Origin of the sequence: Nesterenkonia maliinae (assembly GCF_051262655.1) — a bacterium.
Taxonomy (GTDB): domain Bacteria; phylum Actinomycetota; class Actinomycetes; order Actinomycetales; family Micrococcaceae; genus Nesterenkonia.
In genome coordinates this window covers 396,634-509,536 of record NZ_JBIMEY010000002.1, presented here as the reverse complement: position 1 = coordinate 509,536, position 112,903 = coordinate 396,634, and the positions used below count along the sequence as shown (strand labels likewise).

96 protein-coding genes and 1 riboswitch (2 of these 97 running past the window's edge) are annotated in these 112,903 nt (G+C 68.5%); of the genes, 38 read left to right on the top strand and 58 right to left on the bottom strand.

From position 1 onward, the window contains the following. From purB to ACHAA4_RS06790, 3 genes are all read left to right on the top strand, one after another. Nucleotides 1-1,386, top strand: the 3' portion of a protein-coding gene (gene purB, locus ACHAA4_RS06800; protein ID WP_435773433.1) for an adenylosuccinate lyase. 57 nt of this gene lie to the left of the window's left edge; the window shows 1,386 of its 1,443 coding nt (coding positions 58-1,443); its start codon lies beyond the left edge, outside the window; the stop codon is at nucleotides 1,384-1,386. 8 nt (nucleotides 1,387-1,394) lie between these two features. Beyond that, nucleotides 1,395-1,982, top strand: a complete 588-nt coding sequence (locus ACHAA4_RS06795; protein ID WP_435773432.1) for a sugar O-acetyltransferase — start codon at nucleotides 1,395-1,397, stop codon at nucleotides 1,980-1,982. Between the two features lie 122 nt (nucleotides 1,983-2,104). After that, entirely contained in the window at nucleotides 2,105-2,515 is a 411-nt protein-coding gene (locus ACHAA4_RS06790) for a VOC family protein (RefSeq protein ID WP_435773431.1), read from the top strand. A 6-nt stretch (nucleotides 2,516-2,521) separates the two neighbouring features. Here the strand turns inward: ACHAA4_RS06790 and ACHAA4_RS06785 are convergent, their stop codons facing one another. Genes ACHAA4_RS06785 through idi form a run of 6 tightly spaced genes read right to left on the bottom strand, consistent with a single transcriptional unit; the run spans nucleotide 2,522 to nucleotide 7,216 of the window. Beyond that, nucleotides 2,522-3,388, bottom strand: coding sequence for a prenyltransferase (locus tag ACHAA4_RS06785; protein WP_435773430.1), 867 nt, complete (start codon nucleotides 3,386-3,388; stop codon nucleotides 2,522-2,524). After that, nucleotides 3,385-3,744 carry a lycopene cyclase domain-containing protein gene (locus ACHAA4_RS06780; RefSeq protein WP_435773429.1) on the bottom strand — a complete coding sequence of 120 codons (360 nt, stop codon included), beginning with the start codon at nucleotides 3,742-3,744 and terminating at the stop codon, nucleotides 3,385-3,387. Before ACHAA4_RS06780 ends, ACHAA4_RS06785 begins: the two co-directional genes overlap by 4 nt. Then, a complete protein-coding gene (locus ACHAA4_RS06775) occupies nucleotides 3,745-4,101 on the bottom strand; it encodes a lycopene cyclase domain-containing protein (RefSeq protein WP_435773428.1) in 357 nt (118 codons plus the stop codon). A 6-nt stretch (nucleotides 4,102-4,107) separates the two neighbouring features. Further along, on the bottom strand, nucleotides 4,108-5,772 hold the full coding sequence (crtI, locus tag ACHAA4_RS06770) for a phytoene desaturase family protein (RefSeq protein ID WP_435773427.1): 1,665 nt from the start codon (nucleotides 5,770-5,772) through the stop codon (nucleotides 4,108-4,110). Continuing rightward, nucleotides 5,772-6,647 (bottom strand): phytoene/squalene synthase family protein, encoded by an 876-nt coding sequence (locus ACHAA4_RS06765; protein WP_435773426.1) that lies wholly within the window; start codon nucleotides 6,645-6,647, stop codon nucleotides 5,772-5,774. The genes crtI and ACHAA4_RS06765 overlap by 1 nt, the downstream gene beginning before the upstream one ends. Further along, nucleotides 6,644-7,216 (bottom strand): isopentenyl-diphosphate Delta-isomerase, encoded by a 573-nt coding sequence (gene idi, locus ACHAA4_RS06760; protein ID WP_435773425.1) that lies wholly within the window; start codon nucleotides 7,214-7,216, stop codon nucleotides 6,644-6,646. The genes ACHAA4_RS06765 and idi overlap by 4 nt, the downstream gene beginning before the upstream one ends. Nucleotides 7,217-7,413: 197 nt before the next feature. Between idi and ACHAA4_RS06755 the strand changes: the two genes are divergently transcribed. From ACHAA4_RS06755 to ACHAA4_RS06735, 5 genes are all read left to right on the top strand, one after another. Then, nucleotides 7,414-8,889, top strand: a complete 1,476-nt coding sequence (locus tag ACHAA4_RS06755) for an SDR family oxidoreductase (RefSeq protein WP_435773424.1) — start codon at nucleotides 7,414-7,416, stop codon at nucleotides 8,887-8,889. A 178-nt stretch (nucleotides 8,890-9,067) separates the two neighbouring features. Further along, a complete protein-coding gene (locus ACHAA4_RS06750) occupies nucleotides 9,068-9,772 on the top strand; it encodes a fasciclin domain-containing protein (RefSeq protein WP_435773423.1) in 705 nt (234 codons plus the stop codon). 202 nt (nucleotides 9,773-9,974) lie between these two features. Further along, complete coding sequence (locus ACHAA4_RS06745) at nucleotides 9,975-10,583, top strand: sigma-70 family RNA polymerase sigma factor (protein WP_435773422.1); 609 nt, start codon at nucleotides 9,975-9,977, stop codon at nucleotides 10,581-10,583. Further along, entirely contained in the window at nucleotides 10,580-11,398 is an 819-nt protein-coding gene (locus ACHAA4_RS06740) for an anti-sigma factor (RefSeq protein ID WP_435773421.1), read from the top strand. Before ACHAA4_RS06745 ends, ACHAA4_RS06740 begins: the two co-directional genes overlap by 4 nt. 54 nt (nucleotides 11,399-11,452) lie before the next feature. Then, a complete protein-coding gene (locus ACHAA4_RS06735) occupies nucleotides 11,453-13,132 on the top strand; it encodes a molybdopterin-dependent oxidoreductase (protein ID WP_435773420.1) in 1,680 nt (559 codons plus the stop codon). Between the two features lie 6 nt (nucleotides 13,133-13,138). On the opposite strand, the gene ACHAA4_RS06730 is transcribed toward ACHAA4_RS06735, so the two are convergent. The 5 genes from ACHAA4_RS06730 to ACHAA4_RS06710 form a co-directional block, all read right to left on the bottom strand. After that, the gene (locus tag ACHAA4_RS06730) at nucleotides 13,139-14,317 is read right to left on the bottom strand and encodes a pyridoxal phosphate-dependent aminotransferase (RefSeq protein ID WP_435773419.1); all 1,179 of its coding nucleotides are present in this window, start codon (nucleotides 14,315-14,317) and stop codon (nucleotides 13,139-13,141) included. A gap of 49 nt (nucleotides 14,318-14,366) precedes the next feature. After that, entirely contained in the window at nucleotides 14,367-16,721 is a 2,355-nt protein-coding gene (locus ACHAA4_RS06725) for an ATP-binding cassette domain-containing protein (protein ID WP_435773418.1), read from the bottom strand. Between the two features lie 27 nt (nucleotides 16,722-16,748). Then, nucleotides 16,749-17,987 carry a 23S rRNA (adenine(2503)-C(2))-methyltransferase RlmN gene (rlmN, locus tag ACHAA4_RS06720; protein WP_494337967.1) on the bottom strand — a complete coding sequence of 413 codons (1,239 nt, stop codon included), beginning with the start codon at nucleotides 17,985-17,987 and terminating at the stop codon, nucleotides 16,749-16,751. A gap of 264 nt (nucleotides 17,988-18,251) precedes the next feature. Further along, the gene (locus ACHAA4_RS06715; protein ID WP_435773416.1) at nucleotides 18,252-19,250 is read right to left on the bottom strand and encodes a siderophore-interacting protein; all 999 of its coding nucleotides are present in this window, start codon (nucleotides 19,248-19,250) and stop codon (nucleotides 18,252-18,254) included. Further along, nucleotides 19,247-20,257, bottom strand: coding sequence for an ABC transporter substrate-binding protein (locus tag ACHAA4_RS06710; protein WP_435773415.1), 1,011 nt, complete (start codon nucleotides 20,255-20,257; stop codon nucleotides 19,247-19,249). Before ACHAA4_RS06710 ends, ACHAA4_RS06715 begins: the two co-directional genes overlap by 4 nt. A gap of 118 nt (nucleotides 20,258-20,375) precedes the next feature. Between ACHAA4_RS06710 and ACHAA4_RS06705 the strand changes: the two genes are divergently transcribed. Together ACHAA4_RS06705 and ACHAA4_RS06700 are read left to right on the top strand one after the other, a co-directional pair. Further along, nucleotides 20,376-21,446 (top strand): FecCD family ABC transporter permease, encoded by a 1,071-nt coding sequence (locus ACHAA4_RS06705; RefSeq protein WP_435773414.1) that lies wholly within the window; start codon nucleotides 20,376-20,378, stop codon nucleotides 21,444-21,446. Next, complete coding sequence (locus ACHAA4_RS06700) at nucleotides 21,443-22,516, top strand: FecCD family ABC transporter permease (protein ID WP_435773413.1); 1,074 nt, start codon at nucleotides 21,443-21,445, stop codon at nucleotides 22,514-22,516. The genes ACHAA4_RS06705 and ACHAA4_RS06700 overlap by 4 nt, the downstream gene beginning before the upstream one ends. A 7-nt stretch (nucleotides 22,517-22,523) precedes the next feature. Here ACHAA4_RS06700 and ACHAA4_RS06695 read toward each other — a convergent pair whose 3' ends face one another. Further along, nucleotides 22,524-24,122 (bottom strand): amidohydrolase, encoded by a 1,599-nt coding sequence (locus ACHAA4_RS06695; protein ID WP_435773412.1) that lies wholly within the window; start codon nucleotides 24,120-24,122, stop codon nucleotides 22,524-22,526. Beyond that, the gene (locus tag ACHAA4_RS06690; protein WP_435773411.1) at nucleotides 24,119-24,865 is read right to left on the bottom strand and encodes an FMN-binding negative transcriptional regulator; all 747 of its coding nucleotides are present in this window, start codon (nucleotides 24,863-24,865) and stop codon (nucleotides 24,119-24,121) included. Before ACHAA4_RS06690 ends, ACHAA4_RS06695 begins: the two co-directional genes overlap by 4 nt. A gap of 49 nt (nucleotides 24,866-24,914) precedes the next feature. Here ACHAA4_RS06690 and ACHAA4_RS06685 point away from each other — a divergent pair, with 49 nt between their 5' ends. Next, nucleotides 24,915-26,381 carry a M14 family zinc carboxypeptidase gene (locus ACHAA4_RS06685; RefSeq protein ID WP_435773410.1) on the top strand — a complete coding sequence of 489 codons (1,467 nt, stop codon included), beginning with the start codon at nucleotides 24,915-24,917 and terminating at the stop codon, nucleotides 26,379-26,381. Between the two features lie 88 nt (nucleotides 26,382-26,469). Here ACHAA4_RS06685 and ACHAA4_RS06680 read toward each other — a convergent pair whose 3' ends face one another. Continuing rightward, the gene (locus ACHAA4_RS06680; RefSeq protein WP_435773409.1) at nucleotides 26,470-30,102 is read right to left on the bottom strand and encodes a proline dehydrogenase family protein; all 3,633 of its coding nucleotides are present in this window, start codon (nucleotides 30,100-30,102) and stop codon (nucleotides 26,470-26,472) included. Between the two features lie 206 nt (nucleotides 30,103-30,308). Here ACHAA4_RS06680 and ACHAA4_RS06675 point away from each other — a divergent pair, with 206 nt between their 5' ends. After that, nucleotides 30,309-31,778: a GntR family transcriptional regulator gene (locus ACHAA4_RS06675; RefSeq protein WP_435773408.1), complete on the top strand. Its 1,470-nt coding sequence runs from the start codon at nucleotides 30,309-30,311 to the stop codon at nucleotides 31,776-31,778. A gap of 13 nt (nucleotides 31,779-31,791) precedes the next feature. Here ACHAA4_RS06675 and ACHAA4_RS06670 read toward each other — a convergent pair whose 3' ends face one another. The 7 genes from ACHAA4_RS06670 to ACHAA4_RS06640 form a co-directional block, all read right to left on the bottom strand. Continuing rightward, nucleotides 31,792-32,349: a dihydrofolate reductase family protein gene (locus tag ACHAA4_RS06670; protein WP_435773407.1), complete on the bottom strand. Its 558-nt coding sequence runs from the start codon at nucleotides 32,347-32,349 to the stop codon at nucleotides 31,792-31,794. A 68-nt stretch (nucleotides 32,350-32,417) separates the two neighbouring features. Then, nucleotides 32,418-33,209: an ABC transporter ATP-binding protein gene (locus tag ACHAA4_RS06665; protein WP_435773406.1), complete on the bottom strand. Its 792-nt coding sequence runs from the start codon at nucleotides 33,207-33,209 to the stop codon at nucleotides 32,418-32,420. Between the two features lie 92 nt (nucleotides 33,210-33,301). Next, nucleotides 33,302-34,888 carry an HNH endonuclease signature motif containing protein gene (locus tag ACHAA4_RS06660; protein WP_435773405.1) on the bottom strand — a complete coding sequence of 529 codons (1,587 nt, stop codon included), beginning with the start codon at nucleotides 34,886-34,888 and terminating at the stop codon, nucleotides 33,302-33,304. A gap of 99 nt (nucleotides 34,889-34,987) precedes the next feature. Next, on the bottom strand, nucleotides 34,988-35,590 hold the full coding sequence (locus ACHAA4_RS06655; RefSeq protein WP_435773404.1) for a GNAT family N-acetyltransferase: 603 nt from the start codon (nucleotides 35,588-35,590) through the stop codon (nucleotides 34,988-34,990). Between the two features lie 111 nt (nucleotides 35,591-35,701). Further along, entirely contained in the window at nucleotides 35,702-36,571 is an 870-nt protein-coding gene (locus tag ACHAA4_RS06650) for a PhzF family phenazine biosynthesis protein (RefSeq protein WP_435773403.1), read from the bottom strand. A gap of 59 nt (nucleotides 36,572-36,630) precedes the next feature. Next, a complete protein-coding gene (locus ACHAA4_RS06645; protein WP_435773462.1) occupies nucleotides 36,631-38,928 on the bottom strand; it encodes a heavy metal translocating P-type ATPase in 2,298 nt (765 codons plus the stop codon). Nucleotides 38,929-38,993: 65 nt separating this feature from the next. After that, on the bottom strand, nucleotides 38,994-39,215 hold the full coding sequence (locus ACHAA4_RS06640; protein WP_435773402.1) for a heavy-metal-associated domain-containing protein: 222 nt from the start codon (nucleotides 39,213-39,215) through the stop codon (nucleotides 38,994-38,996). A 151-nt stretch (nucleotides 39,216-39,366) separates the two neighbouring features. On the opposite strand from ACHAA4_RS06640, the gene ACHAA4_RS06635 reads away from it, so the two are divergent. Together ACHAA4_RS06635 and ACHAA4_RS06630 are read left to right on the top strand one after the other, a co-directional pair. After that, nucleotides 39,367-39,702 (top strand): metal-sensitive transcriptional regulator, encoded by a 336-nt coding sequence (locus tag ACHAA4_RS06635; protein ID WP_435773461.1) that lies wholly within the window; start codon nucleotides 39,367-39,369, stop codon nucleotides 39,700-39,702. 8 nt (nucleotides 39,703-39,710) lie between these two features. Next, entirely contained in the window at nucleotides 39,711-40,697 is a 987-nt protein-coding gene (locus ACHAA4_RS06630) for a DMT family transporter (RefSeq protein WP_435773401.1), read from the top strand. A gap of 33 nt (nucleotides 40,698-40,730) precedes the next feature. Here the strand turns inward: ACHAA4_RS06630 and ACHAA4_RS06625 are convergent, their stop codons facing one another. Beyond that, complete coding sequence (locus ACHAA4_RS06625) at nucleotides 40,731-42,158, bottom strand: hypothetical protein (RefSeq protein ID WP_435773400.1); 1,428 nt, start codon at nucleotides 42,156-42,158, stop codon at nucleotides 40,731-40,733. 174 nt (nucleotides 42,159-42,332) lie between these two features. Here ACHAA4_RS06625 and ACHAA4_RS06620 point away from each other — a divergent pair, with 174 nt between their 5' ends. The 3 genes from ACHAA4_RS06620 to ACHAA4_RS06610 all read left to right on the top strand — a co-directional run bounded on the left by ACHAA4_RS06620 (nucleotide 42,333) and on the right by ACHAA4_RS06610 (nucleotide 44,676). Next, the gene (locus tag ACHAA4_RS06620; RefSeq protein ID WP_435773399.1) at nucleotides 42,333-43,112 is read left to right on the top strand and encodes a methyltransferase domain-containing protein; all 780 of its coding nucleotides are present in this window, start codon (nucleotides 42,333-42,335) and stop codon (nucleotides 43,110-43,112) included. A 31-nt stretch (nucleotides 43,113-43,143) separates the two neighbouring features. Next, nucleotides 43,144-44,226: a CPBP family intramembrane glutamic endopeptidase gene (locus ACHAA4_RS06615; RefSeq protein ID WP_435773398.1), complete on the top strand. Its 1,083-nt coding sequence runs from the start codon at nucleotides 43,144-43,146 to the stop codon at nucleotides 44,224-44,226. A gap of 120 nt (nucleotides 44,227-44,346) precedes the next feature. Then, complete coding sequence (locus tag ACHAA4_RS06610; protein ID WP_435773397.1) at nucleotides 44,347-44,676, top strand: winged helix-turn-helix domain-containing protein; 330 nt, start codon at nucleotides 44,347-44,349, stop codon at nucleotides 44,674-44,676. On the opposite strand, the gene ACHAA4_RS06605 is transcribed toward ACHAA4_RS06610, so the two are convergent. The 8 genes from ACHAA4_RS06605 to ACHAA4_RS06570 form a co-directional block, all read right to left on the bottom strand. Continuing rightward, nucleotides 44,658-46,673 carry a BCCT family transporter gene (locus ACHAA4_RS06605; protein ID WP_435773396.1) on the bottom strand — a complete coding sequence of 672 codons (2,016 nt, stop codon included), beginning with the start codon at nucleotides 46,671-46,673 and terminating at the stop codon, nucleotides 44,658-44,660. The two genes, ACHAA4_RS06610 and ACHAA4_RS06605, sit on opposite strands and share 19 nt — an antisense overlap. Before the next feature lie 113 nt (nucleotides 46,674-46,786). After that, the gene (gene trmB / locus ACHAA4_RS06600; protein WP_435773395.1) at nucleotides 46,787-47,686 is read right to left on the bottom strand and encodes a tRNA (guanosine(46)-N7)-methyltransferase TrmB; all 900 of its coding nucleotides are present in this window, start codon (nucleotides 47,684-47,686) and stop codon (nucleotides 46,787-46,789) included. Nucleotides 47,687-47,688: 2 nt separating this feature from the next. After that, on the bottom strand, nucleotides 47,689-49,632 hold the full coding sequence (locus tag ACHAA4_RS06595) for a penicillin-binding transpeptidase domain-containing protein (protein ID WP_435773394.1): 1,944 nt from the start codon (nucleotides 49,630-49,632) through the stop codon (nucleotides 47,689-47,691). 81 nt (nucleotides 49,633-49,713) lie between these two features. Continuing rightward, entirely contained in the window at nucleotides 49,714-50,178 is a 465-nt protein-coding gene (locus ACHAA4_RS06590) for a heat shock protein transcriptional repressor HspR (RefSeq protein WP_435773393.1), read from the bottom strand. 14 nt (nucleotides 50,179-50,192) lie between these two features. After that, on the bottom strand, nucleotides 50,193-51,188 hold the full coding sequence (locus tag ACHAA4_RS06585) for a DnaJ C-terminal domain-containing protein (protein WP_435773392.1): 996 nt from the start codon (nucleotides 51,186-51,188) through the stop codon (nucleotides 50,193-50,195). A gap of 30 nt (nucleotides 51,189-51,218) precedes the next feature. Beyond that, nucleotides 51,219-52,085: a nucleotide exchange factor GrpE gene (locus ACHAA4_RS06580; RefSeq protein WP_435773391.1), complete on the bottom strand. Its 867-nt coding sequence runs from the start codon at nucleotides 52,083-52,085 to the stop codon at nucleotides 51,219-51,221. Nucleotides 52,086-52,097: 12 nt separating this feature from the next. After that, nucleotides 52,098-53,957: a molecular chaperone DnaK gene (gene dnaK / locus ACHAA4_RS06575; RefSeq protein ID WP_435773390.1), complete on the bottom strand. Its 1,860-nt coding sequence runs from the start codon at nucleotides 53,955-53,957 to the stop codon at nucleotides 52,098-52,100. Nucleotides 53,958-54,135: 178 nt separating this feature from the next. Continuing rightward, nucleotides 54,136-55,614: an NAD-dependent succinate-semialdehyde dehydrogenase gene (locus ACHAA4_RS06570; RefSeq protein ID WP_435773389.1), complete on the bottom strand. Its 1,479-nt coding sequence runs from the start codon at nucleotides 55,612-55,614 to the stop codon at nucleotides 54,136-54,138. Between the two features lie 181 nt (nucleotides 55,615-55,795). Here ACHAA4_RS06570 and ACHAA4_RS06565 point away from each other — a divergent pair, with 181 nt between their 5' ends. Further along, nucleotides 55,796-57,091: an aspartate aminotransferase family protein gene (locus ACHAA4_RS06565; protein ID WP_435773388.1), complete on the top strand. Its 1,296-nt coding sequence runs from the start codon at nucleotides 55,796-55,798 to the stop codon at nucleotides 57,089-57,091. A gap of 58 nt (nucleotides 57,092-57,149) precedes the next feature. Here ACHAA4_RS06565 and ACHAA4_RS06560 read toward each other — a convergent pair whose 3' ends face one another. The 7 genes from ACHAA4_RS06560 to otnK all read right to left on the bottom strand — a co-directional run bounded on the left by ACHAA4_RS06560 (nucleotide 57,150) and on the right by otnK (nucleotide 64,300). Next, entirely contained in the window at nucleotides 57,150-57,941 is a 792-nt protein-coding gene (locus ACHAA4_RS06560; RefSeq protein WP_435773387.1) for an SGNH/GDSL hydrolase family protein, read from the bottom strand. A 142-nt stretch (nucleotides 57,942-58,083) separates the two neighbouring features. Then, nucleotides 58,084-58,713, bottom strand: a complete 630-nt coding sequence (gene otnC / locus ACHAA4_RS06555; protein ID WP_435773386.1) for a 3-oxo-tetronate 4-phosphate decarboxylase — start codon at nucleotides 58,711-58,713, stop codon at nucleotides 58,084-58,086. 111 nt (nucleotides 58,714-58,824) lie between these two features. Next, nucleotides 58,825-60,225 carry a GntP family permease gene (locus tag ACHAA4_RS06550; RefSeq protein ID WP_435773385.1) on the bottom strand — a complete coding sequence of 467 codons (1,401 nt, stop codon included), beginning with the start codon at nucleotides 60,223-60,225 and terminating at the stop codon, nucleotides 58,825-58,827. Between the two features lie 91 nt (nucleotides 60,226-60,316). Beyond that, complete coding sequence (gene denD, locus ACHAA4_RS06545) at nucleotides 60,317-61,276, bottom strand: D-erythronate dehydrogenase (RefSeq protein ID WP_435773384.1); 960 nt, start codon at nucleotides 61,274-61,276, stop codon at nucleotides 60,317-60,319. Then, entirely contained in the window at nucleotides 61,273-62,073 is an 801-nt protein-coding gene (locus ACHAA4_RS06540; protein ID WP_435773383.1) for a DeoR/GlpR family DNA-binding transcription regulator, read from the bottom strand. Before ACHAA4_RS06540 ends, denD begins: the two co-directional genes overlap by 4 nt. Next, nucleotides 62,070-62,915 carry a 2-oxo-tetronate isomerase gene (gene otnI, locus ACHAA4_RS06535; RefSeq protein WP_435773382.1) on the bottom strand — a complete coding sequence of 282 codons (846 nt, stop codon included), beginning with the start codon at nucleotides 62,913-62,915 and terminating at the stop codon, nucleotides 62,070-62,072. The genes ACHAA4_RS06540 and otnI overlap by 4 nt, the downstream gene beginning before the upstream one ends. Next, on the bottom strand, nucleotides 62,915-64,300 hold the full coding sequence (gene otnK, locus ACHAA4_RS06530; protein WP_435773381.1) for a 3-oxo-tetronate kinase: 1,386 nt from the start codon (nucleotides 64,298-64,300) through the stop codon (nucleotides 62,915-62,917). Before otnK ends, otnI begins: the two co-directional genes overlap by 1 nt. Before the next feature lie 128 nt (nucleotides 64,301-64,428). Here otnK and ACHAA4_RS06525 point away from each other — a divergent pair, with 128 nt between their 5' ends. After that, nucleotides 64,429-65,340 carry an NAD(P)-dependent oxidoreductase gene (locus ACHAA4_RS06525; protein WP_435773380.1) on the top strand — a complete coding sequence of 304 codons (912 nt, stop codon included), beginning with the start codon at nucleotides 64,429-64,431 and terminating at the stop codon, nucleotides 65,338-65,340. Here ACHAA4_RS06525 and ACHAA4_RS06520 read toward each other — a convergent pair. Next, on the bottom strand, nucleotides 65,331-66,479 hold the full coding sequence (locus ACHAA4_RS06520; RefSeq protein WP_435773379.1) for a glutathione S-transferase family protein: 1,149 nt from the start codon (nucleotides 66,477-66,479) through the stop codon (nucleotides 65,331-65,333). The two genes, ACHAA4_RS06525 and ACHAA4_RS06520, sit on opposite strands and share 10 nt — an antisense overlap. A 38-nt stretch (nucleotides 66,480-66,517) precedes the next feature. Between ACHAA4_RS06520 and ACHAA4_RS06515 the strand changes: the two genes are divergently transcribed. Beyond that, on the top strand, nucleotides 66,518-67,357 hold the full coding sequence (locus tag ACHAA4_RS06515) for an MBL fold metallo-hydrolase (RefSeq protein WP_435773378.1): 840 nt from the start codon (nucleotides 66,518-66,520) through the stop codon (nucleotides 67,355-67,357). 2 nt (nucleotides 67,358-67,359) lie between these two features. Here the strand turns inward: ACHAA4_RS06515 and ACHAA4_RS06510 are convergent, their stop codons facing one another. Then, entirely contained in the window at nucleotides 67,360-67,767 is a 408-nt protein-coding gene (locus tag ACHAA4_RS06510; RefSeq protein ID WP_435773377.1) for a hypothetical protein, read from the bottom strand. A gap of 93 nt (nucleotides 67,768-67,860) precedes the next feature. Between ACHAA4_RS06510 and ACHAA4_RS06505 the strand changes: the two genes are divergently transcribed. Further along, nucleotides 67,861-68,817 carry an SDR family NAD(P)-dependent oxidoreductase gene (locus ACHAA4_RS06505; RefSeq protein ID WP_435773376.1) on the top strand — a complete coding sequence of 319 codons (957 nt, stop codon included), beginning with the start codon at nucleotides 67,861-67,863 and terminating at the stop codon, nucleotides 68,815-68,817. Nucleotides 68,818-68,882: 65 nt separating this feature from the next. Here the strand turns inward: ACHAA4_RS06505 and ACHAA4_RS06500 are convergent, their stop codons facing one another. Continuing rightward, nucleotides 68,883-70,511 (bottom strand): mechanosensitive ion channel family protein, encoded by a 1,629-nt coding sequence (locus ACHAA4_RS06500; protein ID WP_435773375.1) that lies wholly within the window; start codon nucleotides 70,509-70,511, stop codon nucleotides 68,883-68,885. A gap of 159 nt (nucleotides 70,512-70,670) precedes the next feature. On the opposite strand from ACHAA4_RS06500, the gene hisD reads away from it, so the two are divergent. After that, entirely contained in the window at nucleotides 70,671-71,978 is a 1,308-nt protein-coding gene (gene hisD / locus ACHAA4_RS06495; RefSeq protein ID WP_435773374.1) for a histidinol dehydrogenase, read from the top strand. Between the two features lie 178 nt (nucleotides 71,979-72,156). Here the strand turns inward: hisD and ACHAA4_RS06490 are convergent, their stop codons facing one another. Beyond that, a complete protein-coding gene (locus ACHAA4_RS06490; protein ID WP_435773373.1) occupies nucleotides 72,157-76,692 on the bottom strand; it encodes an SH3 domain-containing protein in 4,536 nt (1,511 codons plus the stop codon). Between the two features lie 599 nt (nucleotides 76,693-77,291). On the opposite strand from ACHAA4_RS06490, the gene ACHAA4_RS06485 reads away from it, so the two are divergent. The 3 genes from ACHAA4_RS06485 (at nucleotide 77,292) to ACHAA4_RS06475 (ending at nucleotide 78,965) form a co-directional block, all read left to right on the top strand. Next, nucleotides 77,292-77,936: a hypothetical protein gene (locus ACHAA4_RS06485; protein ID WP_435773372.1), complete on the top strand. Its 645-nt coding sequence runs from the start codon at nucleotides 77,292-77,294 to the stop codon at nucleotides 77,934-77,936. Between the two features lie 207 nt (nucleotides 77,937-78,143). Beyond that, nucleotides 78,144-78,539: an RNA-binding S4 domain-containing protein gene (locus tag ACHAA4_RS06480; protein WP_435773371.1), complete on the top strand. Its 396-nt coding sequence runs from the start codon at nucleotides 78,144-78,146 to the stop codon at nucleotides 78,537-78,539. 54 nt (nucleotides 78,540-78,593) lie between these two features. Then, the gene (locus tag ACHAA4_RS06475) at nucleotides 78,594-78,965 is read left to right on the top strand and encodes a non-heme iron oxygenase ferredoxin subunit (protein ID WP_435773370.1); all 372 of its coding nucleotides are present in this window, start codon (nucleotides 78,594-78,596) and stop codon (nucleotides 78,963-78,965) included. Nucleotides 78,966-79,362: 397 nt separating this feature from the next. On the opposite strand, the gene ACHAA4_RS06470 is transcribed toward ACHAA4_RS06475, so the two are convergent. Genes ACHAA4_RS06470 through ACHAA4_RS06460 form a run of 3 tightly spaced genes read right to left on the bottom strand, consistent with a single transcriptional unit; the run spans nucleotide 79,363 to nucleotide 81,438 of the window. Next, a complete protein-coding gene (locus ACHAA4_RS06470; RefSeq protein ID WP_435773369.1) occupies nucleotides 79,363-80,139 on the bottom strand; it encodes a hypothetical protein in 777 nt (258 codons plus the stop codon). Then, complete coding sequence (locus ACHAA4_RS06465) at nucleotides 80,136-81,053, bottom strand: ATP-binding cassette domain-containing protein (RefSeq protein WP_435773368.1); 918 nt, start codon at nucleotides 81,051-81,053, stop codon at nucleotides 80,136-80,138. The genes ACHAA4_RS06470 and ACHAA4_RS06465 overlap by 4 nt, the downstream gene beginning before the upstream one ends. A gap of 34 nt (nucleotides 81,054-81,087) precedes the next feature. Next, nucleotides 81,088-81,438 (bottom strand): GntR family transcriptional regulator, encoded by a 351-nt coding sequence (locus ACHAA4_RS06460; protein ID WP_435773367.1) that lies wholly within the window; start codon nucleotides 81,436-81,438, stop codon nucleotides 81,088-81,090. Nucleotides 81,439-81,662: 224 nt separating this feature from the next. Between ACHAA4_RS06460 and ACHAA4_RS06455 the strand changes: the two genes are divergently transcribed. Further along, nucleotides 81,663-82,478, top strand: coding sequence for an HAD-IIA family hydrolase (locus tag ACHAA4_RS06455; RefSeq protein WP_435773366.1), 816 nt, complete (start codon nucleotides 81,663-81,665; stop codon nucleotides 82,476-82,478). Nucleotides 82,479-82,576: 98 nt separating this feature from the next. Here ACHAA4_RS06455 and ACHAA4_RS06450 read toward each other — a convergent pair whose 3' ends face one another. Together ACHAA4_RS06450 and ACHAA4_RS06445 are read right to left on the bottom strand one after the other, a co-directional pair. Continuing rightward, a complete protein-coding gene (locus ACHAA4_RS06450) occupies nucleotides 82,577-85,180 on the bottom strand; it encodes an MMPL family transporter (protein WP_435773365.1) in 2,604 nt (867 codons plus the stop codon). 81 nt (nucleotides 85,181-85,261) lie between these two features. Further along, nucleotides 85,262-85,897 (bottom strand): TetR/AcrR family transcriptional regulator, encoded by a 636-nt coding sequence (locus tag ACHAA4_RS06445; RefSeq protein WP_435773364.1) that lies wholly within the window; start codon nucleotides 85,895-85,897, stop codon nucleotides 85,262-85,264. A 76-nt stretch (nucleotides 85,898-85,973) separates the two neighbouring features. Between ACHAA4_RS06445 and ACHAA4_RS06440 the strand changes: the two genes are divergently transcribed. After that, a complete protein-coding gene (locus ACHAA4_RS06440; RefSeq protein ID WP_435773363.1) occupies nucleotides 85,974-87,677 on the top strand; it encodes an anthranilate synthase component I family protein in 1,704 nt (567 codons plus the stop codon). On the opposite strand, the gene ACHAA4_RS06435 is transcribed toward ACHAA4_RS06440, so the two are convergent. Both ACHAA4_RS06435 and cls read right to left on the bottom strand, forming a co-directional pair. Further along, complete coding sequence (locus ACHAA4_RS06435; protein WP_435773362.1) at nucleotides 87,667-88,548, bottom strand: hypothetical protein; 882 nt, start codon at nucleotides 88,546-88,548, stop codon at nucleotides 87,667-87,669. The two genes, ACHAA4_RS06440 and ACHAA4_RS06435, sit on opposite strands and share 11 nt — an antisense overlap. Before the next feature lie 93 nt (nucleotides 88,549-88,641). After that, nucleotides 88,642-90,132, bottom strand: a complete 1,491-nt coding sequence (gene cls, locus ACHAA4_RS06430; RefSeq protein ID WP_435773361.1) for a cardiolipin synthase — start codon at nucleotides 90,130-90,132, stop codon at nucleotides 88,642-88,644. Nucleotides 90,133-90,222: 90 nt separating this feature from the next. On the opposite strand from cls, the gene ACHAA4_RS06425 reads away from it, so the two are divergent. Continuing rightward, on the top strand, nucleotides 90,223-91,179 hold the full coding sequence (locus ACHAA4_RS06425) for an aminodeoxychorismate lyase (RefSeq protein ID WP_435773360.1): 957 nt from the start codon (nucleotides 90,223-90,225) through the stop codon (nucleotides 91,177-91,179). A gap of 42 nt (nucleotides 91,180-91,221) precedes the next feature. On the opposite strand, the gene ACHAA4_RS06420 is transcribed toward ACHAA4_RS06425, so the two are convergent. Further along, nucleotides 91,222-92,046: a carbon-nitrogen hydrolase family protein gene (locus ACHAA4_RS06420; RefSeq protein WP_435773359.1), complete on the bottom strand. Its 825-nt coding sequence runs from the start codon at nucleotides 92,044-92,046 to the stop codon at nucleotides 91,222-91,224. 3 nt (nucleotides 92,047-92,049) lie between these two features. Beyond that, nucleotides 92,050-92,319 carry a DUF4235 domain-containing protein gene (locus tag ACHAA4_RS06415; protein ID WP_435773358.1) on the bottom strand — a complete coding sequence of 90 codons (270 nt, stop codon included), beginning with the start codon at nucleotides 92,317-92,319 and terminating at the stop codon, nucleotides 92,050-92,052. Between the two features lie 56 nt (nucleotides 92,320-92,375). After that, nucleotides 92,376-92,522, top strand: a riboswitch (TPP riboswitch). A 71-nt stretch (nucleotides 92,523-92,593) separates the two neighbouring features. On the opposite strand from ACHAA4_RS06415, the gene ACHAA4_RS06410 reads away from it, so the two are divergent. Both ACHAA4_RS06410 and ACHAA4_RS06405 read left to right on the top strand, forming a co-directional pair. Continuing rightward, nucleotides 92,594-93,259: an ECF transporter S component gene (locus tag ACHAA4_RS06410; protein ID WP_435773357.1), complete on the top strand. Its 666-nt coding sequence runs from the start codon at nucleotides 92,594-92,596 to the stop codon at nucleotides 93,257-93,259. A 16-nt stretch (nucleotides 93,260-93,275) separates the two neighbouring features. Further along, nucleotides 93,276-95,747, top strand: a complete 2,472-nt coding sequence (locus ACHAA4_RS06405; protein ID WP_435773460.1) for an ATP-binding cassette domain-containing protein — start codon at nucleotides 93,276-93,278, stop codon at nucleotides 95,745-95,747. Nucleotides 95,748-95,815: 68 nt separating this feature from the next. On the opposite strand, the gene mnhG is transcribed toward ACHAA4_RS06405, so the two are convergent. From mnhG to ACHAA4_RS06375, 6 genes are read right to left on the bottom strand one after another with little or no spacing between them, the layout of a single operon-like run. Continuing rightward, the gene (mnhG, locus tag ACHAA4_RS06400; RefSeq protein ID WP_435773356.1) at nucleotides 95,816-96,202 is read right to left on the bottom strand and encodes a monovalent cation/H(+) antiporter subunit G; all 387 of its coding nucleotides are present in this window, start codon (nucleotides 96,200-96,202) and stop codon (nucleotides 95,816-95,818) included. Beyond that, nucleotides 96,195-96,758 carry an MrpF/PhaF family protein gene (locus ACHAA4_RS06395; protein WP_435773355.1) on the bottom strand — a complete coding sequence of 188 codons (564 nt, stop codon included), beginning with the start codon at nucleotides 96,756-96,758 and terminating at the stop codon, nucleotides 96,195-96,197. Before ACHAA4_RS06395 ends, mnhG begins: the two co-directional genes overlap by 8 nt. After that, a complete protein-coding gene (locus ACHAA4_RS06390; RefSeq protein ID WP_435773354.1) occupies nucleotides 96,758-97,480 on the bottom strand; it encodes a Na+/H+ antiporter subunit E in 723 nt (240 codons plus the stop codon). The genes ACHAA4_RS06395 and ACHAA4_RS06390 overlap by 1 nt, the downstream gene beginning before the upstream one ends. Continuing rightward, nucleotides 97,480-99,210 (bottom strand): Na+/H+ antiporter subunit D, encoded by a 1,731-nt coding sequence (locus ACHAA4_RS06385; protein WP_435773353.1) that lies wholly within the window; start codon nucleotides 99,208-99,210, stop codon nucleotides 97,480-97,482. The genes ACHAA4_RS06390 and ACHAA4_RS06385 overlap by 1 nt, the downstream gene beginning before the upstream one ends. Next, nucleotides 99,210-99,995, bottom strand: a complete 786-nt coding sequence (locus ACHAA4_RS06380) for a Na(+)/H(+) antiporter subunit C (RefSeq protein ID WP_435773352.1) — start codon at nucleotides 99,993-99,995, stop codon at nucleotides 99,210-99,212. The genes ACHAA4_RS06385 and ACHAA4_RS06380 overlap by 1 nt, the downstream gene beginning before the upstream one ends. Next, complete coding sequence (locus tag ACHAA4_RS06375; RefSeq protein WP_435773351.1) at nucleotides 99,992-103,066, bottom strand: Na+/H+ antiporter subunit A; 3,075 nt, start codon at nucleotides 103,064-103,066, stop codon at nucleotides 99,992-99,994. The genes ACHAA4_RS06380 and ACHAA4_RS06375 overlap by 4 nt, the downstream gene beginning before the upstream one ends. Nucleotides 103,067-103,182: 116 nt before the next feature. Between ACHAA4_RS06375 and ACHAA4_RS06370 the strand changes: the two genes are divergently transcribed. Next, nucleotides 103,183-104,556 carry an MFS transporter gene (locus tag ACHAA4_RS06370; RefSeq protein ID WP_435773350.1) on the top strand — a complete coding sequence of 458 codons (1,374 nt, stop codon included), beginning with the start codon at nucleotides 103,183-103,185 and terminating at the stop codon, nucleotides 104,554-104,556. A gap of 33 nt (nucleotides 104,557-104,589) precedes the next feature. Here ACHAA4_RS06370 and dcd read toward each other — a convergent pair whose 3' ends face one another. Then, nucleotides 104,590-105,168, bottom strand: a complete 579-nt coding sequence (dcd, locus tag ACHAA4_RS06365) for a dCTP deaminase (RefSeq protein ID WP_435773349.1) — start codon at nucleotides 105,166-105,168, stop codon at nucleotides 104,590-104,592. A gap of 89 nt (nucleotides 105,169-105,257) precedes the next feature. On the opposite strand from dcd, the gene ACHAA4_RS06360 reads away from it, so the two are divergent. The 7 genes from ACHAA4_RS06360 to ACHAA4_RS06330 all read left to right on the top strand — a co-directional run bounded on the left by ACHAA4_RS06360 (nucleotide 105,258) and on the right by ACHAA4_RS06330 (nucleotide 112,709). Further along, a complete protein-coding gene (locus ACHAA4_RS06360; RefSeq protein WP_435773348.1) occupies nucleotides 105,258-105,725 on the top strand; it encodes an SseB family protein in 468 nt (155 codons plus the stop codon). Nucleotides 105,726-105,814: 89 nt separating this feature from the next. After that, complete coding sequence (locus ACHAA4_RS06355) at nucleotides 105,815-106,777, top strand: AEC family transporter (RefSeq protein WP_435773347.1); 963 nt, start codon at nucleotides 105,815-105,817, stop codon at nucleotides 106,775-106,777. Nucleotides 106,778-106,880: 103 nt separating this feature from the next. Then, on the top strand, nucleotides 106,881-107,951 hold the full coding sequence (locus ACHAA4_RS06350; RefSeq protein WP_435773346.1) for a hypothetical protein: 1,071 nt from the start codon (nucleotides 106,881-106,883) through the stop codon (nucleotides 107,949-107,951). A gap of 23 nt (nucleotides 107,952-107,974) precedes the next feature. Then, nucleotides 107,975-110,512: an HAD-IC family P-type ATPase gene (locus ACHAA4_RS06345; protein WP_435773345.1), complete on the top strand. Its 2,538-nt coding sequence runs from the start codon at nucleotides 107,975-107,977 to the stop codon at nucleotides 110,510-110,512. A gap of 149 nt (nucleotides 110,513-110,661) precedes the next feature. Further along, complete coding sequence (gene panD, locus ACHAA4_RS06340; protein ID WP_435773344.1) at nucleotides 110,662-111,084, top strand: aspartate 1-decarboxylase; 423 nt, start codon at nucleotides 110,662-110,664, stop codon at nucleotides 111,082-111,084. A 161-nt stretch (nucleotides 111,085-111,245) separates the two neighbouring features. Next, a complete protein-coding gene (locus tag ACHAA4_RS06335; protein WP_435773343.1) occupies nucleotides 111,246-111,863 on the top strand; it encodes a hypothetical protein in 618 nt (205 codons plus the stop codon). An 87-nt stretch (nucleotides 111,864-111,950) separates the two neighbouring features. Further along, on the top strand, nucleotides 111,951-112,709 hold the full coding sequence (locus tag ACHAA4_RS06330) for a hypothetical protein (RefSeq protein ID WP_435773342.1): 759 nt from the start codon (nucleotides 111,951-111,953) through the stop codon (nucleotides 112,707-112,709). Here the strand turns inward: ACHAA4_RS06330 and ACHAA4_RS06325 are convergent. After that, nucleotides 112,643-112,903: the final stretch of an LLM class flavin-dependent oxidoreductase gene (locus tag ACHAA4_RS06325; protein WP_435773341.1), read on the bottom strand. Its footprint extends 1,155 nt past the window's final position; the window shows 261 of its 1,416 coding nt (coding positions 1,156-1,416); its start codon lies off the right edge, out of view; the stop codon is at nucleotides 112,643-112,645. The two genes, ACHAA4_RS06330 and ACHAA4_RS06325, sit on opposite strands and share 67 nt — an antisense overlap.

Genomic DNA, 112,903 nt, shown 5'->3' with positions numbered 1-112,903 from the left:
GCCGATGCCCAGCCGCAGATTGCCCTGGGCGCGCTGGACGGCCGCTACCGCAGCGCGGTGGCGCCGCTGGTGGATCACCTCTCCGAGGCGGCGCTGAACCGGCACCGCCTTCACGTGGAGGTCGAATGGTTCATCCACCTCTGCGCCGAGCAGGTGCTCTCCGGACTTCCCACGCTCAGCGAAGAGCAGATCAGCGGTCTGCGCAGCATCGTCACGGGATTCGGCACGGAGGAGCTCGAGGAGCTCGGCGCCATCGAGGCGCAGACCCACCATGACGTGAAGGCGGTGGAGTACTTCATCGCGCGCCGGCTCGAGGCGCTGGGGCTCAGCGAGCTGACCCCGCTGGTGCATTTTGCGTGCACCAGCGAGGACATCAACAACCTCTCCTACGCGCTGGGGATCCGCGACGCCGTGGCCGAGGTCTGGCTGCCCGCCGCGCGCACCACCCTGGACGGACTGGCGGAGCTGGCCCAGGACGCCGCCGAGGTGCCGATGCTCTCGCGCACCCACGGACAGCCGGCCACCCCGACCACGCTGGGCAAGGAGATCGCGGTCTTCGTCCACCGGCTGCGTCGCCAGCTGCGCCGGATCGAGGACCAGGAGTTCCTGGGCAAGATCAACGGCGCCACCGGCACCTACGCGGCGCACCTCGCCGCCGCGCCGGAAGCCGACTGGCCCGGTCTCGCGCAGCGCTTCGTGGAGAAGCTGGGCCTGACCTTCAACCCGCTGACCACCCAGATCGAGTCCCACGACTACCAGGCCGAGCTCTACGCGGACATGGCCCGGTTCAACCGGATCCTGCATGGGCTCTGCGTGGACGTGTGGAGCTACATCTCCATCGGGTTCTTCCGGCAGATCCCGGTCGCCGGGGCCACCGGCTCCTCGACCATGCCGCACAAGGTCAACCCGATCCGCTTCGAGAACGCCGAGGCCAACCTCGAGATCTCCAACGCCCTGCTCGACGCGCTGGGCTCCACCCTGGTGGAGTCCCGCTGGCAGCGCGACCTCACCGACTCCTCGGGCCAGCGCAACATCGGCACCGCGATGGGACATTCGGTGCTCGCGCTGAGCAACATGAGCAAGGGGCTCAAGCAGCTCGACGTCGCCGCGGAGGTCATCGCGGCGGATCTCGACGCGAACTGGGAAGTCCTCGGCGAGGCGATCCAGACCGTGATGCGCGCCGAGGCCATCGCCGGCGTGGAGTCCATGGAGAACCCCTACGAACGGCTCAAGGAGCTCACCCGCGGCCGTCGCGTGGACGCCGAGAAGCTCAAGGAGTTCGTCACCGGACTGGGACTCAGCAAGGACGCCGAGGCCCGACTGGCGCAGCTGACCCCCGGCGCGTACACCGGTCTGGCCGCGCAGCTGGCCAAGCAGTTCGGCTGAGCGGCCGCATGGACCACGGAGACTTCGCCGACGACCACCGGACCCCGTACCAGCGTCTGCGCGACGGTCACTGGTATCGGGCGGATGAGGAGATCCTCGAGCTGGCCTTCGCGGCTCATCAGCTGGCTCACCGTTACAGCCAGGCGGCAGCGCAGGGCGACGACGACGCGGCCGCCGCCCTGCTTCCGCAGCTCATCGGCGAGCTCGGCGACGACGTGGCCATCCGTCCCCCGCTCTCGGTGGACTACGGTGCGCACATGGAAATCGGTGACCGCGTCTTCATCAACACCGGCCTGGTGGCGCTGGACGTCGCCCCGATCCGCATCGGTGCCGACTGTCTGCTGGGCCCCAGTGTGCAGCTGTTGACCCCCATCCACCCGGTGGATCCGGGCCCGCGGCGGCAGAAATGGGAGTCCGCGGAGCCGATCACGCTCGAGGAGAATGTATGGCTCGGCGGCGGCGCCATCGTCTGCCCCGGGGTCACCATCGGTCGCAACTCTGTGATCGGAGCAGGCTCCGTGGTCACTCGCGACATCCCTGCGAACTCCGTGGCCGTGGGCAACCCGGCGCGGGTGATCCGTGACGTGGAGAGCTGAGGGGCACACGTGGTGCTCGGGATCCAGCTGCGCCCCAGCGCTCGGCCTGCAGGCCTTCCCCTGCGCTCGATCCCGGGTAAGAATGACGACGTCCGCCTGACATCGAGCACGGAAGGTCCACCATGACCATCGGCATGACCCCCTACCTGCAGTTCTCCGGCAACGCCCGGGAGGCTATGGAGTTCTACCACTCGGCCCTCGGCGGCGAGCTGGAGATGATGACCTACGCCCAGGGCATGGGCACCGAGGATGAGACCAAGGACCTGATCATGCACGGGTCGCTGTTCATCGACCGCGGGGTCCACCTGATGGCCGCCGATGCCCCTCCAGGCATGTCCAGCGTGCTGGGCACGGTGTCGCTGAGCAACAGCGCCCCCGACGACGCCGAGCACTCCACGCTCGAGCAGTGGTGGGCCAAGCTCTCGGAAGGTGCAGAGATCACCGAGCCGCTGGCGAAGTCGCCCTGGGGCGACACCTTCGGGATGCTCACCGATAAGTTCGGGGTCCCCTGGATGGTCAACGCGTCGCGCTGAGCAGCCTCACCAGCTCCAGACCATGAGCAGCGTGGCGGGGAACCCGCAGCCGTAGTTCAGCCAGATGAATTTCCGCCAGGCGGAGTTCACCGCGGCAGAGCTCTCATCCGTCACATTCCACCAGGGCAGCGAGATCGCGATATAGGGGATGACCAGCAGCGCCGCCAGCGGGGTGGGCCAGGGGGTCAGCAGCAGCAGCGCTCCGGCCCCGGCCCAGAGCAGCACCGCCATCCGCACGGTGGAGCGTGCCCCGATGGCGGTGGCCACCGAGGAGATGCGGGCTTCCCGGTCAGGCACCACGTCCTGGACCGCGCCGAACGCGTGGGCGGCCATCCCCCAGAGGAAGAACGCGCCCAGGATGAGCATCACGGTGGGCCCCGGGGTGAAGCCGACCCGGTCGTGGGCCAGCGCGAACCCGACCACGGCGGGGCTCACGAAGTGGGTGCTGGAGGTCAGCGAGTCCAGGAACGGCCGCTCCTTGAACCGCAGCCCCTTGACCGAGTAGGCGGCGACGGCGAAGAGGCTCACCAGCATCGCGGCCCAGGTGGCGGGGCCGCCGCCGAGCATCAGCAGCAGCGCCGGCGGCACGGTGCTCAGCGCCGAGATCCACAGCACGGTCGCGTGCAGATCCGGGTGCAGCAGCGCGCCCTCGATCCCGCCCTTGCGCGGATTCCGCAGGTCGGATTCGTAGTCAAAGACATCGTTGATCCCGTACATCGCCACGTTGTAGGGGACCAGGAAGAACAGCGCGCCGAGCACCAGCACCCAGTCGATCTCCCGCGTCGCGAAGAGGTACGCGGCGGCGAAGGGGAAGGCGGTGTTGATCCAGCTGAACGGGCGCGAGGACAGCAGCAGCTGACGGATCAGGCTCATTCACTCTCCCGCTCAGCGCCGGGTTCGGGTTCGGGTTCGGGTTCGGGTTCGGGTTCGGCGCCACGTTCGACGCGGCGGGTGCGCAGCAGGTGCCAGGCGGCCGGGAGCAGCAGCACCGCGGCGAGTGAGTAGCTGAAGTCCTCCAGCGGCGCGAGCCCCAGGTAGAGACCCATGAGGTGTTCGTGGCCGTAGCGCACGATGTCCAGCCCGATGATCACGTTGTCGAAGACCGCGGTCAGGCTCAGCAGCACCACGGCGGTCAGCGCCGCCGCGCCCCAGTGGATGCTGCGGCGCATCAGCACCGCGGCGAGCACCGGCGGGATCATGAAGGCCAGGCTCAGCCAGAGATACGCCATCTAGGCATCCCCTCCGCTGCGCGCGCTCGTCCGGCTCTGCTCGGTCCTCTGCCGCAGGAACTTCGCGGCACCGGTGTAGATGATCATGGTGCACAGACTCAGAAACGTCAGGAAGACCGGCTCCTCCAGCGGCATCTCAGGTCCGAGCACGACCCCGGTGAGGTACTGGCTCTGACCCATCAGGAAGATCCCCAGCCCGATGCCGGCGACGTCCCAGAGCAGGAAGAGGACGACGCCGAGCAGGGTCACCACCGCGGCCACACGCGGGTCGGCGAAGAAGAACAGCCGGAAGCGCCGGTCGATGAGCAGCATGCAGAAGGTCGCCAGCAGCAGCCCGCCGAGGTACAGGAACGACACTCTCGCTCAGCCCGCCTTCCTGACGGCGCCTGCGCCCAGGGACTCCGGCCGCAGCGGTCCTGCGCTGTAGTCGCGGCGCATGTGCTTGAGCACCAGCTCCGCGCTGATCAGACACATCGGCACACCGATCCCTGGGGCCACGGTCCCACCGGCGTAGTAGAGCCCCTCCACTGTGGGTGAGACGTTCTGCGGTCGGAACATCGCCGACTGGCGCAGCGTGTGGGCCTGCCCCAGCACCGAGCCGCGCCAAGAGTTGTAGTCCGCGACGAAGTCGCCGGGGCCGATGGTCTCACGCAGCACGATGCGGTCTTCGAAGTCTTCGATTCCGGCCCAGCCGCCGATCTGCTCGATCGCCGCCTGCGCGATCTGTTCCACGGCCGGGTCCCCGGCGCCGTCGCGGCCGCCCGAGCCCAGGGAGACATCCGCTGGGATCGGGATCAGCACGAAGAGGTTCTCGTGATCCTCCGGGGCCAGCCCTGGTTCGCTCGCGCTGGCCCGGCAGACGTAGGAGGAGGCCGGGGTCGGGATGGAGGGGTTCGCGCCGAAGATGGACTCGAAGTTCGCCGTCCAGTCCTGGGTGAAGAACAGCGAGTGGTGGGCGAGCTCCGGAAGCTTCCCGCGCACACCGAGCATCACCAGCACCGCTCCGGGGCCGGAAGTGACCTTCTCCCACCAGCCCTCGGGATAGCTGCGGTCCTGCTCGGAGAGCAGCCTGGTCTCGGTGTGGTGCAGGTCCGCCGCCGAGACCACATGATCCGCGTGTTCGGTGTGCACCGTGCCGTGCTCGTCGCGCCAGCGCACCCCGGTGGCGACGCGCCGGCGCCCGGGCGTGAACCGGGAGCTAAACCTGGAGCCGAACTGGGAACCGACTCGAGAGCGGCGCGGACCTGCTTCGGTGAGGATCTCGATGACCTCGGCGCCGGTGGTGATCGTCGCGCCAGCGCCTTCTGCCAGACGCCGGAAGCTCGCGATCACCTCCCAGAAGCCTCCGATCGGGTAGCGCACGCCGTCGTCGAGGTCCAGGGCGCTCATCAGGTGGTACATGGCCGGCGCGTCCTGGGGGCGGGTACCCAGGAAGACGGCCGGGTAGCCGAGGATCTGGCGCAGCACGGGGTGCTTGAAGCGGCGCTGCACGAAGCGTTCCAGCGAGGTCAGCAGCAGCTGCGCGAGCTCCGGGGCGGATCTGAGCACCTCGGGCACTGCCAGGTTGTTCAGTCGTTTGAACGGGTTGTAGAGGAAGCGTCGCTCGGCGATCTCGGTGGTGCGCTTGGCCGAGGCGATGTACTTGTCCAGGGCCGGGCCGCTGCCGGGCTCAAGCTTCTCGAAGAGCGCCCGCACCCGCTCCGCGCCCTTGGGCAGGTCCACCGGGGCCGGCGGCGCCTGGCCGGGCTCGGGCTCGGAGTAGACCCGGTAGGCGGGGTCCAGATCCACCAGGGTGAGCTGCTCGGCCGCCGTCGTGCCCATCAGGTTGTAGAAGTGCTCGAACACCGACGGCATCAGGTACCAGGAGGGGCCGGTGTCGAACTGGAAGCCGTCGGTGGCCAGCATTCCGGCGCGGCCGCCGGTGCGGTGGCCCTTCTCCAGGACCAGGACGTCGTGGCCCTCGCGGGCCAGCAGCGCTGCGCTGGCGAGTCCGGCGACTCCGGCGCCGATCACGATGGTGCGTGGCATCAGTGGGTCTCCAGTCGTGTGGTCAGGGCGGCCCGGGCGGCCAGGCCTGCTTTGCAGGCGTTGGAGACCCGGACGCGTGAGCGGTAGAGCTCCTCGACCGGTGTCGCGGCGATCTTCTCGAGCAGCGCTTCGAAGAGCGCGCAGGCGCTGCGCACCGCGGTGCGGGCGTCGCGCGGGAGCAGCGGCATCGCGGCCCGAGCCTCGGCGAGCTGGCCTCGGACCGTGTCCACCCACTCCCGGCGCCGTTCCTCGGTGAGGCCTTCGCCGCCACCCAGGTAGTCGCGTCCGAGCTCGTCGGTGTCCTCGGCGAGGTCGCGCAGGAAGTTGATGTTCTGGAAGGCCGCTCCCAGTGCGCGTGCCCCGTTCACCAGGATCTCGCGTTCGGCGTCGGTGCGGTGCTCCCCACGCAGGAACACCTGCAGGCACATCAGCCCGATCACCTCGGCGGAGCCGTAGACGTAGCTGGCGTGCTCGGCGGCACCGAATGCGGCGGGCTCCAGGTCCGCGCGCATCGAGTCGAAGAAGGGATCGATCAGCTCCGGTCCGATCTGCGCCTCGATGGCGGTGCGGGCGAAGGCGTGGACCACCAGGTCGGTGCTGTACCCGCGGGTCAGCGCCCGCCGTGTCTCCTCGGCGTAGTGCGCGAGCGCCTCTGCCTTCTCCTCAGGGTCCAGTCCGGCGGCGCTGGCCGCGCCGTCGACGACCTCGTCGGCGACCCGGACCAGGGCATAGATGCTGCGCACATGGCTGCGGTGCCGAGGTCCCAACAGCCGGGTGGCCAGTCCGAAGGAGGTGGAATAGGAGGAGATCACCCGGTCTGCCGCGGCACGGGCGGCCCACGTGAAATGTTCTGCGGGATCAGCGGGTGCGCTCACGCGGGGGCACCTGGGTCGAGCTGGCCGGGACTCTCAAGCGTGCCCATCTCGGCGAGCTGCTCGACCATCCAGGGGCTGAACGCGAAGGGGGCGTCGGTCACGGCGCGCTGCAGCGAGCGCGCATCCGCCCACCGGAATTCGCTGACCTCGGTATCCACCGGGTCCAGCTCCGAGGTCAGGACCGCGGTGAAGACCGGGCAGATCTCGTTCTCCACGACGCCGCTGGCATCGACCGCACGGTACCTGAAGTCCGGCAGCAGCGGACGGATCTCGGTCAGCTCCGCTCCGAGCTCCTCGCGGGCCCGTCGACGCACGGCGTCGGCGAGCTCCTCATCCAGGCCGGGGTGTCCGCAGAAGCTGTTGGTCCAGACCCCCGGCCAGGTGCGCTTCGTCAGCGCCCGACGGGTGAGCAGCAGCCGGCCCGCGGCGTCGAAGAGATAGCAGGAGAACCCGAGATGGAGCGGGGTGTCCGCGGTGTGCACCGTCGCCTTCGGGGCGGAGCCCACGGGCGCTCCGGCTTCCGAAAGGAGAACTACGTGTTCCTCTGTCGAGGACGAGCCTGAGGTCATGGATCGAGCATAGCTACAGAAGCCGCCTGTGTGCGGGACTCGTCACACTCGCCGCCTGGATAAGACGTGACCGTGACGGGGAGCTGACTTACTCAGAGTCCGCGCAGACGACGGTGTTAGATTGACCGCTACGTGCCGCGGCACGGCCTCAGACGCTGATGAAGCCGCGGTGATCTCCGAGCGAGGATGTGGGCAAGATGGCAACAGCAGCGGTGACCGGAGCGACTGGATACATCGGAGGACGGCTGGTGCCCCAGCTGCTCCGGGCAGGACACGAGGTGCGGGTGCTCACCCGCCGCGCAGAGGCGCTGCGTGACGTCCCTTGGGTCGACGAGGTCACCGTCGTCGAAGGCGATCTGACCGACCCCGAAGCCGCCCGGGAGCTCTGCGAGGGCGCCGACACCGCCTACTTCCTGGTCCACTCGATGACCTCGGACCGCAGCTTCGAGGAGCTCGACGAGCGCTGCGCCGAGGTGCTGGGCGCCGCGGCCAAGGCGGCCGGCGTCGACCACATCGTCTACCTCGCCGGCCTCCACCCGGACACGGCTGAAGGTGAGCTCAGCGCCCACCTGCGCTCCCGGGTCCATGTCGGCGAGGTCCTGGAGTCCAGCGGCGTGCCTACACTGACCCTGCAGGCCGGGCTCGTGATCGGTTCGGGCTCCGCCAGCTTCGAGATGATCCGCCACCTCACCGACGTGCTCCCGGTGATGCCGGCTCCGAAGTGGGTGCTCAACCAGATCCAGCCCATCGCCGTGCGCGATGCGCTGCACTACCTGACCCGCGCGATGGACATCACGCTCGAGTCCAGTGTCCGGGCCGACATCGGCGGACCAGATGTGCACTCCTATGCACAGCTGATGAAGATCTACGCCCGGACCGCCGAGCTCAACGAGCCGCGGGTGATCGCGCTGCCGGTGCTCACCCCGTGGCTCGCCGCCCAGTGGGTCAACCTTGTCACCCCGATCCCGCGCACGCTGGCGATCCCGCTGGTGGAGTCGCTGCAGCACGACTGTGTGGTCAAGGACCAGATCATCGACGACATCATCCCCGCTCCCGAGGAGGGGCTCACCGACTACGAGACCTCGGTGCGGCTCGCCCTGGACAAGATCTCCGCGGACCGGGTGGAGACCACCTGGGCCGCGGCCCACCCGCTGGACGTGCCCTCGGAGTCCCTGCCCTCGGACCCGGACTGGACCGGACGCTCGGTGCTGGTCGATGAGCGCGAACGACTCTCCACCGCCTCCCCCGAGGCGGTCTTCGCCGTCATCGAGGGCATCGGCGGGGAGACCGGCTACTTCTCGCTCTCCCGCGCCTGGGCGCTGCGCGGACTGGCCGACAAGCTGGTCGGCGGCGTCGGCATGGGACGTGGGCGGCGCAGTCGCGGGCAGCTGGCATTGGGCGACACCCTGGACTGGTGGCGGGTCGAGGACCTCGACCGCGGCCGGCTGCTCCGCCTGCGCGCCGAGATGAAGGTCCCCGGACAGGCGTGGCTGGAGTTCATGGTCGAGCCCGAGGGCACCGGATCCCGCTACCGGCAGCGCGCGATCTTCTTCCCGCGCGGCCTCGCCGGACGCGCCTACTGGCTGGGAGTGACCCCCTTCCACGCCATCATTTTCAAGAAGATGGCAGCCCGGATCCTCGCCGACGCGGAGCAGGCCAGCGCCAAAGCCTGACCTGTCGGGGTGCGGCGCAGACCCGACTCGGCGCGGCGCAGAAAAGTTTTTCAGATTTCTACCATCCACTCATGCTCTGGCTCCGAACTCTTCGTACATGGCCTGGTCGACACCACGATCAGTGGCTGTGAATCAGACCAACGTGCGACCAACAGGAGATTCAGTCATGAAGACCGAGATGCGCAAAACCACTTCCCTGCTCGGAATCGGCATGGTGGCCCTGCTGGGCCTCAGCGCCTGTGGCGGCGACGCCGAGGAGCCGGCTGCAGAGTCCGATCAGGAGATGACCGAGGGCACTGAGGAAGAGCCCATGGACGAAGAGTCGATGGAGGAAGAGGAGCCCATGGATGAGGAGTCCATGGACGAATCAGATCCCGCGGCGAACCTGGTCGGCGCCTCCTGTGAGGCATACGCCGAGGAAGTCCCCGAGGGTGACGGCTCCGTCAGCGGCATGGCCGAAGATCCAGTGGCCACCGCTGCTTCGAACAACCCGATGCTGACCACGCTGACCGCGGCAGTCTCCGGCGAGCTGAACCCCGATGTCGACCTGGTCGACACCCTCAACGGTGACGAGTTCACCGTGATCGCCCCCACCGATGACGCCTTCGCTGCGATCCCCGAGGAAGACCTCAACGCAGTGGTCGAAGATGCTGACATGCTGACCGACGTGCTGACCTACCACGTCATCCCCGGCCAGATGTCTCCGGACGAGATCGCCGGTGAGCACGAGACCGTCAACGGCGCGACCGTGACCATCGAGGGCGAGGGCGATGACCTCACCTTCGACGACGCCGGCCTCGTCTGCGGCGGCGTGATGACCGAGAACGCCACCGTCTACATGGTGGACGCTGTCCTGATGCCGGCAGCAGCCGAAGAGGAGTGATCCTCGGCGGGCGCAGTCGCTGACGACTGCTCCCGCGGCAGTTGAACGACGACGACGGCGGCGCTCGGCACCCACCCATCTGTTGGGGTGCGGAGCGCCGCCGTCGTCGGTTCCGGCCGCTTCATCAGCAACAATGACGCTGAAGTTCGGCGGGAGCCGATTCATGCAGTGATCAGCCCGCCGGGTGTGGCATCCTGTTGGGATGCACGAGACGGGAAGCCCAGGGTCAGCCGCCGACGGCGCGCACCTTCCCGTGCCTGCCCCGGCGGATCCATGCGGGGACCTGCTGCTGAAGATCCAGCAGGGTGATGAGCAGGCGTTCGAGCGGCTCTACCGCGAACAGAGTTCGATCCTGCTGGCCACCGCGCTGCGGGTGCTGCGGAATAGGTCCCTGGCGGAGGAAGTTCTCCAAGAGATCTTCACCGAGGTCTGGGTCAACTGCCACAGCTACCGGACCCAGGCCGGGAGCGGACGCGCGTGGCTGACCACCATGTGTCGACGCCGAGCGATCGACCGGGTCCGAGCGGTACAGGCCCAGCAGAACCGAGACTTCACCCAAGGGGTGAAGGAGGCTCATGTGAATGAGCCCGACGTCCAGGACGCAGTCCTCACTCAGGTGGAGGCGGCTCGCGCGCAGACCGCGCTGCAGACGCTTCCCGAAGAGCAGGCCACCGCCATCGCGATGGCCTACTACCAAGAACTCTCCCATTCCGAGATCGCACAACGACTCGATGTGCCGCTCGGAACCGTGAAATCTAGAATACGAGACGGCATGCGACGACTCAGGGCCCAGCTAGGAGGTGCCAGATGAACGCCGATCGCGAATACCTGGCAGCCGGCCTTGCCCTGGGGACGCTGGCCGACGCCGAGATGCTCGAGGCTCTCGACCTGGAAGCCTCCGACCCGGACTTCGCCGAAGAGGTCGCCTCCTTCAGCGAGACGCTGGGACTGCTGTCCGAGTCCGACGACGCCATCGCTCCCAGCGCCGAGACCGAAGCGGCGATTCTGAGCATCCCCCGCCTGCACCAGCAGACTGCACCGGAAGCGGCTTCCTCGGCACCCACCGACTCGGAGCGTGATGCGCGAGCCGCGTCGTCACCAGCTGCCGCGCCGCAGTCTGTGACCCCACCAGCCACAACCCCGGCGCGCACCCGGCGACCGACCACGGCGCTCTTCGCCCTGGCCGCCTCCACGCTGCTGCTGCTCTCCGCCGTGCTGGCCGGCGCGCTGATCAACCAGCAGCAGGACGCCAGCCAGATCGAAGAATCGCTGACCGTCGCCGAGGCTGAGCGTGAGCGCACCCAGCGGCTGCTCAGCGCCTCCGACCTCGCCTTCACCGAGGCCGAGGCGACTGTGGGCGGGCGACTCACCCTGGCCTACTCGGTCTCCGAGCGGATGCTGCACCTGACCCCGCATGACATGCCGGAGCTTCCCGAGGATCAGACCATGCAGCTGTGGCTGATCGACGAGGAGGGCCCGCACAGCGCCGGCCTGATGACCGGCACCAGCACCGAGCTGCTGACCGACCTCGCGATGGACGAGAACATGACCTTCGGGGTCACCGTGGAACCCGCCGGCGGCTCCGAGGAGCCCACCACCGACCCGGTGGTCCTCGCGGATCTCTGATCCGTGATCGCCTCTGGACCCATCCGATCACCCCCTCCGCTCCGAACCCCAGACATGACTCAGACAGTGCACGAGACCCCCGGGACCACTGGTCCGGCCGCCGGCCGGAAGGGGCGACGTCGGCGCCACCTGATCCCCCACCTGCTCGCCGGCGTCCTCGCCGCCGCGATCTTCCTGGGTGTGGCGGATCTCATCGCGCAGCTCTTCGGTCCCGCCTCCTCGCCGCTGGTCTCACTGGGCTCCACGATCATCACGCTCTCTCCCAGCTGGCTGCAGGACTTCGCGATCTCCGTCTTCGGCAGCAACAACAAGCTGGTGCTCTACCTGAGCATGGGCGTGGTCGGGGCGATCCTCGCAGCCCTGATCGGCGTCGTGGCCCGGCGCAGCCTGCGCCTGGGTGTCGTCCTGGTCTCGGTCGTGGCCGCAATCCTGCTCGTCGTGGTGCTGCTGCGTCCCGAGAGCTCCCCGCTGGACGCGGTGCCGACCATCATCGGCGCCGGACTGGGCATCTTCAGCCTGCTGCTGCTCAGCGGAGCCGCCACCGGCCTCACCCGCACCGCCGAGGCTGATCGCACAGACTCGCAGCTCACCGACTCCACACCAGCAGACACCCGCCGTGCCGCCGCGACCCGCCCCAGCACCGAGGAGGAACGCGCCCACTCGCGGCGTCGCTTCCTCGGACTGGCCGCCGCCGGCACCGCCATCGCCGCGGGCTCGATCACCTTCGGACGCTCGGTCAACGCCTTCGGCGTGGGCGCCGGAGAGGCCGCCGCACGGCTGGTCCTGCCCACACCTGCAGTGCCTGCCGCCGCCATCCCGGCCGGCGCCAGCGTCGGCGTGGACGGGGTCCCCCCGTTCATCACCCCGAACAACGACTTCTACCGAATCGACACAGCCCTGGTGGTCCCGGAGCTCGCCCCGGATGAGTGGACCCTGCGGATCCACGGCCTGGTCGAGGAGGAGGTCACCATCGACATGGCCGAGCTGCTCGACCTGCCGCTGGAGGAGCACCACATCACGCTGGCCTGCGTCTCCAACCCGGTGGGCGGAGACCTGCTCGGCAACGCCACCTGGCTCGGCTACCCGATCCGCGAGCTGCTCGCCCGGGCCCGCCCGCTGGGAGAGGCGGACATGGTGCTCTCCCGGTCCGTGGACGGCTGGACGGCGTCGACTCCGCTGGAGGTGCTCACCGATGAGGACCGCGCCAGCCTGCTTGCCGTGGGCATGAACGGCGAACCGCTGCCGGCCCAGCACGGCTATCCGGCCCGGCTCGTGGTGCCCGGCCTCTACGGCTACGTCTCGGCCACCAAATGGGTCACCGAGCTGGAGGTCACCCGCTTCGACGCCCAGACCGCCTATTGGACCGACCGCGGCTGGGACGCCGAGGGTCCGGTCCTGGTCGCCTCGCGCATCGATGTCCCCCGCCCGCTGGCCCGGGTCTCCGGCGGCGAGGAGCTCGTCGTCGCCGGCACCGCCTGGGCTCAGCATGAGGGCATCGCCGAGGTCGAGGTCCGCCTGGACGACGGGGACTGGGAGTCCGTGGAGCTGGCCGACGAGGTCAACATCGACACCTGGCGGCAGTGGCGGCACACCTTCGCCGACGTCGACGCGGGACGCCATGCGGTGACCGTGCGCGCGATCAACGCGGCCGGGGTGACCCAGACCGACGAGCGCCGCGACCCGATCCCGAACGCCGCCACCGGCCAGCACCGGATCGAGTTCAGCGTGGAGTGACCGCTGTCAGCCTGAAGCCTTCTGAAACTCAAGGATCCGGCGCAGCCCCTCCGCGACGGCCTGCTCCCCCGGAGCCAGGCTGAGCCGGATCCAGTGATGCCCCGCCACCGGATCGAAGTCGGTGCCCGGGACGACGGCGACGCCGGCGCTCTCCAGCAGCGCGGCGCAGTAGGTCGGCGAGTCACCGAAGCGCTGGAGCTGCTCGCCCAGATGGGCATAGACGTAGAACGCGCCGTCGGCCGGAGCGACCTCGCCCCAGCCGAGCTGCGGGATCAGTCCCAGAACCCGCTCTCTGGCGGCGGCGTAGCCGCTGACCTGGGAGGCGGCGAAGTCCAGCGACTCCGGGCTGAAGGCCTGCACCGCCGCGAGCTGCGTGGCATGCGGCGGACACAGCGCCACGTTCCCGGCGAGTCGCGAGACCGGGTCCACCAGATGCTCGGGCAGGACCATCCAACCCAGCCTCCAGCCGGGCATCCCCCAATACTTGGAGAAGGAGGAGATGACCACTGCCTCCTCCCCCATCTCGGTGGCGCTCACGTTCTCGGCCCCGTAGCTGATCCCGTGGTAGATCTCGTCGCTGATCAGCTGGACGCCGTGATCGGCACACCAGTCGGCCAGTGTGGCCAGCTGGGCTCGTTCGATCATGGTACCGGTCGGGTTCGCCGGGGAGGCGAGGATCAGCCCGGCCAGGCTGTGGCCGGCGTCGAGCTGTTCCTTGAGCTGGGCGATCGTGGGCTGGAACCGCTCCTTCGGGCCACAGTCCAGATCCACCACCTCGATCCCCAGAGCGCTGAGGATGTTGCGGTAGGCCGGGTACCCGGGGCGGGCCAGTGCGACCCGGTCACCGGGGTCGAAGGCCGCCAGGAAGCTCAGCATGAAGGCGCCGGAGGATCCGGTGGTGATCGCGATCCGCTCGGGCGGCACCGTGACCCCGTACCAGTCTGCATAGTGCTCGGCGATCGCCTCACGCAGCGGAGCGATCCCCATCGCGGCGGTGTAGTTGAGCACGGTGTTGCCGGCGTGGATCCGCGCGGCGGCCTGATTGACCGCGACCGGGGCGCCGGAGCCCGGCTCCCCCGCGGTCAGCGAGACGACATCCCGTCCGGCCGCGCGCATGGCATCGATCCGGGCCAGGATGCTCATCACCTCGAATCCAGGCACCTGAGATCTCTGCGAAGGCATCATCGCTCCAGCCTATCGAGTCGCACCCCGCCGGCGCTCACCCCGCGACTTCTCACCCCGCGACGTAGCGCGCGAGATGCTCGGCGGTGAGCGTCTTGGCCTCGGCGACCAGCTTTGCCGGTGTGCCGGTGAAGACCACCTGGCCGCCGTCGGTGCCGGCGCCCGGGCCCAGGTCGATGATCCAGTCCGCGTGGGCCATCACCGCCTGATGGTGCTCGATCACCACCACGGAGGTGCCGGAGTCCACCAGCCGGTCGAGCAGGCCCAGCAGGTTCTCGACGTCGGCCAGGTGCAGCCCGGTGGTGGGCTCGTCCAGGACGTAGACCCCGCCGGGGTCCGACATCTTCGTGGCCAGCTTGATCCGCTGCCGCTCGCCTCCGGAGAGGGTGTTCAGCGGCTGTCCCAGCCGCAGGTAGCCCAGCCCGACGTCGGAGAGTCGGGTGAGGATCTTGGCCGCGGCCGGCAGCCGGGCGGAACCGGCGGAGAAGAACTCCTGCGCCTGATCCACCGAGAGGTCCAGCACCTCGCTGATGTTCAAGTCTCCCAGCATGTATTCGAGCACCTCGCGGCGGAAGCGGCGGCCCTCGCAGTCCTCGCATGGGCTCGCCACGGTCTCCATCACGCCCAGCTCGGTGTAGATGACCCCGGCGCCGCCGCAGGTGGGGCAGGCGCCTTCGGAGTTCGCGCTGAACAGCGCGGGCTTGACCCCGTTGGCCTTCGCGAAGGCCTTCCTGATCGGCTCGAACAGTCCGGTATAGGTGGCGGGGTTCGACCGGGACGATCCCTTGATCCCGGTCTGATCGATGAAGGCCACGCCCTCGCGTCCGGCGAGGCTGCCCTCGATCAGCGTGGACTTGCCCGATCCGGCCACTCCGGTGATCACGGTGAGGACTCCGGTGGGGATGTCCACGTCGACGTCGCGCAGGTTGTTCGTCCGTGCTCCGCGTATCTCGAGCGCCCCGCTCGGCTCGCGCACGCGAGCCTTGACCTGCGCCCGGTAGTCCAGGTGCCGCCCGGTCAGCGTCTGACTCGCGCGCAGCTCAGCCACAGTGCCCTCGAAGCAGAGCTCGCCGCCGGCCTCCCCTGCCCGGGGGCCAAGGTCCACCACGTGGTCGGCGATCTCGATGGTCTCGGGCTTGTGCTCGACGACCAGCACGGTGTTGCCCTTGTCGCGCAGCCGCAGGAGCATCGTGTTCATCCGGGCGATGTCATGCGGGTGCAGCCCGATGGTGGGCTCGTCGAAGACGTAGGTGATGTCGGTCAGCGCGGAACCCAGGTGGCGGATCATCTTCACACGCTGGGCCTCGCCGCCGGAGAGCGTGCCGGCGGGCCGGTCCAGGCTCAGATACCCCAGCCCGATCTCGATGAAGTGCTCCACCGTCTCCAGCAGCGAGGCGCGCAGCGGGGCGACGGCGGGCACCTCGAGCTCGCGCAGCCACTCGGCGAGGTCGCTGAGCTGCATGGCGCAGATCTCGGCGATGTTGCGGCCCTGGACCGTCACCGAGCGGGTGAGCTCGCTCAGCCGGGTCCCCTCGCACTCCGGGCAGGTCACGAAGGTGACGGCGCGGTCCACGAATGCCCGGATATGGGACTGCATGGCGTCGCGGTCCTTGGCGAGCATGGACTTGCGCACCTGCGGCACCAGTCCCTGGTAGGTCATGTTGATCCCACCGATGCTGACCTTCTCGGGCTCGCGGTGCAGCAGGTCGTGGCGCTCCTGCTCGGTGTAGTCGCGCACCGGCTTGTCAGGATCGAAGAAGCCGGATTCCGAGTAGTACCGCACCGACCATCCGCCGGCCTTGTAGCCGGGCACGGTGATCGCGCCCGCGTTGAGCGAGAGCGACTCGTCGAGGAGCTGACCCACGTCGATGTCGTTGATCTGGCCGCGGCCGTCGCAGCGCGGACACATCCCGCCGGTGACGCTGAACTCGCGGCGCTCCTTGGTCTTCTCGCCGCCGCGCTCGAAGCTGACCGCGCCGGCCCCGCTGGCGCTGGCCACGTTGAAGGAGAAGGCCTGCGGGCCGCCGATGTGCGGCTCCCCGATCCGGCTGAACAGGATCCGCAGCAGCGTGTTCACGTCGGTCACGGTGCCCACGGTGGAGCGGATGTTCGCACCGAGGCGCTCCTGATTGACCACGATCGCGGCGGTCAGGCCCTGCAGATCCTCGACGTCGGGGCGGTTCAGGCTGGGCATGAACCCCTGCAGGAACGCACTGTAGGTCTCATTGATCATCCGCTGGGACTCCGCGGCGATCGTGCCGAAGACCAGCGAGGACTTCCCCGACCCGGAGACCCCGGTGAAGACCGTCAGCGCCCGCTTCGGGATCTGCAGGCTGAACCCCTTGAGGTTGTTCTCCCGTGCCCCGGTGACCTCGATGACGTCGTGGCGGCGTGGCGGATCAATCATCTCAGTCTCCGGTCTCCGTCTTCCGGTCTACTCTTCCGCGGCGGCGAGCTGGCCGCAGGCGCCGTCGATCTCCTTGCCGCGGGTGTCGCGCAGCGTGGTGGGCACCCCGAGGGACTCGAGCCGGTTCACGAAGGCGCGCATCACCTCGGGCTCCGAGGAGGTCCAGATCGAGCCCGGCGTGGGGTTCAGCGGGATCGGGTTGACGTGCACCCAGCCGCGGCCGCGGGCGTTGAGCTTCTCGGCCAGCAGCTCGGCGCGCCACTGGTGATCGTTCATGTCCTTGATCAGTGCGTACTCGATCGAGACTCGACGCCCGGTGGTCTTGTAGTAGTGGTACGCGGCGTCGATGGCCTCGTCGGCCTTCCAGCGCGAGTTCACCGGGATCAGCTCGTCGCGCAGCTCGTCGTCGGGGGCGTGCAGGCTCAGCGCAAAGGTGATCGGCAGGTTCTCGTCGGCGAGCTTGCGGATGGCCGGGACCAGTCCCACGGTGGAGATGGTGATGCCCCGGGCGCTCATCCCGAGGCCCTCCGGCGCGGGGTCCACCATCCGGCGCACGGCGTTCATCACGCGCTTATAGTTCGCCAGCGGCTCGCCCATCCCCATGAAGACGATGTTGGAGACACGCTGCGGGCCCACACCCGAGGACGACGACGCACCCTTGCCCGCCGCTGCCGATTCCTCGGACTCGGCGAAGTCGGTCTCCTCACCCAGGGCCGCATGATCGGCCTCTTCGGCGATCTCGGCGGCGTTCGGGGCGTCGAGCTCCCCGGCGGCGATCGCCCGGTTGGCCTGGACGATCTGGTCCACGATCTCGGCGCTGGACATGTTCCGGGTCAGCCCGTTCTGCCCGGTGGCACAGAAGGGGCAGTTCATCCCACAGCCGCACTGCGAGGAGATGCACAGCGTGATCCGGCTCCGATAGCGCATGAGCACCGATTCGACCATGGCGCCGTCGAAGAGCCGCCAGAGGAACTTGATGGTGGCGCCGTCGTCGGTCTTGAGCCGACGGACCTCGGTGAGCAGCGGCGGCAGGAACTCCTCGACCAGCTGCTCGCGGGTCTCGGCGGGCAGATCGGTCATCTGATCCGGGTCCGAGGTGTAGTGCCGGAAGTAGTGCACGGAGAGCTGCTTGGCGCGGAAGCCGGAGATGCCCAGCTCCTTGGCGCGAGCGGTGCGCTCGTCCAGGGTCATGTCTGCCAGGTGCTTGGGCGGCTGCTTGACCTTGGGCTGCGCGAACTGCAGCTTCGGGCGGCCCTCGGCGTCCATGGGCTGCTGCCAGCCCTCTGCCTTGGGCCGGATCTGCGGCCGCGAGGCGTCGACCGGAGGCCCGGCGGTGGCGCCTGCGTTCTTGGGGGCGCCGGCGGCTGTGGTTCTGGTCGCCCCGGCGGCGTTGCGGGCCGAGCCCTGCTTGGGCACGGAGCTGGACGGTGCGGGGCGCGAGTTCTTCGAAGATGACATCGCCTTGATTGTCCCACGGGTGCCGGTGTTCTGGTATGCCCATGGCTCACGCTGCCCGGGGGCAGGCTGCCTTCAGCCGGCGCGGCCCTGTCTCCAGTAGCCCATGAAGGAGACCTGCTTGCGGCTGAGTCCGACATCTTTGACCAGGTGGCGGCGAAGCCCGGTGATCACTCCGGCCTCTCCGGCGAGCCAGGCGTACTCGCGGAAGCCGTCGGCGTCACCGACCTCCCAGAGCAGGTCGCCTTCGCCGAGCTCGGCGAGGTCCTCGGCGCCGGAGGGCGCACCCACCGGTTCACCACGGGCAGGCTGCCAGGAGGAGCGGCGCTGGGCGAAGATCTCGCCCCGGCGTCGGCCCCAGTTCTGCACCGCGCTGGTCAGCGGCGCACCGCGGGGTGCACCCTCGCGCGGGAGCCAGTAGATCTCGACGCCGGAGCGGTTGACCACGTCCAAGGCATCCTCGCGGGTGGGGATCTCCAGGTAGGCCTCTCCGTGGATCCGTTCGGGCAGCATCTCCAGGATCGCGCAGATCGCGGGCACCGCGGTCTCATCACCGGCCAGCAGGACATCGCGGGCGGTGTGCGGGTTGAACTCGATGCCGCCGCCGGCGCGGGCCGAACGCCCGTCGGGTCCGATGATGACCAGCTCGTCACCGACCTCGGCGCGCATCGCCCAGGCCGAGGCCGGGCCTTCGGTGCCGTGGACCACGAAGTCGACGTCGATCTGGTGCTCCCACGGCCGGATGGAGCGCACGGTGTAGGTCCTGATCGGGTTCTGCTCCGCCGCGGGAAGCTGGCGCCAGGTGGTGTACCACTGCATCATCTCCGGCTGCGGCTCCTGGAAGAGGCCGAGCTCGGGCAGCGTGCCGTCGGCGCGGGGCAGCAGCAGCTTGATCCGCTGGTCCAGTCCGCCGGTGTGGAAGTGCCGCAGCTCCTCGGCCTCGAGCGTGAAGCGCAGGTAGTTCGGGCTCAGCCGCTGCACCCGGGACACCACGGTGGAGTAGGCGCGCTGCGGATTCAGCGTGGCGGGGTCATCGACCACGGGGGCAGCGGCAAGGCTCGAGCGCAGACTCATTGACCCAGCGTCTCCTCAAGCTCGGGACTGAGCTCATCGAGCGCGTAGATCTGCGCCTCGGGGGTGCCCAGCGAGAAGGCGTTGGCGAGGTCTCCGGTGACCACCAGCTCGCGACCGTCTTCAACCGCCGGAATGCTCGCCCAGCCGGCGTCCTCGGTGATCTCGGTCTCCTCGATGAAGATCGGGAACCCAACGAGCAGGTCCGCATCCAACAGCTCGAGCTGCTCGTCAGAGAGGCTCACGCTGAACTCGCCCTCACCGCCGAGCTCCGCGATCTCGGGGTTCTGCACGAAGCCGAGGTTCTCCAGGAAGGCGACCCGGCCGTCGGCTGCGGTGTAGGCGCCCCAACCCTCGGCGGTGCGGGAGGCCACCGTGGCGGTCTGGCCCTCCCATTCCGGGTTCTCCTCGACGGCGGCGGCGAAGGCCTCCTCCTGCTCGGCGAGCATCTCCTCGCCCGCCTCGGGCTGGCCCAGCGCGGTGGCGATCATGGCCACCTGATCATCCGCCTCGGTCAGGTAGTTGGCTCCGCCGGGGGCCACGCCGACTGCGGGGGCGATGGAGCTCAGCCGGTCATACCGCTCCTGATCCCCTGAGCTGCGCACGTCCAGGATGAGATCTGGTTCGAGCGCGGCCACCGCCTCATAGGAGAGTTCGAGCGTGCCCAGGATCTCGGGGGACTCCGTATAGGTGTTCTGAACCCAGGGTCCGATCCCGTCCGGGTCCTCGAAGCCGAGCCAGTCGGAGGCTCCGACCGGTTCCACACCCAGGTCCAGCGCGACCTCAGCGTCACCCCAGCCCAGGGCGACGACGCGCTCGGGAGCCTCCTCGATGGTGACCTCGCCGAACTCGGTCTCCACGCTCGCCGGGTAGCTGCCGGAGGCACCCTGGGTCGCTTCGTCGGCGTCCGCGCTGCCGCTGTCTCCCTCGGAGGAGTCCGCACAGCTGGAGAGGAGAAGGACGGCGGCGGTGCCGAGGGCGAGGCCGGCGAGACGGCGAGATCCGTGCAAGAGGATGCTCCTAGTGATGAAAGGATGTGAGGGTGGCCTGTTGACCACCCCTCAAGAATAGATCAAATTAGAGCACGATCCAGTATCCATTTCCGACTAAGGCGAGACTCATCCCCGTATGACGGCAGAATCAGGCACGCTCAGACGCCCAGGGCGCCCGGGGATGCACCCGCACGCCCTGGGACGCAGCTCCACGCCGCGCACCACTCTCGCGTTGCTGCTCGGACTGGCCATCCTGGGACTGCTGTGCCTGGCGAGCGTCAGCATCGGCAGCCGCGGCATCGGGATGGACACGATCTTCTCGGCGCTGAGCGGTGGGGAGGTCAGCGCCGCTGATCAGCACACGGTGCTGGGGCTGCGCGTGCCGCGCACGCTGGCCGCCGTCGTCGTGGGAGCCGCGCTGGCGGTGGCCGGGGCGCTGATGCAGTCGCTGACCCGGAACCCGCTGGCTGAACCAGGCCTGCTCGGAGTCTCCGCAGGCTCGGCCTTTGCGGTGGCGATCGCGATCGTGGGCTTCGGGATCACCTCCCCGCTGGGCTATATCTGGTTCGCCCTGGCCGGCGCGTTCTTCGCCACGGTCGCAGTGGCGCTGATCGGCGGCATGTCTTCGGGCAAGGTGGACCCGATGCGGATGGTGCTCGCCGGCGTCGCGCTGTCTGCGGTGCTCTCCGGCATCATCGGCGCGCTGCGCATCGCGGACCCCCGCACCTTCGGCGCGCTGCAGGTCTGGGAGGCCGGGATCCTCGCCGGTCGCGGACTCGACGTCACGCTCACCGTGGCTCCGCTGGTGCTCCTCGCGCTGATCGTGGCGCTGCCGCTGGGCAAGGGCCTGAACACCCTGGCCCTGGGTGATGAGCTGGCCGCGGCGCTCGGGGTCTCGCTCTGGAAGACCCGGGTGCTCAGCATCCTGGCGATCACGATCCTGGCCGGCGGGGCCGCGGCGATCGCCGGACCGATCGCGTTCATCGGGCTGATGGTCCCGCATGCGGCGCGGTTCTTCGCCGGAGCCGATCAGCGCTGGGTGCTGCTGATCTCGATGATCTTCGGCCCGATCCTGATGCTCACCGCCGACATCCTTGCCCGACTGATCGTCTGGCCCGGGGAGATGCCGGTCGGACTGGTCAGCGCGCTGATCGGTGCCCCGGTGCTGGTGCTGCTGATCCGCCGGCGGAAGGCGCTGAAGCTGTGACCGCGACGCTCACGCCTGACCCCCGAAACCCTGCCTCCCCAGCACCCCGCACCCGCCGCCAGCATCGGCGCACCCACCGGCCGGTGCGGTCCTGGCTGGTCGGACTCGGGCTGTGCCTGGGGATCGTGGTGCTGAGCATCATCGCGCTCGGCCTGGGCGACTACCCGCTGAACCCGACCGAGGTGCTTGCCGCGCTGGCCGGGGGCGGCGGCTTCGACTCCACCGTGGTGCTCGAATGGCGGCTGCCGAGGATCACCGCCGCGCTGGTCTTCGGCACCGCGCTGGCGCTCTCCGGGGCGCTGTTCCAGACCCTGACCCGGAACCCGCTGGGCTCCCCCGACATCATCGGCTTCTCCACCGGCGCCTACACCGGGGTGTTGCTGGCCACCGTCGGGATCGGCGGCGTCACCGTGGCCGACGGGCTGATCGGCACCTCGGTGGGCGCGCTGATCGGCGGGCTGGGCACCGCCCTGCTGGTCTACTTCCTGGCCTACCGCGACGGCGTGCAGGGGTTCCGGCTGATCGTGGTCGGCATCGGCGTCACCGCGGCGCTGCACGCGGTGAACTCCTGGATCCTGCTGCGCGCGCAGTCCGAGACCGCCATGGGCGCGGCGATCTGGGGCGCCGGCTCGCTGGGGCTGACCAGCTGGTCCGCCGTGCTCTCTGCCATCGCGATCGTGATCGCGGTGCTGCCGCTGCTGCTGATCTCGGTGCGGCCGCTGCGCCAGCTCGAACTGGGCGACGACGTCGCGGCCTCCCACGGCGTGCGCGTGGAGCCGACCCGACTCGCGATCCTCGGGATCGGGGTGCTGCTCACGGCGCTGGTCACCGCCGCCACCGGGCCCATCGCCTTCGTCGCGCTGGCGGCCCCGCAGATCGCCCGGCTGCTGGCCCGCTCACCGGGGATCCCGCTGGTGCACTCGGCGCTGATGGGCGCGCTGGTGCTGTTGGGCTCGGACATCATCGCGCAGCAGGCGCTGGCCCAGCCGATCCCGGTCGGGATGGTCACCGTGGTGCTCGGCGGCGGCTACCTGGCCGCGCTGCTGGCCTACCAGGCGCGCAAGGACTGATCCTCCCTCAGCTGATCCCGTCGTAGGTCAGCCGGCCGCCGAGCAGCGTCGCGGAGACGCCCATCTCGCGCAGACCGGCAGCGGAAGAATCAGTGCCGGCGAGCGGATCGGTCTCGACCAGCACCAGATCCGCCACGGCACCCTCGCTGAGCTTGTGACTCCCTCCGCCGGTCCCTCCGCGGGTGGCTGCCGCGAGCGCGGTCGCCGGGTCCAGGCGCTGCTCCGGATGCCAGGGGTCGCGACCGTCGCGGCTCCGACTCACCGCCGCGGCGATCGCCACCCAGGGGTCCAGGGCGGAGACCGGCGCATCGGAGCCCAGCCGCAGCGGCACCCCGGCCCGGGTGAGCGCGTCCAGCGGGAAGGCCCGATCGGTGCGTCCGGCCCAGTAGGCGTCGGCCACATCGCGGTCGTCCATGGCATGTTCGGGCTGCACGCTGGCGGTCAGTCCGAGCCGGGCGAACCGCGGGATGTCCGCCCAGCTCAGCAGCTGGGCATGTTCGATCACACCCGGCATGGCCAGGGCCTCGAAGGCGTCGAGGACGGCGCTGTTGGCCCGGTCCCCGATCGCGTGGATGGCCGCGGAGATGCCGCCGTCGCGGGCCTGGCGCATCACCTCGCGCAGCTCATCCATCGGCACCGTCTGCATCCCGCAGCTGTGCGGATGCATCAGGTCCACCTCGGGGTAGGGGTCCCAGCACCAGGCGGTGCGGGTGTTCAGCGACCCGTCGGAGATGACCTTCAGCGGACCCATGGTCACCAGTCCCTGCTCATCGAGCACGTCCCCGGTGGAGATCCCGGAGAGCAGCGCCGACTGCAGACGGTCGGGCCACACCGAGACCTCCACGCGCAGCGAATCCACCCCGGCGGCGGTGCGCATCGGCCACTGCGAGATGTTGTCGGCGTTCTCGAACTCCACGATTCCCACGACCCCGCGGCGCGCAGCCGCCTCGGCGGTCTGCCGGTAGATCTCCGGGGTCAGCGCGGCGGGGTCCTGGAGCTGGTCCATCACGGCGAAGGAGTCCGCCTCGCGCAGCAGCCCGCTGGCGTCGGTGGAGACCCCCAGCCGGGACTGCAGCGCCGAATTGAGCCACATGCAGTGCAGATCCCCGCTGATCAGACCCACCGGCACCGAACCGGTGGCTTCATCCAGGCTGCTCAGTGAGGGAAGGTCGGGCCAGAGCCCGTCCCGGAACCCATAGCCGACGACGCCGGAGCCCGCGCCTTCCGCGCTTGCCTGGCTGAGCGACGGATCGGCGGCCAGCGCCCCGCGCACCAGCTGCAGCACATCCGCAGCGCTGGTGGTCGCGGCGAGGTCAAGCCGCCGTTGCGCGATCACCCACTGGGTGAAGTGGACATGGTGGTCCCACAGCCCGGGGACCAGGAAGCGGCCATCGGCGTCCAGAGAGTCGGTGCGCAGGGAGTTCGTGCGCAGAGAGTCGGCGCCGTGCAGCGGCGCACCCTGACCGGCCGGTGTGATCGAAGCGATCTGCCCATCGAGCAGCTGGACATCGTGCAGCATCTGACCGGATCCGGTGATCGGTCCGGTGGTCGACCCACCACCGCCGGGGAAGCGGACATTTCGCAGGATCAGGGCTTCAGCGTTCATCGCGCATCCTCCTTCGGGGAAGGGCCCTTCAGGGCCGGGTCATCCAGTGCAGGATCGTTCAGTGCAGGATCGTTCAGCGCAGGGTCGTTCAGCCCGGCCGCGTTCACCCGGGCCATCCGGTCGGCCAATGCCGGATCGGCATAGGGGCCCTCGCCGCGAAGCTCCTCGATGATGCTGCGCACCGATTCCATGGGCTTGTCCTGACTCATCTTCTCCTTGGCCTCGAAGCGGGTGACGCGCAGCCGGAACCCCACGGTTCCGCGCACGATCCGCCGGGCGTAGTCGCTGTTCTCATCTGTGGCGTCGAGCAGGTGCGGGTCCGGAAGCGGGTTCTCGAAGTGCTCCACCAGTCGGCGCAGCACCTCCAGGTTCTCGGCATCGGAGAGGACCTCGGGCACACCATAGAGGTGCGCCGCGGCGAAGTTCCAAGTGGGCACGTTGGGGCGGTAGCCGTACCAGCTCGGCGAGATATAGCCGTGCGGCCCCTGGATGATGGCGAGCAGCTCACTCGGCTCGGTCCCGCCGGCCCCGCCCAGCCCGAGTTTGGTCTCATCGGGCCGACCCACATGGCTGAGCAGGACGAGCGCGCCGTCGTCGTCGGCCTGTTCCTCCAGGATCACCGGGTAGTGCGAGGCGATGAGTCCCGCCGGGGTGTGCGCCACGAAGGTGCACCAGGGGTGCGTCGTGATCAGGTCCTTGATGGCCTCGAGGTCCTCGAGGGCGTAATCCGGGTTGTGGCGCATCCAACTAGGATAGGGAGCTGCCTCGAACGCACCAAGTGGAAGGACCGGCTTGACGCACACCAGTGGACTCACCGCCCTGGAGCCGCTGACCAGCGCGGAGATCCTCGACCGGGCGGCAGGACTGCCCGCAGCGCACCACTACCCCGGAGTGGACGAGCTGCACGAGGCATTCGCCGCGCTGGCCGCGCAGCACCCTGAGCAGATGAGCGTGACGGAGCTGGGGCGTTCCCGGGCCGGGGAGCCGATCCTGCTCTACTCGATCGCGGGCCCCGATGCAGACGCTCCGGAGACTCTCTCCGGGCTGCTCGCCGGCGGGGTGCACCCGAATGAGCCGATCGGCTCCTGGACCATGCTGCACCTGGCCACCCAGCTGCTCAGCGACGCTGAGCTGCGTGGAGCCCTGTCCAGCAGCTGGCATCTCCTGCCCTGCGCGGATCCGGATTCGATGCGGCTCAACGAGGGCTGGTTCCACGCGCCGGAGGACCGCGAGCTGTATTTCCAGAACTTCTACCGCCCGGCGGGCCCGGAGCAGGTGGAGTGGACCTTCCCGTTCCGCTACAAGGCGGCACACTTCGACGCGATGCTGCCCGAGACCCACGCGTTGCAACGCGCCATCGACCTGACCCGGCCCGACTTCTACATGCCGCTGCACAACGCCGAATCGGGCGGGGCTTACTACTACCTCTGCGACACCCTCTCCGCCGCGCCGTCTGCTGACCCCTCCGCAGGCCGGTCCACCCAGGTCGAGCCGCTGCTCGAGCTGCTGAGCGAGCTCCCCGGCGCCATGGGCATCCCGCTGCACCGCGGGGAGCCCGAAGCGGCGCACTTCAAGGGCCTCTCCCCCGGCATCTTCGCCATGGGCACCTTGGAGGAGGCCTATGACTGGGTGGAGGCCCTGGGGCTGGATCCCTTCCCCGAGGGCTCGACCGGGGAGTCTTCCACGGGCTACGCGCGGCGCCACGGCACACTCTCGATGGTGGCCGAGATGCCGCAGTGGAAGCACCTGCTCGCCGACGACATCAGTCCCAGCGGGCAGCACTACGCGGCGGCTCTGATGGACCAGGCGGCTGCGCTGAGCGCCTCCGGCGAGCTGCTGATGGGACTGCTGGGTCGGCTGGGCCCGGAGCCAGAGGCGACGCAGACGGGCGAGCCGCCGCTGCTGCGCGCCAGCCGAGCGTTCCTGCCGCTGCTGGGCCAGGCCGCAGAGTCCCAGCGCGCCCGAGCCGAAGATCCGGCCTGTCAGCGGGAGGCGACCGTGGCCGAGCTCCACGGGCTGCAGGGCATCCTGCACATGCTGCGGCTGCGCTTCGGCGGCATGTTCCTGCGCGCACTCGGTGAACTCGGAGCGGCCAGCCTGGCCGAGGAGCTCGCACCGATCTACGCGGACTGGATGACCGAAGCCGCGGCGCAGGAGCAGGACCTCGAGCCCATCCCGATCAAGGACGCCGCCGGGCTGCAGTACGGCGCGGTCCTCGCCCTGGCGGCGCACACGCTGCGCATCCGCCAGGGCGGGTGACCAAGCCGGGTCACCAGGGCCGGGCCCGCTCACTCAGTCGACCCACTCAGCCCACCGACTTCAGCCCACCGACTTCAGCCCACCGGTTTCAGCCCACCGGCCGCTTGAGCTCCCCCGCCAGCCGATGGAAATCCCGGGCGGGATTGCCGAAACGATGCAGGGTCATCGAGACCGCCTGCTCCTTGAGCCAGTAGCGCAGCTCGACGCGACCGGAGGCGGTGACCTCGTCGGCGATCAGCGCCACCTCGGGGCGGTCTGCGAGCCGCGTACGCAGCTCGGCGTCCACGGTGCCGAGCATCCGCACCCGCACCCCGACTCCGCGGTCATGCTCACCGGCGGCCAGCGCAGCGGAGAACGCTCCGGTGGTCTCCTGAGTGACCGAGAGCTTGCATGTCTTGCGTCCCAGCTCCAGGGCCTTCGCTGTGGCGGGCGGCAGCTTCGGGTATGCGGAGATGCTCACCCGGGCCCCTGCGCGCTGCGCGGCGATCAGCGCGCGCAGCACCTGGACTGCGGTGGCGTCGACGCCGACGCGCAGCAGCACGTCCTCCCCGAGGTAGCGGAAGATGTTGGCTTCGCTGCCCAGACCGGTGCGGTCCGTGGGCCGACCGAACTCGGTCTCCCACCAGCGCTGGTCGTCCGCGGCTGCGGCGGAGAGCCAGGCGCGATCCGCCCCAGAGACGATCCCGGAGCTGACCGCTGCGTCCATGAGCTTTCCCACGGTCTCCTCGAGACCGACTCCGGCAGCGCCTGCCGCCGGAGCTGCGGCGCCCACGAGGTCATCTTCCCAGCGACCGAAGAGCATGACGTAGTTGGGGCCACCGGCCTTCGATCCCAGGCCCACCGAGGACTGCTTCCAGCCGCCGAAGGACTGGCGCTGGACGATCGCTCCGGTGATGCCGCGGTTGACATAGGCGTTGCCCACCTGAGCCCTGTCAAGCCAGGTCTGGACCTCGGCGGTCTCGAGTGAGTGGATGCCGCCGGTGAGGCCGAAGTCGACCTGGTTCTGGGCGGAGATCGCCTCATCCAGGTCGCCGGCCTTCATGAGCCCCAGCACCGGCCCGAAGACCTCGGTGAGGTGGAAGAATGACCCCGGCTTCACGCCGTCCTTGATCCCCGGGGACCACAGCAGGCCCGTGTCATCGAGCTGCTTCGGCTCCAGGAGCCAGGTCTCACCGGGCTCGAGGGTCGTGAGCGCGCGGTGCAGCTTCTCGCTGGGCTCCTCGGTCAGCGGGCCGACCGTGGCGGCGAGGCTGCTCGGCCAGTCCACGATCATTGAGGACGCGGCGTCGACCAGCTGGCGGCGGAACCGCTCGGAGTCATACACGCTGCCGACCAGGATGCCCAGTGACGCGGCGGAGCACTTCTGCCCGGCGTGGCCGAAGGCCGAGGTGACCAGGTCAGCCACCGCGAGGTCGCGGTCGGCCGAAGGAGTGACGACGAGGGCGTTCTTGCCGGAGGTCTCCGCATTGATGGCCAGGGTGGGCTTCCAGGAGCGGAACATCGCGGCGGTCTCCGAGGCGCCGGTGAGGATCACCCGGTCGATCCCGTCGTGGGAGACCAGGCGCTTGCCGTCCTCCCCCTCGAAGGGATAGACCCCGTGCAGGACCTCGCGCGGCACTCCGGCATCCCAGAGCGCGTCCAGGATCGCCATCGAGCAGTGCGGGGTGTGGTTCGAGGGCTTGTGGATCACCGCTGCACCCGCGGCGAGCGCGGCGAAGGTGCCGCCGGCCGGGATGGCGAGCGGGAAGTTCCACGGTGGGGTGATCAGCACCAGGCGGTCAGGGACGAATCGGGCGTGTTCGACCCGCTCGATCTCCAGCGCGCTGTGCGCGTAGTACCGAGCGAAGTCGATCGCCTCGGAGATCTCCGGGTCCGTCTGCGCCACAGACTTGCCCACCTCGGCGGCGGCGATCGAGACGAGGTGTCCACGCCGCGCGGCGAGGATGTCGGCCGCGCGGTACAGGATGCGGGCACGTTCGAGAGCGGGGCGAGCCGCCCACGGCTCAGCCGCCGCGCGAGCCTGCGCGACCACCTCGTCGATGCGGTCGCCGCTGATCTTCTCCGGCAGCGACTGACCCTCGAGCCAACCCGGTTGTGAGGCGCGGGCGATCGCGTCCGCGGCCCAGCGCTGGTTCGCCGGCAGCGCGGGATCGGTGTCGGGCTCGTTCACGAAGGGCGGGAGGGCTGCGACATCGGAACCGGCGGAGTCGCCGTCCTTGAACTGGTCCGCACCCCGCTGCTCGTCGCGGCTGCGGTCCTGGGAGTGCTGCGGGCTGGGCGCGGCGTGTCCGTGCTTGGTGAGGATCTCCTCCAGCAGCGCGAGCGAGTCGCGGAAGCGCTGCGCCTCGCGCTCGAAGACCTCGCTGCCGCGGCCGGATTCGTCGACCTCCAGCTCGAAGATGCCGGACATGAAGTTCTCGCTGGCGGCGTTCTCCTCGAGCCGACGGACCAGGTAGGAGATGGCGACGTCGAATTCGGCGGGGCGCACAGCCGGCACGTAGAGCAGCAGCTGGCCGACGTCGGCGCTGACCGCCTCGGCCTGCTCGGTGGCCATGCCCTGGAGCATCTCGAACTCGAGCCGGTGACTGACGCCCCGCTCGGCGCCGAGCAGGTGGGCGAAGGCGATGTCGAAGAGGTTGTGTCCGGCCACGCCGATTCGCACCCCGGCCATGTTCTCAGCAGTCAGCAGCCAGTGCAGGACCAGCTTGTAGTTCGCGTCGGTGGCTTCCTTGGACTCACACGTCACCTGGGGCCAGCCGGCGATCTCGCCGTGGACCTTTTCCACAGCGAGGTTCGCGCCCTTGACCAGGCGGATCTTGATCCCGGCTCCCCCGGCGGCGACCCGCGCGTTGGCGAACTCAGCGAGCTCCTGTGTGGCGCCGAGCGCGTCGGGCAGGTAGGCCTGCAGCACGATGCCGCCCTCGTAGTGCTTGAGCTCCGGGCGGGAGAGCAGGGTTTTGAACACCGCGATGGTCAGGTTGAGGTCGCGGTACTCCTCCATGTCCAGGTTGATGAACTTCGAACCGGCGGGGGCCTTGGCGGCCTCCTGGTACATCGGGATCAGCCGGGCGACCACATAGTCCACGGTCTGCTCGAAGCCCCACATGGAGATCTGCGAGGCGATGGAGGAGACCTTGATGGAGACGTAGTCCACGTCCTCGCGGCGCAGCAGGTCGACGGTGTCCTGCAGGTGCTTGTCCGCCTCGGCCTCGCCGAGCACCGCCTCGCCGAGGAGGTTGATGTTCAGCCGGTGGCCGTCCTGCTTGATCGAGGCGACGGCCTTGCCGAAGGGCTTGTCCCGGGCGTCGACGACCATGTGCCCGACCATGGAGCGCATGCGCGCCCGAGCTGCCGGGACGACGACGTCGGGAAGCGTCTTCGCCAGCGTGCTGCCAGCGCGGATCTGCGCGCGGTCCAGCGCGGAGAGCGTGTCGGGTGCGAGTCCACCCAGCTCAGCGAGCGCGGAGGCGGCTGCCTTGGTGTCCTCGGTGCGGATGACCCGGTCCACGAATCCGACGGTGAAGTCCAACCCGTTGGGGTGAGAGAGCACGGCGGAGAGGCGCTGCGCGGATTTGTCTGCGGCAGCGTGGTTCTTGCTGGGCTTGCTGGAACCTGCGCCACTCGTGCCCGAGGCGTGGGGGCCCCGCTGCAACCAGCGGGTGACCTTGGAGACCGCGGCCTCGGAGAGGTCGGTGAGCTCGGCGGTGTTCAGGGTGGACATCGGGGCCTCATTTCACACGGCGATATTTCACGCAGAGATGTTTCACACGGAATGTTCCGCGCGGGATGTTGCACGCGGGATGCGGGTTCAGCTGACAGAGTGCTCGGACTGCTGACTCCCAGTGTGTGGCGAAGCACACCTGTTGGGCATCGAATGACCTGCCACGTCGATACCATCTGAGTCATAAAGCGAGGATACTGACGAGTATGGAGACCACTGGCCGAGGCCGTCCGCGCATCCAGGACACCGCCGATGACATCGTCGCCGCAGTCCTGGCCACCGCCGGAGCCCGGGTCAGCACCCCAGACTTCTCCACGCGCCGCATCGCTGAGCTCACCGGACTGAGTCAGACCCTGGTCAGCCGCGCCTGCCGGCGCATCCGACGGGTTCCCGCGGAGGGCGGCGGGGCCGGCGGTCACGCTGCCAGTGGCGGCACGAATTCTGTCGGGTCCGGCGCGAGTTCTGTCGGCGCCGGCGCGAGCCGGGACTCCCGCAGAAGCGCGCTGGTCCTGGCCGAGGTCCACGTCCGGTTCCCGCAGATCAGGCTGCGCTTCGCTCCGGAACGCGGGGCATCGGCGCCCGGCGCCCAGACTGTGGCCACCTCGGAGAAGACCGCCGCTGAGCGTCGAGCCACCGCTCTGATGGCGTCGCTCCACGCCTCGGAGGCGGCGCGGTGGCGGGTCCGTGACGCCGGTGAAGCGGCGTCTGCGGAGGCCTCGCTCCTCACCCCCGACCAGCTGAGCGCCTGCTGGGACGCGCACGACCCTGACTGGGAGCAGTTCCTGGACCGGACCGCCGGACTGCTGAGCCGCTGCGCGCCCACCGTCGACGCCATTCCCGGGGATCTGCTCGATCTGCTCGCCCGGCGTGCCGGACGAGGTCTGCACGGCACGGAGTGGCGGCGCGGCCTCCCGAGAAACCCCAACATTTCTGACTCAGCCACTGAGGATGTTGCACTGCCCGCCGAGCTGGAACGCTCGCCACGGAACCGCTGGTTCTCCCAGGTCGAGCTCTCGGTGACCGAGCAGATCGCGATCGCTCTGCGCAGGGAGATCACCAATTCGCGCTTCCGCGCCGGAGACCGGCTCTCTCCCAACGTTCTCGGTGACCGCCTGGGCCTCAGCCGCAGCACTGTGCGCTCAGCGATGAGCCGATTGGTCGATGACGGCCTGCTGGACTCCGATCAGGGCAGCTTCAGGGTCCCCGGGGTCACCGTGGCCGACGTCGTCGATCTCTACGCCGCCCGACTGCACATCGGCATGGTGCTGCTGCGGGCCTGCGCGGTGCAGCCCCGGCATCAGATGCTGCCGGTCAGACTCGCGCTGGGGGCCGTGGAGGCGGCGGCGACTCAGGGCACCCGATCCGACGTCGGACTGGCTGATCTGCAGTTTCAGCAGGAGCTGGCCGAGGCCTCGGGACTGAGCCAGTCGGCCCGCGCGTTCCACGCGCTGACTCTGCGAGTACGGATGTTCATCGCCGTGCTGCGCCTGGACTACAGCCCCGCCGTGGAGCGCATCGTGAGCGACGATCGACGCATCCTCACCGCGGTGCTCGCGGGAGACGCCGAAGCGGCGGTGCGCTCCTGGCGGCTGAAGCTCGACAACGCGGTGCGGCACATGTCGGCGTTGGCTCCAGAGTCCTTCGACGCCGAGCTGTGGTCGCGGCTGAGTCGGTGAGAGATCGTGGCCTTCAGCGCCTCACGGCATAGCTGAGCTGCACCATTCCGCTGCTGAATCGGTGCTCGTCGCGCAGAGTCAGCTCCATCCTCAGCCCCGGAAGCATGGACAGGCCGCCACCGAGCACCAGAGGACAGACCAGCATGTGGATCTCATCGACAAGGCCATGGCGCAGCGCGTGCGCGGCGAGTGTGGGGCCCTCGATCGTGAGATCCGCGACGCTGGCCTCCTTGATTCGCTGAACCTCCGCGGGGTCGAATTCGCGCTCGATCCTGGTGCGTCTGGTGGTGGCCTCGGTGAGCGTCGTGGAATAGACGATCTTCTCGGCCGCGGTCCAGATCTTGGCAAACTCAGCCGACTGCACGGACCCCTCGGCCAACGAGGGATCCGTCTCCCAGACGCTCATCAGCTCATAAATCTTCCGCCCGTAGAGGTAGGTGCCGATCTGGCGGGTCTGGTCATTGATGGCCTCCATGACTTCTTCATCGGGCTCACCCCACTGGAAGTCACCCGACCGATCGGCGACGTAGCCATCTGCTGAGACCAGCATGAAATAGATGAGATTGCCCACTGTGCCCTCCTGAGCGTTCCTCTCCGCTGCCCAGCAGTTTCACACGCTCTCGACGCCGGACGGAAGGCTCAGTGCACCGGGGCCTTGGGGATCATCAGCGGCTTGCCGGTCTCGGGGTCTTCGATGACGAGAGAGTCGACGCCGAAGACGCTGCGGATCGTTTCTTCGGTGCCGACCTGCTCGGCGGTTCCCTCGGCGGCGATGCGGCCGTCCTTCATCGCGACGATGTGGGAGGCGTAGCGCAGCACCTGGTTGATGTCGTGGAGCACGGCGACCAGGGTGCGGCCCTCTCGCTGGAGGCGCGAGCAGAGTTCGAGGATCTCGATCTGGTGCGCGATGTCGAGATAGGTGGTCGGCTCATCGAGCAGCAGCAGCGGAGTCTCCTGGGCGAGCGCCATCGCGATCCACGCGCGCTGGCGCTGACCCCCGGAGAGGGCATCGACCTCACGGCTGGCAAGCTGGGTCATTCCGGTGTTCTCCAACGCTGAGCGCACGGCCGCCTCGTCCTCGTGGCCCCAGCGTTTGAACATGTGCTGGTGCGGGTGACGTCCACGTGAGACCAGGTCGAAGACGGTGATCCCGTCCGGCGCGATCGCGGACTGCGGAAGCAGCCCCACCGTGCGGGCGAGCTCCTTGGTGGGCATGTTGAAGATGGACTCCCCGTCGAGCAGGACCTGTCCGCCGGTGGGCTTGATCAGCCGGGCCAGACTGCGCAGGAGCGTGGACTTCCCGCAGGCGTTGGGGCCCATGATGACCGTGAAGGACCCGTCCGGAATCCTGATGGTCAGGTCTTCAAGCACCTGCCGCTCCTCATACCCCGAGGTCAGGCTGGCGGCGGAAAGCCGGTATTCGTCGGTCATGGGGTCCTTCGTGGCGGCGAGCACCCCGGGCGGGGCTGTCGGCAGTCTGCTCGCATAGCTTTGGGCGGGTCATCGGGCGGTGACTGCCCAGCTTACGGGTTCGTCGGAGGTGGTCGATCCTGAGGGACATCCAGGAATCCCGCTGTCTTGAGCCGATGATGCTTGCGGCACAGCGCCCACAGGTTCGCGGCGGTGGTCTCACCGTGCGGCCATGGAATCTGATGATCGATGTCGCAGTGCTCGGCGGCCACCATGCAGCCCGGTGCCTGGCAGGTCCCATCTCGGAACTCGATGGCCCGGCGAAGGAGCTGAGGCACGAACCGGCTTTCGTAGACCCGATGGAGAGGTCCGAGCGCTCCGACCGGCGGCCCGGTGGGTGTGGTGGCCACCGGCGGCTCGGTGAGCGTGGTGGCGACCGGCGGGTCGGTGGGTGCGGCGGTGGCGGTGGCGGCGGGTGATTCGGTTCGCTCAGGCCGCGTGTCGGGTGGGGTGAACGTCACGGCGGGAGGATCGGGTCTTTGTTTCGAGATCGGCACCGGAGTCCAAATGATCTGATGTTCCTCGCTGAGGATGATTCGCCGGATCATCTCGGCAGGATAGGTGTGCCGGCGGTTTCGGCTGATCGCTGGTCGATCCGAACCGCTCATGAGCGTCGCGGGCTCGATCAGGATTCCGACGTGTGCGTTGATCGGAATCCCAGCCTCGGTCTGCCCGGTGAGGAGCCAGTTGGCGACGAGGTCTGCTTCCCGCTGGGCCTGTGTCCTGGGATCCCCGGCTTCTCGGCTCATCGGGGCTGGAACGAGACCGCCGGACCCCTCGCTGGCCGCCGCGGCGAGACCCTCCACTGGTGCTGGGGTCGCAGCCTCCCGCCCGAGATCCACTCCGCCCTCGGACCCCTCAGAGGCGAGGCCCAGCCAGTCGAATCGACCCGGACCGCCGGTCGGCGCGGCGCCACCGATGCCCGGCGTCGTGCCGGCGCCACCGAGCTCCCCGCTCTCACCAGGGCTCTCCATCACGGGCCGTTCGACGCACGGATCGTAGGGAACATCCTGCTTCGGGCTCCGCGCAACATCGACGAGCCGGTTCTTGATGGCCTCTGCGGTGAGGGTGGGCAGCATCGCGTGGAGGATGCTGACCCCGTCCTCCAGGTGCTCCAGCCAGACCCGACGTTCGGCATGGCTGCGCCGACACCGATGGAGATGCTGATCCGGCTCTGTTCGAGCCACATAGCGGTTCAGCCAGGCGCTCAGCCGCGCGGGGCGGTGCGTCAGCGCGTAGTCCGCAGCGGCGACGTCGAGGCGTTCGCGGTGGATCGGTGACACGAGCCGGTCGGCCGCGGAGATGACACGAACCAGGGAACGTACGGGAACATCTCCGGCGCGCACGGCGCCCCATACCCGCGGCAGGTGCTGCCGAGCGAAGCAGGCCTGCTGGTACTGGGTGTGGACGTGACCCTCGCCGGCTCCCAAGGCTTCCGCGGCGTTCATGATGGCCGCCGACTCGGCGGTCGCGCGCCCTCGGGTGGTGCGCACAAGCTCAGGCTCGGTCATCTCGACCTCTCGCAGGAAGTGCTCCACGTAGCTCACGAGCAGCCTCAGCTGCTCAGCCTGGACCCGATTCAGCTGCCGCTGGGACTCCCGCAGCGGCTCCGCATTCGGATCAGTGAGTGCAACCTGCATGGTTCGAATATATCTTCGAACAGGATGGATCTCAATGGTTCCATCGATACCAATTTGGTCGCATTTGGCGTCGAAAAACGCGCGCGGGGACTGTACTCGTCAGAGACGCACCATCCTGGCGTCCGTGATGGCCGGAGCGCCCGGGTCCTGCTTTTCCGTCCCGTCAAAGCGGAACCCATTGCGGAGGTAAAAGGCGATCGCCCGCGGATTCTGCTTCGCCACCCACAGACTCACCGACGCTGACTCCGGCTCAGACTCAGACTCAGACTCAGACTCCGTCCCAGCCCCGATCGTCGCGTCCAGCAGCGCCTGACCCGTGCCTCCGCCGTGATGGCTGCGCAGGACATACAGCGTGTAGAGCTCACGCGCCGGAGGGGTGGGAGGCGCGGGCGAGCGGGAAGGACTGGGACGGGCGGGCGACTCAGCCGCCTCCTGGACCAGCCCCGCCATCGCGAAGCCGATGATCTCGCCGTCGAACTCTGCCACGCGGATGGTCCATTCCTCCCGCGGGTCGCTCAGGATCCGCGTCCACATCTCGCGGCGCATGCGCGCGTGATCCTCGGTGAAGAACCCCTCAGGCAGCAGATTCGCGTAGGCCTCCTTCCATGTGGCCACGTGGACCGACGCGATTTGGTCGGCATCCTCGGGACGCGGACGTCGGATCGCCACGGGCGGTGCCCCGGGCCCTGCGCGATCAGTCATGCGTCCCATCCTCCGGAGCTCGGTACTGCGGACCCGCGGACATCACCAGCGTGAACAGCACCAGCGTGACCATCGCCAGCAGACCGACTCCCAGGAGCAGCCTTTCCAAGGTCAGACCGATGCCGCCGGCTCCCCCACGTCGATGGTCCCGCTGAGCACGACGTCGGTCCGGCCGCCGACCCACAGCGCCTCACCCTCGCCCTCGATGTGGACCCGGCCGCGGCGATCCAGCACCGTGCCCTGGCTGGCAACATAGGGCGGGGACATCTTGCCGGAGTACTCCAGCCACTGCGCCACCGAGGCGTTCAGGCTGCCGGTGACCGGATCCTCGCGCAGCGCCCCGGCGTCGTCGGGGAAGAAGGCCCGCACTTCGAGATCGGTGTCAGCAGCCTCGGGCTGCAGCGCCGCCACGCCCACGAACTGGTACTCCGGATCGGTGATCCGGCTCAGGTCCGGGGTCACCCCGAGCACGGTCTCGACGCTGTCCAGCAGCAGTGCGACCCACCCGGGACCGTTGTCCACCCAGGCCGCATCCACCACCTGCTCCGCGCTCAGGCCGAGCGCGTCGGTGAGCATCTCGCGGGCCGCCTTCGGGATCGGGCCGGAACGGACCAGCCCGGGGGCGCCGAAGGACAGCGTCTCGTCACCGATCTGCACCGGCACCAGGCCCACTTCACACTCCTGGACGACGACGCCGGCCGATCTCGGCTCATTCCCGAGGTCCAACCATGCGCGAGTCGTACCCAGGGTGGGGTGCCCCGCGAAGGGCAGCTCCTTGTCCAGGGCGAAGATCCGCACCCGGTAGTCCGCCTCGGGAGTGGTCGGCGGAAGCAGGAAGGTGCACTCGGACAGGTTCGTCCAGCGCGAGATGGTCCGCATCTGTTCGTCACTGAGACCCTCGGCCTCAGCGATCACTGCAACCGGGTTGCCCATGAATGGTGCGTCACCGAAGACGTCGACCTGGCGAAATGGCTTCAACATGGCCTTATCCTAGACAGTTGTTCGACGGTCCGGGGCCCTGACGCCCTCTGGACCCCTCCTCAGACGCCTTTGAACCCGCGCAGGCGCAGGCTGTTGCCCACCACCGAGAGCGAGGAGAAGACCATCGCGGCGCCTGCGAGCATCGGATTCAGCAGACCCAGTGCGGCGAGCGGGATGGCGGCCACGTTGTAGCCGAAGGCCCAGAACAGGTTGGACCTGATCACACGCAGGGTCCGACGCGAGAGCGCCAGGGAATCGGCGACCGAGCGCAGGTCACCGCGCATGACGGTGATGCCGGCGGCGTTCATCGCGACATCGGTGCCTGTTCCCATGGCGATGCCGAGATCGGCCTGGGCGAGCGCGGCCGCGTCGTTGACGCCGTCGCCGACCATCGCCACGGTCCGGCCCTGCTCCTGGAGCCTGACGATGGCCGCCACCTTGTCCTGCGGCAGCGCCTCCGCGATGACCTCCTCGATGCCCACCTCGGCGGCCACCCGATGGGCGGCGCCGGCGTTGTCGCCGGTCAGCAGCACCGTCGAGAGACCCATCGCGGCGAACCGGGCGACAGCCTCGGCCGAGGTGTCCTTGACCGCGTCCGAGACGATCAGCACTCCGGCGAAGTCCCCGTCCACCGCGACCAGCACCGGGGTGGACCCCTGCGACTCGGCCTGGGCGAGCAGCCCGGCCACCTCGTCCGGGAGGTCGATCCCCTGCTGCCGAAGCAGCTTGCTGCGACCCACCATTACGGTGTGTCCCGAGACGACGCCGGAGACCCCGTAGCCCTGATGGTTTGTGAAGTCACTCGCCTGAGGCAGCTTGCCAGAGGTCGAGCCGAGCGTCTCACGCGCCGCATTGGTCACGGCGCGGGCGATCGGGTGTTCGGAGGCCGACTCCAGCGCGCCGGCGAGACGGAGCAGCTCGGCGTCGTCGTCGGTCGCATTCTGATCGTTGCGCAGCGACCACGCCCGGGCCGAATGCATCGCGGCGAGCTCCATCGCGCCCGTGGTCACCGTGCCGGTCTTGTCCAGGACCACGGTGTCGATGCCGCGCGAGGCCTCAAGCACCTCGGGGCCACGGATCAGGATGCCCAGCTGCGCGCCGCGGCCGGTGCCCACCAGCAGCGCGGTGGGGGTGGCCAGCCCGAGCGCGCACGGGCAGGCGATGATCAGCACCGCCACCGCGGCGGTGAACGCGAACTCCGCCGACGGACCGAGGACGAGCCACAGCAGCAGGGTGAGCAGCGAGATGACCAGCACGATGGGCACGAAGATCGCTGAGATCCGGTCGGCGAGCCGCTGGACGTGCGCCTTCCCCGACTGCGCCTCCTCCACCAGGCGGGCCATCTGGGCCAGCTGGGTGTCGGCGCCGACCCGTGTGGCGCGGATGATCAGCCGCCCGGAGGAGTTCACCGTGGCACCGGTGACGCTGTCGCCCTCGGCGACCTCCACCGGCACAGATTCACCGGTGAGCATCGACATGTCCACCGCGGATGCGCCGGTGACCACGGTGCCGTCGGTCGCGATCTTCTCCCCCGGGCGCACGATGAACTCGTCCCCCACGGTGAGCTGGCGGACCGGGATGAGCACCTCGGCGCCGTCGCGCAGCACGGCGACCTCTTTGGCGCCCATGTTCAGCAGCGAGCGCAGCGCCTGGCCTGCGCGGGACTTCGAGCGCTTCTCGAAGTATCTGCCCAGCAGCAGGAAGACGGTGACCGCGGCGGCGACCTCGAAGTAGATGGTGGCGGCACCCATCTGGTGGGCGGCGCCGGAGGCCCAGGGCGGCTCGGCGAAGAACACGAACTCATGGCGCAGCCGCGGGTCGCCGGCCGCGCCGAAGATCATCGCGTAGAGCGACCAGAGCAGCGCCGCGAGCGTGCCCAACGAGATGAGCGTGTCCATCGTGGCCGCTCCGGAGCGGGCGTTCAGCGCCGCGGCGCGGTGGAAGGGCCATCCGGCCCAGAGCACCACCGGCAGGGTCAGCGCCAGCGAGACCCAGTTCCACCACGGGAACTGCAGCGCGGGGATCATGGCGAGCAGCACGACGGGCACGGTGAGCACCGCAGAGATCAGCAGACGACGGCGCAGCCCCACCAGCTCCCGGGCGGCCGGGCCGGCGGCGGAGGGCTCTTCGCTGAGCGGCTCGGGCTCCCGGGCGCTGTATCCGGTCTTCTCCACCGCTGCGATGAGCTGCGCGACGGCGGCGTCGCGGGCAGCTGTGTCATGGACAGCTGTGTCCTGGGCGGCGGGGTCCGTGACCTGCACCGCGGCCTTCTCGGTGGCGTAGTTCACGGTGGCGGTGACGCCGTCGAGCTTGTTGAGCCGCCGTTCGACCCGCTGGGCACAGGCGGCGCAGGTCATCCCACCGATCTCGAGGTCGATGCGTTCGGTGCCGGTCGCGAGACCAGCGGGGGTGTCTGCTGCGCTCACGACTGGCGAACGGCGTCGTAGCCAGCCTCGTCCACGGCGGCGAGCACGGCGTCGTCGGTGAGTCCGGCGCCGTCCGTCACCGCGATCTCCAGGCTGCCCGTCTCGGCGCTGACCTGAAGACCTGAGACTCCTGGCAGCTGCTCCACCTCTGCCCGGACGGCGCCTTCGCAGTGGCCGCAGGACATTCCGGTGACGCTGTATCGGCGGGTCTCAGTCATGATGGGCTCCTCGGGTGATGAATCGGTGGTGCAGGAACATTCGCAAATATACCCCCTAAGGGTATATTTAGGGAAGACGGCTCATATAGTGGTGGCCTTGGCCACCTGAGGAGGATCCATGGACGACGCAGCGCTCGACACCCCCACCGAGATGCCGGCCCAGACCCGGGCTGAGACCCCGTCTCAGGCCCCGGCTCATGAGCACCACCACGGGTATATGACACAGAAGGACAAATACCTGTCCCGACTGCGCCGGATCGAGGGGCAGGCTCGAGGGATCCACCGGATGGTGGACGAGGACACCTACTGCATCGACATCCTCACCCAGATCAGCGCCACCACGGCAGCCCTGGAGAACGTCGCCATGGCACTGCTGGAGGATCACCTGCGGCACTGCGTGGCCGACGCGGTGGCCGCCGGCGGCGATGAGGGCGAGGCGAAGCTCCAGGAGGCCACCGCTGCCATCCGCCGGCTCGTGAAGTCCTGACCAGCTTGATGATGACTCCCGCACGCGGCGTCGCCCTGATGGTGGTGGGCACCCTGGCGATGGCCGGCTCGGCCGCCATGATCTCCGCCATCGACGGCGAACCGCTCAGCGTCGCGGCCTGGCGCTGCCTGCTCGCGGTGCCGATGCTGCTGCCGCTGGCGGCCTGGGAGCTGCTGCGCCGCAGGGGCAGGGCGAGCCTCTCGCGCCGCACCATGATCGGTGCGCTGATCGCCGGCGTCGCCCTCGGCGTGGACTACAGCTTCTACAACACCTCGATCACCATGATCGGTCCCGGGATCGCGACCGTGCTGATCAACGTGCAGGTCGTGATCCTGCCGCTGATCGCCTGGGCGATGGAGGGCGTGCGGCCGATGCGCCAGCTCGCGCTGATCATCCCGCTGATGCTCGCCGGGGTCGCGCTCACCGCGGGGGCCCTGGATCTGGAGAATCTGCAGCTCGCGGGGGTGCTCGCGGGACTCGCCGCGGGCACTGGATATGCGCTCTACCTGGCGATCATCCGACGCACCGCACCGAAGGAGCCGCGGCGGCACAGATCGGCGCCGTTCACGATCCTCAGCCTGGTCTGCCTCTCCGCGGGGGTGACCACCGCGCTGACCGCGACCGGACTGGGGCGGCTCGAGGTGCCGCAGGGACTGCAGGGCTGGGGCGCGATGATCGCCCTGGCCTTCGTGGGTCAGGTGCTCACCTACCTGTGCTTCAACGTGGCGATGACTGCGATCTCCGAGACCGCCTCGAGCACCTTGATGCTGCTCTCAGCGGTCTTCGCCGTGGCGCTGGCGGCGGTGCTCTTCGCCGACATCCCCAGCACCTGGCAGCTGGTGGGCTGCGCGATGATCATCGGCGGAGCCTGGTGGACCGCGGCGGCGGCACGCAGAAGGGCCGGAGACACAGTGCCTCCGACCCTTCCGGTGGACTCAGCCGTGGAATCCGGGAACGACTCAAACGCGGAGAGCCCGCTGGACTCGCGGCGCTGAGAAGTCAGCCTCAGGCCTCACGCGCGCCAGCGATCAGTGATCGTGATCCTCGTGATCGGCTTCTTCATCGACCTCTGCGTCGTCGACCTCTTCGTCCTCCTCCGCAGCGTGCTCGCCCTCGTGATCTTCAGCACCCTCGGCCGTGCGACCATCGACCGCCGCGATCTCATTCGGGGTGAAGTCCAGCTCGGCTGAATTGATGATCTCCATGGAACCGAGGTCCACCATGTGCAGCGTCTGCGCATCGGGCTCGGTGACGTAGGCGATGTCATCCACCACGCGGATGGCCGGGCGCGGCTCCTGCCACTCCTCGGGCTCGGTCCACTCCTGCATGATCTCCAGCTGGTCGGTGTGCTCCCCGGTCTCTGGGTCGATCACATGCAGCACGCCGTCCTCGGCCAGGACCAGGGCCTCACCCTGCGGGCCTCGGGCGAGGGAGCGGAAGTTGTAGGGGGCCTCGACGTCGACGGTCGAGATCTCCCCACTGGCGGTGTCGACCAGGGCCACCTCGGTCATCGGCTCCTCGCCCTCCTCGTCCAGGTTGTAGTCACCCAGGAAGATCGGGGAGTCCTCGGCCGGGAAGAGGTTCCCGATGCGGGCATACTCCTCGTCGGCCTGGATCTTGGTGAACTCGGCGCCGTCGAAGGTCAGTACGCCGTCCTCACAGCCCACGGCCAGCATGCCGTCGGACCCGGCCGCTTCACCGTGCACGCCGGGGCATTCTTCGCTGCTGACGATCTCTTCCCCCTCGGCGTCGAGGACCCGTGCGCCGTTGCGCTCGTCCTCGTTGCCCAGGGTCTCGAAGCGGCCGCCGTCGGGGAAGACCACGGCGACGCCGTGGTGCGCCTCCTCGGTCTCGGCCACCTCGGTCTCCAGCGGGCTCTCGACGTCCAGATCAGCGAGGTCATAGCTGTGGATCTCACCGTTGCCGTCGAAGAAGAGCGTTCCGATGCCGTCGTGGGAGACCACGTGGCCCGGAGCGGGACCGTCCACGGTGATGTCGCTGACGTGGGGATCGGTGGTGTAGAAGTGATCGTGATCGCCGTGCGGCTCGCCCCAGGTGCCGCCGTCGATCAGTCGGAAGCTCTCCCCCTCGGTGAGGAAGAAGTGCCGACCATCCCCGGCCGGGTTCACCCGGACGAAGCCCTCAGCCTCATCCTGGCTGAGCACCTCCAGGGTCGCGCCGTCGAGCACGGAGACTCCGCCGTCATAGGTGATCGCCAGCCGCGGACTCGGCCCACCGGCTTCATGCGTCTCCCGATCGGAGGGTTCGACGGCGGGCTCGCTGGTGGACTCGACGGAGGATTCGACGGCGGCGGGCTCGCCGGACGCGGCGCCCCCGCTCTCGGCGGCGTCGGGTTCGTCTGACCCGGGACCTCCGGAGGCGCCATCGGCACAGGCGGTGAGGGCGAGGGCGGAGATCAGGAAGACAGAGGGAAGAGTGAGATGTTTGGTGTTCATGCGAATCATTCTTATTTAACCCCACTCTAATTGCAAGTCGTTCTCATTAATCCCACAACCGGCGCGCCGCGAGGAGCGCCCACGGATACACCACCCTCCACAGTCCAGGCGACCCGGTGTCGGATTGTGTCGAGACCCGCGCGGGTCTCGAACACGGCGATTTAGACTCGAATCATGCCCAGTACCCAGTGGAACCCGGGGGCGTATCTGACCTACGCCTCCGAACGCACCCAGCCCTTCATCGACCTGCTCCAGCGCGTGCGAGCCCCCCAGGCCGATCGGATCGTCGACCTCGGATGCGGTCCGGGCAACGGGATGCCGGTGCTGCGCGGGATGTGGCCCAAGGCCTGGATCACCGGGATCGACTCCTCTGAAGAGATGCTCCAGCGGGCCAGCGAGGCCACCGACGACGACCGGATCTCCTACGCCCGTGCCGACATCCGGGACCTCCAGCTCGAGGAGAAGGCGGACCTGATCGTCTCCAACGCCGCGCTCCAGTGGATCCCCGAGCACCGCGAGCTGCTCCCGTCCATCATGGACAACGTCGCTGACGGCGGCGCCCTGGCGGTGCAGGTCCCGGGCAACTTCGGCGCCCCGAGTCACCAGCTGCTCGCCGAGTTCGCCGCGAAGCCCCGCTTCGCCACGCACATCGACCCCGATGCGCTGCTCAAGCCCACCTCCGAGCTGAGCGACTACATGCTCGACGTGTCCCTGCCCGGCTGGGAGGTCGAGGCCTGGGAGACCCGCTACCACCACGTGCTCCAGGGCGAAGATCCGGTGTTCGACTGGATCTCGGCCGCCGCCGCGCGTCCCGTCCTGCAGGCGCTGCCCGGCGATGTCCGCGAGGATTTCATCACCGAGTACAAGGCCGCGCTGCATCAGGCCTACCCGGCGACCCGGATCGGGACCATCCTGCCGTTCCGGCGGCTCTTCTTCATCGCTCGCCACAGCTGAGCAGTCCAGCCCGAGCCGGTAGGGTCATCGCGTGACTGTTCCCACCCCCGCTCTGACGACGACGCCGCGCACTCCCCTGGTCATCCTGAGCACCTTCGTGCTGGTGACCCTGACCCTGGGCTGGTTGATCGGCCTGCCCCTGGTGCTGATGAGCCCCGAGGAGCGCAGCACCGCCCCGCTCGGGGTGTACTACAACCTGTTCATGCTCACCCCGGCCCTGGCCGCGGTGATCGCCTATGTGCTGGAACGGCGTCAGCCGCTGGCGGTGCTCTACGGCCACCATGCTGGTGAGGGCGCGGGCACTGATGAGGGCGCGGGCACTGATGAGGACGCAGCTGAAGGCGTCAGTGACCAGCCCGCCCGGGTGTTGAAGCCGCAAAGCGTGACCGACGCGCTGGGGATCACCCCGCTGCGTCCGGTGCGCGGACTGTTGAGCTGGTCGGTGCTGGGTCTGCTGCTGTTCTTCGCCTTCAGCCTCGCCGCGCTGCCGCTGGGTGGGGCGCTGGGCCTCTATCCCTTCGACCCCTCGATGCCGCTCTTCGTCCAGGATCTGAGCTCCCGGCTGGGCCGGGACGCCACGGAGTTCATCGCCACCGGTGTGCTGGTGGAGGTCGGTGTGATCTTCTCCGCCTCGGTGCTCGGCGTGTTCCTCCACGCCGGGATCGAGATGGGCTGGCGCGGCTATCTCTTCCCGCGGCTGCAGCTGCGCTGGGGCCCGCTCGCCGCCGTCGTGCTCACCGGTGTGGTCTCGGGACTCTGGTACGCGCCGCTGCTCGCCGCCGGGTTCTTCTACGACCAGACCCCGGTGTTCCAGGCGCTGGCGCTGATGCTCGGCTACGCGACCATCATCGGCGGGGTGCTGGCCTGGCTGCGGATGCAGTCGGGTTCGATCTGGCCCGCCGCCTTCGCGCAGTCGATGATCTCGGCCGCAGCGATCCTGCACTTCTGGTTCGCCAGCGCCGGGGTGGCGGTGGATCTGCGCCAGGCCACGCTGCAGGGATTCTCCGGCTGGATCCTGCCGGGACTGCTGCTGATCGGGCTGCTGATCTTCGCCCGCCGCGCGTTCCCGCAGCGGACCCCGCAGACCCAGCCGCGGCCCCCGCTGAACCGCTGAGAAGTCCTGGACATATCAGCGTCACACCGCCGACAAAGCGAAGAAACGCCCTGCCTCTAGCCTGAGTCCAGGCGGCCCAGCAGCTGCCTCGACTGAAGGCCTCACGGGGAGGATCGGCGCATGGCGATTCCGGCACAGCAGCCGGTGGCGGGTGACTCTGCGCTGCGTCTGCACACCCGCTCTGGGGAGATCCAGGTCAGCGGCGACACCCTGTACCTGCCGCATCCAGACGCCACCCCGGTTCAGCTGGCGCCGGGGCCGCTGGCGCTGATGCGCGCGCTGATGAAGGCCCAGGGGGCCGTGCTCTCCAGGGAGCACCTGCTGGCGGTGCTGCCGCACTGCGGCTCAGAGCACGCCCTGGAGATGTGGGTGTCACGGCTGCGTCAGGCGCTGCCTGACCCGTCGATGGTCAAGACCGTGGTCAAGCGCGGCTACCGGCTGGTGGTCTGACCGGTCTCGGACTCGGGCACCTGCCCCTCCGGCTGCGGGGTGGCCCCATTCGGCTCCGCGACGACCGTGCCGATCTCTCCGGTCTCCGGATCCCAGCCGTCGGCCCATTCTCCGGTGGCGAAGTCGTAGCCCACCGGGGTCCCGTCCTCATCGGTGCGCCGGTACCAGTCGGTGTAGTCGTCGTGCTCGGAGTCCACCTCGGCGCCGGCGCCCTCACCCGGATGGGTGGGGACCACTTCGATGGCGAAGTCGTCGCCGTAGCGCTGGACGCCGTCGATGACCGCGTTGCTCACGGCGAGATCGGCATACTTCTCCCGCAGCGCGTGCGGATCGGTCGCCAGTTCTCGTGACCAGGCGATCATGATCAGGATCAGCACCAAAGCGAACGGCAGCGCGGTCACGATCACCAGAGACTGCAGACCCTGCAGCGCGGTCCCTTCGCCCAGCAGCAGCATCACGGTGGCCACACCGGCCATGACGAGGCCCCAGAACACCACGACGATCTTGTTCGGGTCCTGGTCGCCGCGGGTGGTGAGGATGCCCATCACCACGGAGGCGGAGTCTGCCGAGGTGATGAAGAAGATCGAGAGGATCACCACGACGACGATCGGCATCCACTGCAGGAAGGGCAGCGCGTCGATGACGGCGAAGAGCACCTCGGGTGCGCTCAGATCCGGACTGACCTCTCCCTGGCCCTCGCGGGAGAGCCACATGGAGGTTCCGCCCATGACTCCGTAGGCCACGAAGAGCAGCGAGGAGGGAACCAGGATGACACCGAGGATGAACTGCCGGATGGTGCGGCCGCGGGAGACCCGGGCGATGAAGATGCCCACGAAGGGCGACCAGGAGATCCACCAGGCCCAGTAGTAGACCGTCCACGCCGACTGGAAGTCCAGGGTGTCCTGGCCCCAGGAGGCGGAGCGGCCCATCATCTCGAACATCGTCCCGAAGTACTCCATCAGCGAGGACGGCAGCAGGTTGAGCAGGAAGAGCGTGGGTCCGGCGAAGAAGAAGAGCGCGATCACGCCGATGGTGAGCACGATGTTGATGCTGGAGAGATAGCGGATGCCGCGCGAGATCCCGGAGACCGCCGAGACCACGAAGCAGGCGCTGAGCACGGCGATGATGCCGATCATCATGGAGTTCGTCAGCTCCGAGGCGCCGGCGACGATCACCACGCCCTCGCCGATCTGCATCACCGCGATGCCCAGCGCCGCGGCCGTGCCGAAGAGTGTGGCGATGATGGCGAACATGTCGATCATCTGACCGGCGAAGCCTTCGGAGTGCTTCTTGCCGAAGAGCTTCTCGAAGATCGCAGACATCAGCGGCACCCGGCCGCGGCGGTAGGCGGCGTAGGCCACCGCGCCGCCGACCAGGGCATAGATGCCCCAGGCATGCAGGCCCCAGTGGAAGTAGGTCTGAGCCATGGCGCTGTGCAGCGCCTGTTCAGACTCCGGTGCGTGATCCAGCGGCGCCGGTACGTTGTGGAAGTACGCCAGCGGCTCAGCCGGCCCCCAGAAGAGCACACCGATGCCGATGCCTGCTGCGAAGAGCATCGCGATCCAGGCGAAGGTCGAGTACTCGGGCTTCTCCCCATCCTTGCCCAGCGGGATCTTGCCATAGCGGGTGAACGCCAGGATGAGCAGGAAGACCAGCACCACGATGGCCAGGGCGTTGAAGAGCCAGCCCGCGTGGACCATGGTCCAGTCATAGGCGATCCCCGCCACCTCGCCGACGCTTGCGGGGTTCACCACACCCCAGATCACGAAGGCCACGGTGAGCACACCGGTGATCGCGAAGATCAGCCAGTCGATGCTGTAGCGCCTGCGCTGCTCGTCGATGCCGATCCCGGGCACCAGTGCGGGGTGGATGTTGTGCGGGTAGGTCGACCGGGAGATCGGGTTCAGCTGGCCCAGCGCCTGGCCGGCCTGGCGAGAGACCCGGCGGGTCTCCTGACCCAGCCGCTGGCTGCGGGTGCGTGGCTCTTCTTCGGACATCAGTGTTGTACCTCAATCTTGGTGTCTCCCCCGACGCAGGCGCCGGAGGAACTGTGCAGGTGCGAGTGAGTGATAGGTATAGCCGCGAGTGTCCCCGGTCCGGGCCGCAGGCGCTACTGCTCCCGGACGAAGGTCAGGTCGAAGATCTTCCGTCCGACGGCGAGCGCCTTGGTCTCGAAATCGGTCTGGGTGCGCCCGTGGAACCGAGGGGCCCAGCCGCCGTCGTCGTCCCGGGCCTGCTCCGGTTCCAGAGGTGCCGGCTCCTTGCCCATGGAGATCGCGTCCAGGTCATGCAGTTGGACCTCGGTCAGCGGGGAGGCATCCCCTGCACGCTCCCCTGCGTGCGGGTTCCTGAACTGGGTGGAGGCGCCGATGAGGGTGCGCATCTGCACCGCATAGCCGGACCAGTCCGTGGCCAGACGCCAGACGCCGCCGGCGGGAAGGACCCGCGCGACGCGTTCGATGAAGCTCTCATCGATGAGTCGACGCTTGTTGTGCTTCTTCTTGTGCCAGGGGTCCGGGAAGAAGATCCAGACCTCGGCGACCTCACCGGGGGCGAAGAGCTGATCGAGGACCTCGGGCGCGTTGGCCACGGCGACCCGGACGTTGCTCAGCCCCTCCCGGCGGATCCGGCTCACCAGCTGGGCGGCGCCGGGCTTGTAGACCTCGATGGCCAGGAAGTCGGTGTCCGGGTTCGCGGCGGCGGCATGCGCGACGGCCTCCCCGGAGCCGGAGCCGATCTCCACGACGATCGGGGCGCTGCGGCCGAACTCGGCGGCCCAGTCGATGCGGAAGTCCTCGGCCACGGAGGTGTCGCGCTCTCCGTGCGGAATCTCCAGCAGCTCCTCCCCCAGGGCCGCGTCCCAGGTCCGCTGGTAGCTCGGCTTGAGCCGGTTGCTGCGCCGCACGAAGGAGAGCGGCCGGCGCATCAGCAAGGTCCGGCGTGGGTTCTCGGGGTCGGTCGGCGCGGGTTGAGATGGATCGGGCTGAGAGGTGTCGGGCTGAGAAGTCACCGCTACAGGATAGCGGAGGCCCCCTCGAGGAACTCCTGCAGCAGCGGCCCGTTGGTGGAGCCGCCGAACTCGCCCTCCTCCAGGAAGATCGCGACCGCGAGGTCACCCTGCATCGCGATGACCCAGGTGTGGGCGTAGGAGTCATCCCCGTCGCCGACCTCGGCGGTGCCGGTCTTGGCATAGATCGGCTCGCCCGGGACGTCCACGAGGGACTCCAGCGAGCCGAAGTTCACGGTGTCGGTCATCAGCGTGCGCAGGTCCTCGGCCTCATCCTCAGTGATCCCGCTCTCCGGGGTCTCCACGTCCTCCCCCGGCACGACCAGGTGGGGGTGGACCGTGCTCCCGGCGGCGATCGAGGCGGTGACCGTGGCCATGCCCAGCGTGGAGGACTCCACCACGCCCTGGCCGAAGAGGTTCGCGGCATGCAGGTTCAGCTCGGAGTCCTGCGGCACGGAGCCCATCCGGGCGGGCACCCCGAGGTTCGTCTCCTCGGTGATGCCGAGGTCGACCGCCGCCTCGTGGACCTCTTCGGAGCTGACGTCGTCGTAGGCGTCGGCGAAGACGGTGTTGCAGGAGACGGCCACGGCATCGCGGAACGGGACCTCGCCGAGGTACTCCGAGGGGAAGCTGCTGTAGTTCTCGAAGGACTGTCCGTGCACGGTGGTCCGGTCCGAGCAGGTCACATCGGTGTCGGGGGTGAGACCGTCGCGCAGCATGGCCAGGGAGGAGACCACCTTGAAGGTGGAGCCCGGCGCGTAGGTGGACTGGGTGGCGATCTCCACGAAGCTCCCGTCGGGGACGTGGCTGGCGGCGGCGAGGATGCCGCCGTCGGAGGGCCGGATGGCGACGACGGCGCCGATGGTGTCCTGGTCGTCCACGATGCCCTGGGCAAGGTCCTGCAGCCGGGGCACCATCGTGGTCTCGACGTCTCCGCCGTCCTGCGGCTCCACCGAGTAGAGGGTCTCGCCGTTCATCTGGATCGCCATGCCAGGGGTGCCGCGCAGGGTGTCCTCGTAGGAGGCCTGGATGCCGGAGGTCCCGATGGTGTCGCCGACGCTCAGGCTCGGATCCTCCTCCAGGGCCTCGGCGGTCACCGGTCCCACGCGGCCCAGCAGCAGCGGGGCGAAGTCCCGAGAGTCTGCCAAGGACATCTGGTCATCGATGGCGATGGCCCCGGAGATCGCCTCGACGTCGGTGGCGGTGACATCGCCCTCGGAGCTGCGCAGCGTGATGGCTTCGACGAAGGCCAGGTCACCGCCGCCCAGCACGCTCTCGACGTAGGGGGCCACCGGAATCTCCACCAGCTCGGCGAGGGCCTCGGCGGAGGAGCGCAGGGTGTCCTCGTCCGCGGGCTCCCCGTCCTGGGCGAGCTCCGACTTGTCGATGCCCAGCCGGACGACGTCGCGGTTGTAGACCATGGCCCGTCCGTCATCGTCCATGATCCGCCCGCGGTCGGCGCGGGTGGTGACCAGGCTGACCGTCTCGTCACCGGTGTAGTCGGGCATGATGATCGCAGGCTCCGCCGCGAGCGCCCAGACCTCGGTCTCCTGGTCATAGACGAGCTCGGCGGAGGTCTCGTAGGTCCAGGCCTCACCGTCGATGCCGAGGTCCTCGAGCTCCCAGCTGTGCTGCAGCGGGACCGTGGCGGTCACCGGGCGAGGAGAGTCATCGGGCGGCACATCGAGCACCGCCTCTCCGGCGCTCACCTCAGGATCGATCTCCTCGAAGGGTGCATGGAGGTTCTCCACGGCCGCGGCCATGGTCTCGGGATCCCCGGAGGAGAAGCTCAGCGCGGAGAAGTCCCCGCTGGAGATCGCCTCGGCCACGGCGCCCGCGGCTTCGTCCACGGACTCGGCAGGATCGGCGCCGCAGCTGGTGAGCAGCATCAGTGCTGCGACCCCCACGGCACTGGGAACGATCAGCCGGGGACCTGAGGAGACAGACATGGGCTCAGTATCGCGGCCGCCCGGGCGCGTCGCGGGCAGGACTCGCGGGTGAAGACCCGGTCCGATCGAAGCAGCCGCAGGTCAGCGACGGCGTGGGGTGGGCTCCCAGAGGACCAGCGCCTGGCTGTTCGCCCGGGCGCGACGGCCGCGGGCCACCGTGACCACGTCTCCGTGCGGACCCACGGCGAAGAAGCGCGGCTTGGTGGAGTGCCGCTCTGATTCGCGCAGCTCGTGGCGCAGCGCCTCGACGGTCTCCTCCAGCACCTCGACCCGGTTCTGCAGCTCGAGGATCCGTCGGATGCCTTCGAGTGAGACTCCTTCATGGGAGAACTGCTGGATCTGGCGGAGCTGCTCGATGTTATAGGGGGAGTAGCGCCGGTGGCGTCCGCCCTGGCGCCGCGGGGTGACCAGACCGATCCGGTCATACTGACGCAGCGTCTGGGGGTGCATGTCGGCGAGCTCGGCGGCCACCGAGATCACGAACATCGGTGCATGCCGGTGTTCGGGCTCGAGCATCCGGGAGTCCAGAATCCGTGGGTCACGCATCCGAGGGTCCACCATCACAGCACCGCCTTCGCCTCGAGGCCTTTCCGGGGATCAAGCCCCTTGGTCGCCTCCGCATAGGCCTTCACGGCCTCCACCGCTTCGGCGGAGAGTTCCTTGGGGACCTGGACCTGAACCGTGACGAGCATGTCGCCGGCGACCTCACGACCCTTCTCCTTGCGGCGCACGCCGTGACCCTTGAGCCGCAGCACGCGTCCGGAGGTCACCCCGGCGGGAATCTTGATGTTGACCTTCTCGCCGTGCACCGTCGGGACCTGCACGGCGGTGCCCAGCGCGGCCTCGTCGAAGGCGATGGGCAGGTGGATGCGGATGTCATCGCCCTCGCGCTCGAAGAATCTGTGAGCCGAGACGGCCACCTCGACCAGGAGGTCACCGGCGCCGCCAGAGCCGCGCTGGCCCTTGCCCTTCACACGCACCTTCTGGCCGGTGCGGATCCCCGCGGGGATCCGGACGTCGATGACGCCGCCGTCCGGCTCACGCAGCCCGACGGTGGTGCCACGGATGGCTCCGCCGAAGGAGATCGTGGTCCGCGCGGTGCGGTCGGCGCCCTTCGCGGGGGCCCCGCCCCCGCCGAACCGGCCGGAGCCGCCGAACCCGCCGGCTCCTCCGAAGAGGTCCGAGAGGTCGGGGCCGTTGGCGCCGCCGCGGCCGAATCCGCCGCGCCCGCCGCCGGACCCCCCGTTGAAGAGGTTTCCGAAGAGATCTTCGAAGCCGCCTCCCCCGCCGGGGCCCGGGCCGCCCGAGAATCGGGCGCCCGAGCCCATGGCGCGGACGGCGTCGTACTGTTCGCGCTGCTCTTTGTCAGCCAGCACGGAGTGGGCCTCAGCGACGTCCTTGAACTTCTGCTCGGCCGCTTCATCACCGGGGTTCTTATCGGGATGGTGCTTCCGGGCAAGCTTTCGGTACGCCTTCTTGACGTCCTCCTCAGAGGCATCGCGGGAGACGCCGAGGATGGCGTAGAAATCTTTATCGATCCAGTCCTGTGAGGCCATGGCGCCTCCCTCCTTTCTGCTGCTCTAGGTTCAGCTCTGCTCGGGCCCTGAGGAGACCATCACCTGGGCCGCCCGAAGCAGGCGGTCACCGTGGCGATAGCCGGCACGCAGCACGATGGCCACGTGGTCGGCGGGGATCTCATCGTGGGGCTGAGCCATGATGGCCTCGTGCTGGTTGGGATCGAAGGCTTCCCCGATCTCGCCCAGCACCTCGAGGCCCTGGCTCTGCAGCACCGACTCCAGTCGGGTCGCGATGTGCGCGAACGGACCGTCCTGGAGATCTCCGGCCTGGCGGGCTGAGGAGATGTCGTCCAGGACCGGCATCAGCTCGGTGATGAGCTGACCCTTGGTCCGGTCGCGCTCGGTCGCCCGATCGCGCTCCACCCGGCGGCGGTAGTTGATGTACTCCGCCTGGAGCCGCTGGAGGTCGGCCTGCAGCTCAGCCTCGCGGAGACCGTCCTGGGCAGGGGCCTCCTCGCGGATGCTGTCCTCGGCCAGGACCGCCTCCGGATCCATCTCCATGGCTGCCTCGGCGATCGCCTCCTCCTCCGTGCCACGGAGGAACTCGTCGGCTGCCTGGATCCGCTCTTCCGGCTCGGTCTCCACACCACCGGCGAAGTCGTCCTCCGCAGAGACCTCAGTGAGCTCGGGCTCCTCGGCCACGCGGGGGTCGACATCCTCCGACGTCGTGCCGGCCGTCTCGGCCGCGGTGACCGGGTCCCCGGTCTCGCCGGAGCTCTCCTGCCGGCCCTCGCCGCCGAGTGCCTCGATGTCCTGCGGGTCCTCCTCGGGGAGGTCCTGCAGGATCTGTTCGGCCTGGGCCAACGGATCCTGCACGGGATCCTGCTCGTCGGGATCCTCGGCGTTGGGAACCTCAGGGTTCTTGTGATCTGCCATGTGTCAGACCCCCTACTTCTTCTTCTCGGCTTCGTCCTCTTCGTCGACGACTTCTGCGTCGACGATGTCCTCGTCCTCGTTCTGCGCGGGCTCGCCGGTGCCGTTGTCAGCGCCGTCGGGTGCCTGCGAGTAGAGCGCCTCCCCGATCTTGACCTGGGAGGCCTGCAGCTTCTCGTACGCGGCGTTGACCTCGTCGGCGTTGTCCTCGCCCTCGAGTGCCTTCTTGAGCTCGTCGACGTCGGCCTGGACCTCGGTCTTGACCTCCTCGGGCAGCTTGTCGCCGTTGTCCTTGAGCAGCTTGTCCACCGAGTAGGCGGTCGACTCGGCGGCGTTGCGCTTCTCGGCTGCCTCGCGACGGACCTTGTCCTCCTCGGCGTGAGCCTCGGCGTCGGCGACCATGCGCTCGATGTCTTCCTTCTCCAGCGAGGTGCCGCCGGTGATGGTCATCGACTGCTCGGTGCCGGTGCCCTTGTCCTTGGCGGAGACGTGGACGATGCCGTTGGCGTCGATGTCGAAGGTGACCTCGACCTGCGGGACGCCGCGGGGCGCCGGCGCGATGCCGGTCAGCTCGAAGGTGCCCAGAGCCTTGTTGTCCCGGGTGAACTCGCGCTCACCCTGGAAGACCTGGACCGCCACGGAGGGCTGGTTGTCCTCGGCGGTGGAGAAGACCTCAGAGCGCTTCGACGGGATGGCCGTGTTGCGCTCGATCAGCTTGGTCATCACTCCGCCCTTGGTCTCGATGCCCAGGGACAGCGGGGTGACGTCGATGAGCAGCACGTCCTTGCGCTCACCGGCGAGCACGCCGGCCTGCAGGGCTGCGCCGACGGCGACGACCTCGTCCGGGTTGACGCCCTTGTTGGCGTCCTTGCCGGCGAGCTGCTTGACCAGCTCGGCCACGGCGGGCATACGAGTGGAGCCGCCGACGAGGATCACGTGGTCGATCTCAGCGATCTTGACCCCGGCCTCCTTGATGACGTCGTTGAAGGGCTTCTTGGTGCGGTCCAGCAGGTCCGAGGTCATGTCCTCGAACTTCGCCCGGGACAGGGTCTCGTTGACGTGCACCGGGACGCCGTCGTTCTGGGTGGCGTAGGGGATGTTGATGTTGGCGCTGGAGGTGGAGGAGAGCTCCTTCTTGGCGCGCTCGGCCTCTTCCTTCAGACGCGGCACGGCGATCTTGTCCTTGGAGAGATCGACTCCCTCCTTGGCCTTGACCTGCGCGACCAGCCAATCCATGATCCGCTGGTCCCAGTCGTCGCCGCCGAGGCGGTTGTCACCGGAGGTGGAGCGGACCTGGATGGTGGAGAAGTCGTCCTCGTCCTTGCCGACCTCGAGCAGGGAGACGTCGAAGGTGCCGCCGCCCAGGTCGAAGACCAGGATGAGCTCGTCCTCCTTGCCCTTGTCCAGGCCGTAGGCCAGGGCTGCGGCGGTGGGCTCGTTGACGATGCGGGAGACCTTCAGGCCGGCGATCTCGCCGGCCTCCTTGGTGGCCTGGCGCTCGGCGTCGTTGAAGTAGGCCGGCACGGTGATGACGGCTTCGGTGACGTCCTCGCCCAGGTAGGACTCGGCGTCGTGCTTGAGCTTCATCAGGGTGCGGGCGGAGATCTCCTGGGCGGTGTACTTCTTGCCGTCGATCTCGGTGGACCAGGTGGTGCCCATGTGGCGCTTGACCGAAGCGATGGTGCGGTCGGGGTTCGACACTGCCTGGCGGCGTGCCACTTCGCCGACGAGGACCTCGCCGGACTTGGAGAAGCCGACGACCGAGGGGGTGGTGCGCGCACCCTCGGCGTTGGCGATGACGGTGGGCTCGCCACCTTCGAGGACTGTGACGACCGAGTTGGTGGTTCCGAGGTCGATACCTACTGAGCGGGACATGCGGTCTCCTTTCGAGAGCGGTGTTGAGCGAACTGCACTCAAGTCTTGTACTCGCTCGACGTGGTGTCAAACTGACTTGAGTGCAGTCGACTCAACTTTCTACTCCCGGTCCAACCACGCCCCGTGAGATTCCATTCCCGTCAGGCGCTTCGGCGCGGAGACGGCAGCTGGACTCAGCTCACATGGCGATGCCGATGTACTTGGTCTCGAGGAACTCCTCGATGCCGGTGTCACCGCCCTCGCGACCCAGTCCCGACTCCTTGATGCCGCCGAAGGGGGCGGCGGGGTTGGACACGGCACCCTGGTTCAGGCCCACCATGCCGGACTCCACGGCCTCGGCGACGCGGATGCCGCGGCGCAGGCTCTCCGTGTAGACGTAGTTGACCAGGCCGTATTCGGTGTCGTTGATCCAGGAGATGACCTCCTCCTCGGTGTCGAAGGGGGTCAGCGGGGCGACGGGTCCGAAGATCTCTTCCTGACGCATCCGGGCTCCGGAAGGGATGTCGGTGAGCACGGTGGGCGGGTAGAAGTAGCCGTCGCGGTCCACCGGGGTCCCGCCGATCAGGACCTTGGCGCCGCCCTCGACCGCGTCGGTGACCAGGGCGTCGACCTTGTCCAGCTGCTTGGCGTCGACCAGCGGCCCGACGCGCACGCCGTCCTCCACACCGCGGCCGAGGGGGAGCTTGTCCATCTCGGCGGCGAGCTTGGAGGCGAACTCATCGATCACGCTGCGGTGGACGAAGATTCGGTTGGCGGCGGTGCAGGCCTCGCCGGTGTTGCGCATCTTGGCCAGCAGCGCTCCGGCCACGGCGGCGTCGACGTCGGCGTCCTCGAAGACCACGAATCCGGCGTTGCCGCCGAGCTCCATGGAGGTCCGCAGCACGCGCTCGGAGGCCTGCTCCAGCAGCTTGCGGCCGACCCCGGTGGAGCCGGTGAAGGAGAGCTTGCGGGCGATGCCGGAGCGGATCAGCGGCTCCATCACCTTGCCTGCGGTGGAGGTGACCAGGATGTTCACCGCCCCGGCGGGGAGTCCGGCCTCGTGCAGGATGTCGGCGAGGGCGAGCATCGAGAGCGGGGTGAGCTCGGCGGGCTTGAGCACCGAGGTGCAGCCGGCGGCGATCGCCGGGCCCAGCTTGCGGGTGCCCATGGCCAGCGGGAAGTTCCAGGGGGTGATCAGGATGGTGGGTCCCACCGGCTGCTTGGCCACCAGGAAGCGCGCGCCGCCGGCGGGCGCGGTCTGGTAGCTGCCACTGATCCGGGTGGCCTCTTCGGCGAAGTGCCGGAAGAACTCGGCGGCGTAGGTGACCTCGCCGTAGGAGTCGCTCAGCGGCTTGCCCATCTCCAGGGTCATCAGCAGGGCGAGGTCGTCCTTGCGCTCGTGCATCAGCTCGAAGGCGCGCATCAGGATGTTCGCGCGCTCCCGCGGCGCCATCGCGGCGAGCCCGGGCTGTGCGGCTTCGGCGGCCTTCAGGGCATTCCAGCCGTCCTGCTCCGAGGCGTCGGCCACGGTGCAGAGCAGCCTGCCGGTGGAGGGGTCGAGGACCTCCAGGGTGGCGCCGCCTTCGGCGTCCACCCACTCGCCGTTGATGAAGAGCCGCTTGGGAACCGCCTCGATCAGGCTGGATTCGCGCTCTGCGGTGATGGTCTGCTCTGCCATGGGTCCTCCTTGAGAGGGTGCGACGGGCGTGACGTGGGCCTTCCCGGGCCAGCCTACGCCGATGGCGCGGTCCGCGTCGCTGGCCTCTCGCGCGTGGTGCGCGCGCCAGTCTGGCCATGTGCGGCGATGACGGCTAGCCTGGAGACCAAGAAGATTGTCAACAATCCGAAAGGTGTTCTTGATGGCGACGCTGTCTCCCCAGTTGAAGCAGGCGACTCCCGTGGTGGCGACCCGGGGTGAGGGCGTGTGGCTCTACGACGAGGCGGGCCAGGCGCATCTGGACTTCACCGCCGGCATCGGGGTCACCAGCACCGGGCACTGCCATCCGCATGTGGTCGCCGCCGCTCAGGCGCAGGTGGGAAGCCTGATCCACGGCCAATACACCACGATCATGCACCAGCCGCTGCTTACACTGACCGAGCGGCTCTCCGACGTGCTGCCCGCGGGCCTGGACTCGGTGTTCTTCTCCAACTCCGGCTCCGAAGCCGCCGAGGCCGCGCTGCGTCTGGCCCGCCAGGCCACCGGACGGCCGAACATCGTGGTCTTCCAGGGCGGCTTCCACGGCCGCACCGTGGCGGCGGCCTCGATGACCACCTCCGGCACCAAGTTCCGGGCAGGGTTCAGCCCGTTGATGTCAGGCGTCGTCGTCGCGCCGTTCCCGAACCCGAGCCACTACCGCGAGTACGGCTGGGATGCCGAGCAGGCGACCGACTTCGCGCTCAAGGAGCTGGACCTGCTGCTGCAGACCCAGTCCAACCCGGCGGACACCGCGGCGTTCCTGGTGGAGCCGGTGCTCGGCGAGGGCGGCTACGTGCCGGGCAACGAACGCTTCTTCGCGGGACTGCGCGAGCGCGCCGATCGGCACGGGATCCTGGTGATCATCGACGAGGTCCAGACCGGCTTCGGCCGGACCGGGAAGTTCTGGGGACACGACCACTTCGTCTCTGCGGACTCCCCGCGGCTGCCCGACATCATGATGTTCGCCAAGGGCATCGCCTCGGGCTTCCCGATCTCCGGGATCGCAGCCTCCGCCGAGCTGATGGGCAAGGCCTGGCCCGGCTCCCAGGGCGGAACCTACGGCGCCAATGCGGTGGCCTGCGCGGCCGCGGTGGCGACGCTGGAGGTGATCGCCCAGGAGCAGCTGGTTCACAACAGCGCCGAGCGGGGCGAGCAGCTGCGCGCGGGGCTGCGGCAGATCGCCGTCGAGACGAACACCCGGGCGAAGGCGGCGCGCATCGCCGAGGTCCGCGGCCTGGGCCTGATGGTGGGCAACGAGTTCCGCGACGCCGACGGCGCACCGGACCCCGCCACCGCCACCGCGGTCCAGCAGGAGGCGGCCCGTCGGGGCCTGCTGCTGCTGATCTGCGGATCCTGGGGCGAGGTGGTCCGCTTCATCCCGGCGCTGGTGGTCTCGGAGTCCGAGGTGGACCGGGCACTGACGCTGTGGTCGGAGTCCGTGGCCGCCGTCGTCGCGTAGACACGGGCAGGCCCGGCGCCTGAGCCGGTGGGGTGGAGCGGTCGCGCCGCCCCACCGGCTACCAGACGCGGGAGGTCAGCTGCGGGTACTTCGGGGAGATGTCATCGCCCGAGGAGGTGCGCGTGACCCGCCGCCGGACCCACGGGTAGAGGTAGTCCTTGGTCCAGGTCAGCTCGCTGATCAGGCGCTCAGGCAAAGAGGCCGCCGGCGCGCTGTCGATCTCGGGGTCCTCGATCTCGTCCTTCTCACCGAGGACCTTGAGCACCTCCTTGGCCATGAGCATGTGCCCGGCGATCCCCAGGTGCATCCGGTCCTCGTCCCAGTAGCGCCAGTCCTGGAACTCACGCATGTGCCAGAAGTCGACCAGGCCGAGGTCAAGGTCGGCGGCGATCTTGCGCACGTGCTCGTTGTAGATGGCGGTGCGTCCGCGGGTGGCCTTGAACAGCGGCGCCTGGCCGGAGTCGAAGCCGGTGAACAGCACCACGCGCGCCCCGCTGGCCAGAAGCTTCTCCACTCCCCAGCGGTAGCGCTCCATGAGCGCATCGATGTTGACGGTGGGACGCAGGATGTCGTTGCCGCCGGCGTAGACGGTCACCAAGGTGGGGCCCAGCCCGATCGCGGGGTCGAGCTGCTCGTCGAGGACCTGCTCGAGCTTCTTGCCGCGCACCGCGAGGTTTGCGTAGCCCCAGGAGGAGTCGTTGGAGATCAGCTGGCCGGCGACCCGGTCGGCCCAGCCGCGCACCCCGTTGGGGCTGGACGGATCGATGTCCGCCACACCCTCGGTGAACGAGTCCCCCAGGGCGACGAAGCGTTTCTGAAAAGGACCGTCGAGTTGATCTGATGCGGACATTGAGCCCTCCCGTTCGCATGCGGCTGGCGTACTCTCTGGAGCAACCCTACCGGTGGGCAGGCCAGGACTGAACCCGGGCGTCCTCGACCCCCATCTGGTGTGACGCGAGCTCTTCGGCCAAGACCGGGGCGCCACAGTGGACTCAGCCCAGCAGGTCCTGGATCTGCTCCTGGTTGAGCGGGCGGGTGGCCCGCCCCTCGAGCAGGAAGGCCAGCTGGGCCGAGACCTCGAGCTCCTCGGCGGCGTTGACCGCGTCCTCCAACGAGCTTCCGGCCACGATCGAGCCGTGGTTCGCAAGGATCACCGCCGGACCACGCTGCCCTGCCGCAACGATGTCGTCCAGGACCGCCGGGGACCCGGGCTTGTAATAGGGCACGGTGGGAACGTCTCGACCCAGCCGCATGATGAAGTACGGGGTCAGCGGCGGAATCGGCTGTTCCTCGTCGAGGCAGCTGATCGCCGTCACATAGGTGGAGTGCAGGTGCACGACGGCGGCGGCCTGGGGCCGGGCCTGATACATCGCCTGGTGCATCACCACCTCTTTGGAGGGCTTGGGGCCCGCGGTGTGCACCCACTGCGCGTCGAGCTCAGAGAGGGCCTGCGGGTCAAGCCGTCCCAGCGAGGAGTTCGTGGGCGTCATGAGGAACCCGTCCCCGCTGCGGACGCTGATGTTTCCTGCGCTGCCCACGGAGAAGCCGCGCGCGAACAGGCTCGCCCCCAGGGCCACGAGGCTCTCCCGCAGCGCGTTCTCGTTCACATCGGGTGCTGTCATCGTGGTGTCCTCTTCTCGGCGGATGCCGGGTCGGGCTGCGCGAGGTGCGCAGCGCATGCGTGCAGCCTCTCTGCGGGCCGGCGTCTCGGGGGTCGGCTTCTCGGGGAGACCCTAGAAGATCGCGCTGGCGATCAGCAGAGTGACCAGGGTGGTGGCCCAGGCGATGGTCGTCGGGATAGACCAGACCAGCATCTGGTGCTTGGCGTTCTTCACGCCCAGCATCCGGTTGACCACCCAGAAGAAGCTGTCGTTGAAGTAGCCGAAGAACAGCGAGCCCAGCGCTGCGGCCTGGGCCGCGAGCACCATGTTCACATCGGGCACCTGAGCCAGGATAGGCGCAGAGATCGAGGCGGCGGTGATGATCGCGACGGTGCCTGAGCCCTGGATGATGCGCACCACGGTGGCGATGAGGAACGGGATCATGATCGTGGGAAGCGGCAGCCCTGCGACCCAGGCGCCGATGGAGTCACCGGTGCCGCTGTCGCGCAGGACCGCGCCGAGCGCGCCGCCGGCGCCGGTGACCAGCAGGATGATGCCGGCGGCCTGGACTCCCTGCTCCATGTCGTCCAGGGTTCCCTGCCGACTCTGCTTGCGGGTCAGGCCGTAGATGGCGACCAGCACGCCGGCCAGCAGCGCGATCACCGGGTTCCCGATGAAGGCCGCGATGGAGACGAGCGTTGCGGGGATCTCTAGGATCCCGGCGTCGGCGATGAAGGCGGAGATGGTGTTCAGGAAGATCAGCACGATCGGCAGCAGGATGGGCAGGATCGCGAGGAACAGTGAGGGAAGCTCCTTCTCGCGCTCCTCGGCGCGGGTCTGGAACTCGTCGAAGGCCTCGGTGGGGGTCAGCGCCTCGCCGGTGTCGGCCTCGATCATCGCCTCGATGCGCGGTCCCATGATCTTCGCGTAGAGCACGATCAGGAACAGCGCCGGCAGGGTCAGGACGATGCCCCAGAGGATCATCTCCCCGATGCTGACACCGAAGATCCCGGCGGCGCCGAGCGGACCGGGGGTGGGCGGCACGGCGTGGTGGGTCAGGATCAGACCGCCGGCCAGGGAGATGCCCAGCGTCAGGACCGAGCGTCCGGTGGTGCGGCTGAGCGACTTCACCAGCGGCGAGAGGATCACGTAGGCGCTGTCCACGAAGATCGGGATGGAGATGATGAAGCCGGCACCCGCGAGCGCCCACTCCTCCTTCTTCTTCCCGAGCCAGCGGATCAGAGTGTAGGCGAGCTTCTCGGCGGCGCCGGAGACCTCGAGGATCCGACCCATCATCACGCCCAGGCCGATGACCAGACCGATCGTGGCCAGGGTGGAGCCGAAGCCGGTGGTGATGGATTCGATCACCTCGTCCGGGGCCATGCCCGCCGCGAGGCCGGCGATGGACGCGGCGATGATCAGCGCCAGCACCGCGTGGATCTTCGTCCTGAGCACGAAGAAGATCAGCAGCGCCACCGCCGCCGCCAGGCCGATGATGGCCGCAAGCTCCGAAGAGCCCATCGTTTCAGTCATGGTGTCCTCCTTGACACGTCATTGAGTTCTGCTGGCCCAGCGCCGCCGGACTGCGGGTCGGGCGAGAAGACCGGTCATTCCAGGAATCTGGTCAGGCGATGAATTCCGCGTGGAACTGCCGCACTGCTGATTCGAAGCTGTCATCTGGGGCGAATCCCAGCTCCAGGGTCCGCTCGACGTCGAAGGCGCCGGGCCAGGAGCAGACGATCTCCATGACCGCCTGGTCGGGGACCTCGCTGACCAGGGCGCGGGCCTCCGCGCCGCCGACGGTCTCCAGGGCCAGGAGCATCTCGCCCACGGTGACGCTGACCCCGGGGATGTCGAGCACCCGCCAGGAGGGGAGCCTCTCGGCGGGCACCAGATAGGCATGGACCAGGTTGGCCACGGCGGTGTTGGGAGAGGACAGCCACATCCGGGTGTCCAGCGGTACCGGGCACACTGCAGGGGTTCCCTGCAGCGGCTCGCGGATGATGCCGCTGGCGAAGGAGGAGGCGGCGGAGTTGGGTCTGCCCGGGCGCACCGAGATGGTGGGCAGCCGCGCGATCCGTGCGTCCACCCACCCCTTGCGGGAGTACTCGTTGACCATCAGTTCACCGATGGCCTTGAACGCGCCATAGGTGGACTCGGGCTGGGCGGCGAGGTTGCCCGGGACCACGTCGGGCATGTCGCCGCCGAAGACTGCCAGCGAGCTGGTGAAGATGAAGGTGGGCCGTGACTCGAGCCGGCGGGCGGCTTCCAGCAGCTGGTGCGTCGCGTCGACGTTGACCCGGTGGGCGAGGTCGAAATCCTCGGCCGAGCCCCCGGAGAGCACGGCTGCCAGGTGGTAGATCCCGGCGGTGTCTGCGTCGATGACACGGTCCAGCAAGGCCGGGTCGGCGAGGTCTCCGGTGTGCGAGACCACGCGGGGATCATCGACCGTCGCAGGGCTGAGATCCAGCGAGATGACCGTGGTGAGCGGATGTGGAAGCTTCCCGGCGTCGGCCGCGGCGAGCAGTTCGGTGATGACCCGGCTGCCGAGGAAGCCGGCACCTCCGGTGACGACGATGTTCATGAGTCAGTGGTGTCCTTTCGGGCGTCGGCGGTTGCCGTGATCAGGTCCACGCCGAGCTCTGCGGCGCGCTCGCGGGCAGGCTCGGGGAGGGAGGGGTCGGTGATGATGCCTTCGAAGGCTTCGAAGGAGATGGCCTTGAAGGCGGCCACGCGCCCGTACTTCGAGCTGTCGGTGGTCAGATAGGCACGTCGGGAGTTCTCGATGATGGCGCGCTTGACGATGACCTTGGCCTGGCTGGGCACCGAGAGGCCGCGCAGGTCGAAGCTGGAGGCCGAGACGAACGCCAGGTCGATGTTGAACTCGCCCAGCTCGGCGGCGGTCAGCGGACCGTCGGTGGACATGTTGCCGGAGTCCAGCCGGCCGCCCAGCACGTGGACCCGCGCCTGCGCGTGCTCGCCCACTGCCGCGGCGACCACGAGATCGTTGGTCACGACGTCCAGGCCCTCGGTGCCGGCGCGGGCGACGAGGGTGCGGGCCAGCGAGAGCATGGTGGTGCCTGCGTCGAGGTAGACCAGATCCCCCGGTGAGACCAGATCTGCCGCGCGGGCGGCGATGGCGTCCTTCTCCGTGGGCCGGATGCCGAGCTTCGCCTGGTGGGTCGCGTCGAGCTGGATCCGCGAGGGCATGGTGACTCCCCCGCTGACCGAGACCAGCCGACCGGCATCCTCGAGCATCTTGATGTCCCGGCGGATCGTCATGTGCGAGACGCCCAGGACCTCGGTGAGCGCGGCGATGCTCACCGCGCCCTGGTCCTCGACCATGTGGAGAAGTCGACGCCGGCGCTCGTCCGGGATCATGCCCCGGCCTGCTCGGGGGCGCTCTGCCCGGCGCGGGGCTGGGTGAACCCGGGCTGCGCGGTGCCGGTCTGAGCGGCGCGGTAGGGGGCGAACCAGCCGAGCCCCTCCGGCGTGGCGGCCGCGGGTCGGTACTCGCAGCCGATCCAGCCGGTGTAGCCGCTGGCGTCGAGCAGGTCGAAGAGATAGGGGTGGTTCAGCTCGCCGGAGTCTGGTTCGTTGCGATGCGGCACCGAGGCGATCTGGATGTGAGCGGTCAGCGGAGCGACGCGTCGGATCAGCCGGGTCAGGTCCCCGTCGGTGATCTGCGCGTGATACAGGTCCAGCTGGAGCCTGATGTTGGGGTGGTCGATCTCTTCGATCAGCTCCACGCCGGCGCGCACGCTGTCGACGAAGTAGCCGGGCATGTCCACCGGGTTGATCGGTTCGACCAGCACGCGAACGCCAGCCTCCCCGGCGACCTCTGCGGCCTCCCGCAGCCGGGTGATGTAGCGGCTTCGGGCGTGCGCGTCCGTGCCGGGGATGCCTGCCATGACATGCAGCTGCCGACATGCCAGCGCGCCGGCGTAGTCCATCGCGTTGGTCAGGCCTGCACTGAACTCCTCGTCGCGTCCCGGCAGCGAGGCGATGCCGCGCTCGCCGGCGGCCCAGTCCCCTGCCGGGGCGTTGAACAGCGCCTGGGTCAGGCCCGCAGCGTTGAGCGCCGCGGCGACGTCCTCGGCGGAGTGCTCGTAGGGGAAGAGGTACTCCACGGCACGGAAGCCGGCCTCGGCGGCGGCGGCGAAGCGGTCCAGGAAGGGGTGCTCGGTGAACATCAGGGTGAGGTTGGCGGCGAACTGTGGCATCAGGCGCTGGCTCCGTCCTGGGTCTGGGACTGCTCGGTCGCAGGTCGTCGGGAGGCGAGCTGCTGGGCCGCGCTGAAGAAGTCCTCGTCCCCGAAGTTCCCGGACTTCAGCGCGAGATCGAGAACCTCCTCGCTGGTGCCCTCCGGATCGGCGCCCTGCAGGTGCGCATCGGGCAGGGTCCGGGTCCATGGCACGCCCGGTGCGATCTGGGGTCCGACCTCGAAGCCGCGCACGCGAAGTCCCTGGGTGACCGCCCCCGAGGTCTCTCCGCCGGCGACGATGAAGCGTCGGGTGCCGTGATCGCGCAGGGCGCGTGCCAGCCGGGAGAAGAAGTCCTCGATCGCCGCAGAGAGCTCCTGGGCGCCGTGCTGCTGCTGGGCGGCACGCACCTCCTCGGGCGAGGCCGTGGCGTAGACCAGCGGCGCCATCGCGTCGGGACGCTGCTCACGTGCGACCCAGCCGAGGATCTCGGCACAGTAGGCGTCCGCTTCAGCCAGCACGGCGCCGATGTCCAGGGCGAGAGCGGCGGCATGGCTGCGGTAGGCGCGCACCTGGGCGTTGGTCATCTGGGAGCTGGAGCCGGAGAGCACCACGGCGGGCCCCGGGGTGAAGGTCCAGTCTGCGGCGACGGAGGGTGAATCTCCGCCCTCAGGCTCGGTCGCCGCATGTGCCCGGGTCACGGCGCGGGCCAGTCCGTAGCCGATGCCGGATCCACCGGTGATCAGCGGCAGCTCGGTGAGCGCCTCGCCCAGGGTCTCGAGGTGGCGCATCTCCACGGTGTCGGGCACGGCGTAGCGCGCGCCGGAAGCCCGGGCCTCCGTGAGCGCCTGCCGCACGGCCTGGGGTCCGGCCTCCACGGTGGCGTATGGAATGACGACGGCGCGGCCCTGCGCCTGCGCCTGCATGAGTCGGACCAGGCTGGAGTCGGTCATCGGGGTGACCGGGTGATCGCGCATCCCGGATTCGTCCAGCGGCTGGTCGTGCACGAAGAGGTGTCCCTGGTAGACGGTGCGGCCGTTGACCGGCAGTGCGGGGGCGAGCACGGTGAACTCCTCCCCCATCGCGTCCAGCAGGGCGTCGGTGACCGGGCCGATGTTGCCCTCGGAGGTGCTGTCGAAGGTGGAGCAGTACTTGAAGATGATCTGCTCGGCACCGTGGGAGGCGAGGGCGGTCAGCCCCTTCAGGGTCTGCGCCACGGCCTCATCCGACGGGATGGAGCGGGTCTTCAGACTGATCACCGCGGCGTCGACCCGTTCGTCGAGGTGTTCGGGGAGATCTTCGGGGCTGGTGAACTGAACCGTGGTCATGCCCGCGGCGACCAGGAAGCCAGCGATGTCGGTGGCCCCGGTGAAGTCGTCGGCCAGCACTCCTATGCGCAGCGCCATGAAGTCCCTCCCTCTCGTGTGCAGCCGGATGAAGTCGTGAACTCCACTGTGAATATTCACAGTGAAGTTCACATAAGCTAACATGGCATCAAGAGAATGTGAAGCCCATCACGAGACGAGGACCACAGATGACCGAGAACTCTTCCATGCCGAAGGTGACCTTCGTGGGCATCGGCGCCATCGGGCTGCCGATGGCCTCCCGGGTGGCCGCCGCAGGATTCGACCTGACCGCCGTCGACTTCTCGGCCGCACAGCGCGCGGCCGCTGAAGAGTTGGGACTGCGGGCCGAGGACTCCGCGGCGTCCGCGGGCGTCGCAGATGCGGTCATCGTCATGGTGGCCACCGGGGAACAGCTGCGCAGCGCCACCCTGGGGTCTCCGGAGGGAGAACCCCACGCTCAGGAGTCAGCGGGTCTGATCGGCGCGATGCGCCCGGGGGCGAGCCTGATCGTGATGAGCACCGTAGGCCCCGAGGCGGTGCAGTCGCTCGTGGAACCCGCTCGAGAGCGCGGGATCACGCTGGTGGACGCTCCCGTGACGGGCGGGATCGCGCGGGCCGCGCTGGGGGCGCTGCGGCTCTTCGTCTCCGCCGACTTCGCCGGATTGGAGGAGAACCGCGCGTTGCTGGAGTCGATGGGCACGATCGTGGAGTGCGGCACCGAGATCGGTGACGGCCAGGCCTTCAAGGCGGTCAACCAGCTGCTGTGCTCGGTGCACATCGTCGCGGCCGCGGAGGCGCTCGCGCTGGCGGAGAAGCTTGGACTCGATCCGACCCAGGTGCTCGAGGCCGTGGCGGAGGGGGCCGCAGGCTCCTTCATGCTCAGCGACCGCGGGCCGCGGATGCTCGAGGGTCCCGAGGCCCAGGTCGCGAGCGCAGTGGGAATTTTTGTGAAGGACTCATCACTGGTGAGCGAGATTGCGAGCTCACATGGCTTCGAGGCGCCGCTGCTCGAAGCTGCGCGTGCGAAGTACCTGGAAGCCGCCGACGCCGGCCTGGCGCGACACGACGACTCCCAGGTGATCGCCACCTATCAGCGGTAGAGCGGGTTGGCTCCGCCTGGCTGCTCTTCGGTCGCCACCGGGCCCGGCGCGGTGCCGGCGCCGAAGGGTGATCCGCCGAGCGACTCGCGGCCGTGCTCGCTGAGCCAGTTCGCCAGGTCCGGTCCGGCGGGGACGATCTGGGTCGGGTTGATGTCCTCGTGGACCTCGTAGTAGTGGCGCTTGATCTGGTCGAAGTCCACCGTGTCCCCGAAGCCGGGGGTCTGGAACAGGTCCCGGGTGTAGGCCCAGAGATTCGGCATCTCGGTGAGCTTGTTCCGGTTGCACTTGAAGTGACCGTGGTACACCGGGTCGAAGCGGACCAGGGTGGTGAACAGTCGCACGTCGGCCTCGGTGATGTGCTCCCCCATCAGGTAGCGGCTGCCGGCGAGGCGGTCCTCGAGCCAGTCCATGGCGGTGAAGAGCCGGTCGTAGGCGTCCTGGTAGGCGCTCTGGGAGCCGGCGAATCCTGCTCGGTAGACACCGTTGTTGACCTCGGTGAAGATCCGCTTGATCACCGGAAGCATCTCGTCGAGCTTGTCCTCCGGGAGCAGGTCGGGCGCTCCGTCGCGGTGGTGGTCCCGCCACTGGGTGGAGAGGTCGAGGGTCAGCTGCGGGTAGTTGTTGGTGACCACCCCGCCGGAAGGGACATCGACCAGCGCCGGGACGGTGATGCCGCGCGGATAGTCGGGGAAGCGGGCGAAGTAGTTCTGCTGCAGCCGTTCGGTGCCCAGCACCGGGTCCACGCCGCCCTCGTCCAGATCGAAGGTCCACGAGCGTGCGTCGTGCGTGGGTCCGGGGGTGCCCAGGGAGATGGTCTCCTCGAGCCCCAGCAGGCGGCGGATGATGATCGAGCGGTGCGCCCAGGGGCAGGCGCGGGCGGCCACGAGCCGGTAGCGGCCGGGCTCGACCGGCCAGGCCTGTCCATCCTCGGTGAGTCCCGCCATGCGCGGGTCTCCGATCGAGGATGACTCCTCCTGCGGCGCTGACCTGGCCGCCTGCGGGTCGGCGACCACGCGATCCTCGATGTAGTTGGTGTCGCGGGTGAACTCTCCACCGGTCACATAGGCGCCCTTGGTGGAATGCTCGGTGCCTGCGGTCTTCTGCGGTTCGCTGTTCTGGGATTCGCTGTTCTGGGCCATGGGCTCAGCCTACGCGGCCGGCTCGATAGGCTGAGCTCATGTCTGAGCCCAGTCCGGTGCAGCGGGTCACCTGCGAGAACCCTTCCCCGATGACGCTGCAGGGGACGAACACCTACATCGTCGGCGGGACTCAGGCCCCCTCGGTGGTGATCATCGACCCCGGCCCCGCGGATCACCCCGAGCACCTGGCGCAGGTGCGCGCCGTCGTCGGCCCGCGCAGGGTGTCCCAGATCCTGGTCACACATCGTCATGCTGACCACACGGGGGCGGCGGCGAGCTTCAGCGAGGCCTTCGCGGCGCCGGTGCGCGGCCACAGTCCCGAACAGTGCATCGGGGCCTCGGGCCGGCCGGCGGATCCGCTGCGGGATGAGGAGAGCATCGAGCTCGGCGGCCTGCGGCTGCGTGTGCTGCACACCCCGGGGCACACCTCCGACTCCGTCTGCTTCTGGCTGCACGGCGCTGGAGACGACGGGGCCCCAGAGCACGGCGCGACCCCACCCAGCCAGCAGGCCATGTTCACCGGGGACACCATCCTGGGCGAGGGCACCACGATGCTCGATCACCCCGACGGGACGCTCACCGACTATCTGGGCAGCCTCAGGAAGCTCAGCGAGCACGCCCAGGCCGAGCTCCTTCCCGCCCACGGACCGGCTCAGCCCAGCGTGGCCATCGCTGCCGAGCGCTACCTCAGCCACCGGCATGAGCGTCTGGACCAGGTCCGCTCGCTTCTCCGCGCTGCCGAGAGCAACGGGGACACGCTGGACGCGGAGGCGCTGGGCGCGCTGATCTACGGCGAGCGCAGCGGACTGCCGGCCGGGATCACCACCAAGATCGCCGCCGCCCAGCTGGAGCACCTTCAGCATCTCGGCGAGCGCTGAGCCTAGAAGGGCCGGGGGATGTGATCCGCCTCGGTCCAGCGGATCGACTCCAGCGTGATGCCTTCAGCGTTGAGATGGTCCAGCAGCGCCGAGGCCGCGGAGTTCAGCCGCTCGAAGGCATCTGCTCCGGCGCCCCCGGCAACCCCTGCGGCGTAGAAGCTCAGCTTCAGCCCGCGTCGGCCGCGCGGATCGTGGAACTCGCCCTTGGCCACGGAGAGCTGACCGTCGGTGACTCCCACCAGCGGACCCTCTTCGATGTCGGCACGGAAGGGGTCCATGAACCCGGTGAGCTCCTCGACCGCGTCGTCCACCGCGATCAGATCATCGGCGAAGACCTCGGCATGCAGCACCGCCCATTCTTCGGCCGCCAGGGGGCGCTGCCCCCACGCAGCGCGTCTCTTCCAGCGCAATGATCCTCCTGTGGTGTGGTGTGGAGACCAGTCTGGGCGCCTCGTGCGCGAAGCTGACCGCGCCGCCCATGTCTGACCTCTAGGATAGCCAGCATGAGCAACCACACGGCCGTCATCACTGGTTCCACCGCCGGCCTCGGCGCAGCGTTCGCCCGCCAGCTGGCCGCACAGGGCTCCGACCTCGTCCTGGTCGCCCGCGATGGACAGCGCCTGCGCATGCAGGCAGAGTCCATGGCCTCGCAGTACGGGGTGAAGACCTCGGTGATCGTGGCAGATCTGGTGACCGACGACGGCGTGGCGGCGGTCCAGGAGCGACTGGCCGATCGCACCAATCCGGTGCACCTGCTGGTGAACAACGCCGGACATGGTCTGGCCACAGACTTCATCGACTCGGACCTCGACGATGAGCGCAAGCTGCTTCGTCTGCACGTGCAGACCACCATGGAGCTCTCCCACACCGCGGCCCGAGCCATGACGCGTCGCCGAAGTGGGCGGATCATCAACGTGGCCTCGGTGGCCGGCTACACCCCCACCGGGACCTACTCCGCGGCGAAGTCCTGGGTGCTCAACTTCTCCAAGGGGCTGCATTCGCAGCTGCGCTCTTCCGGGGTGACGGTCACCGCGCTCGTGCCCGGCCTGATCCGCACCGAGTTCCACCAGCGCTCCGGCATCAGGATCACGTCTGCGAAGCGCTGGATGTGGTTGGACGCCGACGACGTCGTCCGCCAGGCGCTGACCGCCAACGCCCAGGGCGCCTCCACCTGCGTGCCGGCGCGCAGCTATCAGATCCTCACCGCCGGGCTGCGCTTCATGCCCGATTCGATGGTCCAGTGGGCCGTGGACAAGCGGACTGAATCCCCCGACCGCGGCGACGACACCGGGGCTCAGCTCAAGGGCAGCCCCCCAGCCGGTGCGGAGTATGGCACCGGCGACGGCACCGCGGAGCCCACCACCGATGCGATCAACACCGTTGACGCCTATATGTCCGCCAGGGCCAAGATCCCGGCCAGGAGCAGCGCGAAGCGGAAGTCCCAGCCTCCGACGGAGTGAGCGGCCAGACCGGCTCACCGGGCATCCGCATCTGCATCTGCATCTGCATCTGCATCTGCACGACCTCAGCGCGGGCGGCGCGGTGAGGTCGGACGTGGCGACCCTTCCCCGGGACGACGCGTGGCCGCGGCGCCGAAGGTCTCCTCGGCATCCTGATCGGCTGAGACCTGCCGCTGATCATGGGAGTCGCGGTTCGGATCCCGCTGCGGCCGAGTCACGGCCTGCGTGGCCGCAACATCCTCGGGGTAGGCCGTGCCGTCGGTGTCGACCTCATGTCCGTCCTGGCGCTCCTCCTGGCGTTCCAGGCGTTCGCGATACGCCTCTGCGCCGGGGCCGGAGAACTCACGATTGCGCTGCACCGCGGCGATGGAGCCGGTGAAGATGGAGGCTCCCTCCCCCGCCTGCGTCACCGGCTGCGAATCGACTTCGGAGTCGACGACGCCGACCTGCCCGGTGCGGACCGGCGCCGGGGACTTCGCCAGGGCCTCCTCGTTGGTCAGCAGCATCCGCTGGGTGAACACTGCATATGGATGCTCCGCGCGCAGGTAGTTCACCAGATCCTCGCGGACCAGGCAGCGCAGATCCCAGAGCTCCCCGGAGTTCCGCGCGGAGACCACGACGCGGACCTTGATCATGCCGCCCACGGCGTCAGTGACCTGCAGCGAGTAGTCCCGTCCGTCCCAGAGGGACGCGGAGTCCAGCAGCCGCTTCAGCCGGGCACGCAGCGGGTCCATCGGGACGCGCCAGTCGACGTCGAGCTCCACGGTGCCCAGGATCTCCGTGCCCACCCGGGTCCAGTTCTCGAAGGGGGTGGCCACGAAGTAGCTGGAGGGGTAGATGAAGCGGCGCTCGTCCCAGGACTTGATGACGACCGCGGTGAGCGTGATGTCCTCCACCGAGCCGAAGTCGCCCTCGACCACGACGACGTCTCCGGCGCGGATCGAGTCCGTGAAGGCCAGCTGGATCCCGGCGAACACGTTGGTCAGCACCGACTGCATCGCCAGGCCGACGACCACCGAGGCCACGCCCGCAGAGGCCAGCAGGCCTGCGCCGAGCGCGCGGACCTGCGGGATCATCAGCATGATCGCGGCCACCGCGAGGGTGATGATGACTGCGGTGAGGATCCGGCGGATCAGCGAGACCTGTGTGGCCAGCCTGCGCCCGCGCCGATCATCGACATCGAGCTCGCCGTCGGCGTATCCGATGTATTTGGAGTAGATCATGGCCTCGGCGATCCGGACGATCCGCAGCGCCCACCAGGCGATGCCGATCACCACCGCCACCAGCAGCACGAAGGAGACCGGCTGGAACCATTCGGCCGCGCTGAGCAGGATGTTCAGCGTGAACCAGGAGCCGATCAGCACCAGGGTGATGAACAGCGGGGTCCGCGTGCGGTTCACCGCAAGCTTCACGCGATCGTTGTTCCGGAAGATCTGCTTGAGCAGCATCGATGAGACCACCGTGACCACCAGCCCGACCACCACTGCGATGACCAGTCCGGTGATGATGCCGAAGAACGGACCCTGCTCGGCGATCAGGGTTTCGAGCCCCTCAGGCACGCTCTCCTCGACGATGTCGCCGACATCCTCCGTGGGCTGTGCCTCATCGGGAGCGACATCAGCGGCACCCGGTGCGGCGGAGGCCAGTGAGCTCGGGGAGAAATCCATCCAGGAGAAGACCATGGCCAGCATCATGCCACGCCGCTCTGGACAGGCACTAGAAGCACCCCGTGGCGTCCGGTGTGTGGGCTCTCACGTCACGAAGTGGGCGCGAGGCGTCCGCAATGGGGACAATAGAGGGGTGTGCGCCCTCGATCCAGCGGGTGAACACTGATCGCACCCATTAGGAGACCCATGCTCACCCTCAAGGATCTGCGCGGCAGCTCGATCGATGCCGCCTCCGTGCTTCCCCGCGCCTCCCAGGACATCTCGACCACCATCGAGACCGTGGCCCCGATCCTGGAGAATGTGCGGCTGCATGGTGTCTCCGCGCTGCTGGACTATTCCGAGAAGTTCGACGGCGTCCGCCCGCCCGCGCTGCGGGTCCCCGCGGAGAAGCTCCGTGAGGCTGCCGAGCAGCTCGAGCCAGAGGTCCGCGCGGCGCTCGAGGAGCTGATCCTGCGCGCCCGGCAGGTGCACAACGCCCAGCTGCCCGAATCCTCCGAAGTCTCCCCCGGACCCGACGCCCGGGTGCTCAACCGGTGGGTGCCGATCCGGAGGGTGGGCTTGTATGTGCCCGGCGGCCAGGCGGTCTACCCCTCTTCCGTGGTGATGAACGTGGTCCCCGCACAGGTGGCAGGGGTCTCCTCGCTCGCGATCGCCTCCCCGCCCCAGGCGGACTTCGGCGGCCTGCCGCACCCGACGATCCTCGGTGCCGCGCACCTGCTCGGGATCGAGGAGGTCTACGCCGTCGGCGGCGCGCAGGCGGTGGCGATGTTCGCCTACGGGGCCAGGGACGAGAACGGCCAGCAGGTGTGCCCGCCGGTCTCGCTGATCACCGGCCCGGGAAACATCTTCGTGGCCACGGCCAAGCGTGCGGTCCAGGGGGTGGTGGGCATCGATTCAGAGGCCGGCCCCACCGAGATCATGGTGCTCGCGGATGAGAACGCTCCGGCGGAGCTGATCGCCGCGGATCTGATCTCCCAGGCGGAGCATGACGCGCTGGCCGCTGCGGTGCTGGTCACGCCCTCGCTGTCGCTGGCCGAGGCCGTCGGCACCCAGGTCGAGCTGCAGGCACGGAACACTCGGCATGCAGACCGGGTCAAGCAGGCGCTGAGCGGCACTCAGTCTGCGGTGCTCGTGGTCGACACCATGGAGCAGGGCGTGGAGATCGCCAACGCCTACGGGGCGGAGCACCTCGAGGTGATGACCGAGGACGACGACGCGATCGTGGAGCAGATCCACAACGCCGGCGCGATCTTCGTCGGCGCCCACACCCCGGTGTCCCTGGGCGACTACTGCGCCGGATCCAACCACGTGCTGCCCACCGGAGGGGCCTCGGCGTACTCCTCCGGGTTGAACGTCTCCAGCTTCCTGCGCTCCCAGCAGGTCATCCGCTACGGGCGCGAGGGACTCCGCGTGGTGGCCGGTCACGTCTCAGCGCTGGCGCAGGCCGAAGGCCTCCCGGCCCACGGCGACGCCGTGCAGGCCCGCTTCCGCTGAGCTGATTCAGCGGCCGCGACTCCGCTGACCCCCTGGGACGCCGAGCTTCGTGCTCTGACCCCACCGACGACGACGGGCCCGACCCTCCCGCGAATGAGAGAGTCGAGCCCGCCGTCGTCGTGCTGACTTGTCGGTGCTGAAGCTGCCGTCTCTGAGCGGAATGCTCAGATCTGGAGGCTCAGACCTGTGAGATGTAGCTGGGGTTGACCCAGCCGGTGTGGGTGTCCCCGCCGCTGGTGTACTCGACCTTCAGCCAGGAGCCCTCCCGCTGAAGCGGCTTGAGCTCCGCGCCGCGGGGGATCTGCACCAGCTTGTCGCTGGAGGTCGTGGCCTTCTCGCGCAGGGGCACGCTGTAGGTCGAGGTCCAGGTCCCTGCGGCCGAGGCCGATGATGCGGTCTTCGCGCTGGGATGGACCTTGTAGTAGTCGTCCCCGTAGCCGCCCGGGTCACCCTTGAGGCCCAGCTGGGAGGTGCAGTGCGGCCAGGCGTTCCAGCCCTGCCTCTTCCAGAGGATGTGAGCCCGCTTGATCTGCTCTGCCCTGGTGGCCTCGTGCGGGAAGCCTGAACCGCCGACCTCCTTCCAGGACTCGGGGCTGAACTGGATGCCGCCGTAGAATCCGTTGCCGGTGTTGATCTTCCAGTTTCCACCGGATTCACACCGGGCCAGCTTGTCCCAGGCCGAGCTGTACGGTCCGTTCGCACTCTTCTTGTGCATGTTCGCCGTCGAGGGAGCCGTGGATGAACCGCTTCCGGAGGAACCGGTGTTAGAACCGGTGCTGCTCGAGCCGGAGCCGGAGGTTCCGGGGTTGGTGGAGCTCAGGAACTGCGCCGACATCCATCCGGTGGCGCCGTTGACCTTGATCTCCTGCCACCCGCTCGACTTCTTCTCGAGCAGCTCGACCTTCGTCCCGGTACGCACGGAGAACATTGCGCTGTTCTCGGTGCTCGGGCCCATCCGGACGTTCACCTGACCCGTGGTGAAGGCGGTTCCGACGACCTTGCTGCTGCTGTTCGTCGAGTTGGCCAGGGTAGGGGTGGAGCTGCTGGAGCCGGAGCTGCTCGAGCTGCTCGCCGAACCGGAATTGATGAAGTTGGAATCCACCCAGACGGTCTTCCCGCTGTAGACGAAGCTGACCCAGCTGCCGTTGCGTCCGGTGATCTCGAACTGGCGCAGCGGGTTCAAGTTCAGCACGATCGGGTGCGACGTGCCTGGGCCGCCGCGAGCGTTGAGGTAGACGCTTGGCTTGACGTGGTAAGTCCCGCTGGCGGGCTTGGTCGAGCTCGACGCCGACCCGGTGTTCGAGCCGGATTCGGTGTTCGAGGAGGACCCGGTGTTCGAAGAGGAGCCGGAGTTGGAGCTGGAGCCGGTGTTCGAAGAGGACCCGGTGTTGGAGCTGGATCCGGTGTTGGAGCTGGATCCCGTGCTCGAACCGCTGGAGGAGTTCGAGCCCGAGGGGGTCTCGGCCACCTGAGTCAGGTAGTCCGCGTGGACCCAGAGCGTGCGGGAGCCGTCCCGATAGCTGACCCAGTCACCGCTCTTGCCGGTGACCGAGATCTTCGTCCCCGCAGAGAGCACCTTCGCGCTGGAGCTCGTCGAGGAGGCGGCGGTCCGAGCGTTGAGGCTCACCCCGGCCTTGACCTGGAAGGTCCCGCTGGCGGCGGTGCTCGGGGAGGTGCTGTTGTTCGTGGTGCTGTTCGAGTCGGAGGTGTTCGAATCGCTCGGCGAAGCGGTGACCTTGTCCAGATACGCCGCGCTCACCCAGAGGTTCCTGGTGCCGTCGTTGAACCGGACTGCGGAGCCCTTCTGTCCGTTGACCGCGATCGTGGTGCCAGGCTTGAGCACCTTGGCGATGGAACTCGTGGTGCTGGCAGTCGTGCGGGCGTTGAGGTTCACCCCGGCCTTGACCTGATAGCTGCCGCTGGCGGGACTGACCCCATAGGCCAAGGTGCCGGTGCTCGAGGAGCCGGACGAGGTGGACCCGTTGGATCCGGTCGAGGTGGAGCTCTCGGAGCCGGTCGAGGTGGACCCGTTGGATCCGGCCGAGGCGGTGACCTTGTCCAGGTACGCCGCGCTCACCCAGAGATTCCTGGTGCCGTCGTTGAACCGGACCTTGTCGCCCTTCTGACCGGTCAGCGTCATGGTCGTGCCGGGCTTGAGCACCTTGACTGTGGCGCTGGAGCCGCTGGCCGTTGCACGGGCGATCAGGTTCACCCCGGCCTTGACCTGATAGCTGCCGCTTGCGGGACGGACCCCATAGGCGAGGGTGCCGGTGCTCGAGGAGCCGGTCGAGGCGGAGCTGCCGGAGCCGGCCGAGGCAGTGACCTCGTCCAGATACGCCGCGCTCACCCAGAGATTCCTGGTGCCGTCGTTGAACCGGACCTTGTCGCCCTTCTGACCGGTCAATGTCATGGTCGTGCCGGGCTTGAGCACCTTGACCGTGGCGCTGGAGCCGCTGGCCGTTGCACGGGCGATCAGGTTCACCCCGGCCTTGACCTGATAGCTGCCGCTTGCGGGACTGACCCCATAGGCCAGGGTGCCGGTGCTCGAGGACTCTGAACCGCCGGGGATGGTCTCGGAGCCGGAACCCATGCCCTCATTGACCTCGTCCAGGTACGCCGCGCTCACCCACAGGTTCCTGGTGCCATCGGTGAACCGGACCCAGGAGCCCTTCTCGCCGTTCACCGCGATCGTGGTGCCGGGCTTGAGCACCTTGGCGATGGAACTCGTGGTGCTGGCAGTCGTGCGGGCGTTGAGGTTCACCCCGGCCTTGACCTGATAGCTGCCGCTCGCGGGGCTTACCCCGTAGGCCGACGTGCTGGTGTTCGAGGAGCTGGTCGAAGCGCTGGCCTTCTGCAGATAGGACTCGGTCACCCAGAGGTTCCTGCCGCCGTCGGTGAACCGGACCCTGTCGCCCTTCCGTCCGGTCAGCGTCATCGTGGTGCCTGGCTTGAGCACCTTGACGGTGGCGCTGGAGCCGCTGGCCGTTGCACGGGCGATCAGGTTCACTCCGGCCTTGACCTGGTAGCGGCCGCTCGCGGGGCTCACCCCGTAGGCCGACGTGCTGGTGTTCGAGGAGCTGGTGGAGGAGCTGGCCTTCTGCAGATACGACTCGGTCACCCAGAGGTTCCTGCCGCCGTCGCGGAAGCGGACCTTGTCGCCCTTCCGACCGGTCAGCGTGACCTTGGTGCCTGGCTTGAGCACCTTGACCGTGGCGCTGGAGCCGGAGGCAGTCCCACGCGCGACCAGGTTCACCCCGGCCTTGACCTGATAGCTGCCGCTGGCAGGACTCACCCCGAAGGGCAGCGAACCGCTGGAGGACTCCGTACCCCCTGGGACTGTCTCGGATCCGGATCCTGCCCCGACGTTGGCCTTCTCCAGGTACGACTCGGTCACCCAGAGGTTCCTGCCGCCGTCGGTGAACCGGACCTTGTCGCCCTTCCGACCGGTCAGCGTCATCGTGGTGCCTGGCTTGAGCACCTTGACGGTGGCGCTGGAGCCGGAGGCGTTCGCACGTGCGACCAGGTTCACCCCGGCTTTGACCTGATAGCTGCCGCTGGCGGGACTCACCCCGTAGGACAATGGACCGCTGGACGAGGACCCGGTCGAGGGGCTTGAGACCTTCGTCAGGAAGTCGCTGTGGGACCACACCGTCTGGCCATTCTGGCTGAACTTCAACCAGCTGCCGTAGGTGGCGGTGACCGTGACTTCGGTGCCCGAAGTCAGTCCCTGGCGAACTGCATAGTTGGTTCCGGGTCCGCTGCGGGCGTTGAGCGAGGCGGTGGTCCGGTACTTGGTAGGCGTGATCGACGTGCCCGCCGGGACGCTGGACGCGGGCACGGTCCCGGCGGGACGGAACGGAGTGACTGAAGAGTGCGCCACCCAGCCGGTGCGACCATTCGCTGTCACCCGCAGCATCGAGTTGCTGATCGCGCCGGGAGCGGCCCTCAGCGCGGTGCCCGCGCTGAGCTGCGTGATGACGGATCCGGAGCTGCTCGCCGTTGAACGCAGGGCTGTAGATGCCGCGGTGTAATAGTCACAGGAAGAGGGGGCACTGATGTTGAGCACCGTGGTGGCGCCTGAGCGCAGGTTGACCCCGCGCTGGGAGAGCCAGGTGGTCGGGTCGTGCGAGGTGCCGTTGATCCAGGCTCCCTCCCAGATCTCCAGGTGCAGATGCGGGCCGGTCGAGGGTCCCGAGCTGCCGACCAGTCCGATGGTCTGGCCGGCCTGCACGGTCTGGCCGATCCGGACATGGGTGTTCGCGTTCCACATGTGGTAGTAGGCACTGTGGAAGGTCTTTCCGCCCACCTGGTGCTGCACGACGACGTAGCCGGCGTTGTACCGGTTGCCGTTGAAGGTGCGCACCACGGTGCCATCGGCCACCGAGTAGATCGGGGTGCCGTCGGCCGCTCCGAGATCCTGGCCCAGGTGCCAGGTCGAGGCACCGACGGCCGGCATGCACCGGGGGCCGTACGGCGAGGTATAGCTATAGGAACGCTGGGCGATCGGGAACCTGAACTGAGTGGCGTTCTGACTTGCGGAGATGTCCACGCTGCTCAGTCCGGCGAGGCTCGTCGCTGGGGCATCCACCCCCGCGGTGGGCAGCGACGCCACGTTCATCGGTGCGGTGTCCGCAGCAGCGGCATTCGCAGTCATCGGCAAAGTCAGGCCCACGGCGAGAGCGCCGACGACGGCAGACGAGAGTTTCTTCGGCACAGTTGCTTCCTCACTAGTCGTTCGCATTAGAACGGCTCCATGAACACACCGGACACACCTGTGGCAGGCGATCGGCGCCTCACATTCACCGGCTGGGAGACCGGAGAGCCCCGAAAGGGGCGAGTGAGGAACAGCGCGTAAAGACACGTGCATACGGGGTATTCATAAGCAGATATGGTGACTGGGGAAGCGGCGAACTGTACTAAAAGATGGGAAACCTACGCGTACAGCAAGCCGAGTCGTGACTACTGTAACCCACGATTAGTTATCCACGACAAGAGTTTTTATAAAACCTTCGAGTTCGACTTTAACCATGCCGTTATCACGGAAACGAACAGAACACGGTTGGTTGATGGACCCTAGAGAAGGGTGAAGACCGGCGGAAGAGTCCAGACGGCGGACGGGCGTGGATCCCCTCAATGACTGAGGGCAGCGCAGTCGGCGGAACATCGTGACCGCAGCACGTTCGCCTGGCGCTGCACTGATCCCGCGCAGAAGTATCCTGTTTCCGACGATCAGGAACGTCTGGCCACTTTGACGCTGAGACCTTTGTGATGAGAACGTGACCCGAGTTGCGGAGCACGTGCCACACTGGACCCATGACATCGACTTTCTGCTCGACGCGCCCGCGATCCCTGGGCGCCGCCGCCACCAGTACGCGCATCGGAAGCACGCTCGCTCTTATCGCGATGACCCCCCTGGTCCTCATGGGATGCGCGGCCGAGGACGAGTCCGGCGAGAGCCCCGAGACCAGCACGTCCGAGGCGCCCGCATCCGCGGAGCCAAGTGCGTCCCCGGAACCCACCGAGGACGACGCCGAGATCGAGGCAGAGGCCGGCGACGACGCAGGGGAGATTCCCTCCGGCGAGGGCCCGGGTGGCGAGCTTCCCGATCCCGACGAACTCGACCTCGAAAGGACCGAGGAGCTCGGCGCCTTTTTCTCCGAAGAAGAAGCTTGCATGTCTGTGGGAACAATGCTCGACGGATTGCAGTCTGATATGAATTCCGGAGTGGAAGAACAGGACGTTATCGACGAGATCTATTCGGCCGTCGAACAGAACTACATTTTTGTTCCTGACGAACTCCGTGAACCCCTGGAAAACATTCTTGTTCTGCTCGACACAGATGTGGACTCCCTCGACGAGGAATCGGTCCTGGTGGCTGCGGAGCCGGTGGCCGGGTGGTTGACGGTGGGATTCTGCGACGGCGAGTATCACAACCAAGTCTCCGGAGACGACGCTTAGGCGCAGAAAGTCCCAGGCAGTTCACAGCCCTTGACCACCGCGCACCCAAGAACCCCTCCTAGTGTTGGCGGTGCCTCTTGAAGGTGCGAGTGATTCAGCAGACCCCGCGTCTCGGAACAGTGTCCCCTCACACTCCGGACGCGGGGTCTGCGCATTCATCGGTCATGACCGGACACGTCCACGGCCCAGGTTCTCTAGACTGAACCCATGACAGAGACCGCCCCCTCGGGGCCGACCGGACCGGTCCGCATCGACGCGTGGCTCTGGTCGGTCCGACTCTTCAAGACCCGCTCCGCAGCGACGACCGCCTGCAGGGCCGGGCATATCACCATCGACGGCAATCCCGCCAAGGCCTCCCTGCGCATCTCTCCCGGTACCCGGATCCACGTCCGCCGCCCGGGACATGAGTTGATCCTCGACGTGGTCCACACCTTGTCCAAGCGGGTGGGGCCACCCGTGGCCCAGAAGGCCTACCGGGATCACTCTCCTGAACGGATCAGACCCCGCGACGTCGGACTGCCGGTGCGGGAACGCGGGTCCGGCCGTCCGACAAAGCGTGAACGCCGCAAGCTCGAAGAGCTCCGCGGCCAGCTGCCGGGGTGAGCAGATCTGAAAGACTGCAGGTCACACCCATTCACCACCAGAGAGGCACCACACATGTCCACCAGCGACGCACTCCCTCCGATCGACCTCGGCCCCGCGGGCCAGTATCCGGAAGGGGAGGTGTTTCGAGTCTCGGCAGAGGACTCAGGCTGGAATGACGACATCGCTGTGGTCCACGCCGAGGACGGCGGGTTCTACGCGTTGGACGACACCTGCTCCCATGAGGCGGTCTCCCTCTCCGACGGCTACGTCGAGGAAGACACCCTCGAATGCCCCATGCATGCCTCGGCCTTCTGCCTGCGCACCGGGGTCCCGGAGACCCTGCCTGCGATGCGCCCGGTGAAGACACATCAGATCACGATGGACGGAGACCGACTCGTGCTTCACCCGGGGACCCCCCGGCCGCACGGGGACTCAACGGCCTGACCTCGACCGCGAAGATGCCTGGCGGACAAAGAATCAGGAAGCTCCCAGGAACTGCACGGGAAAACGTCAAGAATGGCATCTAGAGTCTTTATTACCTCATCAAGGTGCGAGTGATTCAGAGCCCCGAGTCAGCCATTTAATGCGTCCCCTCACGCTGGCCGACTCGGGGCTCTTCTCATGTCCGAAACGCTCTCCGGGATTCACAGTGACTTACCAGCCAACTACAAGTGCCCGTCCAAGGAGCCGTCCTAGAGTAGGGACTACCTCATCAAGGTGCGAGTGATTCGGGAGCCCCGGATCGGCCGATACAGCGTCCCCCTCACGCTGGCCGATCTGGGGCTCCTTCTTTCTGCGGCATCTTTCTGCGGTCTCTCTCCGCCGTGCAGCCGCTCGATGCTCAGGCCGTCGGTACGGCTCGTCGGATCACCAGGTAGTTCACCGCCGTCAGGCTCAGCGTGAAGAGCAGCACCCATCCGGCGAAGGAGTACGAGCTCTGCACCGCCAGCCAGTCCCCGACATGAGGCCACCAGTCGTTCTGCGTGACGACCATGACGGCCACAGCCCCCAGCGCCACCAGCGCCAGTGCGATGACCCACAGCATGGCCAGGCTGACCCGGCGGTAGAGGATCGACCAGAAGAAGCCGAACATCATCGCTGCGAGGCACACAGCCCCGGCCAGGATCCCCGCTCCGAGAACACCCCCATTCTGCGTCATGAAGGGGAGGTCGAAGGTGTAGCTCTCGACCCAGAACCCTTCGGTGGCACGTTCGAGCAGGATGGCGACGGAGAACAGCGCGCCGAACCCGGCCGAGACGGCAGCAAAGGCGAGGAACGCCCCGAGCACGAAGACCCTCCTGCTGTAGCTCAATGCCATGGAGAAGGGGAACGTGTGGGAGGCCGAGTAGGCCGCGATGAACGCCAAGCACCAGACCGTGGCCTGCGAGGCACCCGTGTTGATGGTGGCCCCGTCGCCGGCGATGTGCCGGATCCACGCTCCGATGCCGATGGCCACGGCCCAGGAACCGAAGAACACCAGCAGCGGCACCCAGATCATCTGTGAGGGAACCGTGAACTGAAGCTTGAAGGCCGACGGGACGCGGGCAAAGCTCGAACGTGTGGCCGCCCGTCTCTGCGCCGCCGGAGCCGCCGTGGATTCAACTGCGATGTTGCTCATCGGGCCACCTCCTGAGGTGGGTTCATCGTGGTCTGGTTGGACGGGTCTTCGCGTGCGGTGAGCCGCACGATGAGCTGCTGGAGCGAGACCGGGACGATCTCCACGTCTCGCTCGATGAGCGTGTGACGTTCGGCGTCATCGAGGGCCCCCAGCACCGTGGTCCGCACGATCCGCCCCATCGCCTCGTGGTGCAGAACCTCGCGGGTGCCGGTGATCTGAGCCACGGCATCCGCGCGTCCCACCAGGGTGACGGCACGGTCGCGGAGCTGCTCCACCGGTTCCTGGAGCAGGATCTGACCCTGGTCGATGACCACCACGTTCTCGATCAGGTGCGCGATCTCGTCGATCAGGTGGGAGGAGATCACCACGGTGCGCGGCTGTGCGGCGTAGTCCTCCAGCAGCCGATCGTAGAAGAGCTGCCGAGCCACCGCGTCGAGACCCATATAGGGCTCGTCGAAGAAGGTCACCTCCGCTCGGGAGGCGATCCCGATGATGACTCCGACGGCGGAGCGCTGCCCACGGGACATCTTTTTGATCCGGGTCTTCTCCGGGACCCTGAACTCGCGGGCGAGCTGGGCCGCGAGCTCGGCGTCCCAGTTCGGGAACGCCTGGGCCGCGGCGCTGAACGCGTGTCTGGCGAGCGCGTCGTCGACATAGCGCTGTTCTTCGCGGACGAAGCAGATCTTCGGGAGCACCTGCTCGTTCTCATGCGGACGCTGCCCGAGGATCTTCACCTCACCGGAGGATGGCCAGTCCTGGGCTGTGGCGATGGACATCAGCGTGGTCTTGCCGGCGCCGTTGCGGCCCAGCAGTCCGTGGATGGCATCCTTCTCCAGCCTCAGCGACACATCCTGCAGCGCGGTGGTCCTGCGGTACCTGCGCGAGACCTGGTTCAGTTCAATGGCGGCACTCACGACCGCCTCCTTCCTTCAGCGCTTGGGGCGCCGTTCACGCCCGGGAGCGGAGCATCTCGATGATGGTGTCCACCGAGAGCCCGACGGCGCGAGCCTCAGTGATGATGGGATCGAGGTAGTGCGCGGCGAACTGCTGCCTGCGCTGCGCGGTGAGGATCTCCCGGGCGCCGGGCGCCACGAACATGCCCAGACCCCTGCGCTTGAGAAGGATCCCGCGGTCCACCAGCAGGTTGATCCCCTTGGCGGCTGTGGCGGGATTGATCCGATGGAAGCTGGCGAGCTCATTGGTCGATGGGGCGCGCTCGCCTTCAGCCAGGGAGCCGTCCAGGACGGAGGCCTCCAGCTGTTCGGCGATCTGCACAAAGAGTGCGCGGCCCTCTTCCACGAACCGTCCACCTTTCTTCGAAGACTCATCAGCATACCGAGTCCACTACCTTGATGGTTAATTACTCTACTAATGAACCATAGGGGTTTGGACGCGTCAAGAGCTGCCGAGCTCGAGGCGATCGGTCCCAGGCCTGTGGGCAGAGGGTCGCTGCGCCGCCATGTGCCCGAGGTCCCAGGGCCGAGTTCTGGTAGGCCCACAGCCGAAGGGCATAGGATCAGACCATGAACGGTGAGAACATCGAATGCTGGCTGACCGATATGGACGGCGTGCTCGTCCGCGAGCAGGAGGCGCTTCCCGGCGCCGCGGAGCTGCTGGAGCAATGGCGGCGCAAAGATCTCCCCTACCTGGTGCTGACCAACAACTCGATCTTCACCGCTCGCGATCTCAGTGCCCGGCTGCGCAACTCCGGACTGGTGGTGCCCGAGGAGCGGATCTGGACCTCGGCCCTTGCCACCGCCACCTTCCTGGCGAACCAGGTCGACCCGGAGGCCAATGCGCAGGGCAGCTGCTATGTCATCGGCGAAGCCGGGCTGACCACCGCGATCCACGCCGCGGGCTTCATCATGACCGAGACCAACCCTGACTATGTGGTCGTGGGCGAGACGCGGAACTACAGCTTCGAGGCGATCACCAAGGCGCTTCGGCTGATCAACAACGGTGCACGGTTCATCCTCACCAACCCCGACGCGACCGGCCCCAGCCCCGAAGGCGTGATGCCCGCCACCGGCGCCATCGCCTCCCTGATCACCAAGGCCACCGGCCGGGTGCCCTATGTGGTGGGCAAGCCCAACCCGATGATGTTCCGCTCGGCCCTGAACCACCTCGGCGCCCACTCCATGGAGACCGCCATGATCGGGGACCGGATGGACACCGACATCGTGGCCGGCATGGAGGCCGGGATGCACACCATCCTGGTGATGACCGGGCTCTCCAGCCGGGCCAGCGTCGCGGACTTCCCGTTCCGCCCCAACCAGATCATCGACGGCGTCTATGAGCTGCTCGACGACCCGGTCGATCAGGACGACGACACTCAGTAGCACCAAGACCTCGCAGGACCGGCACTCAGCGCGGTGATGACACAGAGACGCCCGGCACCTTCAAGCGGTGTCGGGCGTCTCTGTGCTTACCGGGGGGATCAGCGCGTGCGCACCGGCTCCGCCCGGGGAGCCAGCGACTCGGTCCCGTCGGCGGAGCGTGAAGAGTCGCTCACGACCTCCCGCTCCAACTGAGCACCCTCGACGTCCACGTCAGGGATGAGGCGATCCATCCACTTCGGCAGCCACCAGGCGGCAGGACCGGCCAGGTGAAGCAGCGCGGGCACCAGCAGCAGCCGGACCACGAAGGCGTCCAGCAGCACACCCACGGAGAGACCCAGCCCCATCGAGGCGATCATCGGGTCATCGGTGAAGACGAACCCGGCGAAGACCGAGGCCATGATCAGCGCCGCGGCGGTGACCACCGAGCGCCCAGCGTGGAGACCCTGGCGCACGGCAAGCCGCGGCGCGGAGCCGTGGGCGTAGGCCTCGCGCATCCCGGAGGCGGTGAAGAGCTGATAGTCCATGGCCAGTCCGAAGAGGATGCCGACCATCAGCACCGGCAGGAAGGTCAGCACCGGACCGGGTGTCGTGACGCCGAAGATGTCGCTGAACCAGCCCCACTGGAACACCGCGACGACGATGCCCACGGCCGCGGCGAAGGACCCGACGAAGCCGAGGGTCGCGATCACCGGGAGCAGGATCGAGCGGAACACCATGATCATCAGCAGCAGCGAGAGCCCGATGACCAGGGCCAGGTAGAGCGGCAGCGCATCGGAGATCACGTCTGACATGTCGATCTGAGCGGCCGTCATGCCCGCCACGGAGAGCTCGACATCGGCCGCATCCGTACCCGCAAGCGGGTTGCCCTCGCGGAACTCATGCACCAGGTTCTCGGTGGACTCGGCGGCCGGACCCTCTTCGGGGATGATCTGGAAGACGCCGAGGGTGTTGTCCTCGTTGAGCGCGGCCGGCACTGCTGCGGCGATGTTCTCGTTCTCCAGCAGCGAGGTGCCGATCTCGATCTGGTAATCCTGCGCCTGGGTGTCGTCCAGCCCGGAGGGCAGGTCGGCGAGGACCAGGAGCGGTCCGTTGACGCCCTGGCCGAAGGCGTCCTCGGTGGCGGCATAGGCCTGGTAGGAGGCCGAATCTTCGGCGTTGGAGCTGGCATCCGGGAGCCCCAGGCGCAGGTCGAAGGTCGGGATGGAGAGCACACCCAGACCGATGAGCGCGACCGCGGCGATGCCGATCGCCTTGCCGTGACCCATCGGAGTCGTGATCTCCTTGGCGCGCCGATCGCCGATGTGGCGACGTTCCTTGCGGCCCAGGATCTTGGGGCCCACCAGTGAGAGCAGCGCCGGAGTCATGGTGACCGCAAGGAGCACCGAGATGGCCACGCAGGCTGCGGCGACGGTCCCCATGAGTGCCAGGAACGGCAGACCCGTGACGTTGAGCGCCAGCAGAGCGATCACCACGGTGGCGCCGGCGAAGACCACGGCGTTGCCTGCCGTGCCGGTGGCCAGGGCGATCGACTTGTGGACCGCCATGCCATCCTTCAGCTGCCGGCGATGCCGGTGGATGATGAACAGCGCGTAGTCGATGCCCACGGCGAGCCCCAGCATCAGACCAAGGATCGGAGTCATGGACATCATGTCGACGACGCCCGAGAACGCCATCGCGCCGGCGACGCCGACTCCGACGCCGATCAGGGCATTGAGCAGCGGGAGTCCTGCGCCGATGAGCGTGCCGAGCATGATCAGCAGCACGGCGGCGGCGATCATCAGACCGATCAGCTCGGCCACGGAGAAGAGATGGGGAAGCTCGAAGTCGAGGTCACCGCCGGGGAGCGCCTCGACGCCGTCGATCTCTGCGCCGGTGATGGCTTCAGAGACGGTGGAGAGGTCCTCGGTGCCGATGCTCTCCATCGGTTCGGTGAAGTTGAGCATCAGGACAGCGACGTCGCCGTCGTCGGAGACGACCTGGGCGCCGGAGGAGAGTTCCAGGAGAGCAGCGCCGCGCTCCAGCTCCTCGGCGGCCTCGGTGAGCTCGTCCGCGCCGGCGTTCAGCTCCTCCTCACCGGACTCCAGCTCCTGCTGCGCAGCCTCGAGCTCGGCGCGGCCGGCGTCGAGCTCCGCCTGCTGGGCGTCGAACTGGGCCACGGCGGCGTCGTAGATGCCCTGTTCCTGAGCCTCGGCGATGGCCGCATCGAGCTGCTCCTGGCCCTCGTCGATCTGCTCCAACCCGGACTCGATCTCCTCGCGACCGGCCTCCAGCTCCTCGCGGTTGGTGTCGATCTCCTCGCGACCGGATTCCAGCTCCTCCTCACCGGAGGAGATATCGCTGCGCGCGTCGGCGATCTGATCTTCGGTGGCGAAGGGGTCGGTGACGCTGCTGACGATGTCGTCGGACTCGAGCTCCTCGATGAACTCGGCGACCTGATCCTCCTGCGCCTGGGTGAACGGCTCGCCGTCGTCGGTGCGGATGATCGCCGAGGCGTTGCCGCCGCCGGAATCCGGCATCTCCTCGGCCAGACGATCTGCGACCGCTGTGGTCTCCAGGTCAGGCAGGGTGATCTGATCCGTCAGCTGTCCGCCGAAGGCGAGGAAGGAGCTGACGGCGAGGGCGAGCATGGCGAACCAGGCTGCGACGACGGTCTTGGCTCGGCGCGCAGAGAGGAGGCCGAGGCGATAAAGGAGCTTTGCCATGACACGATCATAAACGGAACGCCGCGTCTCGAAATTCATCGAGGACTCTATGACGCCTCGATGTGACCAAGCTCATGGCACTCAGCTGCGGGACGCGCCAGCCTCGGGGCGCAGAAGTCCCGTCACAACGACGTCGACGAGGCTCTCCGACCAGCTCAGGCTCGGCGCGGAGCCGATGAGCATCCGGAAGATCAGCGGGTCCCCGATCGCCGAGGCGGCCGCGGAGATGTCGACTCCGTCCCGCAGCTCGCCGGCTCGCTCGGCTTCGCGAAGCCGCTCGGCCAGCAGACCGTGGTCCCACATGCTGGCCTGCTGCAGCAGCCGCTCGGTCCCGGGATCGCACTGGAGTCCCGCCACCACGAGGCTGCGCGCCATCCCGACGTGGGTGTCGCGGAAGGCCTCGACGAGCATGCCGCGGATCCAGGTCAGGCAGTCTGCGCGCAGGTCGCCGGTGGAGGGCATGGGCACCAGCTCGATCTCGGCGTCGCCGGTGAGCATCACCTCCAGCACCACGGCGGCCTTGGACTTCCACCAGCGATAGATGGTCTGCTTGCTCACCCCCGCCTCGGAGGCGATGGCCTCCACCGTGAGCTCCTCGTAGGAGCTCACCCGGAGCAGCCGGGTCGTGGCGTCCAGGACCGCCTGGTGGGACACTTCGCTGCGCGGACGCCCCCGTCGCGGTTCTGCGGTGTCGGACCGCTGTGCCTCAGATGCCATGGGCGACATCGTAGCGCGCCGAGTCGGTCCCGGGCCTGTGTCATCCTTGATCCATGACCGCTGCATCAGGGACTCCATGAGGACTGCGTCCACCGGCCGGCAGAGCCTCGGAGAGCATCAGGTCCGCGACACCGAGGACCTTGCCGCGCGGCTCTTCACGGTCCTGAGCGATCAGCTACCAGGAGTCCCGGCCGCGCTGCTGGACAGCAGCGACCACGCCCGGACCGATCAGCCCTCGCGCAGCGCGCAGAGCATCTTGGCGTTCTCCTTCGGCGACCTGGCGGCCACGGTGGCCCACCGCAGAGGCTGGACGAGCACGACCACGCCCGCAGGGACCACCGAGCGCCGACAGCCGTTCTTCAGCTGGCTGGCCGAGAACTGGACCACGCCCGCCGACCAGAACTCCGCAGACCGGAACTCCGGCCTCCCGAATCCCGGCGTCCAGCATCCCGACGTCGCGAACCCCGGCGTCCAGAGCGACAGGGAGCAGGAGCCGGACCGGACCCTGCACGACACCCCGCGGTTCGCACTCGGCTGGGTCGGATGGCTGGGCTATGAGCTCAAGCGGGAGGCCGGCGCGGCGGAGGCAGACGACACGGCGGAGGCGGACGACGCGGTGCCTGGGCCGAGCGGCCTGCCCGCCCAGGAGGCCAGTCTCTTCCGTGCCACACATGCCGTGGTCATCCACCATCGTTCAGGAGAGCTGGAGCTCCAGTGCCTGGACCCGGCAGCGGAGTCGAACTGGGAGGACCAGGTGATCGGCGCGCTGGAGCAGGCGACGCCGGAAGGGTCCACCGAGGGCCGGGCAGGGGCACGTGAGGCAGGGAGAGGGGGCGCTGCAGGGAGCGCTCCAGCTGGGGCTGGGGCTGCTGGCGCTGGAGTCCTTCGCCACGAGTCGATCCTGCAAGAGGTGCTGGTCCGGGATTCGCGCAGCGCGTATCTCGCGGCGATCGAGGAGGCCAAGCGGGAGATCACCGCGGGCAACAGCTACGAGATCTGCCTGACCACTGCGGTCACCGGCACGCTGGCACCGGGCCGGGCACGCGGCGTCGACCTCTTCGCTGTGCTTCGTGCCCGCAATCGCGCTCCCTTCACCGCATTTCTGAGCATCGGCGGGACCGAGATCCTCTCCACCTCGCCCGAACGGTTCCTCAGCGTCAGCGCGGGCGGCACGGTGCGGTCGGAGCCGATCAAGGGAACCAGGCCTCGGGGTGCCAGCGCCGCGGCCGACCGCGCCCTGTTCGAGGATCTGCGCACTCACCCCAAGGATCGGGCGGAGAACGTGATGATCGCGGACCTGGTCCGCAACGACCTCTCGATCCACGCCGTCCCGGGCAGCCTGCGCACCGAGCGACTCTGCGCAGTGGAGACCTACCCCAGCGTGTACCAGCTGGTCTCCACGGTCAGCGCCCGGATCCCCGCCGAGATCTCGCGGGCCCGGGTCGTCGCCGACGCCTTTCCGCCCGGGTCGATGACCGGAGCACCGAAGATCTCCACGATGGACATCCTGCAGCGGCTGGAGACCGGAGCGCGCGGGCCCTATTCGGGGGTGGCGGGGTACTTCAGCGCGAACGGCGCCGCGGACCTGGCGGTGCTGATCCGCACCGCGGTGCTGACCGGAGACGGCGATGCCCGACAGTTCCACCTGGGCCTGGGCGGCGCGATCACCGCGGATTCCGACCCTGCTGAGGAGTGGCAGGAGATCCACACGAAGTCGCGCGGCGTGCTCGAGGCGCTCGGGGCGAGGTTCCCGGACGCGGCGGCCGGTGCTAGTCGGTGACCTGGTGATCGAAGGTGGCGAGCTTGTCCGCCTGGCGCTCCACGATCGCGTCGAACGTCTCGGCGTCCATGTTCGCGGCGCTGACCATCAACAGGTGCCTGCCGTAGTCCACGCTCGCTGAGAAGCCGAGGACCTCCACCATGGACTCGCCGTCGTGGACCTCCATGTTCAGCTCCAGGCCGCGGAAATCATGGTTCTCGAAGGCCTCGAAGTTCACCGAGTCGGTCTCCCCCTGAAGCGGCTCTGCGGTGCAGGCCTCGGTGACCCGGTCCCAGACAGCGCCTGAGTTCGGTGGTTCCTGAAGGCCGAGCATCCAGACGTAGAGGCTTTCGGTCCGATCGGCGAGCTCGTGCTGGTACTCCTGGACCACGCCGAGCTCAGGGCTCTCCCCGACGAGGTCCGCATTGATCCGGTCCATCGCGGATGCGCATTCACCCTCGCCGAAGCTCTCGGTGTACACGTCCGCAGCCGCGCCCAGCTGGTCCTCGAAGAAGTCCAGTCCGGTGAGTGTGGAGTGGCTGTCCGGGGTGAAGGGGAGCTCTGACGCGGTGAGCAGGATCTCCGCGATCTCGGGCTCGGTCAGCAGCTCCTCGGACTCAGGCGCGGGTGACTCTTCGGCGGCGTCGTCATCCTGGCTGCTGCCGTGAGGGCCGGAGGCGTCCTGGCCGGCGTCGTCCTGGGGCTCGCCTGCCTCCGCGCTCTGCGACTGGAGCTCGCTCACCGACGCCGCGTCCTGCGGCGGACCCGCGTCCTCGGCGTCTGCGGAACAGGCCGTGGCCGCCAGCGTCACCGCGGCCACGACGCCGAGCAGAGCCGATGCCCGGGCCCCGGAGGGCGCGCTTCGGCGAGCCGTCGAACGCAGTCCGCTCATGTTTCCTCAGGTCTCATCGGCGCAGGGTGGAGAGGTGCCGTCAGGGGCTCCGGCATCCTGGGCAGAGAGTATATAGGCTCCTCAGATGTGGCTCTACTGCAGCCCGGAGGTGAGCCGGAAGGTGTTGTCCAGGTAGCGCACGTGCCAGGGCCGGCGTGCCCACTCCTGGAGGTCCAACTCGGTGGAGAGCCGCAGGTAGTCGACGAAGACCGCTTCGATCTCGGCAACCTTGCTGACATCGACGATCATCAGCGTGACCTCCAGGTTCAGCGAGAACGACCGCATGTCCATGTTCGATGAGCCCAGGACCGCGACGTGGTCATCGATGATCATGAACTTCGCGTGCAGCACATCGGGATCCGGGTAGCGGAAGATCCGCACCCCGGCCTCGAGCAGGATCTGGTAGTACGACTGCTGGGCATGCTGGACGGTGAACTGATCAGCCTTCTTCGAGACCAGGACCTGCACCTCGACGTCGCGGTGCGCGGCATTGGTCAAGGCATAGAGCAGCGAATCGTCGGGGACCAGGTACGGGGTGGAGATGATGATCCGGTCGGTGGCCTGGTAGATCAGGTCGTTGAAGAGCCTCAGGTTGTTCTCGTCCGGGAAGCCCGGACCGGAGGGGACGACCTGGACCAGCGACCCTCCCGAGGAGGCTTCATCGGCCTCGAGGTCCACAAGCAGCTTCTCGCCGAGGTTCTCATTCGTCTCGGCGTACCAGTCCGAGGCGAAGACGATGTCGAGCCCGGTCACGGCCGGGCCGGTGAGCACCACGTTGAGCTCCACCCAGCGTCGGCCCATCCGCACCGCCGCGGGTCGCTGGTAGTGCGGCTCGATCAGGTTCGTGGATCCGGTCAGGGCGGTGATCCCGTCGATCACCACGATCTTGCGGTGGTTGCGCAGGTCGAGCCGGGAGAAGCGACGGCGCAGCGGGCGGATCGGCAGCACTCGGTGCCACTCGATCTTGGAATGGCGCAGCCGCCGCTTGAGCCGGCGGTAGCCCCTGACCCGGGCGGTGCCGAGGTGGTCATAGAGGAAGCGCACCTTGACGCCGCGATCGGCCGCGCGCTCCATGGCATCGAGGACCGGACCGGTGTATTCGGGGTCGTCGCCGACGATGTAGAAGAGCACGTGGACGTACTCCCGCGCCTCATCGATCTGATCCACCAGCCAGGTGAAGGAGGCCTTGTAGTCAGTGATCAGCGTGAGCTGGTTCCCCTCCTGGATGGGGAACGCGCCGAGGTTGCGGTTGAGCACCGCGGTGGCGCTGAGCTGCTCATGCTCGCGCAGCTGGTCCGAGAGCTCCATCTGACTGGTGGCCTCCAACAGCGCCGCGTTCATCCGGCGCTGCCGCTCCTGCCGCCGGGCCGAGAGCTTGCTCCTGCCCAAGAGCAGAAACAGCGGAAGCCCGATCGCAGGGATGAAGAAGATCGCCAGCAGCCAGGCCATCGCCGTGTTGGGACGGCGGTTCGAGGGGATGATGCCGATCACGGCGACCCGTACGCCGATCTCGAACACGAGGATGCTCAGGAAGATCCCCTGCGGCAGGTCGTCGAGCCCCAACCCGCTGAATGGCCACAGCAATGCGTCCCCTCCCGATCCTTCCGAGACAGCCTACTGGGTCGGCCGCGGTCGATCGCCCCTGGCGGGCCATGCAGGGGCTAGGCTGTAGCCATGGCTGAGCACTTTCGTGATGACTCTGTGGCCGCCGTCGCCGTACGGATCGACGCCGAACACCCCAATGGAGCGGTCTTCGACCCGCACCAGCCCCAGCTGCGGATCACCGATCTCGGTGCCATCCGCGGGGACGGGATCTTTGAGACGATGTACGCCGTCAATGGGACGCCGCGGAAGCTCGACGCGCACCTTGCCCGGCTGCGTCGCTCCGCCGGCATCCTCGACATCGGCATCCCTCCGGCAGACTCCTGGGAGGCCGCCGTCGGGCTGGGTCTCGAGGAATACCGCGCCCGGGGCGGAGTGCCCGAGGAGCTGGCGGTGAAGCTCGTGGCGACCCGCGGGGTGGAGAACGAGCCCGCCTCCGAGGACCCGGCCTTCGCCGGCACGTACTGGCTGATGCTGACCCCGGTCGCGGAGAGCATGCGGGCCAACCGCGGCAAGCCGCTGGCCGTGACGCTGCTGGACCGCGGCTATGACTCCACCGCCGCCGAGCGCGCTCCCTGGCTGGTGCTCGGTGCGAAGACGCTGAGCTACGCGGTGAACATGGCGGCGCTGCGCCACGCCGACGCGGGCGGGTTCGACGACGTCATCTTCACCACCTCCGACGGCCAGGTGCTCGAGGGCCCCACCTCCACGGTGCTGATCGCCAAGGCGGGGGCCGAGGGCGAGCCGCCGATGCTGATCACCCCGGTGCTGGAGACCGGCATCCTTCCGGGCACCACGCAGGGCGCGATCTTCACCGCCGCGGAGCGGGCGGGGTGGAAGCTCGGCTACGGTCCGCTCACCCCGGAGGACCTCTACGCCGCAGACCACGTGTGGCTGCTGTCCTCGGTGCGGCTGGCCGCCCCGGTGAACCGGATCGACGAGCACGAGCTCGCCGTGAACCCAGAGCTCACCGGGCAGCTGAACAGCTTCCTGGATCAGGACCTTCCGGTCAACCACCCGGTGGACTGAGCGCCCGACGCCGGTCCAGGCGACCGCATGCGCCCGCCGGCTCTAGAGCTGGCGGGCGTTCTGCAAGACCGGGACCAGCTGCCGGGTCTGGCTGACCACGTCGGGGTCCACGTCGGCGAGCAGCAGCTCGGGTGCGCCGCCGGCCTCCTGCAGGGGCACTCCCAGCGGGGAGACGATCATCGAGTGACCCACCCCGGTGGGCGCTCCCTGCACCGAGTCCACGCCGGCCGCGACCGGATCTGCCTGCCCGCAGGCAAGGATGTACTGGGTGGAGTCGAGCGCCCTGGCCTGGGCGAGCAGCCGCCACTGTTCCAGCTTGCCCTCTCCCGCGCCCCATGAGGCGGGAACCAGGGTCACGTGGGCGCCGGAGCGCGCGTGAGCGGTGAACAGGTTCGGGAAGCGGATGTCGTAACAGGTGGCCAGACCGAAGGTGACGCCGTCGAGGACGAACTGCGCCGGGCTGCGGCCGGGCTGGACGCCGTCGGACTCCTTGAAGCCGAAGGCGTCGTAGAGGTGGATCTTGTCGTAGGCGACGTCGATCTCCTCGTCGGGGCCGGCCGGGCCCACCGCGAGCAGGGTGTTGACCACGCGCGGGCGGCCGTCGCTGCTGGGCACCCCGGGGGTGAACATCCCGGCGACGATCACGATCTGAAGTTCCCGCGCCAGGGCGCGGACGGCCTCGGCCCAGGGTCCGGTGACCGGTTCCGCCACCGGGGGCAGCGGGTGGCCGAAGGCTCGCTGGGTCGCCTCGGGGAAGACGACGACGCGCGCACCGGCCTGTGCGGCGCGGGCGGCGTAGTCGCGGATCAGCTCGAGGTTGGCCTCAGGGTCCGGGCCGGTGGTGATCTGAGCGGCAGCGATGCGCATCGATCAGACCTCCGTGCGATCTCCGAGCTTGTTGCGGAACTTCTTCACCGTGGAGCTCGCGCCCCGCTGGGAAAGCACCTGCACGGCCGCAGAGACGGCCGCGGAGCCGATGGAGAAGGCGAGCGCGCGCTTGAGCGTCATCTCGTCGTTGGCCACGCGCGGTGCATCATCACCGGTGGTCTTCTTCCACACGAAGTCGAAGACGCGGGTGGCGACGAAGCCGCCGGCCAGTGAGATGCCAAGGGCCATGCCCTTGTCCAGAAGCTTGTCCACAGTGTTCTCCTCAGGGGTGGGTCGGTGTCCTGGTGTTACTCTAGTGCACGTCATTTGAGACACGACAGGGGAGCGCCCCTCGACGGAGGAACCCGGCTGAGAAGCCACGATTCCGTCGGCAGGGCGCTGAGAGTGGGCTGAAGGCCCAGACCCTCGCACCTGATCAGGTTAGGACCTGCGAAGGAAGTCGAGAATCTTCACTCGGATGCTCCAGCCTCGGCTCGAGCCTCCCTCCTGCGTGCTTTTGGTCCACCCTCACACCGGGAGAAGCATCATGAGCAGCAGAGAACACGCGGTCCGCGCAGGCCGCAGCACGACCGAACACTCCCCCGCCCGATCCTGGCGCTGGTCGGTCTCCGACATCGTGGTCGCCTCGGTGCTCGCGGTCGCCTCCGGGGTCATCTTCTGGGGCTGGAACCTCAGCTACCACCTGATCGGCAACCTCTTCGTCTTCTACCCGCCGGTGGAGACCCTGGTGCACGGGATGTGGCTGTTCCCGGCCGTCCTGGGCGCCCTGGTCATCCGCAAGCCCGGCGCCGCGATCTACTGCGAGATGGTCGCCGCGGCGGTCTCGGCGCTGCTCGGCTCGCAGTGGGGGCTGACCGTGCTCTCCTCCGGCTTCATGCAGGGCCTCGGCGCCGAGCTGATCTTCCTGGCGGTCGCCTACCGCCGGTTCTCGCTGGAGTTCGCGATGCTCGCCGGTGCCGCCTCCGGGCTCACCGGAGGCATCACCTATCACTGGATCGTGCCGATGTATGCCTATGCCCCGACGGAGACGATCATCCATATCGCCTGCTTCGCGCTCTCCGGAGCGATCATCGCCGGGGTGCTCCCCTGGCTCGCCACCCGCGGGCTGGCGGCGGCCTCGGTGCTGGGACCGCTGGCGTCCCGGCGCGCGCACCGGGAGCCGCGGCTGAGCCTCGGCCGTTCACGTGGGTGACCGCCCGGGCCGACGTGTGCACGACCCCGATCTCGATGAGCGGCAGCTGACTCCCCGCGCGCGCGGAGTCGCCGTCGCCGCGCAGGGCTGGTCCTGGACCCATGCTGAGCGCGAACGTCCCGCGGTGCAGGGATTGGACCTGCAGATCGCTCCCGGGGAGAAGGTGCTCCTCGCGGGCCCTTCGGGGGCGGGGAAGTCCACCCTGCTCCACGCCCTGGCGGCGGTGCTCCACGACGACGAGGCAGAGGTCCACGGCCAGCTCCTGCTCGACGGGGTCGCACCCGATCAGGCCCGCGGCCGGGCAGGACTGATGCAGCAGGACCCGGAGTCCCAGGTGGTGCTCTCGCGGATCGGCGACGACGTGGCCTTCGCCGCGGAGAACCTGGCGGTCCCGCGGGAACAGATCTGGGGGCGGGTCCAGATCGCACTCGATGACGTCGGCCTGGAGGGATTCGCGCTGGACCATCCCAGCTCGAAGCTCTCGGGAGGACAGAAGCAGCGTCTGGCCCTGGCTGGGATCCTGGCGATGCGCCCAGGCCTGCTGCTGCTCGACGAACCCACCGCGAACCTGGACCCCGAGGGTCTGTGGCAGGTCCGTGACGCGGTGCTCGCCGCCGCCGAGGCCACCGGTGCCACGGTCATCGTGGTGGAGCATCGACTCGAGGTCTGGGCCGAGCACATGGACACCCTGCTCGTGCTCGAGACCGGGGGCGGAATCCGGCGGCGCGGCCGCGCTGCCGAGATCTTCACCGATGCCGGGCTGCGCGAGGAGCTCAGCCAGATGGGACTCTGGGTGCCCGGTCGCGACCCGCTTGAGGGGCTGCCGGAGTGGCGGCGCGGATCGCCGAGGGGCGCTAGCTCAGACGGTGATGGCCCCGGTGGTGATGGCGCCGGGGGAAGCGCGGCCGCGCCTTCGACGGCGCCGCTGCTGCTCGCCGAGGGTCTCGCGGTCGGGCGCCACTCCCCCCAGGCCGGTTGGCGACGCGCCGCGCCCGCCCCGCCGACCCTCACCGACCTCGATCTGGTGATCCGCCGTGGTCAGACCCTGGGCATCACCGGTGCGAACGGCGCAGGAAAGTCCACGCTGCTGCTCACCCTCGCGGGGCTGCTGCCCGCGCACGCCGGCGGGGTCTCCGCGACACCTGAGCTCACCGGCACGCTGCTGGGCGGCGAGCTGCTGGCCCAGGACCCCCACCAGTGGCGCTCGGCAGACCTGGTGGCCCGGATCGGGATGGTCTTCCAGGAGCCGGAGCACCAGTTCGTGTGCAGCACCGTGCGCGAGGAGCTCGCCCTGGGCGCCGAACAGGCCAGGACCCCCGGCACCACAGACCGGATGTTCTCCGAGGAGCAGGTCGAGGAGCGCGTCTGCCGACTGCTGGATCGGCTCGGACTCAGCGAGCTCGCCGACGCCAACCCGTTCACCCTCTCGGGCGGGGAGAAGCGCCGGCTCTCGGTGGGCACCGTGCTCTCGGCGGGGCCCGAGGTGCTGATGCTGGATGAGCCCACCTTCGGTCAGGACGCCCGCACCTTCGGCGAGCTCATCTCGCTGCTGCGCGAGCATCTGGACTCCGGGGGCACGGTGCTGGCGGTCACGCACGACGCGGCCTTCCTGCGCGGGCTCGATGCCGAGGAGCTCAAGATCCAGGCCGCGCAACGGCCTGCCCCGGACACTGCAGGGGAGTCGCCGACTCCGGGCGGGGAGCTCTTCGGAACTGCGCGCTCGTTGTCCTGGCTGGGTCAGCGCAACGCGCTGGCCAAGCTCATCGCGGTCTTCCTGATCACCGCGGCGCTGGTGATGACCATCGACGCGGTGAGCTCCGGCGTCGTCATCCTCGCCAGCTTCGCGCTGCTGCCGCTGGCCGGGATCCGGCCGGCGGTGTTCCTGCGGCGGATCTGGCCCTTCGCGGCGGGCGCGGTGGTGGCGGCCTGGGGCACAGCGATCGCGGCGGAGGAGTCTGGCCGGGTGGTCGCTGACCTGGGGTTCACCACGATCAGCGAGGGGTCGATCGCGCTGGGCCTCGCGCTGGGCGCGCGCGCCTTCGCGATCGTGCTGCCCTCGGTGATCGTCTTCTCCACCACGGATCCGACCGACCTGGCCGACTCCCTGGCGCAGCAGCTGCGGCTGCCTGCGCGGTTCGTGCTCGGGGCGCTGGCGGCGATGCGTCTGCTCGGCCTGCTGGCCGAGCACTGGACGACGATCGGTCATGCCCGCCGGGCCCGCGGGGTGGGCGCCCACGGCGGGTTCGCGGCCCGCATGCGCAGCACCGCCTCACAGGCCTTCGGGCTGCTGGTCCAGGCCATCCGGATGGCGACCAGGCTCGCGGTGACCATGGAGTCTCGCGGCTTCGGCGCTGGTCCGCGCAGCTGGGCCCGTCCGTCCCGGTTCAGCGCGGCCGATCTGCCGGTGATCCTGGGCGGCGCGGCGATCGGAGCGCTGGCGGTGGGCGCGGCGATCCTGAGCGGAGCCTGGAACTTCGTCTGGACCTGAGCCGGGCTGTTCGCCGCGCGGAGTGCGCCGGCGGGGCAGAAGGCTGGTCAGCTGCGGGAGAGGGCTGGTCAGCCGCGGGAGGGCGGGATGTCGCGGCTGATCCGCTCCACCGCGCTGGCGAGCTCGTCATGGGTGAGCAGATCCCTGCGCATGTGTTTGGTGCGGTAGCCGGAGCGGCCCACCACATGCGCGCTGACCGGGGCCGTGAGCAGCTGCAGACCCCAGGCGAGCAGCACGATGGCCACCCATTCCCAGGACCGCCAGGTGATCGCCGCGGCGAGCAGCAGCGAGAGCAGGCCGAGCACCTGCGGCTTGGTCGCGGCGTGCATCCGGGAGTGCAGGTCAGGCAGCCGGACCAGGCCGACGCCGGCGGCCAGGGACATCAGCCCGCCGATCACCAGCAGCACCGAGGCCACGGCGTCGAGGATCAGGTCCGCATCGAGCGAGTCAAGCATCGCGATCCTCCTGGTTCTGCTTCTGGGCAGCCGGGGGTGCGGCTGTGTCGGCGTCCGCCTCGGGGGCTGCCGGCGGTGCGTCGTCGTGGCGGCGCGGGGTGAACCCTGATCGGGCCAGGGCGGAGAACCAGGAGGTGGACTCGTCCTCCTGAACCTCCAGTCCGGGCATCCTCGGGGTGTCCACCGGATCGTGGGGCGCCTCGGGCTCGTTCTCCGCCGCGGCGCCGGGGATGGCCGGGGCCACCGGCGGGGTCGGGTAGGGGTCCTGCTCCGAAGTCTCGACGGCGACCTCCTCGGGAGAGCGCACGACCACATAGCGTGCGATGGCCACGGCGCCGAGGAAGCCGATCACGGCGGTGATCACGACGAACAGGATGAAGTCCTGATGGTCGTTGACCACCATGTCCACGATCATCATCGAGGCCACGATGATGAGCATGACGTCGAGGCTGATCACCCGGTCCAGCACGGAGGGCCCCCGGTAGATGCGGTAGACGCTGCCGACCGCGCCGAGCGCGAGCAGAACCTGGGTGATGTGCACGGCGATCTCCAGCATCAGTCCTCCACCTCCTCGATCGTGACCCGCTCGGGCGAGCCGGCGCTGGCGGCGTCATCGGCACGCTCCGGCGTCTGCCCGGCGGCGCGCTCGGCGGCCCGATCGGCTCGGCTGGGACCGCCGTCGTGGTGGATGAACGGGGTCTCCCGCTCGGTCTTGGAGAATCCAGACATCCGGCCCAGTCGCTTCTCCGCCTTGACCACTGCCACATCCGAGCGGTTGCCGGAGGTGAGGATCAGCAGCGCCTCGGTCTTCAACGCGTCCTGGCGGATCTTCTCCGCATCCTCATCGGACTTCACGTCGAGGGTGTGCAGGTAGAGCGTCGCAGTCGTGCGGTCGACGTCGAGGACCAGGGATCCCGGCACGAGCGCGAGCGCGTGCCCGGTGAGGGTCACGATCAGGTCGTCGTGGCTGCGCAGCTGGACCGAGATGATCGAGTTCCGCACCCGCGGACCCACGACGATGGAGATCCAGGAGACCTGGAAGGAGGCGGCGATCATCTTGCCCAGGAAGCGCACGGTGAACACGAGTCCCCACCACGGGTTCAGCCGGCCGCTGCCACGCAGCGGCGGCAGGTAGAACACCCGGACGATGATCGTGGCGTAGACGACCCCGATGATGAACGTGCCGAGGGTGAAGTCCTGCCAGATGGCCATCCAGAAGAAGCCCAGGAAGGCGATCAGCGGCAGCTCCAGCTTCAGCGGAGTCTTGGGTCTCTTCATCACTGATCATCCCCGTCCGTGATCTCCGGGACGACGTCGGCCTCTTCATCGTCAGGCTGCAGAGAGGTCTCCACCGGGGCGTGCTCGGCCGCCCCGCCGTCGCCGGTCTCATAGTCGATCAGGAAGGTGGCGGCGAACTCCTCGAGCTCATCGCGCACGCCTTCGGTCCGCTCGGGACCGAAGACGGCTTCCAGGTAGGGGGTGCGCTCATACATGTCCTGCGCGGCGGCGCGGGAGAAGTCCATCAGCGGCCCGGCGAAGACGCTGAAGGCCAGCGACATCGCCACCAGGGCTGCGGTGGGCGCCACCATGGACATCGGCAGGTAGCGCTTGTTCGCCGCCCGGGAGTGGGCCAGCGTCTTGGACATCAGCTGGCGCTCGGGGGTCTCGTCGGCGTCCTCGGGCTTGCGCCAGAAGCCGCGGGTCCAGATCCTCGCCACCGCCATCAGGGTCAGCAGGGAGGTCAGCACCGAGGCGATCACCAGGGTCCAGGTGATCCAGGTGTTCTCGGCGATCCCGCCCTGGAGCATGCCCAGCTTGCCGACGAATCCGGAGAACGGCGGGATGCCGGCCAGGTTCATCGCTGGGATGAAGAACAGCAGGCCCAGCACCGGGGAGATCTTCGCCAGCCCGCCCAGGCGCAGCACGTTCGAGGTGCCGGAGCGACGTTCGATCAGCCCGGTCACCAGGAACAGGGTGGTCTGAATGGTGATGTGGTGGGCCACGTAGTAGATCGTGGCGGCCATGCCGATGATGGAGCTCAGCGCGAGGCCGAAGACCAGATAGCCGATATGGCTGATCAGGGTGAAGGAGAGCATCCGCTTGATGTCCGCCTGGGCCAGCGCGCCCAGGATGCCCACCAGCATGGTCAGTGCCGCCACGATCATCAGCGCGGTGTTGATCCGCTCTCCCGGGAACAGCAGCGTCTCGGTCCGGATGATGGCGTAGATGCCGACCTTGGTGAGCAGGCCGGCGAAGACCGCGGTGACCGGGGCCGGTGCCGTGGGATAGGAGTCTGGGAGCCAGAAGGCCAGCGGGAAGACCGCCGCCTTGATGCCGAAGGCCACCAGCAGCATCACATGGAGCGTCAGCTGCATGCTGGGGTCGAGGTCGCCGAGCTTCAGCGCGAGATCAGCCATGTTCACCGTGCCGGTGGCGGCGTAGATCATGCCGATCGTGATCAGGAAGAGCATCGAGGAGATGATCGAGACCACCACGTAGGTGACGCCCGCACGGATCCGGGATTCGCCCCCGCCCAGGGTCAGCAGCACGTAGGAGGCGGTCAGGAAGATCTCGAAGCCCACGTAGAGGTTGAACAGGTCCCCGGCGAGGAAGGCGTTGGAGACGCCGGCGACCAGGATCAGATAGGTGGGGTAGAAGATCGACACCGGTCCGGAGTCGTCCTTCTCCTCGGCGGCGCCCTGACCCACCGCGTAGAGCAGCACGCACAGGGTGATGATCGAGGAGACCACGAGCATCAGCGCCGCGAACCGGTCGATCACCATGACGATGCCGAAGGGCGCGGGCCAGCCCGCCAGGTGGATGGCATGGGCACCGCCGTTCCAGACCTGGCTCAACAGCGTGACCTCGAGGATCACCGTGAGCACCAGCGCGCCGATGGTGATCGCGCGCTGGGCCGACTTGTTGCGATAGAAGGCGAAGGCGAAGCCCGCGCCGAAGAACGGGATCAGCACGGCCAGCGGGGTGAAGCTGAGGAATTCGGTGTTCATCAGCGCTGGCCTCCTTCGGTCGGGCCGGGGCCGTCACGGGGATCAAGTTCCGTGGCGTCAGCGGCGTCGGGGTCGGCGGGGTCAGGGGCGTCTGGTTCGGCGGTGGGGTCGGCGTCGGGGTCAACGGGCGGCTTCCTGCGCGGTCCCTCGGCGCGACCGGCGCCGATGGTGACGTCGAGCTGATCCGGGTGCACCCCGGCCCGGGCGTCGGCCTGCGTCCACGCCTCATCGGTGCCCTGGACGTCTCCGGTGCCGCGCACCGCATCGGTCTCGTCCACGGTGTCCGCCGGAGCCACAGTGCCCGCCGGGGCCACGGAGTCTGACCCGCGGCGCGGGTTCAGCAGCTGCGCGCCCGAGGAGTCGGTGTCATCGGCGAACTCGGTGGTCTCGGTCGCGAGCTCCGCGTCCTCTTCGGTGTCATGGACGTTGGCGTAGGAGGCGACGCGGCGGTCTTCCTCGTCATCGGCGAGCTCATCCTGGCGGGCCAGCACCCAGGAGCGGTAGATCAGCGCCAGCATGAAGCTGACCAGGGCGAAGGCGATCACGATGGCGGTGAGCAGCAGCGCCTGCGGGAGCGGGTCGAGGTATTCCTCGGCGCCGGTCTGGGGATCGTAGATCGGGGCGAGTCCGGAGCGTCCTGCGGTGTGCAGCAGCAGCAGGTTCACACCGTTGGAGATCAGGATGATGCCGAGCAGCACCCGGGTCAGCGATCGTTCCAGCAGCAGGTAGATGCCGATGGCGAAGAGCGCGCCCATCAGCACCAGCAGGGTCAGGTTCACGGTCATCGGGCCACCCCCGCGGAGGTCTCGCCGTGGATGCCGTGGGCGGTGGTGCTCGCGCGCTGGCCCTCGCGCTCGCTGCGGACATCGATCTCCGAGCCGAGGCTGCGCAGGATGTCCACGATCAGGCCGATGACCACCAGGTAGACGCCGAGGTCGAAGAGGATCGCCGAGACGAAGTGGTGCTCACCGAGGATCGGGAGGGTCAGGTAGAAGTCGAAGGACTGGAAGGCCTGTCCGCCAGCGATCAGCGGGGCCAGACCGGTGAAGCAGGCGATCGCCAGGCCCCAGCCCATCAGCGCCCCGGCGGAGAACGGGATCGCGGCTTCCAGCTCGTAGCGCCCGCCCGCCAGGTAGCGCAGCACGAACGCCAGTCCGGCCAGCAGGCCGCCGGCGAAGCCGCCTCCGGGCAGGTTGTGTCCGGCCAGCAGCAGGTAGAGCGAGATCATGATGATGCCGTGGAACATCAGCCGGGTCACGACCTCGAAGACGATGCTCCGGTGCTCGGGCGCCACGGTGCGTCCGGCCACCAGCCAGGCCTCACGGGCCACGGTGGCGAAGGAGCGGGCGACCCTGATCTCGCGGACCTGGCGCGGGGAGAGCGCCTTGTCCGAGAGCACCCGGCCCACGGTGCCGCTGGGGACCTCGTGGAGCTCGCGGCGCTGCACGTCGCGGCGCTTGACGAAGATCAGCGAGGCGACGCCGGTCGCGGCGGCGGCGAGCACTGTGATCTCCCCGAAGGTGTCCCAGACTCGGATGTCCACCAGCGTGACGTTGACGATGTTGGCGCCCTGGCCGACCTCATAGGCCATCCAGGGGTACTCCAGGGAGATCGGCTCGGCGGTGCGGGCGTTCATCGCCATCACCGTGACCGCCATCATCACCGCGCCGAAGCCGACGCCCAAGGCGGCGCGGCCGAACTTGAACCGGGTGGGGCTCTGCGTCCAGATGCCGGCCGGGAGGCTGCGCAGCGCGAGCACGAAGACCACCAGGACGATCGACTCCACCAGCAGCAGGGTCAGCGCGAGGTCCGGCGCGCCCTGCAGCGCGAAGATCCCGGCGATCCCCCAGCCGCAGAGGGAGACCATCAGCACCGCCATGAAGCGTTTCGGGGCCCAGATCGCGCCGGAGGCTCCGGCCAGGATGACCAGGGCGAGCACCACCTGCAGCGGCTGCTCGGCGATGATGAAGGAGTCCAGCATCGCCCGGTCCGAGACCCCGGCACCGCCGGGGGCGCCGAAGATCACCACGCTGAGCGGGACCAGGGTCGCCACCGCGAGGATGATGAACAGGTACCAGCCCAGGGCGCCGCGCTGGGTGCGGGCGGTCACCCAGGAGGAGAGCATGTCGATCCCGCGCACGGTCGCGCGGTACCCGCGCTCGGCGTCGAACACCGGAGGAACCTTCGTCTGCACACGGGCGAACGGCTCCCGGGCGCGGAAGAGAGCGTAGCCGAGCACCCAGGTCAGCGCCGAGAGCCCGAGCACCGGGGTCAGTCCGTGCCAGAGCGCGAGGTAGGTCGGCTCGACCCCGGGCTGAACCGGGGTGAAGAGTGTGGAGAAGGACTCCACCAGCGCCTGCACCGGCTGCGGGAACAGCGCCAGGGCCACGGTGGCGCCGGCGAGGATCATCGGCGCGGCCAGGAAGGCGCGCGGCACCGGGCCCTTGAACACGATCGGTGCCAGCGCGGCTCCGGAGGATCCGCGCTTGGTGGCGAAGGCGCCCCAGAGGAACCTGGCGGAGTAGGCCACGGTCAGCGCCGAGCCCAGCACCACACCGGCCAGCACCAGCCAGCCCCAGGTCAGCGGTGACCCGTTGCCGGTGGCCTCGGCGTAGCGGAAGAACGACTCGAAGACCACCTCCTTGCCCACGAAGCCGAAGAGCGGCGGCAGGCCAGCCATGGAGGCGGTGCTGATCAGCGCCACGATGAACAGCGGGCGCTGGGTGCGGGCCAGGCCGGAGAGCCGGCGCAGATCACGGGTGCCGGACTGGTGGTCGATGATGCCGACCACCATGAACAGCGCCGCCTTGAACAGCCCGTGGGCCAGCAGCATCGCGAGTCCGGCGAGCGCCGCATCCTCGGTGCCCAGCCCGTTGATCATGATCAGGAAGCCCAGCTGGGAGACCGTGCCGTAGGCGAGCACCAGCTTGATGTCGGTCTGGCGCAGCGCCCGCCAGGCGCCGACCAGCATGGTGAGCAAGCCAAGGCCGAGCACCAGCGGCAGCCAGTAGGTCGATTCGTGGAAGCCCGGCGCGAAGCGGGCCACCAGGTAGACGCCGGCCTTGACCATCGCGGCGGCGTGCAGATAGGCCGAGACCGGGGTCGGGGCGGCCATCGCGGCGGGAAGCCAGAAGTGGAACGGGACCAGGGCCGACTTTGAGAGCGCCCCCAGCAGGACCAGGGCCACCGCGATGTCCACCGCGGTCGCCGTCGCCGGGTCCGACACCAGCTGGGGGGCGGCGGCGAGGATCTCGGAGAGCCGGTAGCTGCCGGTGAGCTGACCCAGCCAGAGCAGCCCCACCAGCATCGCCAGGCCGCCGAAGGTGGTCACCAGCAGCGCCTGGATGGCGGAGCGGCGGGCGTAGATCCGGTGTGCGGAGAAGCCGATCAGCAGGAAGGACAGGATCGTGGTGAGCTCCCAGAACACGAAGAGCACGACCAGATCGTCGGCGAGCACCAGGCCGAGCATCGAGGCGGCGAAGGCGAAGAGCTCCGCGGCGAACGGCCCGGCGGCGCGCTCGGAGGAGGAGAAGTAGCGGGCGCAATAGAGCATCACCAGGGCTCCGACGCCGAGGATCAGCACCGACATGGCCAGCGCGAGCGCATCGATGCGGAACGCGAGCTCCACGCCGAACTGCGGGATCCATTCGATCACTTCGGCCGGCGGCGCGTTGGGCTCGCCGATCCCGGCAGCCTGGTCGGCCTCGAGCACCGCGGGCACGTAGCTGAGGATCGCGACCAGCGCGACCGTCAGGACCGCGGCGAGGAAGAAGAAGGTGCGCCGGCCGAACCGGTGGAACAGGAAGGGGGTCAGGACGCTGATGGAGAACAGCACAGCCAGCATCCCAATGATCATGTACCCCGCTCCTCTCCAGTCACCAGCTCCTCGCTCGCCAAGCTGTGAGTCCCTGAAGACAAGGTTCTGCGGCGGCAATCCCCTCTATGTTAACAAACCGGGGTTACTATGCCGCAATGAGCACCACTGAGCCCACAGCGGGCACCGTCCTTGAGCCGTTGAAGAAGCGGCTGATCGCGGTCTGGAGTCTGTGGAGCTGGGGCAATGCCACGGTGAGCGCCGTGATGGTGACCTTCGTCTTCGGCACGTACATCGCCGACGCAGTCGGTCCCGGCGGTCAGGGCACGCAGTACCTGACCACGGCGAACACCATTGCGGGGCTGATCATCGCGCTCACCGCCCCGGTGATCGGGCAGCGCGCGGACAACGGCGGACGACGGCGACGCTGGCTCGCCGTGAACACCCTGATCGTCATCGCGCTGGTCGCCGCATGCTTCTTCGTGAAGCCGGATCAGGCCTATCTGGTCCTGGGCGTGACGCTGATGGCCACGATGACGCTCTTCGACGAGTTCGCGAACCTGAACTACAACTCGATGATCACCGACATCGCGGACTCCCCGCGGATGGGCCGGGTCTCGGGCATCGGCTGGGGCTCCGGCTACCTGGGCGGCATCGTGATCCTGGCCATCGTCTACTTCGGCCTCGTTGCGGGAGAGCCGCCGCACCTGTTCGGGCTCGGCGAGGACGAGATGGTCAACGTCCGGGCCGTGGCGCTGGTGGCCGCCGCGTGGTTCCTGATCTTCTCGCTGCCGCTGCTGCTGACTCCGCTGAAGACCGCGGACCAGGAGGTGGTCCAGGAACGGGTCAGCATCCTGGAGTCCTACCGGCGGCTCATCGGACTGGTCATCGGACTCTGGCGCGAGGACCGGAACACCTTCTGGTTCCTGGTCTCCTCCGCGATCTACCGCGACGGGCTCTCCGCGGTGTTCACCTATGGCGCGATCCTCGGCGTGACGGTGTTCGGGTTCAGCACCTCAGACATCCTGCTCTTCGGGATCGCCGGCAACGTGGCCGCGGCCCTGGGAGCGTTCGTCGGGGGCTGGTTCGATGACCGGGTCGGTCCGCGACGGGTGATCGCGACCTGTGTGGCCGCGCTGATCCTGACCGCCGGAATCCTGTACTTCCTCGACGTGGAGCGCAGCTTCGGGGCCTTCGTGGTCACTCCGACGGGCGCGTTCTGGGTCTTCGGTCTGATGCTCTGCGTGTTCGTGGGGCCGGCGCAGTCCTCCTCGCGGGCCTTCCTGGCCCGGCTGGCGCCGCCGAGCCGCGCCGGGGAGCTCTTCGGGCTCTACGCCACGGCTGGACGCAGCGTGTCCTTCCTGACCCCCGGGCTCATCGCGCTGCTGCTCTGGAGCGCCGGTGGCAGCGACAAGGCGATCATCCTCGGCGTCGTGGTGATCCTGAGCATCGGGCTGGCCACCCTGACGCTGGTGCACAATCCCACCGGACCGGCGAAGATGCGCGAGCACCGGGTGCTGAAGCGCAGCTGAGCTCGGGACCGAGGCGGCCGAGTGCGCGACGGCCTACCTGATGATGGTGCGGTGGAAGTTCGCGTGGCTGCGCGAGGCCGTGGGACCGCGCTGACCCTGGTAGCGGGACTGGTGCGCTCCGGCGCCGTAGCTGTGCTCGGCGGGCGAGGTGAGCCGGAAGAAGCAGAGCTGGCCGATCTTCGAGCCCGGCCACAGCTTGATCGGCAGCGTGGCCATGTTGGAGAGCTCCAGGGTCACCTGTCCGGAGAACCCGGGATCGATGAACCCCGCGGTGGAATGGGTGAGCAGCCCCAGCCGGCCCAGCGAGCTCTTCCCCTCCAGGCGCGCAGCGACGTCGTCGGGCAGGGTGACCGACTCGTAGGTGGCGCCGAGCACGAACTCTCCGGGGTGCAGGATGAAGGGCTCCTCCGGGTCCACCTCCACCAGCCGGGTCAGATCCGGCTGGTCCGCGGCGGGGTCGATATGGGCGTACTTGTGGTTGTCGAAGAGCCGGAACATGCGCTCCAGGCGCACGTCGACGCTGGAGGGTTGGATCATCGAGGTGTCCAGCGGGTCCAGCTTGATCCGCTCGGCGTCGATCTCGGCTCGGATGTCTCGATCAGATAGCAGCACCCGCCCAAAATACCCCAGCATGCTTCTGCTGGGGACGAGATGGGCCCGCTCGCATTGCATTCTGTACGCGTCCGTGATCGCGTAGAGGGATGACTGAGACTCCCAACACCCAGCCAGAGCAGACTCCCGCCACCGACGCAGCCGGCGAGCAGGGCGGGCCCGCCGCCACGCTCGAGCAGGTCCTCATCGAGGGCAAGGACGGCAAGGCTCAGGCCGGAGAGATCATCCGGGCCTTCCTGACCAGCAGCGTCTACTTCCTCAGCCCCGAGGAGGTCAACGACGAGACCGGTTCGGTGAACCCGCTCACCCTGCAGGACAACGAGGGCAACCCGTTGATCGCGCTGTTCAGCACCACCGAGAACATCCCTGACGACTACAAGGAACACGCTCCGCACGCCGTGGAGGCCCCCGGTGTCGCCATCGTGCAGTCCATCACCGGCGCGGGCATCATGATCGACGCGGGCCAGGAGCACGGTTTCCAGATCTCGGCCGAGGGTGTGGAGCGGATCCGCACCGACTTCATCAGCCCCGCCGAGGAGGCCGAAGCTCAGCAATGAGCTGACCTCCGCTGAGCGGCGGGTTCGCTCTGCCCCGACCGGGGCTAGAGTGATGAGCTGAATCTGCTGCTCGAGCCGGGAGGAATGACATGGGCGCCGTCCTCTCCGGCTTCACCATCATCTGGCTGATCATCGGGGTCGGCTGGATCATCGGCAGGTTCGGGGTCCTGGGCCCCGATGCGCGCGTGACCATGAGCCGCGTCGCGTTCTTCGTGGCCTCCCCCTGCCTGCTCTTCGTCACCATCTCCGAGTCCTCGCTGCGCCAGGTGCTGGGCCCGCAGTTCGCGATCGCGGCCATCGGCGCGCTGAGCACCCTGGTGGTGTTCATCCTGATCGGTCGGTTCCTGCTGCTCAAGGGCCGGGCCGGATCTGACCTGATGATCGGCGGCATGAGCGCCTCGCTGGTCAACGGCGCCAACCTCGGCTTCCCGATCGCGGCCTACGTCCTGGGCGACGTCGCGCTCGCCGCCCCGATCATCATGTTCCAGCTGGCCATCTACACCCCGATCTACGTCACCGCGCTGGACCTGCTCACCCGCGATCAGGGCACGACGACGAAGGTGCGGCCCCGGCCGCGGATCTCGGCGCTGCGCAGCATCGGACAGTCTGCGGTGAACCCGATGATCATCGGCGCCACGCTGGGCCTGCTCTTCTCCTGGCAGGAGCTCCGCTTCCCCACTCCGGTGCAGGAGGCCATCGAGCTCCTCGCCGGGGCCTCGATCCCGCTGATGCTGCTGGCCTTCGGGCTCTCGCTGGTCGGCAGCCGCCCGTTGGACAAGGCCGCCGGGCGGCGTCGTGACGCGTTCCTCGCCGCCGGGCTCAAACTCATCCTGCACCCGCTGCTGGCCTGGCTGCTGGCCGGCGTCGTCTTCGGGCTCGAGGACCATCAGGTGCTCGTCGCGGTGGTCATGGCGGCGCTGCCCACCGCGCAGAACGTGCTCGTCACAGCCGTGCGCTATCAGGCCGGCGAGGTGATCGCCCGCGACACGGTGCTGCTGACCACCATCCTGGCGATCCCCACCGTGGTGCTCGTCGCGGTGCTGCTGGGCTGATGCGCGCTGATGGGATGAACCGCGTTGCCTGGCTGATCTGGACCGATCTGCGGCGGGGTCGACCCTCCCCGGACGCGGGCCGGTCGTTGCTACCCTGAACCCTATGTCGCAGGCCCACCACTCCGCTCCGCCGCCCCCACCGGAGGCGTCCGGACGCCCTGATCGCCGTCGTGGGCTGCTGGTGGCCTGGGCGGCCGCACTCGTGATGGCTATCGCGGCCTCCGGCGTCGCGATCTGGCAGGTCAGCGACGAGATCTACACCCCCCGGCACACCGCTCAGGAGTACTGGGAGACGCTCAGCCAGGGAAGCGGCTCCGAGACGCTGGGATTCTTCGACCCCTCCTCACTGGATGCCGCGGCGGGCGACCCGGCAGACAGCCTGCTGCTCGACGGCGAGGCTCTGGCGCGCAGCACTGAGGGCGTGGAGAACCTGCGGTTCGGGGAGGATCCCGAACGGCAGGGCGGGGCGGTGATCCAGTTCGACGTCGAGGACGAGAGCTTCCAGACCCAGCTGCCCATGGAATCCCACGAGAACACGCTGGCCTTCTTCCCCGACTGGGAGCTCACCGCTGCGTCGATGAGCCGGCTGCAGATCGACGTGCCCGGCGCGGCGGCCGGTGGAGTCGCCCAGATCGACGTCAACGGCGAACCGGTGAACCTCGAAGACGACTCCGCGACGCTGCGCACCTATGTCCCGGCCGTGGTGGAGATCGCCGTGGACAGCGAGTGGCTGGTCGGCGCCTCACGCTATGTCGTGGTCCAGGACGCCGGTGAGGACGACGACGGCCAGGCACACCAGATCACGCTGGAGCTCGAGGCCTCCGACGCCGCCCAGGACCTGCTCCACGAAGAGGTCCAGGCGTATCTGGACTCCTGCGCCGAGCAGGAGGTGCTGATGCCCGCGGGGTGCTCGATGGGGATCAACACCCCCAACCAGGTGGCCACCGAATCGATCAGCTGGCGGATGCCCGACCCGCAGGAGCTCACGCTCAGCTTCGGCGAGGACGGCTGGGAGATCGCCGACACCGCCATGCAGGCCACGATCGCCTTCGACTCGCGGCACTTCCACGACGGCGCGAGCCTCGAAGAGAGCCACCTCGTCGACTTCGACCTGGACATCGGGGTCGGTGCCAGCGGTGAAGAGCTGATCATTGCGGTCTCCGGATCCGACTGACCCGTTCTGTAGACTCTGGCCCTGTGGCTGCCCAGAAGACTGCGACCCGCGACACCGCGGAGACTCGGTCCGCCGTCGACCCCACGTCGCTCGAAGCCCTCGGGCTGAGCTCGGTCCAGGTCCTGGAGCGCAACCGGCTGGGCCTTGCCAACATCCAGCCGCGCACCACCTCCCGCTCGATCACCGACATCCTGCGCACCCACCTGATGACGCTGTTCAATCTGATCATCGGGATCTGCGCGCTGGCGATCATCCTGCTGGGACGCTGGCTGGACCTGCTCTTCGCCGTCGCCGCCGTCGCCAACGTCTTCATCGGGCTCTTCCAGGAATACAGCGCCAAGCGCAAGCTTGACGCCATCGCGCTGCTGCACCAGGACGAGGTGCGGGTGCTGCGCGACGGGATGCTCCTGCAGATCCACCGAGAACAGATCGTGCTCGACGACGTGGTCGAGCTTCGCCGCGGCGATGAGATCCCCGCGGACGGCCAGGTGCTGAGCTCCGAGGGCCTCGACGTGGACGAGTCCATGCTCACCGGGGAGTCCGACGCCGTGGCCAAGCGACGCGATGACCGCCTGCTCTCCGGGACCGCCGTGGTCGCCGGCTCCGGCAGGTTCCGGGTGACCGCCGTCGGAGAGCGGGCCCATGCGGTGCGGCTGGCCACCGAGGCCAAGCAGTATCAGAAGATCAACTCTGAGCTGCGCCGGGCGATGGAGAAGATCGCGCTGTGGCTCTCGCTGGTGCTGGTTCCGATCGTCGCGGTGGTGCTCAACGGACAGATGCAGGCCTTCGGCGGCTGGAACGCCGCCTGGGAGTCGGGCCAGTGGCGGGACGCGTTGGTCACCTCGGTGTCCTCGGTGACGGCGATGATCCCGCAGGGGCTGGCCCTGATGACGACCATCGCGTTCGCGGTGGCCGCGGTGAAGCTCTCCAAGGAGAACGTGTTGCTCCAGGAGCAGCCGGCCGTGGAGATCCTGGCCCGGGTGGACGTGGTCTGCCTGGACAAGACCGGCACGCTCACCGACGGCACCATCGCCTTCCACCGCGCCACCGCGCTGAACCCGCAGGGATTCGACTCCACGCGGCGCCGCGGCGCGGCGTCCACCGCGCTGGAGGGCACCGAGGAGTGGGAGCAGGTGCTGGCATTCTTCGGCGCCGACGAGCGTGCCAACGCCACCGCGGCCGCGCTGCGCGCGCCCTACACCGCGCTGCCCCGGCACCGGGTGGCCAGCCAGGTCCAGTTCTCCTCCGCCCGGCGCTTCTCCGCGGTGAGCTTCGCCGAGGACGCCGGCGGCCTGGCCGGGCACTGGGTGCTGGGCGCCCCGGAGATCCTCCGCGGGGACTCCACCGACCCCCAGGTGCACACGGAACAGCTGTTGAACCGCACCGATGAGCTCGCCAGCCGCGGACTGCGCACGATGCTGCTCGCCCATGCGCCGCTCGACGGTCCGCTCATCGCCGGCGGCACCGGCCCGCTCGGGCGCGGGCATGGACTGCCGCCGGGCATGGTCCCGGTGGCGCTGCTGACCTTCAAGGAGAACGTCCGCCCCGAGGTCCACGCCACGCTGGAATACTTCCGCGAGCAGCACATCGCGCTGAAGGTGATCTCCGGGGACTCTCCCAAGACGGCGGCGGCGGTGGCCCGCGAGGTGGGCATGGTCATCGAGGGCGACGCCGTGGACGCCTCCACGCTGCCCGAAGACCCCGCGGAGCTGCGCGAGGTGTTGGAACACCACTCGGTGTTCGGCCGGGTCTCCCCCGAGCAGAAGCGCACCATGGTGGAGGCGCTGAAGGCTGGCGGACATGTGGTGGCGATGACCGGTGACGGCGTCAACGACGCCCTGGCGATGAAGAAGGCCGATCTGGGGATCGCCATGGGCGACGGGGCCCCGGCCACCAAGGCGGTGTCCCGGATGGTGCTGCTCGACGGGCGCTTTGACCGACTGCCCTCGGTGCTCGAACAAGGCCGCAAGGTCATCGCCAACACCGAACGGGTGGCGCACCTGTTCCTGTCCAAGACCGCCTACGCGATCCTGCTCGGGCTGATCTACGGGCTGCTGTTCTGGGAGTTCCCGTTCCTGCCGCGGCAGTTCTCCACGGTGGACTTCCTGATGATCGGCTTCCCGGCGTTCTTCCTCGCACTGATGCCCAATCCGCGGCGCTACCGGCCGGGATTCCTCCGCCGCTCGATGCTCTTCTCCATCCCGACGGCGATCGCGATCGTGCTCGCGGTGATTACGGTCAGCGCGTTCGGCCGCTATCTCCAAGAGCCCTCAGCCGCGATCCAGACCGCGGCCACGCTGTGCCTGACCGCAGTGGGCCTCTGGGTGCTCAGCGTGGCGCTGCGCCCGCTGACCTTCCCGCGGGTGGCGCTGATCGGGACCATGTACCTCCTGCTGGCCGCGGTGCTGCTGCTGCCGATCTCCCAGCAGTATCACCTCTTCGCAATGCCCTCGGCCGAGCTGCTGGCTGCGGCATTCGTCGCCAGCATCCTGGGCTGCGGGCTGGTCGAGGTCGGCAGCCGAGCCGTCACCGCGCTCACCGAACGCCGAGCCAAGGCATGAGCCCGAACCTCGGGCCGCGCTGGGTCCGGGTCCGGGGCTCGGGGCTGGTGTGCGGACGGGTGCCGCGGCCGGGAATTTCCGGTCCGCCGCGGACGCTGGATAATGAACCACGTGAACATCAACCCTTCTTCGTCGAGAGCGAGCCGAGCATGCTGAGGACCGTCATGGGCGGCAAGATCCACCGCGCCACCGTGACCCACGCGGACCTGCACTACGTCGGGTCCATCACGGTGGACGCCGACCTGCTCGACGCCGCAGGGATCGTGGAGGGCGAGAAGGTCCAGGTGGTGGACATCACCAACGGGGCCCGCCTGGAGACCTACACGATCGCCGGCCCACGCGGCTCGCGGGTCATCGGCATCAACGGTGCGGCCGCGCACCTGGTGAATCCTGGAGACCTGGTCATCCTGATCACCTACGTGATGCTGGACGCGCAGGAGCTCGCCGACCACCGGCCCCGCGTCGTCCACGTGGACTCCGAGAACCGCATCGTGGCCCTGGGCCAGGACCCGGCGGAGCCGGTGCCGGGCGCGATCGACCAGCTGGACCCCCGCACCGCCGTCCTCAGCTGAGCCGCCCCGGCTGCCGTCTCCGGCGGAGGACTCGGGGTGAGACAAGGGTCGAATCAGGGTCCATCAGGGGTCATGGCCGTGACATCGGTGTGCAAAGCAGACTAGGTTCTAAAGGGACTCGTAAGACACGAGAGACATTCACCAACGGAACGGAGTTGACCATGCGACTATTCACACTGGGCGCCGGCATAGCCATCGGCTACATCATCGGCAGCAAGCGCGGCAAGGCAGAATTCGAGCGGAGTCTCAACGCCGTGAAGAAGAGCGCCGCGGAGACCTGGAAGGACCCCAAGGTCCAGGAGACCGTCACCAAGGCCGGAGAGACCGCCAAGCAGTACGTCTCCACCGTGACCGACTCGGTCAAGAAGCACGCCAACGACGCCGCTTCACCGGTCACCGACAAAGTCGTCGATGCCGCAGCGCTCGCCGAAGACGCGGTCAAGAAGGCTGGCAGCAACGCCGAGAAGCTGGTCGATCAGGCCGCCGACAAGGTGCAGAAGCAGGCCGAGGAAGCTGAGCAGAAGTCCGGCGGTGCCTCCAGCGGCTCGGGCAGCTCATCCGGCTCCTCCTCCGGCAACGGGTCCAGCTCGTCGAGCACCGGTGGCAGCGGGTCCGGCACCGGCGGCAGCACCGGCGGCAACGGTTCCGGCGGCAACGGTTCCGGCGGCAGCGGGTCCGGCTCCTCGAGCACCGGCGGCAACGGTTCCGACGGCAGCGGGTCCGGCTCCTCAAGCACCGGCGGGGCGTCGAACAAGCCGTCCGGCAACAACGGACGCTGACCCCAGGCACACACGAATAGCGACGGCCGTGGGTCCGGTCCCTTGAGAAAGGGGCCGGGCCCACGGCCAACCTATATCCTGAGACCTATGCCGTCTGAGACCGTCGCCGCCCGACTCATCGCCGAGACCCTCGGTTCCCGCACGCTGAACGAATACCCAGAGTCTCCGCGCCACGACCAGCTGCTGCGGCGGGCCCTGCGCCGGCGCCGAGTGACGCTGAAGTCCGTGGGCGAGAACAGCCAGGTCTTCGTCTTCGGAGGCGTGGTCGTCGGTGGCATGGACGCGGCGGTCACCACGCTGGTCAGCGCCCATGCGCGCAGGATCACGGCGGATCCGAACCTGCTGCGCAGACACCTGCAGATCCAAGAGGTGCCTCTGGCCACGGAGGAGTCCCCGGCGATGCCGGCCGAGGCCGGACATGAGCCTGAGCAGAGGACCTCGGTAGAGCCCGCGGCACCCAGCACAATCCGCGCCTTCGTCGTCGGAGAGCGGGTCTGCGCCTCGCTGCTCCGGCTGCCCCCCGCGGAGCAGGCGCCCGCGCCGGACGAGGCCGGGCAGCCGCAGGACTCCGCCGAGATCGCCGCCGGCGGACTGAGCATCGACGTGACCGCCGTGCTGGCGGACGCTCTGCACGAGCTCGCGGTGGAGGCGGTCATGGCTGTGCCTGGGCTCTTCGCCGCCGCCGTGGACCTTGAGGTGCCGGACCTGGAGTCCGCCGAAAGCGCCGTCGTCCGCTCAGTGCTCCCCGACGCCGATATCAGTGAGGCACACCTGCCTGCCTACGGGGAGCCCAGGGACGTCGCCGGCGCGATCGCCGATGAGATCCTGCTCCGCGCTTCGCGCTGACCGGCCCGACGCGCAGGGTGGTCGGATCGCAGATGCGGCCCCTCCCCCAGCAGCGTCTCGCGCAGGGTGACCGGCGTCTCCGGGCGCTCGGGCAACAGTCCTCGTCGGCGCAGCTCCGGAGTCACGAAGGCCTCGAAGCGCTCGAAGTCGGCCGGACGGACCGCGGCTGAGATGTTGAAACCATCCACCCCCGA

What these genes read in the sequence shown, in the direction of transcription:
- ACHAA4_RS06795 (WP_435773432.1), top strand. Translation starts at nt 1,395, where the DNA reads ATGGACCACGGAGACTTCGCCGACGACCACCGGACCCCGTACCAGCGT.
- ACHAA4_RS06790 (WP_435773431.1), top strand. Translation starts at nt 2,105, where the DNA reads ATGACCATCGGCATGACCCCCTACCTGCAGTTCTCCGGCAACGCCCGG.
- ACHAA4_RS06785 (WP_435773430.1), bottom strand. Translation starts at nt 3,388, where the DNA reads ATGAGCCTGATCCGTCAGCTGCTGCTGTCCTCGCGCCCGTTCAGCTGG.
- ACHAA4_RS06780 (WP_435773429.1), bottom strand. Translation starts at nt 3,744, where the DNA reads ATGGCGTATCTCTGGCTGAGCCTGGCCTTCATGATCCCGCCGGTGCTC.
- crtI (WP_435773427.1), bottom strand. Translation starts at nt 5,772, where the DNA reads ATGCCACGCACCATCGTGATCGGCGCCGGAGTCGCCGGACTCGCCAGC.
- idi (WP_435773425.1), bottom strand. Translation starts at nt 7,216, where the DNA reads ATGACCTCAGGCTCGTCCTCGACAGAGGAACACGTAGTTCTCCTTTCG.
- ACHAA4_RS06755 (WP_435773424.1), top strand. Translation starts at nt 7,414, where the DNA reads ATGGCAACAGCAGCGGTGACCGGAGCGACTGGATACATCGGAGGACGG.
- ACHAA4_RS06750 (WP_435773423.1), top strand. Translation starts at nt 9,068, where the DNA reads ATGCGCAAAACCACTTCCCTGCTCGGAATCGGCATGGTGGCCCTGCTG.
- ACHAA4_RS06745 (WP_435773422.1), top strand. Translation starts at nt 9,975, where the DNA reads ATGCACGAGACGGGAAGCCCAGGGTCAGCCGCCGACGGCGCGCACCTT.
- ACHAA4_RS06740 (WP_435773421.1), top strand. Translation starts at nt 10,580, where the DNA reads ATGAACGCCGATCGCGAATACCTGGCAGCCGGCCTTGCCCTGGGGACG.
- ACHAA4_RS06735 (WP_435773420.1), top strand. Translation starts at nt 11,453, where the DNA reads ATGACTCAGACAGTGCACGAGACCCCCGGGACCACTGGTCCGGCCGCC.
- ACHAA4_RS06730 (WP_435773419.1), bottom strand. Translation starts at nt 14,317, where the DNA reads ATGATGCCTTCGCAGAGATCTCAGGTGCCTGGATTCGAGGTGATGAGC.
- ACHAA4_RS06725 (WP_435773418.1), bottom strand. Translation starts at nt 16,721, where the DNA reads ATGATTGATCCGCCACGCCGCCACGACGTCATCGAGGTCACCGGGGCA.
- rlmN (WP_494337967.1), bottom strand. Translation starts at nt 17,987, where the DNA reads ATGGACGCCGAGGGCCGCCCGAAGCTGCAGTTCGCGCAGCCCAAGGTC.
- ACHAA4_RS06715 (WP_435773416.1), bottom strand. Translation starts at nt 19,250, where the DNA reads ATGAGTCTGCGCTCGAGCCTTGCCGCTGCCCCCGTGGTCGATGACCCC.
- ACHAA4_RS06705 (WP_435773414.1), top strand. Translation starts at nt 20,376, where the DNA reads ATGACGGCAGAATCAGGCACGCTCAGACGCCCAGGGCGCCCGGGGATG.
- ACHAA4_RS06695 (WP_435773412.1), bottom strand. Translation starts at nt 24,122, where the DNA reads ATGAACGCTGAAGCCCTGATCCTGCGAAATGTCCGCTTCCCCGGCGGT.
- ACHAA4_RS06690 (WP_435773411.1), bottom strand. Translation starts at nt 24,865, where the DNA reads ATGCGCCACAACCCGGATTACGCCCTCGAGGACCTCGAGGCCATCAAG.
- ACHAA4_RS06680 (WP_435773409.1), bottom strand. Translation starts at nt 30,102, where the DNA reads ATGTCCACCCTGAACACCGCCGAGCTCACCGACCTCTCCGAGGCCGCG.
- ACHAA4_RS06675 (WP_435773408.1), top strand. Translation starts at nt 30,309, where the DNA reads ATGGAGACCACTGGCCGAGGCCGTCCGCGCATCCAGGACACCGCCGAT.
- ACHAA4_RS06665 (WP_435773406.1), bottom strand. Translation starts at nt 33,209, where the DNA reads ATGACCGACGAATACCGGCTTTCCGCCGCCAGCCTGACCTCGGGGTAT.
- ACHAA4_RS06660 (WP_435773405.1), bottom strand. Translation starts at nt 34,888, where the DNA reads ATGCAGGTTGCACTCACTGATCCGAATGCGGAGCCGCTGCGGGAGTCC.
- ACHAA4_RS06655 (WP_435773404.1), bottom strand. Translation starts at nt 35,590, where the DNA reads ATGACTGATCGCGCAGGGCCCGGGGCACCGCCCGTGGCGATCCGACGT.
- ACHAA4_RS06650 (WP_435773403.1), bottom strand. Translation starts at nt 36,571, where the DNA reads ATGTTGAAGCCATTTCGCCAGGTCGACGTCTTCGGTGACGCACCATTC.
- ACHAA4_RS06645 (WP_435773462.1), bottom strand. Translation starts at nt 38,928, where the DNA reads ATGACCTGCGCCGCCTGTGCCCAGCGGGTCGAACGGCGGCTCAACAAG.
- ACHAA4_RS06640 (WP_435773402.1), bottom strand. Translation starts at nt 39,215, where the DNA reads ATGACTGAGACCCGCCGATACAGCGTCACCGGAATGTCCTGCGGCCAC.
- ACHAA4_RS06635 (WP_435773461.1), top strand. Translation starts at nt 39,367, where the DNA reads ATGCCGGCCCAGACCCGGGCTGAGACCCCGTCTCAGGCCCCGGCTCAT.
- ACHAA4_RS06630 (WP_435773401.1), top strand. Translation starts at nt 39,711, where the DNA reads ATGATGACTCCCGCACGCGGCGTCGCCCTGATGGTGGTGGGCACCCTG.
- ACHAA4_RS06625 (WP_435773400.1), bottom strand. Translation starts at nt 42,158, where the DNA reads ATGAACACCAAACATCTCACTCTTCCCTCTGTCTTCCTGATCTCCGCC.
- ACHAA4_RS06620 (WP_435773399.1), top strand. Translation starts at nt 42,333, where the DNA reads ATGCCCAGTACCCAGTGGAACCCGGGGGCGTATCTGACCTACGCCTCC.
- ACHAA4_RS06610 (WP_435773397.1), top strand. Translation starts at nt 44,347, where the DNA reads ATGGCGATTCCGGCACAGCAGCCGGTGGCGGGTGACTCTGCGCTGCGT.
- ACHAA4_RS06605 (WP_435773396.1), bottom strand. Translation starts at nt 46,673, where the DNA reads ATGTCCGAAGAAGAGCCACGCACCCGCAGCCAGCGGCTGGGTCAGGAG.
- ACHAA4_RS06595 (WP_435773394.1), bottom strand. Translation starts at nt 49,632, where the DNA reads ATGTCTGTCTCCTCAGGTCCCCGGCTGATCGTTCCCAGTGCCGTGGGG.
- ACHAA4_RS06590 (WP_435773393.1), bottom strand. Translation starts at nt 50,178, where the DNA reads ATGCGTGACCCACGGATTCTGGACTCCCGGATGCTCGAGCCCGAACAC.
- ACHAA4_RS06585 (WP_435773392.1), bottom strand. Translation starts at nt 51,188, where the DNA reads ATGGCCTCACAGGACTGGATCGATAAAGATTTCTACGCCATCCTCGGC.
- ACHAA4_RS06580 (WP_435773391.1), bottom strand. Translation starts at nt 52,085, where the DNA reads ATGGCAGATCACAAGAACCCTGAGGTTCCCAACGCCGAGGATCCCGAC.
- dnaK (WP_435773390.1), bottom strand. Translation starts at nt 53,957, where the DNA reads ATGTCCCGCTCAGTAGGTATCGACCTCGGAACCACCAACTCGGTCGTC.
- ACHAA4_RS06570 (WP_435773389.1), bottom strand. Translation starts at nt 55,614, where the DNA reads ATGGCAGAGCAGACCATCACCGCAGAGCGCGAATCCAGCCTGATCGAG.
- ACHAA4_RS06565 (WP_435773388.1), top strand. Translation starts at nt 55,796, where the DNA reads ATGGCGACGCTGTCTCCCCAGTTGAAGCAGGCGACTCCCGTGGTGGCG.
- ACHAA4_RS06560 (WP_435773387.1), bottom strand. Translation starts at nt 57,941, where the DNA reads ATGTCCGCATCAGATCAACTCGACGGTCCTTTTCAGAAACGCTTCGTC.
- otnC (WP_435773386.1), bottom strand. Translation starts at nt 58,713, where the DNA reads ATGACAGCACCCGATGTGAACGAGAACGCGCTGCGGGAGAGCCTCGTG.
- ACHAA4_RS06550 (WP_435773385.1), bottom strand. Translation starts at nt 60,225, where the DNA reads ATGACTGAAACGATGGGCTCTTCGGAGCTTGCGGCCATCATCGGCCTG.
- denD (WP_435773384.1), bottom strand. Translation starts at nt 61,276, where the DNA reads ATGAACATCGTCGTCACCGGAGGTGCCGGCTTCCTCGGCAGCCGGGTC.
- ACHAA4_RS06540 (WP_435773383.1), bottom strand. Translation starts at nt 62,073, where the DNA reads ATGATCCCGGACGAGCGCCGGCGTCGACTTCTCCACATGGTCGAGGAC.
- otnI (WP_435773382.1), bottom strand. Translation starts at nt 62,915, where the DNA reads ATGCCACAGTTCGCCGCCAACCTCACCCTGATGTTCACCGAGCACCCC.
- otnK (WP_435773381.1), bottom strand. Translation starts at nt 64,300, where the DNA reads ATGGCGCTGCGCATAGGAGTGCTGGCCGACGACTTCACCGGGGCCACC.
- ACHAA4_RS06525 (WP_435773380.1), top strand. Translation starts at nt 64,429, where the DNA reads ATGACCGAGAACTCTTCCATGCCGAAGGTGACCTTCGTGGGCATCGGC.
- ACHAA4_RS06520 (WP_435773379.1), bottom strand. Translation starts at nt 66,479, where the DNA reads ATGGCCCAGAACAGCGAATCCCAGAACAGCGAACCGCAGAAGACCGCA.
- ACHAA4_RS06515 (WP_435773378.1), top strand. Translation starts at nt 66,518, where the DNA reads ATGTCTGAGCCCAGTCCGGTGCAGCGGGTCACCTGCGAGAACCCTTCC.
- ACHAA4_RS06505 (WP_435773376.1), top strand. Translation starts at nt 67,861, where the DNA reads ATGAGCAACCACACGGCCGTCATCACTGGTTCCACCGCCGGCCTCGGC.
- ACHAA4_RS06500 (WP_435773375.1), bottom strand. Translation starts at nt 70,511, where the DNA reads ATGATGCTGGCCATGGTCTTCTCCTGGATGGATTTCTCCCCGAGCTCA.
- hisD (WP_435773374.1), top strand. Translation starts at nt 70,671, where the DNA reads ATGCTCACCCTCAAGGATCTGCGCGGCAGCTCGATCGATGCCGCCTCC.
- ACHAA4_RS06485 (WP_435773372.1), top strand. Translation starts at nt 77,292, where the DNA reads ATGACATCGACTTTCTGCTCGACGCGCCCGCGATCCCTGGGCGCCGCC.
- ACHAA4_RS06480 (WP_435773371.1), top strand. Translation starts at nt 78,144, where the DNA reads ATGACAGAGACCGCCCCCTCGGGGCCGACCGGACCGGTCCGCATCGAC.
- ACHAA4_RS06475 (WP_435773370.1), top strand. Translation starts at nt 78,594, where the DNA reads ATGTCCACCAGCGACGCACTCCCTCCGATCGACCTCGGCCCCGCGGGC.
- ACHAA4_RS06470 (WP_435773369.1), bottom strand. Translation starts at nt 80,139, where the DNA reads ATGAGCAACATCGCAGTTGAATCCACGGCGGCTCCGGCGGCGCAGAGA.
- ACHAA4_RS06455 (WP_435773366.1), top strand. Translation starts at nt 81,663, where the DNA reads ATGAACGGTGAGAACATCGAATGCTGGCTGACCGATATGGACGGCGTG.
- ACHAA4_RS06450 (WP_435773365.1), bottom strand. Translation starts at nt 85,180, where the DNA reads ATGGCAAAGCTCCTTTATCGCCTCGGCCTCCTCTCTGCGCGCCGAGCC.
- ACHAA4_RS06445 (WP_435773364.1), bottom strand. Translation starts at nt 85,897, where the DNA reads ATGGCATCTGAGGCACAGCGGTCCGACACCGCAGAACCGCGACGGGGG.
- ACHAA4_RS06440 (WP_435773363.1), top strand. Translation starts at nt 85,974, where the DNA reads ATGAGGACTGCGTCCACCGGCCGGCAGAGCCTCGGAGAGCATCAGGTC.
- ACHAA4_RS06435 (WP_435773362.1), bottom strand. Translation starts at nt 88,548, where the DNA reads ATGAGCGGACTGCGTTCGACGGCTCGCCGAAGCGCGCCCTCCGGGGCC.
- ACHAA4_RS06425 (WP_435773360.1), top strand. Translation starts at nt 90,223, where the DNA reads ATGGCTGAGCACTTTCGTGATGACTCTGTGGCCGCCGTCGCCGTACGG.
- ACHAA4_RS06420 (WP_435773359.1), bottom strand. Translation starts at nt 92,046, where the DNA reads ATGCGCATCGCTGCCGCTCAGATCACCACCGGCCCGGACCCTGAGGCC.
- ACHAA4_RS06410 (WP_435773357.1), top strand. Translation starts at nt 92,594, where the DNA reads ATGAGCAGCAGAGAACACGCGGTCCGCGCAGGCCGCAGCACGACCGAA.
- mnhG (WP_435773356.1), bottom strand. Translation starts at nt 96,202, where the DNA reads ATGCTTGACTCGCTCGATGCGGACCTGATCCTCGACGCCGTGGCCTCG.
- ACHAA4_RS06395 (WP_435773355.1), bottom strand. Translation starts at nt 96,758, where the DNA reads ATGCTGGAGATCGCCGTGCACATCACCCAGGTTCTGCTCGCGCTCGGC.
- ACHAA4_RS06390 (WP_435773354.1), bottom strand. Translation starts at nt 97,480, where the DNA reads ATGAAGAGACCCAAGACTCCGCTGAAGCTGGAGCTGCCGCTGATCGCC.
- ACHAA4_RS06385 (WP_435773353.1), bottom strand. Translation starts at nt 99,210, where the DNA reads ATGAACACCGAATTCCTCAGCTTCACCCCGCTGGCCGTGCTGATCCCG.
- ACHAA4_RS06380 (WP_435773352.1), bottom strand. Translation starts at nt 99,995, where the DNA reads ATGACCGTGAACCTGACCCTGCTGGTGCTGATGGGCGCGCTCTTCGCC.
- ACHAA4_RS06375 (WP_435773351.1), bottom strand. Translation starts at nt 103,066, where the DNA reads ATGATCATTGGGATGCTGGCTGTGCTGTTCTCCATCAGCGTCCTGACC.
- ACHAA4_RS06370 (WP_435773350.1), top strand. Translation starts at nt 103,183, where the DNA reads ATGAGCACCACTGAGCCCACAGCGGGCACCGTCCTTGAGCCGTTGAAG.
- ACHAA4_RS06360 (WP_435773348.1), top strand. Translation starts at nt 105,258, where the DNA reads ATGACTGAGACTCCCAACACCCAGCCAGAGCAGACTCCCGCCACCGAC.
- ACHAA4_RS06355 (WP_435773347.1), top strand. Translation starts at nt 105,815, where the DNA reads ATGGGCGCCGTCCTCTCCGGCTTCACCATCATCTGGCTGATCATCGGG.
- ACHAA4_RS06350 (WP_435773346.1), top strand. Translation starts at nt 106,881, where the DNA reads ATGTCGCAGGCCCACCACTCCGCTCCGCCGCCCCCACCGGAGGCGTCC.
- panD (WP_435773344.1), top strand. Translation starts at nt 110,662, where the DNA reads ATGCTGAGGACCGTCATGGGCGGCAAGATCCACCGCGCCACCGTGACC.
- ACHAA4_RS06335 (WP_435773343.1), top strand. Translation starts at nt 111,246, where the DNA reads ATGCGACTATTCACACTGGGCGCCGGCATAGCCATCGGCTACATCATC.
- ACHAA4_RS06330 (WP_435773342.1), top strand. Translation starts at nt 111,951, where the DNA reads ATGCCGTCTGAGACCGTCGCCGCCCGACTCATCGCCGAGACCCTCGGT.